We start from the raw sequence: 115,343 nt of genomic DNA, 5'->3' as shown, positions 1-115,343 counted from the left end.
TCCGGCCATCGCGCGCCCTCAAGCTGGGAGATGATTGTCTTGCGAGTGAGGTCGGTGTCGCTGCGGTGATCGGTGTAAAGCGCCGCGACCCCCTTTGAGATGGCGCTCACCAATGGTTCGATCGCCGCCTTGGCGATCTCGTCGATGACGCCCTTGCCGCCCGTATCCTGCGGAACCACATGTTCGGCAACCGAACACAGCGACTCGAGGTCCGCCTTCGCCACGGTCAAATGGGACTGCAGGCTTGGCAGATCGGCGGACTTGCCGCTCGGAGTTAAAGCGACCGTCAGACCAGAGATGACCGCGTCGATCTCGCTCTTGCCGTCCGCGTAGGTCAGGGCCGCTTGCGCGTTTTCCCCGTGGCTGCCGTAGTGCTTGATGAGCCCTGCGCAAGTGACGGCTTTGGGGCGCAGGTTGTTCAAGTCCGCTGTCGCCTGAGGCCAATCTATCTTCTGCTGGGCGCTCGCCGGGGGCGCTGTGAAAAGGAGGGTGACCAAGATCGCGAGAATCCACAACGGCGCACCGTGCAGCGCTTTTTCGTGCATCATCAACCCGCTCCCGCACTTTGGCTGAGCCCCACCTATACGCGCCTTAAATCTAAGCCGCAAGCCTGGCGAACGCCGTTCTGCGGGGCCAGAGGGAATTCAACGTCATTTATTGGCACCGGCCCCCGATGCAACTGAGGTCACAGTCGCGATCGGATTCGCGATCTGTGCCTCGAACCTTTCCGTGCCGGCCGCCGAGCGATAGGCCAAGTGATACCCTTGCTTCCCAAGCGTCGTAGCGTGCTTCTGCTGCATCCAAGCCGCGAAGCTCGAGGCTGTCGCGTAGTCGTCAAACACTGCATCGTTCCTAATCCCGTTCACCGTTATCTGAACTGCACCGTATGACTTTTCGTCTACGAGATGGACGACGCGGTAACGCTTGGCTGAAACTTCGCGTGCTGGGATCAGCAACTGATGTGGCTCGTCGACTTCACCTGATCGAATGTAGACATCCTGCTTTCCTTCGACGTAGTACTTGCGACTGTCACCGTCGGGCACGCGAAGTTGATATCGAAGCTTTACGTCGACATACACCGGTTGCGGAAGCGCGTACTGAACAAGCGCTGGCGTAACCGAGATCTTGTTCGCTGCCAACGGCGTGGCACTCGCAAAGAACGATGTTGTCGAAGGGATGAGAACGCCTGCGTCCATGGGGGCATTTTCAGGCAACGCGACAGTGATCGGCGTAATGATCACGTTACCCGACAGATCCACGCCGCGCTCGCTCTCGCGGATTACGACTATTCGGTCGGGCGAAATGTCCAGATTCAAGCTTTCATACTGCTGGCCAATATCCGCCGTACCCTGTGACACAGACGAAAGGCTTGCATCCCCTTCTGCGCCACCTGTGACTTTCCCCGTGAATGTCGGCGAGAACTTCCCGGTGACCGAGGTTGTGACAGTGTTTTGCACTTGGGCGATATCCTGTAACGTGATAGCTGTCGCGGGGACCGTATATCCGGTAAATCGCTCGTTGTCACACGGGGTTACTTGAACGACCACTCTCATCAATCGATCGCCAGGCTTGGCCTGAACTGCCTTAGCGATCGAAATGACGAGGGTGCGATAAAGCTCATCCTCTTCACTAAATTTCAACCCGCCTTTGCCAGATCCGTCGCTATCCTTTTTTAAAAGAGCCTGCAGATCGCCCGTTGGCTTTTTGGAAGCTTTGGCGATGCTTTCGATGTACGCCTGCTGCCCATGATCTGATAGGCTCTGAACACCCTTGTCGGCTGTCGACGAAGCTGGATCTGCCGGCTTCTTGATCGAATAGCTGAAGACCCGTGCCGATGGAAAATCGTCCCTCGTCTTGCCGTCGGTGCGAGCGACTCCAACCGGGTTGAATGAGTCGTGATTGATCCAGTCTAGCTCCGACGACCAACGGTACTGCTCAGGGTGGCATGCTGACAGCAAGGTGGCCGCCGCGATTACGCTAGTAAGCGGGCGAAGCAGGTTTAGCCGATGATCTGGCATACGTGCCCCGCTATCGGCTGTCCGGTTGCACTGTTCGTTACGATCTTTGCATGGACCGGCGAAAGACTACTGCGTGGCCATTCGCCCGCGCTATTTAACGGATTGATGCTTCCGATACTGTCGATCGCCGCTAACGTAGGTCCGGTCACTGACACCTTAGCCTCGTCGCCCGGAGCGGCCCAATAAAAGTCCAACACGAGTCCGAACATCGCTGCCTCTCTTTGGCTAGAAGAGCCTCCATCCGCGACCTCAATTGACCACGGATGTATAAGATTCACGTCGATGGGAATTTCGGGTATGTGCGAGAGCGCACATGCGAATGCGAAATTCGCGTTGTGCGATACCAGAGCGCGCCTACGAGCAAACTTGCAATGCGATGTCTACCCCGGCAACAATGCGACCATCTTCAGTCGCGAATGCATTTTTCACCTTGTGCCCTGTAGACCGATCGATGAGGGAGACCCGCCGGCTCGACGACCGAAGATACGTCTGCCCCCAGTCTAGGAGCGCGAGTAATACTGGCCCAAGGCTCTCGCCCCTCTCTGTAAGAACGTATTCGTTACGTTCTCGTTCCCCCGGCTCACGATACGGCCGCGAGATCAGAATGCCAGCATTCGTCAGTTGTTCAAGCCGACTACTCAGTGCATGTTTTGACGCGCCAATGTCCTCGCGCATCGCATCGAAGCGCGTCACTCCATAGAACGCCTCGCGAAGAATCAGCAGGACCCAGCGATCGCCGAGTAAGTCGGCGGCATGTGCAAGACCGCACTCGTCTATCGCAACAAGTGGTCGATTTCGGTGTCTCTCAGACTGTAGAGATGATTGCTTTGACACGCTCCGTCCTCCAGCGCTATTCTGGGTCTGTAAATCAGACCCAGCCATTGTACTCAATCTAAGGAGTGGTGCATGCCTTTTGTCCACGTGCAGACGATCAACGGCATTCTCTCGGATGATCAGAAGGCCGAGATGCTCAGGCGAATCACTGATTTGATGGTAGAAATCGAGGGGCGCGGTGACCCGTCATTCCGCTCGTCGGTGTGGGTGAGGATCGATGAGCATGCACCGTCGCATTGGAGCCTTGGGGGAATGATTCCAACGTCCGAAATGATTGCGTCAAAGTTCCCGCCCATCGCTTAGGCTGCTGCATTTCGGTCTGACCTCGAAGGTCCGCACCTGGTCGAACAGGCCAGGTCGCCAACAGCTGCTTACTGGCGCTCTGGTTCGAAAAACCTGGAATCGGTCGACTGACCGGTTCGGAGACGGGCATCTGACCGGAGTGGGTCGCCGAAGGTTCGTGGCATCCGGCGTACCTTTAGCCCGGGTCATACCGTGATTTCGAGCGTCGAAACCTGCGAAGCGTCAGGCTATTGATCCGCCACAGCGTAGACCGCGAGCTTGACCGGTGCATCCCCTCTCGTCGGAGTGAAATTCCCCATATTGTCGAGGAACACCGTATAGCTGCCGGGCTTCAGTTCAGTCCAGTCCGACTCGTAGTGGACATAGGCCCCTTTCTTCGAAAGCGGCAAATTGAAGAGATCGGCCTCGGTAATACGGTTCCGGGTATCGGTCTTGTAGTTCGTGTTGTCACCTAGCAGCGCTGCGAATGTGGCAAGGGCTTCCGCACCCTCCTGCATGCCGATGTTGAACACCAGGTTGGTGTATTGCGCATAGGTCGCCTTGAGCGGCAGGACGACAACGTCGATCGGAACTCTGTCATCGATGTCGACGACGAGCTTGACCTGGGCAGGCTTGTTGATCTCAAACATGATTTTGTCGAGATTGTTGGTCGCGACGTATCGGGATTCCTCCATGAATGGCTCGATGGCGTTGCCTGAATTGCCTGCACTCGGGCGGTCCTGAGCATTGGCCTGTGGCGCAGCGTCTTGGGCCGGTTGCGTCGGAGTCGAGGGTGGCGGAGTGGAGGGACTGGTCAGTGAACTGATGGCGTCTTGCATCGGCACTTTCGTGTATAGGTAGGTGTGGACTTTGTCGCCGCTACGCACCGTTAATTCCAGGGTCTTGTCCGACACACTGCTGATCTCCGACGTATAGGTTCCGAGCTGATTGGCATTGCCGTCGGACGTCTGTGTGATGTTCTGAATCAGCTTCCCGCCTTCCACGGTCCACGTCCCTTTCCAGACGACCTTCGTGTCTGCGCCTGTCGTCGGAACGATGTTCATGATCATTTCGTGGCCATCGCCCAGGCCCATATACGAGTGCATCGATTCAACGCGTGTCGTCCACATACCGGAAAGCTGAGTCGTCAGCGCAGCGTCCTTGTCTGACGACAGGTTGCTGCCATGCGTTTGTGAACTTGCAGGCGATGCGTCGGGCGATGCCGAATTTCCGGCCTGCGCGTCGGCGGATGCAGGGCTTCCCGGCTGAAGCGAAGCGGCCTCGGAGGCCGCTTGCGCAGGCGCGTTGGTGTTCGCGCCGGACGTGTCGATCGTCGAGTTTTTTGAACAGCCGGGCGTGATCGCCACGATCAGGATGGCCAGCAGCAGAGTAAGCGTTTTCATGTCAATCGCCTGAAACGTTCTTGCATTGAGAAACACACAAGGCTTGCTGCGGCGGGGCCTGTGTCTAGTCGGCGCAACGGAGCTTGAGCAAGAACTCGGGGCCGTCCTGAGGCTCGATCTTGACGAACCGGACGGCGGGCGCGTCTGCATCGATCGAGAACGCGCGACTGGTCTTGTCGCCATCACGCGCTGCCCATGTGTAGACGTTGTCAGTGGAACGCGCGAAGTAGTAAGTGTCGGACGGCGAAATTTTTGCATTGAGGCGTGCGGCCTCATTCGCATCGAACTCCCAGTGCTTGATCGACCATTGACCGCTCGTTTTGTCCGGCATGGCCAGAAACAAGGCGATCGGCGAGCCACACTGGTTCTCCACCCGGATATTCCGGTCTGCCGTCGCTCCTGCGCTTACGTCGACCGTGCTCGCCGTGTCCGTCCCCACCGCAGCGGCTGAAGCGGCTGCTAAAGCGGCGGCGTCCGCATTGTTGCGCGATGCATCCGGAGCCGGGTTGTCGGGTGAAGAGGTGTTCGAGCCCGCGAACTGGTGAATCAGATCGGGGCGTGTAAGCCACACCGCATAGGCGAGTGCGCCTGCGGCAACGAGTATCGTCGCGCAAATGGCGGCGGTTGCATTTCGGCGCGAAGACTTTTCGTAAAGAACCTTGAGCGTCTGGTCGTCGTTCTTGTCGAGAACCTTGTCACGCCTTTCGTCGACGGCTGCCTTTGCTCCACCGCCGATCACAAACAGGATCACGAGTATCGACGCTAGAGGATGATTGTCGAGTAGCGTGCGCACCCATCCGATCTTCTGAAGCAAACCCACGATCAGCGAAACGCCGATAAAACTTGTCAGCAGTGCGAGCGGCCAGTGTCCCGCGGCAATGGCCTTTGCATATTCGGTGCGCGCCTGCGCGCTCAACCCTGCCTCCGGCTCAGTGGGATTCGGCGAGCCGCTGCCCGGACCGGACGTCGATCCGCCGCTCGGGGCCGCCGCCTGTTCGCGGGCTTCTTCCGTGACGATCCATTCGTCGTGTTCTCTGCGCCTAGTGGGATCCGACAGCACCGCGTAGGCATCGTTGACCAGCTTCATGATGCGCTCGGCTTCTGAACGCTTTTCGGACGGTTGCTTGTCCGGATGCCACTTTTGGCTCAGATACCGGTATGCGCCTTTGATGACCTCGTCGCTCGCCGTGCGAGATACCTGGAGATTCTCGTAGTGAGAGTGCACCATGGTTTGCGCTCCGCAAGGAGATCCGACGGGTCAGTGTCTCGCAGATTTATTGCAGGCTTGTTGTGTTGCGACCGGAATTGCAACAGTCAACAAAACCATTTTCCGAGTCCGTGCGCTAGCACACAATTCCAGAGATATTGGCGCTCGCTTTGCGGTGATGCTTGGATATGTGATACGTATCCCACTTCTACATCGACGGTAAGCACGCGATTGGAAAGGGCCGACACATGAGCGTCAAGCAAATCAATATCGTGCGAATGCAAGGCTCGCTCTTCGTGTCGCGAATTGCCGTGCATCGCTTAGGAAGAAATGCGAGGGCGCAAATGAACTTGAAGCCAACACGGCGCGCGGTAACGTCCCGCTCGGCATTGTGTCGGCTGCTCGCACTATTGGCATCGCTCATGCTCGCGGCGTGTATTTCTGTCGATGGGCCCGTATTCGGCGCCAATGATGCGCAGGACGTACCCGGCGTCGTCGGAGCATGGCGCCAACAAGCGGGGCAGACCACGGTCGACCTTTTCATTCGCCGGAATGCGGACCGCACTTTTTCATCGGGGAGCACGAAGGGCAAGTACGACCTCGATTGGATCGGTATCGCGCTTGGAAACGGTTACTACATCGGTCAAACACAGAATGACAAAGGCGAGGTCTTTTTGTGCCTCGTACGTGTGCTGCCCAACTCGCTGATCTTCTTTCGCATTCAGGGGCAAGTAGTCCAAACGGCCAGCGCGGCCACAGGCGTGTCGCTGGGTGTGAAGAACGATAACGTTTTCATCCACGCGGCTTCGGGAAAATCGAAGGTGATCGCGATGTTCCGGACACTCGTCGAGTCAGGACAGATCACGGACGGACAGGTGTACACGAAATTATCGGGGTGAGCGGGCTGCCTCTCAACGCCGAGCGGACAGACAGCCGTAGAACGCATTAAAGATGTCAACTTTTCGAGTATAAATTTGTCAAGCCACACTTCGGTTCGAGCCGGTCACGCGGCAAGCTATGGTCGGTATGGGTTTCCCGGGCGCAAAAGTCGATTGTCACCGCACGCTTGAGACGCGTCCGTCGACGTGCGAGCGATTACCGTGACCTACACTCGACGACCGAGGCATGCGGAATGAATCGGGCCGTGTGCGATCAAATGAGATATTCGCTTCAGTGAAAGCCGTGTCCGATGTGGCCCCGCCTAGAATCGGTGAGACCATGCAATAAACATCACGGGCTCGTTTCAGAACCTCGCTGTGAATCGCGCCGCGTTCAGGCTCGACGTTGTGAATTTGGAAAATGCGCTGGGCCAGGTCAATGGCGACGGTCGTGGGGTCCATCTGGTTCTCCTCGACGGCAAGACTACTGAACCAGCAATGTGGCGCGTTCAGGACACGAGCCTACGGCGTTCGACGGTCTTTTATGGCGTGAGGCGACCATTCCATCTATGTAGCCCCTACACGACACACGAATGTCGTTTAGTTTTTGTCAAATCATTCGTTATTGGAGCGCGTACGATTTCGTCGCCCCTGTCTTGTATCTGATTCTCCAAGAGATTGCGAACGGTTTTCCCGAACTCACTTTTAGGAAAGTGCCATGGAACGACGTGCATTTCTCGGTACGAGTTTGCTCACGCTCTTTGCGGGTGGAATCTTGACGGCGTGCGGCGGTAACGATAGCGATAGCAACAACTCGACTCAGTCGGGGACCTCGTCCATCGAATCGGCTCCGACGACAGGCGTCACATTGTATTTTCAGAATCAACGCACCGATGGCTATGCCGTTTACATCGCATTCGGCGGAGCGGGCACTCTTGCGGCAACGATCGTCGGCACGGGCGAGTCTATCGTCAAAGGAAAGCCTTACGCGCTTGCCGCGCTGGTCTCTGGCGTGAACGTCACGCAGTACGACAGCGGGCGAATCTTTGTCTCGTTGGAGAACTCGCTTACCACTCCGACCGAAGCGAACGGTTTCGCTCCCAACTTCGACAACCCGAATCTTGACGACTTCGGAACGCGGTGGGATAAGTTCGAAATCACGATCGCGCCGCCCGACGGCAATACTGGAGTCGGCACCTCCGGTGGCGCCAATCTCACTTCGCAAGATTTCTTCGGCATAAGGCTCGACATCGTCACGAGCGGCGGCAGTCTGGCACCGGCTCATCTGACTTGGCGCGCAGACGCGGCTAAGGTGTTTCAAGACCTCGGCGCATTGTCTGGTTTCAAAGTCATCACGAAACAAGACGCAACGGGCGCGATTGCGACCGCACCACATGGCGTCACAGTGCCTAGCGTGTCCGATCCTGTGATTCGCGTCGTGAGCCCAGGCAGTGTGTCCCCGATCGATCCGTCTGCGGGAACCACCTGCTACCCCAGCGTGCAGGACTACATCGCCTACCTGAGCGGAACGAATCCGCCGGGGCCGCTGATTGCGACGACGATCCAAGGCAATAATGGCCAGCCCACAAACGGCGGTGCATTTCAAACCTATGACCTGACGGCGACGATTATCAATGCGCCGACCACCATCCGGGGTGTTGCGATCGACGCTGGGAGTCTCGTACTCGACGGCACGATGGACGCAGCAACGGGTGCCGGTCCCCAAGCCTACACGGTCGTGGTGCCAGCATCGAATCTCACGGACTACGGCGTGTATCTCGCGAATCCGGGATTTAGCATGATCCCCGCCAACACGAATCCGAACCAGGTCGTCGAGCACATCGTCGCGGATTATTTTGCGGCGCTCAATTTCGGCATTGCTGGTAGCACGGAAGCGAATCCGAACGATCCAGGCTCGACGCTGGGCAACTCGCCGTCATGGACCTGGTATGGCAATCCGCCGAGTGGCGCCGCACAAAGCAAGCTGCCGATCGCCGACGCTTTCTCGGCTGCGCAGCCAAGCAATAGCCATCGCTATAACCCTTACGCATCGTATCTTGCCGGCGTCACCGACAGCTATGGTTTTGCGTACAACGATCGGTTGGAGGCGCCGCTTGCATCGTTGAGCGATGGGACAACGCTTACGCTGACGATCATGCCGGATTAGGACCTATCCATCGACTTGGGCGCTTCGCGGCGTGCCGGCTACGTGATCGTGCGGTGGGAAATTGGACCGTTGGCAGGCCATCGAAAGCGGTAACCGAATTTCCCTCAGATGGCGGTTGAACGGGCGTATCAGGCCTGCCTGCAATGTGAGCGGCCAGTCGGAAATGATTTTTCAGCTTGCATACTTCAGGACCGCGGATCACCATTCTTTGCCGGTACAGCCTACTTTGAAGCGATTCAGAGGTGGCCTTGCGCGCCGAACGTCCTCAAAACGCGTGTGTTCCGCGAGCGCGATTTATGCGGTCGCTGAATGGAGCGTTTTACTAGAGTCATGAACTTCAGTGCCGTAATCGAAGGTGACCTGCATGCATTCTCCGCGAGAGTGATCTGAAGCAGAGCTCGCACAACTCAGGAAGCCTCATGACTGTTTCAATCAAGACCCGCCTGGCCGTGGCCATGGCGTTGCTTGCTTCATTGCTGGCGGTCGTCGGCGCGCTGGGGCTGATGGGTAAGACCGGCAGCAACGATGCCAACCGCCAGACATACAGCAATGCGCTGCCCAGCGTGAATGCGATAGGGGAAGTCGAGATCGTCATGGCACGGCAACGCGCCGCCTTGCTGCGCGCAGCCCTCGACCCTGCCGCGCCGGACCTGGACGGCATCATCAAGAAGTCGAAGGGCTTTGCGGATCAGGCGTCGGACATCTGGTCGCGTTATATGGCTCTATCGCGTGACGCTGAGCAAGACCGCCTCGCCCTAGACACGGAGAGCAAGCGGCAGGCGTTTTCGCAAGGTCTCGACAAGTTCGCGCAAGCGATCAAAAGCGGAGATCAGAAAGCCATCATGCGCGCTGCCCTTGAGAACAACGATTACTACGCGGCGTTCACGGCCAGCAACGAGAAGCTCAAGCACGCGACGTTCGAAGGCGCGAAGCAGCTGTACGAAACGCAGCAACAGTCGTTCTCACGATTTCGCGTGATCGTCTTACTTGCGATCGGCGCAGGCGCGCTGGCCGCGGCTTTGTCGTGGTACCTGACTACCGACGACGGCGCCGCCGTTCGAGCATGGACATCTGCAGCGTTCGCGAGCGATATGGGCGTCCGGCAACTCGCCAGGGCGTTCACCTCGTACGGCTGGTCCCAGGGAATGGGCTTTGGAGGGATGGGCGACGTCGTCGCGAAGCGCGTGACAAGCGTCAGGCCCACGAGCATGGCCAGATTGATTGACTTGGATGCGTTCCGGGTGCGCGTCGAATCCGTTGCCGCCGCAGGCGCGAGTCCTGAAGTCCGGGAATTCCTGGAGGCCTGGCAGCGCGCCGATCAGGGCACGCGCGACTAGACTGCCTGCACGTCCAACAATGTTGAACGACTGTCTCAGAAACGAACTGTTGTTCACGACGAGACGTGAGCAGTGCAATTCGGTCAGAGCGGGCGTTCGATGCCATCCAGTTGAAAAGCAGTTCCAGCTCACACCGAGAATGTCGGCGAAGGTACCTTTAGGTGTATGAGTCGGGACGTCATCGGACAGACAACGTCAGATCCGGCGAAGGCGGCTCCACCATGCAGGCGGCGGAAGTCGGCACCCGACCCAGTTCGGTCAGATGCCCTTCTCCAAACCGGCCAGTCGGCGAAATTCAGGATTTTCGAACAGGACTACCCGCTAGCGGCCGTTGGCGAGCTGACCTAACCGGCCATGAGCCGCCGGTCGAGGTCGTCGTCCAGTTTGCGCAACAGAGGCCCCTTTCGCCCACGCTCAATGGCCGTTGTGCGGTAAGCAGATTGCCGCCGAAACTGCCGCAAGCCGGCCATGAACGGTCAAAACGTTCCGTCCGTCGAACATCCGTTTCTAGTCGAAGAGCGGCCACTGAAGGTAGAACAGGCATACCTCAAGAGCGCAAGCCTGCGACCTGCGGGCGCGGAGGGATTTTGTTAAGCAAACGACCTGCAGTCGGCTACGTGCCGATCTTATGACCATGAAACTCCGTTACGGCCCGAATCGGCATCAACATCATCACGGTCGCAACTCATTGCGCCGTGAATCGTTACGTCCATACCACGAGATCGAAACGCCGCGTTACGCCTCTCTGCTAAAACCACCAAGGCGCCTTCTAGGGCGCAATTTTCATTTTCCAACTCGATGAGAGAAAGATGACCGAACCGATCCCGCTTCGAGGACGTGCAGAATGCGAGTGGAATTGGTTGCCACCGGTCTTCACGGCCGAAGGTGCCGGCGGTGTATTGCCCGCAGCGTGATGCGTACCGGGCAGCACGGCGCGTCGGCTGCTTCACGGACGGCCTCGCTCGGCGTGACGGTCCGCCCTGTCCCGTGCACTGAAAATCTGGCCCAAGCATATACAATTTTCGGCCTTGCTGTCAGCGTGCAGAAACGAGCCCGGCAGACACGAGCTGCTGCAAGAGTTCCACTGACTCAGCAGTGCTGGCTCCGCTGGCTTCACTCTGCGCCAGTATGTCGGCCAAGATCGCGGGCCGGCCCTGCACAACAAAATTGAGGATCGGCAGGGCAGCGACGCCGAGGGTGTACTCCTTGCCGCCTGCCGCCATCGTGATACCTTCGCCATCACGCTGCAGCGCGATATTTCGGCGGACCTGTGGCGACAGAAGCGAATCAGGGCGAAGCCACGTCAAATCTTCCTGGACCGCGGGCCAAGGCAAACTCGGCTGCCTGCCCAGGGAGGCACGCGAGTTCTGTTCGTCGAGATAGTGATCTAATGGGAGTGCATCGATCGCTGAAATGATGCGCTCGCGCAACTGTCGGATATACCGCGCCTTCTGATCGGCCGTCGCGAAACGGGGCACATCAGCACGTAGGAATACGTCCTCGCAGAGCTTCTCGCTTAGCGCTTCAATGTAGTCGATCCCAGTCCGCTTTTTGACGCTCAACGATACGTGGAGGGTTGGCTCTCCACAAGGGCGCGAATCGTGCCACCAGCCACGCGGGATATAGAGGAAGTCGCCGGGATCCAATCGCACGGAGAGATGCGGTTTAGCGTCTTCCGGAAAATCATCAAACTCTAAGTCACGCAGCATCGGATGCTCACGAGTTGGCTCATAGATCATCCAGTCTTTAGAGCCATGAACCTGTAGTACCAGGACGTCTTGAGCGTCCCAATGCGTGGCCAGCCCTTGCGAGTCTTGCCATCCGACAAACACATGTGACCGAACGTATTCGCCGAGCAGGCGCTCCAGTTTGCCGGTTAGTGCCTCGATCATGGGCACCATTTCTTCCGCCGCGTCAAGCACAAGCGTTGCCCCGTCAGCCACCTGTTGATGGAGTCCGGCAACATTCAAACGAGTGACGGGAGTACCAGCGCGGGTCTGTTCGAACGAAAGGAACGCTTCGGCCGGAATGTTTCTACCTTCCTTGGTAAGGCGGAAGCGCGCGTAGTCCAACCGGCCGCTGGCGAGTATATCGTTTAGCACCTGCCACGGCAGAACGTCCCTGAATCTTGCATCGTTCCGGGAGATTACACACGGACGTAAACCCCACACCGTTTGCAGGAATTCCTCCGTGGTCATGGGCGAAAAAATGTCGCGGACTTCGATGGTCATGGGGTCTCCGTTTGACGAGGATATATATTCGATTCTTAGTTAGTCGAATCTTCGTTTCGAATGTCAGGCCGTGCGCAAATTCAGCCATGTAGTTGTATCCGGGTGCAACGAACCTCGCACCTGAACCAACACGACAGGTGATCTGTCTGGCAGCGATGAGCCTAGTTGCGAATAGCCCAGAGAGATGGCTGGACGCAGGGTTTTGGTGAAACTGTGATCCTCATGCAGACTGATGTCTGCGCTAGGACCACATACTTCGATTGAACGTCGGTCTCTTGTTCTCTTTCCATGCTCAATGTACCTTTCACGTTCACTGCTCGCAGCTCTTCCGCAGAAAGTACGTTCGATGGTCACGCTTGTCCGAACGAGTAAAGCCACACAGGGGATGCCTGAGGTTGACAGGACCCACTCAGGAGTCGACCACGCGCCGGTAAAGAGGCACACGAAGGAAGAAGCGGGACTCGCGAAACGTATATCAGGTCGCTACCCCAGCCGTTTGGCCTTGCCGACGGGTCCAGTAGGCGATCCCACTAATCGTCCCAAGGACGAGGAGTCCGAGCCCGCCGTCAAGAACGAAGAGACCCGACATTGACAAGTAAGGCAAGAGGCCGGCCGCTGTCCAAGGAGCGATAAGCATGGCGGCACTCTGAAGCGAACTTATCTTTCCCGACACTGTTCCCACGGACTCGGGAAACTGCTGCACAACCACGACATTTGCTCGGATTGTCTCGATTGAGGAAAACATCCCCGTCAGAAAGAACAGCGCCGCAGCGAAATACGGGGCAAGTGGACGCGGCAGCGCGAAGACTCCCCCCAGAGTGACAAAGCAGACTGCTATCGAGATCACTGCGACAACCGTCGCCCGCATGGGGTCCCCTGTCATTTTTCGCTTGGTCTTCGCTAGGTAGGCCGCCGTCAATATACCTCCACCACCAGAGCAGGAAACGAGTACCCCAAGGAGCGCCTTGTCAAATCCAGCCGCGCCAAGCATCACGGGAAGTTGGTTATTGATCGTGAAGATCATGAATGCGTATGTCGTGGCCGTCCAAAGCAACTGCCTCAACAGCGGGCGCTTGGCTAGATCGATCTCCGAAACCGTTACGGACTGCCTCACTGAGGACTTCTTAACGTTTTCTGCCACAACATACGGACCGCCAATCCAACCGTCATGGCGACGCAACGCCACCACGAACGACGCGAGGGCCGCCCCAGTCAGTACGACAGATAGACCAATGGATGCTTTCTCGCCAAACACTGAAGCGATGGCTGTACCAATAGTTGGAGCAATGATCTTCGATATATTTCTCAACAAGCTCAAGGTCCCGAAGTAGCGGGCAACGTCGTCCTTTGGGACAATCCGCGAAACGATAACGCTGTTAGCTGGCTCAACTGGCACGGCGACGAGCGATCGAAACGCCAGAAACGCGCAAAAAAACGCGAAAGGCAATCCGGCTAAAAGCATGACCGTCGCGCTGGCGCGAAGTACCAATGCGACAAGGAGAATCGGTGCTGGGTTCACTCGATCCAGCCAACGCCCAATCGCCCGACCTGCAAGCATGCCTGGAATCAGCAGCATCGCACTGACTACGGCCATGGCGGACGGACTCGCCTTGTATTCATACGCGGACAGCGTCAGGATCGCGAGAAAATCGACCCAGAAACTAAAGCCTGCAAACGCAGTGCCCAGCACTAGCCCTATCGAAGTTTTGTTCCACATAACCGTGCCCGCCTGAAATGGAGCATTAATTGGCATCTAGCCGATCGCGACGCGATGAAATAGCTGCAGATCCTGTGCAAGCTGGAGAAGGTTTTCAGTCGTCTCGGGGTCAAATGTTTCCCGAAGGCGAGCAACGTCCAGTTCACCGTGCTCTAGCATCGCGACAAACTCTTCCGCCTCGACCGGTAGCTCCACGCGGGACGGGCTAAAACCGTAGGCGCGATTTCCTACTATCTCCCCGGAAGGATCGATAAACTCCACCACAATATGCTCCGCTGACCGATGCACCATCAGCGGCCGGCCGTTTGTGCGCCGCCATTCGGTTTGCGCCGCTTGTTGTGGGGCCTCAGGCGGGGGGCACTGCACGCGATGATGCTGTTCGTACATCATTTGCCAGACCGCGATGCGTGCCTTAGCCAGTGCCTCATCTTTGCTCGATCGCTCGGGAAACTTGTTGATCCCGTCGGTCAACCATTGAACATGGTCTTCGAACCGCGTTCCCGCCCAAGCTGGATCGTCCATGTCCGGGTCGAGAAACGGTGCAATGAACCGGTAGCAGCCGAGATGTTTGACACTCACAGCCAGATGAATCGAGTTGGAATCTGGCATGGCGCTGACACGGTGCAGTTCTCCTTGGGGCACGAACAACGTCTCACCCGCATGCAGTACGTGATCGATAGTCATCGGACCTACAAGATCTGGCTTAACAACATAACCCTGGGCCTCGAAAGTGGGCTGTTCAAGGTATCGATAACACTGCCATCGCTTCGAGCCCATGAGTTGGAACGTGAAAGCATGGGTGTAGTCATAGTGGATGGGCGTGGAAGGTATGCCAGCTCCGGAGACGAAAGCATGCACAGCAACGGTCCCGCCGAAGAATGCCGCCAGATCGATCGCCAAGGCACTTGCTTCGGGGATGTGCGACTCGATGTACTCAATATTGAACGTATATCGGTTTGCTTTCGAGAACTCGAACAGTTGGTCGATGGTCTTCGCTTCGATCGTCGGGAGTTCGATAGAGCCGTGGGAGTTGTATGCTCGCACCTTACTCCATGACGAAGCGGCGAAAGCAGCGATACGGTCAAGAACGTGTTTCTCGTGCAAACCATATTGCTCGATCGACAGTGGCAATACTTGCGTTGATCGAGCGTGAATTAAATCGAGAGCCGGTTTGAGCGGGTCTATGGCTGTTCGAAATCCGGTTCCGCTCATTGTGTCGACGCCTTTTTCCAAAACACGATCACCGCGCGCTTCGTTTCGTGAGCTGCATGAAGGATGCCGCGCATTAAATTGGCTTTTCTGCCCCACAAAGTATCGATATCGACGAAGTCACCTGAAACGTCGCTTTCCAGAAAGTTGCGTGTGCACGCGTCGATGTTGTCAAGTCGCGGCTGGCGGGCGTGGCTGTGAAGCGCGTTGGGCTTCTTTGTGTATTCGAAGGTCTCAGCAAGAGATTCGATGGCCAACGACTTGTAGCGTTCGAGAACCCATAGCTTCGAATGCCGAAGCGTTTCAATGATGGCTTCGCACGATTGGAAGTCTAACGGCGTGATCTCGACATCGGTCCCGTAGATGTTGTTGAGCAATATTCTTTTAAGAAGATCAACGCATGGCGCGTTGTACTCGCCTTGCCTATCTACAACGTGAGGACTCGAAGTCATAGCGCAAAATTGAGAGTTCATGCGGCAACCACATCGACAACGCCGTGTGTGATCAGTTCATTGATGAGGACGAGTCGACTCTCCAGATCCAAGTCACCCCGCACATCCGATGCTGAGAAGGGCACACGGCTTTTGAAGATCCAGTCAAGATCCGAAGCGGCATATGCTGGTAGCTCGATGTGCGGCGGCTGGACCAGTGTGTCCAGTCGGGGAGGTACTGAGCAACCAAGGCGCACGTATGCGATTTCAGCCTCCGGATCAACTTCTAGCCGGTGCAAACTGAATGCATTGAATGTGAACGTTGAACGTTCAGTCAGCAGCGGTTGCATTGAGGCGCTCTTAATTCCGTAGTCGCGTATCCGCGGCATGATTCCGCGTGCAGCACTCTGAAATGCATGCAAGCCCACTTTAGGGTCGATGCTCTCTAGGGCGGAGGCGATATCCATGAGGCCGACCTTCAACTTTGCTTCGGCGTTGTCGTCGATTTCCGGCGCCAGGACATGATGTCGCATTGCTTCGCTGGTTGGCGCTAGCAAGGTATTGAGGATGAACTCAGCGATATGGTTTACGCGCCATGGCGCAAACCCGATCGTGATGTGGGTCGAATGTTCGTCTGTGCAGCGAGCGCAATGCGGGTAGCCGGCAGGCATGTAGAGCAGGTCGCCAGGCTGCATCAAGTATTCAGCGAGCGGCTCACCAGCCTCTTCGTCATCGAGTTCGCGAGCCTGTGTCGCGGTGGGCATCGAGACGAACTGCGGGAAGACCTTCCAGTGCTTGCTCCCGTCCAATTGCAGGACAAACGTATCGAGCGCGTCAAAATGGACGTTGTAGCCTGGGCGCCCCGGAGGCGTGATAAATGCTTTGGTCGTGGTCGATCCGCCAAGCTGATTCTCTAGGTCACGACAAAGCTGTGAGAAGAGGGGATGCCTGGTATGAAAACCATCGATGGTGAGCGTGGCACCCTGTCGGTAGAGTTGCTCAATCTGCGATTTCTGGTTGATCTGATGGGACTCACTTCGTGGGAAATGCACGACATTGCCGTTCATCGATACGACAACGAACGTCTCTAGTTGCCCGTTCCATGCGGTCAAGAGATCATCGATGTCCTCAACAGATACACGCTGATGGAGACTGTGCGAGTTCTTATAGTGTTGGTGCCTCTTTCCCAGAGTGTCGCGAATAAATACCTCGCGGCTAATATCCGACAAAACGGTGTCAAAGAACATCACCTTCTCCGAATATGAAAGGAGCCGGGCAGTTTTCGAACTGCCCGGCTCTGACTAGCGGTTACTCAGACATGCCTGCCAGTTACCCGAATAGCTTGCCTTGGAGGTCAATAAACAAACCACCCTTGAAGCGCACAATCTTGATGTCTTTGATCTTCAGTTTCATGATGTGGATTTGAAGTTAAGATGCCTCGTGAGAGGCGGTATAAGAGATGCTCGCGGCCCCTCCCGCCCTTCCGCCACTCAGGTGCTGGACCATCGTGGTTCCGGGTGGAAGAGCTTCAGGGGCCGCGTTCACCCCTCTGTACCCCCGCGATGGAACGCGCTCATCATCGGGAGATTGGGGTGTTACATGCGACGAGTGCATGTAACGAGGGTTATCGCAGTACACATTCGAATATTGAAAGAAGGTCACTGTTAGAAAGCAAGATACTCATTGGGCGCCAAAAGCACAGACTTGTTTGAGGGGCGCACCGACACCTTCAAACGCTGAAGACATTGCAGCCCAACAAATCACTCCGGAACACCGTAATAGACACGTTTTCTTTCAAAAAGACATTTTTTGCTTTCAAAAAAATTCAATGAAACTGGTGTGCTGATTTACTTTGGCAGGCTACAAAATTATTTTGCGGCGCGCGCGGCGTCAAGATATCAATTCGTCGCAGGAATATTGTTGAATAATCTCCATTGCGGCGTCAAGTGATTAATATTACTGAATAAATGTAATGTTGAATACCAAATTCAAATGGCATACCACCTTAAGTAAGGCTATTTAATATGTGATTTTAAATGACATGGAGAATGAATGATTTATCGCGCGTGCGATTTTTATGCACTTATTCTTCCGCGGCGTCGCTTCTGCTCTACTGCGTGTAGAGTCGGCAAACCATCGCCACTGCCCTACGGCGGGCATGGTCGACGCCTTTCTTTGCGGATATCAAACGACGCCTAATCTTCCGCGACTTTATGCACGCAACGCGTATCCGACTCTAGAAGAGTCCATTGTTTGTGGACGCGGTCACGCCGTCGGCACGACCTCTGCGTATCTCTGCGCGAAGTCGCGTCGGCCGTAGGTGCCGAACCTATTGCTTCGTGCATTCTCAATCCCGTTGTGAAGCGTTTGCTGATCTCCCCGTTTAAGCCACACCTTATTGTGTAACCGCGCCGATAACGTAGTGGCCAGGCTCAACGGCGTCTCGGATGCGACCTCGTAAACGCGCACGGTCAAAATCTTGCGAAGATCGTTGTGGCAGCTGAGCGCACGCCACGGTGTGCCGTTGAAGCTACGAGCGGATCGGGAGAGTGGTCGATAGTCAGAGCAGCCGGTAACGAGCGGCAGCATCTGAATGTGTAGCGGACATTGACGCGAACGCATCAACAGTCCGAATTGGGTCGGAAGTACGCGTTGGCGATTGGCCGCTATAAGGAAGCAAAATACCGATGACCGCTTTGCGGCGATAAGTTCGAAGCGCGGATGGACTCAGCCCGACCCATTTGCGCCCTCTACATCTTCCCTGTAAACAGCCCTGAATGCCGCAAACCGGTTACTTGCTCCCGGCGACCAACGATTCGTTGACTAGCGCGGCGAAGACTCACCGAGAGGATTCAGTCGAGGTGGCTATCGGCGCTCGCGTCCATCGCAATCAAACCCTGCTTCGTGCCTCCGAGCGGTACCGGCTGGGACTCTGACCAAACATCCTTTTAAAAGTCGAACTAAACGTCGTTTCGGAAGCGTAGCCCACTGCTGCTGCGATGCTCGAAAGACTGTCGTTACCCGTCTTCAAGGCATCTCGCGCAATCGTCATGCGCCAGCGGATCAGGTACTCCAACGGAGGCAAGCCCACAAGATCCTTGAAACGGTCAATGAACGCGGTGCGTGACATGCCGACCTTCAACGCGAGTTCCTCCACTTTCCAGCGGCGCGCTATTTCTTCATGCACCATCCTGAGCGCGGCGCCGATCCTTGGATCTGCCAACGCGCCAAGCCAGCCTGCTGATCTAGGGTTTGCGGCGAGATGGGCCCGCAGGATATTTACCAGCACGATATTCGCGACGCTGCTTGCAATCGCGGCCGCTCCGGGGCGAACGAACTCTGTCTCCGCCCTGATCAATTCGAGCGCCGCACTCAACGATCTGGCATCCGGAGAATTCGCGGAAACGAGAACAAGCGGGGGCAGCATATTGAGCATCAACCCGCTCATGTCACCGTCGAATTCAAACAGACCTCCGACGCTGATCGCACGCATCTCTCCCTGTCCATGGCGAACAATTCTGTCCGCCCCAATCTTGTCGGAAAGCACTTTCTCCCCGTCGTGCGGTTCCACGCCAGGATCACTGGCGAAACAGTAGGGTAAGCCGTCAGTGAGTAGGCAAAAGTCCCCCGCGCTCAACTTCGCGGGGGCGGTGACACCTTCGATCCACACCCATCGATCACCCTTTAGCACTCCTACGAATTTGATATGGCGATAGGCAGAAAATCTCAAGGCCCAAGGTTCGGCCGCTTCAAAGCGCGCCGAAAGCACGCTTTTGACCTTCAGCAGCGAAAACACGTCGGAGAGTGGGTCCATCAGAGATTTGTACGATTCGATAGAAAAAATGGTTAATTGATTATGGATCGAACGCGTTATCTGAGCAAGAATCTTCACTCACGCAGACCAAGAGGCCATTCCGGGTCCACGACGCAACACCTGGTGTTTCTCGCCGTAGGAACACGCGGGCGTGCCTCGTTCCTAGCCCGACAAAGGAGTTACGTCGCTGATGTGCTCAATTGAATTGACCCATGTGGAACGCCTTCTCCACGTAGATCCGATCGCTCATGCGGCAAAGAGCAGCAGCTATCGCAAGAACCTGGAGGTGTCCTCATGATAATCGCACTGATTACCGGAGCCGGCCGTGGCATCGGCGCGGCCATTGCGCTGACTCTGGCGGCACAAGGGCACCGGGTCGTCGTCAACCACCGCGACAGCGCCGCTGACGCCGTATGCCATCAGCTCGTTTGCCAACCTGAGCTGGGAGCAACTCGGGGGCAAGCTGGACACCGAACTGCGTGCCGCATTCCTGATAACGAAGGCAGTGGTGCCGGGGATGATCTCTCGTGGCCACGAGCGATTGATCTATATGAGTGCGTTACCGTCGCGTCGCGTCGCGCGCGTGAGGGGATGATTGCGCTGGGGACCGCCAAGGCGGCCTTGGACCAGTTCGTACGATACATCGCGCTGGAGCTAGCACCGCATGGAATCACCGCCAATCTCGTCGCACCTACTACGGTGGAGGGCGGCACTGCGGATAGGTTGATCCCACCCCAACGCCTGCAGGCGATCGCCGCGGCGATACCGATGAAACGCCCTGCACGAGCCACTGACGTAGCCCAAACGGTGGCATTTCTGGCTAGCCTGGGTGCGGGCTTCACCACCGGTCACTACGTTCCAGTGAGCGGTGGGCTCGACTAACCAAGGCGATCAATCTGCTTCCATCCGTCGTCGATCCAGAGGGTGCTTTACGCGTCATACCATCGGCCTCGCCATTGTTCACAGGTGCTATGTCAGATATGTCTCAGATTCAATTCGCAAGTCACAAAAACGAACTTGTCGCTTGTCTTATCCCTTTGCTGCAAGAGGTCAAAGACATGACCCCGGGCAATGCGGTCGAGCAATGGCTCAATAAAAAATACGGTGTTGGAAGCGAGCTGTACAAGGGGTTGGCACGTTTGGCCACCGTGGGCGTGCAGGAAGGCTGGGCGGCCGACACTGAAATTGCCGGGCCGCGCTATCGGCGCTCACAAGTCGGTGCCCCCGTCGCGGAGACGTATTTTTTCAGCGTCACAGCGGTGCTGCTGGACAGCACCGACAACGCCCAGGACAACCCTGAGAGCAGCATTCGCGCGGGCTATCACTTGCACCCATATGGCGAGATTAATTTGGTTGTGCCGCTCAATGAAGGCGCCGCGCTCGCAGGTCCGAACGGCTGGTGCTATGGCGGCTGGACCGCTCCCGCGCCGGGCAGCCACCACTTTCCGGAAGTGAAGGGTGGCGCCGTGATCTCCCTAACTTTTCTGCCTGCTGGGCGGATTGCGTTCGACGTCAAGCCGCAGGATTGAAACACGCCAAGCGAAGCGACGTGGCCGGGCGGGATCCGGACTGGTCTTCTGAGTCGGCAGGCAGTATTCCTCACGCGACTCGACACGGATCTCGCGAATTGGTGTGTGCAACGACGGCTTGCACCAATTGCACGAGAGTGCTCCGCATGGCACCCCATCGCAACTCGTCCGGGTGACGCAGTCGCGCTTTACTCTAAACCATCCCTAGGAACCAACATGAACCAGCGCCTCAATTTCGCTGAAGCCAGCCCGAATGCAATCAAAGCCTTGCTCGCGCTTGAAGAGCAGATCGGCAAGTCATCGCTTGAAAAGTCTCTTAGAGAACTCGTGCGCCTGCGTGCGTCACAGATCAACGGATGTGCCTTCTGCGTCGACATGCACGCGAACGATGCACGCAACGCCGGTGAAACCGATCGCCGATTGGCGACCGTGGTCGTCTGGCGAGAAACTCCATTCTTCACGGAGCGCGAGCGTGCCGCGCTGGAATGGACGGAAGCCGTCACGCTCGTGTCGTACGATCACGTACCTGACGCGGTTTGGGTAGCGGTCAAGCCACATTTCAACGACGAGGAGATTGTCGACCTGACGTTGCTCGTTGCGGCGATCAACACCTGGAACCGCTTTGCGATTTCCTTCCGTAAGACGCCGGTTTGAACAACGAGTCACAAAGCCCTTTGCGTTCAGGTACCCTCCGGGGGTTGCGCCGCATCGATTGCACCGCGCGCTGTTCGATGCCCGGCGCGCTATCCGCGTGGGAGGTTGTCCGTGATTGACCGATGGGGTCAGGTCGCCAACGGCCGCTTGCGAACACTCCGGTTCGAAAAACCTGAGATTGACCGACTGACCGGTTCGGAGAAAAGCATCTGACCGAAGTGGGTCGGGAGTACGCGCTGACGACAGACCGCTTTCGAGAGACCAAATTCGGGCGACCGCTTTTCGGCGACGAGTTGAAGGACGGGGCTGACGCGACCCGACCCAATTCGGCCGGCTGACGGACCGTGCTCGACGTCCGTTTCGGAGCGGAGAACCGACACTTGGCTTAGCCAGAACGAACTTCTTCGCAGTCGATCCTCGCGGACCATCTCGCGCAAACTCATGGCGGCTAAGCCGTCTACCATGACAGATCGCGGAGTCCGCTAAGATGCTTATTTTCCGACCATAGGAATTGCCCATGACCACGTTGGCCGGCCGGCACAACATAGCCCTCGTTGTGATTGATCTTCAAATTGGAGTAGTCGCGAATGCACATCGCCGCGACGAAGTGCTCGGCGCAGTTAGCACACTCGTCGACCGGGCTCGATCCGCTCAGGTGCCGGTCGTTTGGGTTCGGCATTCCGACGAGGATCTAGAGTCGGGAAGCAACGCTTGGCAAATCGTCAGCGAGCTTTCGCCGTTGCCAGATGAAGCTATCGTGGAAAAGAGTTATCGCGACGCGTTCGAAGGTACGAAGCTAGAGGACGTGCTCGCAGATCTCAATGTCGGCAAACTCATTGTGACGGGTGCACAGACCGATATGTGCATTCGCTCGACGTTGCATGGCGCTCTCGCGCGAGGCTATGATGCGACGCTGGTCAGCGATGCTCACACGACAGAGGACATGTCGCGATGGGGAGCACCACCGCCGAGCGCCGTCGTAACCCATACCAACCTGTATTGGAGTAGTCAGAGGGCGCCGGGGCGGCTGGGTGGCGTGATCCAGAGTAAAGACGTTAAGTTCGAACGTTCGAATTAGCGATGTCGAACGATTACACCGCTTTGACAATTCGGAATGCGGCTCCCGATGACGCATCTGCAATCGGCGCGCTCTATCGGCAGTTGGTTAGTGATCCTCACGTGCGAGTAGACAGCAGTCGAATCCAAACAATTCTTCATGATCCGCGTACCTGTCTTTTCGTTTGCGACGTGAACGGCCAGGTCGTTGCCACCGCGTTGGTATCTCTCTGCTTTGATGTGATGTACGGAGATCAGCCCTTTGCGGTCGTGGAAAACGTTGTGGTCGACACGCAGCATCGCGGAAACGGAATCGGTGAAAAGCTTTTGCACGAGATCGAGCGATTCTGCGCCGACAAAGATTGTTCAAAAATCACGTTGACGAGCAGCGCGTCGAGAGTGGATGCGCATCGATTTTTTGAACGCGTGGGTTTTTTATCTGATGCAAAGCGAGCATTCGTGAAGTATCGCAGGCAGTTTTCACTTACGCACTGAACATCATCTGACTCTTATGCCGTCACCTGACTTCGAAGCCCGCCTCGTGAGCCTTGCCCGAAACTCATCGTGGTTTTGGCCCGCGCTTGTATCCGTACGAAGTCTTAACCTGTCGTCCTGGTGCATCGGTGCTGGAGCGGTGCGCAACCTCGTGTGGGATTCGCTACATCAATATGAAGAGCCGTCGGTATTGCCGGATATCGATGTCGCCTACTTCGACGAGACTGATCTTTCGAAAGAACATGAAGCGCTTCTTCGGGCTCGACTCGTGAGCGCCCATGCGCAACTTCCATGGGAAGTGACTAACCAAGCGGCAGTCCACACGTGGTACGAGGGCGCATTTGGTTTTACCGTTCCGGCACTGCAGTCGCTCGAGGAAGCAACTGCGTCGTGGCCTGAATACGCCACGTCAGTCGGTTTGTCTTTACTCCCTGACGACTCAATCAGAGTAATCGCGCCTTATGGATTGGAAGACCTGTTCGGCATGGTGGTGCGCTGGAATCCATTGCGTGCCGACGTGGCCACCTATCGGAAGCGTGTCGAGCAGAAGCGGTACCGCGAACGCTGGCCGCAAGCGGTCATCGTTCCTTCCTGAACCGAAACATCTACCAATCGGCCCAGTCGACATCGCGCATGGTCAATCAACGCACGGCCATAGATCGCCACAAAGCAGCCGTGTCAACGGCCGCACCGCTGCCGGGACGAGACATTCGCTGTTCAGCATTCAATGCCCGCTCCTGGCCGATCGGGTGAGGTCATCAACGTCCGCTTTACGGTGCTCCAGTCCGGGAAACCCTGATTCGGCTGACTGACCGCTTTTGAGAGGCTCGTATGACCGGAGTGGGTCGACAGCGGAAGCAAAAGCGTCTTGCCGGTCTAGACGTGGATGTCGATCTCAAGCTACGGCACCCGGTCAAACGTCCTCAGCTTAACCTCGATTCGTGCCGCCAGCCGCTGTCAGCGAAGGCCCCGCAGAATTCCTCACCGATTCACCGCAGGCCGCGAAGGCGTTCACAAAGCGGTCGATGATTAATCCATCTCGCATGAACGACAGGAATTCCCGCAAGCTGCCCATCCATTCTGGATCGACCTGGCGTAGCCGCGCCAGCGCCTCCCGCGCTTCGTTCAACCGTCCCAATTCGACGGCCGCGACGACCGTGGAACGTAGGCATGGTGGAAAATCGGGCAGATGCGAAGCGGCGCGTCGCAATTCGACCAAGGCCTCTTCACGCTTCCCTGTCGCTAGTAGCACGGTGCCGAACGCGGTCCGCGGTCCGGCAGCGCCGAACGATTCGAGCGCGATCGCTGGTTGCAGAGCAAGGAGCGCTTCGTCGGCTTCGCCGCTGATCAGAAGTGCAACTGCGGCCATCGTGCGCGGACCGACGGAGGCCAGCGTACTAAGCCCCACCGCCATGCGGGCATTCTCCGCAGCCGTATCCCAATGCCTCGATCGGGCCAGCGCATACGCGAATGCCGCCACAGCGAAGGCAGACCGCGGCTTTAACTCGACCGCCTGTCGAGCGAAATCGAGCGCTCTCCGGCTTTCGATAGTGCGGTCTTGGCTGCGCGTGACGTGCAAGCGGTTCATCAGGATCATCGCAATGTAGGCATGCGCAATTGCAATCCCCCGGTCCATCGCGATGGCGTGCAGAAAGTGCTGCTCTGCCTCCTGCTTCTCGCCCTCGTTTCCGCGGCCATAAAGCGCTGCGCCTAACCGGACGAAGTCATAAGCCCTGAGCGCTGGCACCGGCTTGTGCCGGGCGCGGCGTAAGCCTTCGGCCATCACCAGCGTCTCCAACCGCGCGAAGAGGACCGCCAAGGCCTCCTCACGTTGATTCGGAGGAGGGAGGCTCACCTGATCGGCCCACACAACTCGGCCGTTGTCAGCCTCTTCGAGCAGCAGCGATAGCTGCGGTTGCTCGCCGCCGCACCGTACCGCGCCAGACAGGAGAAAGCTCTCGGGCGGCAACGGCTGCGTCGCCCGAGTCTGGACCAGAACCATCTCGGATCGGCTAAAGGACCTCAATAACTCCGCGCCGAGGAAGCGGGCGAAACGCTGCGCCTCGACGTCGTTCGATTGCGGCTCGAGGGCCTCGAATACCAAAAGGTCACAATCAGGCAGTAATGCGCCAGGCTCCAGTTTAGGCGGTGCTAGAGCTGGGACGCGAGTATTCGCCGGGGCAATGTCTCGCAGCACCGGCGTCGCCAGCACATAGCCACGACGCGGCAAGGTACGCAGCACGGAAGTCGCGCGATCGCCAAGTGCCCGCCGCAGATCGCCCACGCATTGCGTCAGGCTGTCATCGGTCACCGCGAGGCCAGCCCAGAGGGCATCAAGCAACGCATTCCGCGAATGCAATACGCCGGGGCGTTCAAGGAGATAGAGCAGCAGCGCGTAACCCTTCGGGCGCAACATAATTTCGGCCCCGCCCGCACCGCGCAGCGTGCCGCTCGCCGTATCCAGGGCGAATTCGTCAAATCGGAAGACTGCGCGATCCTCGGCACTCATGGCTGGTCCGCTCCCGTTCGTCCCTGCAAATGATATCCGAACCCAGAGACGCCTAAATCTCGGCAAAAGTTCGCCTGCTGTTCGGGACTTCCACCCAGCCACAACCTAGACTTATCGAGTTCGATAGTCGTACAGACCAATGAACTCGGCGATTTAGCGTATATCCCAGGAAATCACTATGACGCCTATGTCGCGCCGTGAGGCGCTCCTGACCGTTGCCGCACTCGGTGCGCTCGCAGCGCGCCCCGTCTGGGCCAGCAACAGCCGGAATAGCCTACCCATTCCCCACGAACGCAGACCCAATGCGCAGGGCGTGATTGCCTTCGACGCGCGTAGCGCCACCCGACGTTTCCTGCCGAGCCGGAGCACGCCGACCTACGGCTATGACGGAGCCTTCCTCGGGCCGGCGTTGCGCGTGCGGCGCGGTCAGTCGGTGACGATCGACTTTACCAACCGCCTGCCCGAGCCGACGACCTTGCATTGGCACGGGCTGATCATTCCTGGTGATGTCGATGGCGGCCCGCACCGGCCAGTCGCCCCCGGTGATCGCTGGAGACCCACGCTGCTCGTCGACCAACCCGCCGCGACGCTGTGGTTTCATCCGCATTTCTATCCCTCCACCGCAGCGCAGGTGATCAAGGGCTTGGCCGGCCTCCTGATCGTCGACAGCGACGAGACGGATCGGCTAGAGTTGCCCTCGCGCTGGGGCATCGACGACATTCCGTTGATCATCCAGGATCGCCGCTTCCGCAGTGATGGGGCCTTCTTCGACACGATGAACATCATCACGGCGATCAACGGATACACCGGCAACCGGCCGCTGGTCAATGGCATTGAATATCCCGAGGCGCGCACCGCGCGCGGTTGGGTGCGACTGCGCGTGTTGGACGGATCGAATGCGCGCAGCTATCGGCTGAGTGCGTCGGACAGTCGCTCGCTCTTTGTTATTGGATCCGATGGCGGACTGCTCGAGCGTCCGGTCGAGGTGAACGAGCTCATCATCCACGCCGGCGAGCGCTTCGAGTTGATGGTGGATTGCCGTTCCGGCAAGCCGTTCGACCTGGTCACGCAGCCCGAAGGCGCTGCCATCATGCGGCTTCCTCCTTTCGATGCGCCGGTGCGCCTGTTGACCATTCGGCCCGAAGAGGCGGAGGGAAAGGGAAAGCTTCCCGACGTACTGGCGTCGCTTCCCTCGTTGCCGGCAGAGCCGCCCGCAGTCAGCCAGGAGCTAGTCATGAATATGTTCCGCGATGAGGCGGGCATGATGCCGCTGATGAAGGCCGGCCTGACGATGGGGATGGCGCCTGCAGGGCCTGTCGCACCGGAAGTCATCGCCCGCGTTACGCGATTGATCGAGGGCCAGCCAGCCCTGTCGATTGCCGAGCAGCTCGCGCTCAACGGCGTGAACGGCAAGGCCTACACGCTGAACCAACCGGGGTTCACTGCCGGTCGCGGCGTCGGATTGCGCTGGCGGGTTTCCGAAGGCGACGACAAGATGCTGCATCCCGTGCACATTCACGGCTGCCAGTTCCGCATCCTGTTGGAGAATGGAAAGCCACCGCAGCCGCATCGCGCTGGCTGGAAGGACATCGCACCGATCATGAATGCTGGTACCAGCGAGTTGCTGGTGAGCTTTCCTCATCCGGCGGCAGCCGATGCGCCGTACATGGCGCACTGCCATATTCTCGAGCATGAGGACTCCGGCATGATGACGCAGTTTACGGTGGCCTGAAAGCACCGACTTCGCCATGTCGCCCACTGTCTCGGGGTTGGAATCGTGTACGTGCTTCGGACAAGAACGCCCGCTCTGTTTTTTTGCACTCCAGCCCTCGCGGTACACGACATGTTCCGAAATGCTGCGGACTCGTCTCCGTTGGCTTCAAATGACGGCGAACGTTCGAGAGTTGGCGATCTTCGACTTCGCGATAGAAGGCAAAGTGCGCGCATGCAACCTTACGCGCATTTCGGTTCGTGGCATCTGCCACGGCATTCAAGTCGCGGCCCGAGCTATTGGGTTGCAGCGGAAGACCCAGCGGCCCATCCAGTTTGAAATCACGGAATAGACCTGTGAAAGCGCCCAGACTCGGATTGCGGCGCGTGGACTACAACCGAACGATTTTCTTTTCCCGAGCCGGCTACATTGATCGACTCATCTATCGACGCGGCAGTGTGCCCGGATCGTGTACGAATGGATCGCCGCGCTTGGTCTCGATAAGGCACGCGACACGCATACGTTCGACGAACCAGAGTGTCATTGATACATTCCATCACGCGCAAGCGATCGCGGAGTACCGGCGCTCGGTAGCAAACCGCTGGGTAAATTCCCGCGCCGGCAATGGTGCGGCGAAAAAGTACCCTTGTCCCTCACTGCAACCGAGGCGGCGCAGTGTATTGATTTGTTCTGCTGTTTCAATGCCTTCGGCGGTTGTGTCGAGGTCAAAACTCTGCGCCATGTTGAGGATCGCTTGAATAACCGAGACGTCTCTATCTGACTTCGTCATGCCAAGCACAAACGATCGATCAATCTTGAGACGGGTGAGCGGGTATCTCTTCAACAAGCTCAACGAGGCGTAACCTGTCCCGAAGTCATCGAAAGCAATGCCGACATGATGCTCACGCAAACGCTCGATCGCGTTCAAGACATTGTCGTCATCGAGCGCGATGTTTTCTGTGATCTCGAGTTCGATCGCTTGCGGCGGAAGCCCATGTCGTCTCAGCGCCTCGAGAACGTCATCAACAAGATGACCGACGCGGAACTGGATCCCGAAAATATTGATACCCATACGAAGCTCGGGCAGTCCGTTTCTGCGCCAAAACGCCGCTTGGGCACACGCCTCGTCAAGTACCCAGGCGCCCACGGTTGACGCTAAGGGTCCTTGTTCAAGAGACGGAAGGAAAGCCGCGGGAGAAAGAAGACCGCGCTGGGGGTGTCGCCAACGTATTAGCGCTTCTGCGCCGGTCAGTTTACCGGTAGCGAGGTGCACTTGCGGCTGATAGAAAAGAAGGAACTCGCCGTCGCTGACCGCGCGTTGCAATTCGATGTTGTACAGCCGCTTTGCCACCGTTTCCATCCGAAGCGCCGGTGTGTAGATAAAGGTGTGCCCGCGGCCTGTGCGCTTCGCTTTTCGTACGGCGAGATCTGCTGCGCCGATGACTTCAAGTGCCTCCTGTCCATGTTCGGGGGCAAGCGCGACTCCGACACAAGCGGTGACACGGACCTCAAACCCATCAATTTGCATCGGTACGGCGATGGTGGCACTTATTTGCTCGGCAATGCTGCGCCCGTATTCTGGAACGTTGGGGCCGCTCGCTAGCACGGCAAACTCGTCCGCACCTATGCGGGCAACCGTGTCGTTCGCATCGATGACTTCTTTCATGCGTCGGACCACCTCGACCAACACTTGATCACCCGCGGTATGTCCTAGTTCGTCATTGATGTCTTTGAATCCGTCTAAATCGAGTATCAGGACAGCAGCGGAACGAGCCGCTTCGAGTACCTGTTCTGTCTCCTGATAGAAGCTCGCGCGGCTCGCCGCGCCCGTCAGGACATCGGTATCAATCATTCGGCCCGACATCCTTGGGTTGTGTGAACCTGACAGATCCTGTAAGTGTGCGCTGAATGTAAGCTGGTCATCCTCGCGCCAGCAGAAAAGTGAGATGCCCAGTAAGAATTCGCTGCCGTCGCTGCAAAGCCCATGGACATGTGACGGCATCGTGAGCCCGTCGACCGAGCCTTGTTTGATGGCCTGCGCGATGAGTGTATGCAAGCACTCCCAATCTCGCTCTGGCGAAAGCATCTCGATCGTCAACGTCGACCAGTCGTCGATGTCATACCGGTAAAGCGCAGCCGCGCTAGCGTTCCAGTTGACGACGCGACCATGCTCGTCGAATCGAATCATCGCCGTCGGAGAGCTAGCGTCAATCACATTCTTTTTCGAAGCTTCGATTTCCATAGCGATTTCGATACGCCGAAGCTCCAGCCGGTCGGCCGCCATCTTTGCTAGATCCCGCAAGCGCTCCTCGTCGTCGTCCGAGAAGTCATAGTTCGGCTTCTGGTCGATGATGCACAGCGCCCCTAAAGGCAGGCCGTCGGTCGACAGAATGGGCACCCCAGCATAGAAGCGTAGGTGGGTGACACCCGTGACAAGTGGATTGTCATGGAATCGATCGTCGCGTGTGGCATCTGGCACAACCATGACATCGCTTTGTAGCATCGCGTGTGCGCAAAATGACGCATCGCGACCCATATCGACCTCAGCGGCATTGATGCCCCGTGCCGCCGCAAAGAACACATGGTCATTGCCGACAAGATTCACGGCGGCAACCGGCACTCCGAACATACGTGCGGCGATGCTGACGACGGAATCCAGACTCGGTAGTGGTCTATCTCGGCCAAGGCCGTACTTGGATAACGCTATCAGCCTTTCGGCCTCTTGTTGCGACGTTGGGGGACACTTCATGAAAAGTCTCCACGCTTAGGGAACACGCCTCACCGACAATAATCAATCAGCGAGCAGTAAAGACAACTATCCCGCAATTTGCGGATCATCCCATACGCGCCGGGAAACGAAATAAATCTTACTCGGGTGAATCGCGCGAATACGACAAAATTGGATATTTCTGCCCCGCGGCCTCGAAACTCACGAATGATGACTTTACCCGCAATTTGAGTGCCATGAACCCCAAAAAACTAAATACAGCGATGCTGGCGCTTATGACTCAGGGTCAAGGGCCATAATCCAGGGCATGGAATTCGTATCGTCCAATCCGGTAGGTTGATTGGATCGGGTAATGATTTTATTTGCTCCGGCGCAGGACATGGACAGTTGTCGTACCTAGCCCACTGTACGCTCAGCTGGGCGACGTGGTCGTAGTCACTATGGCCTTGTAGGCACATTGGGGCATCAGCTTCAGGAGCAGCGCGCGCAAGACACTCTATTCGGTTTCGGGACTCGCTCGCGGGCATCGCTGAGTGTCTCTTTTTGCGTCGTCGACCTAAAAGTTGCACCAATGCTCGCAATGACTGAATCCCGGACCGCACGTGCCAGGCATCTGAGTTGCAAGCGCACGTCAGGGACAACGTTGGCCATGCATGGCGCTTTCGATATCGATTGCCGGCGGTAGTCAAGCCTCAGGCCTCTTCCCACGACGACGGATACACGATAACGGCTCGCAATGCCTCTTGGCAAATATCCGGAGATGCTTGGCCGTTTCTCGAATAGCCATCCCTCGTGCACGCGAACGCGATCTCTAAGTGATTCTGATGGCGCGTAACGCCCTCCTGCAAACGTTAGAAGAGGAGGATTGAGGTGGACCGATGCGCGTAACCGCGCGAGTAGCATTTCGTGCGGCGTGCCCCCCACGCCGACTTCCTGCCAGTCGCGAAGGCAACACACGCAAATTACGTCGCCGTCGCCGCTCGTCTCGTGTGTAGCAGGGCGCAGCGTAGACTGGTCTGAAGGATGGAAAGGCTGCCAGTGAGCGCCACGGGACCGTTCAGCGGTTTGCGCCCGGGATAGCGCAATAGATAGCATGAACTTGCTGAGCTCATTTCTCAAACGTGGTGACGTAAAGCGCGATACAACGGAATGGAGAAAGCGTTGGAACAGATCCTCATATTGGAATCTTCTAAAGAGCAGGGCTGACCGAGTCGACCGCCGCAATCCGGTCGCCAAAAAAGAGTTTCAACGAAACCTAAAGAACTCAGTGTGGCGGCCGTAATTCATGCTGCGGCGCACTAGAGCGCGTTCGTGACGATCTCACCTGCGCCGGAAGAGATTCAAGCGTTTGGCTGAGGATTCAGCCGCCAACGACATGGCATCGCCAAACGCTCCCACTCGGCATATCAGAGAACCATCATCATGGGTCGTAAGCCGCTTCGCGCAATTCCAGCATTTTATAGCCATGGTTTCGCTATCGCGATTGCCGTGTTCTTCAGTCTCGCCATTTCATCATCGGCCGAGGCCGACCAGAAAGTCGCTGTTGTCGGGCCGATGACCGGATCGGAATCGGCGCACGGTATCGAATACGCAGCCGGCGTCAGACGCGCCATCAGTGAGATTAATTCCAAAGGCGGTCTGCTCGGGCAAAGGCTCACGTTTAGCATCGTCGACGACGCCTGCGATGCCGATCAATCTGAAGCCGCCGCTCAGCAAATTGTTGACGAGCGACCGGCTGTCGTCATAGGCCACTATTGTTCGGTCTGTAGCATCCGCGCCGCGCCGGTCTATGCGAAAGCGCGAATCGTACAGATCTCGCCAACCTCCACGAACCCCCGTCTGACCGACCTCGGCTTGCCAACGGTGTTTCGCATGGTTGGACGCGACGACAACCAAGGCCGCGCAGCAGTAAGCCGGATTGCAACGGCGTGGCCGCACGGAAGGATTGGGGTGCTTGACGATGGCGGGGTTTACGGAAAAGGGCTCGCGGATGTCGTCCGCGATGGCTTAAAAGCCCGCGGCATCAATCCAGTCTTGAGCGAAAGCTTCAAGCCGGGTGCACAGACATACTCCGAGATAGTCCGCCGGATGAAGGCAGCCTCAGTTCAAGCCGTGTTCATTGGCGCTTACGACCTCGACATTGCCGTGATCGCACGCGAAGTGTCGGCAGCGGGCCTGCATCTGACCATCCTTGCCGGTGATGCGTTGGTCGCGCCAAGTTTTTGGGACGCCGCCGGCAAAGCCGGCGAGAACCTGATTTTTACCTTCTCGCCGAATCCGCTCGATCTTCCCGCAGGCCGCGCGTTGATGGAATCGGCCCGCCGCGACGGTGTGGAATTCAGCGGACAAACAGTGCTTGCCTACGCGTCGGTCGAAGTATGGGCGGACGCTGTTCGCAAAGCCGGAACGTTCGATACGGCTGCGGTTGCGAAGGTGCTCCACTCCGATCAATTTGCAAGCACGATCGGCACGGTGCGTTTTGACTCGCATGGCGATGTGCAAGGCACACCCGGCGACTGGCTCTGGTATCGGTGGAAGGGCGGCAAGATCGAGCACGCTTTCGCTGCAGCCTCTTGACGCCGAAGGAGCGCAAAGATGGGTATTCGAGGTGTGCTGCTGGTGGCATTCGCGATCGTCTGGGGTTTCGTCGTGCTCGCTTCCGCGGCGGCGATCGAAGGCCTGACGCAAGTGACCGGAATTATTTCTGAAGTCACACAGCAACGCGCTTCGGCGATCGTCCAGTCGAGTGGCCTTGCTCGGCAGGCAGAACGCGCCATTACTGTTGCTATCACGGCAGCCCGCCCCATCTCAACAGTGCTGGACCCGGCCCTGTTCCAGCAACAGATCGACGAGATCAAGCAGGCCGAACAACGTCTGGCCTCCACTCAACGAGCACTCAACGAACGCCGCACACCTGAGCAGGCGGCAGTGCTCACGCTGGTCAATGAGGTGCTCGACAATATTCATGCACTTGTCGAGACGACACGTGAACGCCTTGCGGTGCGCGCGGCAGTGTCGACAGCGGTCTCTGCGGTCGCGAGTTCCGACCTAAGTTTCCAGCATGTGGCCGAACCCGAACGACGCGTGTTCGGATCTGATGTCGCCCACACGGTATCAGGGGCGCCGGCCATTGGCGTCGTCGCGAAAGTTCAGACACGGGATTCACGTCAACAGTTGGCAGCGCTCTATAACTTCGACCGTGTACAGCTCGAATTCGCTGCGGTCTATCGCTTGCTTACCGACGCCGCGCAGAGTCCGAGTGTGTCGGAACTCAACCTCCAGGCTGTTGTACTAAAGCGGGAGCTCGCGAATCTTAGGGACGATGCCGCCAGTCTGACCGGCACTACGCAAGCCGTCCGAGACGCCGCCGTTGTTCTTGGCGAACTGGCTGAAGCACCGGACGGCGTTATCCCTTTACGCCGTCGAGAGCTTGAGTTGCTGTCACGCAGCTCGCAACTGCTCGACAAGAACGCGGACATCTCGAAGCAGTTGCTCGACAAAGTCGATCATTTAGTTGCCGAGGACGATAACGCCTTGACCGCCGGGACGCGCCATGCCGTCGATGTGGCAGAACGCAGCACGCGCCGCATGATTGCGGTCGCCATCGTTGCCCTGATCTGCTCGTTACTAATCGTCTGGCTCTATGTGTTTCGTAATGTTGCGGTCCGGCTTGAGTTGATCCGACTTGCGATGCTACGGCTCGCAGGGGGCGACCTGACGGGGGATCTGCCTGAACAGCGCGCCGACGAGGTGGGCCGCATGGCAGCCACGCTTCACGTGTTTCGCGCGACCGCAGCGGCGGCGGATCGGCGCGAGCGCGCTCTCGAAAACGCCAAAGAGACTGCCGAAGCGGCACTCGCTCAACTTACCGAAGCACAAGAGAGTTTGGTGCGAGCCGAGAAGCTTGCGAGCCTCGGCCAGCTCGTCGCGGGTATCGCCCACGAAATCAACACGCCCGTTGGAATCGCGCTTGCAGCAGCGTCACAAGCGGCCGACGAAGCTGTCCGACTCAGGGAACTCATCTCGACAGGCAAACTCAAGCGCAGCGATCTCGACGACTATCTGGTGACCAACCAGGAATTGGCAGACATCCTGACGCGCAATTGCCAACGGGCCGGACAGCTGATTCATGATTTCAAGCAGGTCGCCGCTGATCAGACGAGTGGACAGCGACGTCGTTTCGATCTTAGAAATCATTTGCAGGAAACCTTGCATACGCTGCAGCATCGCCTCGAACGCGCGAAGGTTACGCTTGTCACAGATATTCCGGCAGGGATCGAAATGGACGGCGTACCTGGTTCGCTGAGCCAGATATTGATCAATTTGATCGAGAACGCGCTTGCCCATGCGTTTGTGCCCGGCCGTACCACCGGAACCCTAACCGTCTCTGTCTGTGCGGCCGGGGCTGAACACGTCGAGATCACCGTTGAGGATAACGGTAGCGGCATTGTCGCAGACGTGCTGCCGAGGATTTTCGACCCGTTCTTTACGACCAACCGTGGTTCGGGTAATACGGGCCTCGGCCTGCATATTGTCCACAACTTGATCACGGGCCAGCTCGGCGGAAACGTCGACGTGCGCAGCGTGGTTGGCCTGGGCACAAGGTTTGTCTTGCGCTTGCCGTTGCAGCTCGGAGCCGAATCGCCTTCTCTGGCCGTCGCAGCGACAACGGAAGGCCTTTCGTGATTTTTAGCTTAGGACGACATTCCGGCCTGCGGCCTTTGCACGATAGAGTGCGGCATCGGCTCTTGCCAGAGGCGCAGTAATATTTTCGTCACCGGGCGCAAGGAGTGCCGCGCCAAAGCTCGCTGTCACGCGAAGCGACGCAGCCACCGTGTCGAAAGGCTCCTGCTCCACTGCGGTGCGCACACGTTCGGCGACCGCAACGCTGGCCTCGTGGTCGCTGCGGGGTAGCAACAGCGCGAATTCTTCGCCACCAATCCGGGCGATCAGATCCGACGGTCGCACGTGACACTCAACGACCCGAGCGAAGCGCTGAAGGACCGCATCGCCGACCGCATGGCCGTAGTCGTCGTTGACGCGCTTAAAGTGATCGATATCCATGACGACAATAGCTAGCGGTAGCCCATCACGCCGAGCTGCCGCCACTTCGATATCGGCCCGTGCTTCAAAGTGGCGGCGATTCGCCACGCCGGTCAGCGGATCTATCATCGAAAGTTTTTCGAGCTCGCACGTGCGCGCGGCGACGCGCATCTCGAGTTCGCGCGACAGGTTTGCGAACTCGCAGAGCGTCTCATACGCACGCAGCGCGGCCACGACCGCCGTCGTAAGCTTTGCCGCCGTCATTTCCGCCTTGGCGACATATCCATCGACCTCGTAATCGAAAATGACATCCTGCTCGGGTGCCTGCCCCGGTTGGCCCGTACGCAGGATGATGCGCGTCTCCCTCAAGCCTAGGTCGGTGCGCACGGATCGCACGAGATCCAGACCGGCGACTTCGTTTTCCATTACGACGTCGATCAGCGCCAGCGCGATGTCATGTTCGTTTCGCAGCAGTTCGCGCGCATCTTTACCCGACGATGCGACCAGCAACTCGACGGTACGACCGCGAAAACGCAAGCGTTTCAGATTGAGTTGTGTGACTCGAAAGACATCCGGATCGTCGTCGACGACGAGAACACGCCACGGGGAGGGCGACGCCAGAGCCTCCGCATCCATTGTCTCGTCGGCGAAATTCAGTTCATCGTCCATAGGTGCGTCGTGATTGTCAGCGTCTTGGCGCTTCGACAATCCGTGTTCACGACGCTCGTGGCGCGCAACACAGTCAAAGAGGAAGCACCATCATGGATAGGCTGGAATCGTTCCAGTTTTGCGAGGCGTATCGTACCGGATCGCGTGGTCAACCAATATTGTTGTCGAAGGTAACGTGCCCCTTGATACACGCGGCCCCTTGACCTTAGATACCGCGGTGCGCCGGGTATTTTGCAATCAGTCTGTCTGTCGGCAAGTTGCGAGAAAACTTTAGGGTTTGTGGCGGAAACAAGGGTGCCTGTTCATCCGGGTGCTTGAAAAAAGGGGCAAGCGCCGACGATGCTATGAACCATAGCGCAATTGGCGTCTTTTTTTCTTCGGACGCGTGGCCTCGAGGGCGCGTCCCATGTCTGCGCTGCTAGAACCCTTTAAATAGCGTCTGGCGATATTGATCGGCGTGTCTTCGACAAGCATTCTCAAAACGATGACGTCGTCGACCAGCGCATACACAGTTTTCGAAAGTACATCATCGAGTGGCCGCCTCGTCGATTGAACCCCGACGTAGGAGCTCTCCTTGATGAAGTAGGCAACGACTTCGGCCTGAGCAAGGTCGAATTTGTCGTCGAGGAAGGCACGCCGCGTAGATTCACCCGGCTCCGCGAGCCGGACGCCATCAGCGCGCGACATCGCCACGATTGCAAAGGGGGAATCTGCGAAGCCAGCCACGGCGTGCGCCACACCGACAGCTGCATCTGACTATGCAGTGTGGGCAATTAATTGGCGCCTTCCGGCTTAGTTTCTGGCATAGCGCGCCCGCAAGCCGCCGCAATCCTTCAAGCAAGGGCGCTCTTCGACCCGCGCCTTCCATGCGAACAAATTCGACAACTGCTGAATCGGAGCGCCGGAACGCTCATGCCACATCGATGCCCATACGTAGGCATCGATCACCGTAAACCCGTTGCCGGTGAGATACGTGCGCCCATCTTTGAGCCAGTTGTCCAACCGCGAGTAACCGACGCCGACAATCCGTATTACGTAACAGCCGAAGACTCATATCCTCGGCTTCCACGCCGATCGCCGTGAGCGCGTCGCGTACGATGTTCCCGAGGGTGGGCACGGTGAGCGGCTTGCCGTCCTTATTGGGAAAGAGGGCGATGCCTTCGGTCTCCTCTGCAGCTCGTTGCCGAATTCAGGCCTCGAGCACTCGTAGACCGCATTAAAGATGTCAACGTTGCGACTATAAAGGTCGTCAATTCGGGACTTCGTTCGCCCCGACAGCCGGGCAAACCATAGCCAGTATGGGTTTTCGGGGCGCGAATTAAAGTCGTCAATTCGCTCTTGAAGTGCGCCGGCCGACGCACTGCCGTGGACGGGGTCGATACCGACGTACTCCGACCGCATCGGGAAAAACGCAGTCACGAACCGTCGATCGCGGTCGCCCTCCAATTTGAATAGCCAAGGCCTCGTCCCTCCCGCTCGATGACCGGTTTCTGGCGAGCAAATCGCCGGGGTACTGCCGCAACCCGGCCAATAGTTGCCGTTCGCGCGACCCACGAGGCGGTCGGTCCAACGGCCGGTTCGCCTTCGAAACCTGCCGGATGTCCGATGGGAGCAACCCGGCTCTTGCAGGCATCCGACGCACACGGCCAAATGTCGGCGGGCGGTTGTCAGCCGCCGTTGCACACGACGTGATACTGGACGACGTGCGGCCGTGAATCGTTGCGAGTTGTCATCAGGTCCGCTACACGCACGCGTGAGCACGCAGCACGAGCCCGGCGTCTGAGTATTTCAAGTATTTGCTGCGAAATCGGATTTAGCCGAAATGGATGGCGTGAAGCTGATTTCTCGGATGCTTTCCCAGATTGCGCTGAATCTGCGACATGTTTCGTGAAGGACAACACTTGTCGCGGTGTCGAATTGGAGGCTAAAAGTAGCCTCGTCCGAGCACCGTATCAATGGTGTCATCTTCCGTTTCAGGGAAACATTCGTTTATGTGCGCAATGAATCGTTTGAAGCTACTCAAATGAAGCGGACTGCTGTCTAGGAAACGAACGTAGGCATCACGTCCGCGTCGCCTGCCTTCGCTGGTGCTGAAATCACTTCGGACGTTTGAAGCCAGGCGCTTTGCTTTACGTAAGACGATGACCTCATCGATCGAGGTTAGCTTCGTCGTTATGGGCGTCATATCGAGATATTCGCAGAGCAGTACATATCGCGAACCCGGCACCGCCCGCTTCAACTCGTTCGAGGTCTGTGACGCTTCTTGAAACATAGTCTTATCAAGATTCGTTTTGATCTCGGTTGCGAAGTGTGAAACGTAAAATTTCTTGCTGAATATCGATCCGCCATCAGGGTCGTCCGTGATGGTCATCCGATGTGTCTTCGCCACCGAGAAATCTTGATCTTTCGTTTTTAGAAAAACACCGCCCGGCGCTCCAAGGCCGAGGAACGGAGACCCAAAGCTGAGCCCTGCAAACGAAGAATGCGGTCCACAAACGATATTTCCCAAGCGATTGAGACCCGGAACCAGTCGCGCATCGAACAAATACGGCAGGAACTCCTCGAGGACGCTGTTGGACAGTTTCAGCTGGCCGTTTTGACGATAGAGGAAACTGTCGTCAGCATCGTAAATCAGATCCAAGTCGATAAACCGTTTGTACGAGTTCAGCGCGTCTATGAATATTGCCAACAGTTCGTCGCCTTCGCCTTGCGCCTCTCGGAGGATCCCGATCCACTCGCCGTAGCGTTGAATCGCGAGATCGACGCGAGTCATGTCTCGGTCAGGGAGGTTGTTGTTTGAGCTAAGTGCGACGAGCTTGTCTCCGTGCGTCGCGGGATGGACTACTTGCATTGCTTGACCTTTCTCTTTCTATGTGCGTGTTCTTGCAGCGGCCTAGTACGGTGTGTCGTCGAAAGCCAACAGTGGCGATGGCTGTACTTTCTTGAAGCCTGTTATCGCCTCTTGAAGCGCTTCCGCGTTCTTTTCGGGCGCGCTACCCAAAGCATTAGTTAGGGCCCGTTGTCCGAGCGATCGCGCGAAGTCTAGAGTGATGGGAGTGCAGCCAACCCGCCGTGCGATTATCACGTCTTCGTATATGTCTTGCCCATAGCGATTGCTGAACACACGCTCTTCGGCTTGCAGGACCTGATAGTCCGCGCTCTCCGTCATAAGGCTCTCGATGAGGTAGGAGTTTCGGAACGAACATCCCAGCACGTTCGACTCCCTACCCACAACAAAAACGACGGGCGCTCCCTGTCTGCACACTCGCGCCAACTCGTTCAGAACCTGTGCCATGTCCATACAATATTGGACGACAGTCAGAAATCTGTTCTGACGATGTTTGCGATTGGCGCCTATCTCCGAGCGAGCTGCGTTCAAAGGGTGCCAGCCCAATAACTCCGCGGCGGGCCGATAATTCTGGTGGTAATTAAACACGTTGATGTAGGGCGGGGACGTGACTACCGCGTCAACAGTTTCAGAGTCGATGGCCAAACTACGCGCGTCACCGAGAAAACACTTTGCGGACCCGTCGTAGCACTTGAGTTCGTCAAGCAAGCTTGCGACAGCTGAAATTCCGCGTGCGAGGAGATCGTGCGTTAAATTAGGCTTGTCGCCCATGCCAAGCAATATGGCGGCCGTAAGACATTTCTGCAGCGCCGGATCGCTGCCAAGACCCTTAGCCGCATCTATGACATGCTCGGGCGATTGATCCGAAGAGAAAAGATCAGAACTAGCGTTCGTTGATCGCATATTCAGCAAGGTGGACTTCAGCCGAGCATATTCGGCCGCTGGCCGGCCGCTCAACGATGCTAGAGAAGCAAGATGCCAAGCCGCTGGGTTAACCTCGGAGCCTATTCCAACACTACCTCGCTGAGCGGCCTCGAACAATACTGTTCCGCTCCCGCAGAACGGGTCGAGAACCACCGAAGCATCCGGGCAGACTTTTTCGAGCAAATACTCGACGAGCAGCGGTGAAAACTGTCCTCGCCAAGGCAAACGACTTGCACGCGATTTTTCGGTGATATTCAGTCTTGAGCTTTCAAGCTGGAACACGGGGAACGAGTCTTCGTCGAGACGACGTTCCGGTTCGAGATACATCTGTAAATCCTTGGAAGAAGAAGGGGCGGCGGGCGGCCACTCCGCGAGACATTGAGATGATAGCGCACCGCGTTGGACTTGGCGCCGTTGGCTACCCCGGTGGGCAAAAAGCTGCATTGCACCGCCGATTCCTGAACGGACTTCTCAGTTCGTGGCAACGGCGAGCGATGACTATTGGATGGCCTCGGTGAACAAGCCGTGCCTGTTGTCTGCAACGTAGCTCGTGTCACCGCGCCCGTTTCTCATGCGCGCGCAATTGTCTCGCGTGTTACGACATCCTTGCACATTTCGGTGGGCAGCTAGCAGCAACTATCGCCTAGACTTGCGCGTGGTCGAGCCTTCACCCAGTGTGATTGACGCCCGAGGGAGTCTTGTGAATCTGGCGGTTCAGTTTGCCGACGGTGAAGTCACCACCTAAATAGATGAACGGCCGCTCCTTCTTGGAATCGGCCATTGCAAGCGGATATGGCGAGTGACAGTTGAGGGTCGAGTTGAGCCGACCGCGTGGGACCGGGTTCGGCCATAAGCGGTCCTAGCTATGTGTCCGCTTTGGCGATTGCCAATACATGGCAATCGCAACGAGTCCCCCTCACGTCGCAACCGAAATTGCACCCTTTCCAAGGATGGGCCGTTCACCGATCACGGGCATTGCATCGACCATGCGTTTAAGCGGACATGACGCGGTCACCTCGGGGCAGAGCTTGCCTTCGCTCCAAAGTTTGCATAGGCGTTCGAACTTGGCATCTAATGCCAGTATGCGTCGCCTGGGCGGACGAACCGGAGAGCGCCATGGATATTTTGGGAGTCGTACAGCAACTTCGCGCCGCTGACCCGGCGCTTGACTACCTCGGAGCCGACGAGGACGTTCGGCCCGGCAAGTTCCTTGAGTTCATGCTCACGAATTGGCGCGAGACGGTGAAGATGGTGCCCAGCGAAGCCTTCCCGTTTCTGCCGGGGCGACCTCATGGCGACGTGGCTATGTACCGGGGAGAGTCCAGCGTCTATCCAACCTCCGGGCCGCCCCTTCTGCGGGGCGTCGAGCCTGGCACACGCAAGGCTGCCGCGCTCAAGTTTCTGGAGAAGTTCCGAGTCGCGGAGCTTGAACTCCTAATGCAGGACCATCCGTTCATGGAGGTCGCACGTCGTCGTAGATTCAACGTCGACTTTCACGCACTCGCGCAGCACTACGGCATTCCCACATCCCTTTTCGACGTCACCTCCAACATCGAAGTCGCGGCATTCTTTGCAGTAGCCAAGTGGAACCGCGTCCTAAAACGATTCCAGCCGGCCGCATCGGGGCGTGGGGTCATGTTCAAGTTCGACTGGCAGAGCATCGGCACCGGATACACGCGGCACTTTCAGCCGGTCGGCTTCGGCCCAGGGCTTCGTCCGGCTCGCCAGCACGCCTGGACGTTCGAGATAGGCCGAGAAGACTTCCGGCATTTGCCGAAGCTAGTTCAGATCATCGAGTTCGAGCACTCGTTGCCAGCCTCCCAAGTTCTTTTCGACAAGTTCAACCAAGGCGACTGGCTTTATCCCGACGACTGTTTGGCCAGCCTCGTTGGCAGGGTTGATGCGCGGAAATTCGTGACCGACTCAGCCGTTCGCCACGCGGCCGCCAAGGACGGCGTGCAGGTCACCCCGCCTAGGCTCCTTCAGTGGATAGATCTCCTGCAGCAGGAACTCGGCATCGGGTGCGAGGAAGTGAGGCTGAAGCTCGAGCCCGGCGAGATCGCGTTGGCAGAGTCACAGGCTGCCAGGCTGGAGGCAGACTTCGATGCACATCGCGTCGCTTTTCCAGTCGTGCGCGAGGAGCGGGAAAGCGGACGCAACAGCGGCGGATGTATTAAGTCACCCTGACGATCCGTTTCCCGAGTACTCCCGTGCCCAGCACCGTTCGGCCGGGTGAGTCTGACGCCAGTCGTGGGCGCCGTTCGATGGTGATGGCCACGCTCGTTTTACTCAGCGACGCGGGCTGGGCGGCTGCTTTGCGACATCCAACTCGTCCTCTCGAATGTCGCAGGTGGGTCGGGCTGAGTCCAGAGGCGCTGTCGACAGCCTAGGTACCCCTCTGGCCATCGTGAGCGCTGAACGCAGCACCATCGTCTTCCTGCTGCACGGCCGCGTTAAGGGGTGTACCGAACGCGGCAAACTCATGTTGATATGTGGCAATATAAACGCTACCTATTCGGGGCAACATGGTGGAGCGCTATGGCGCTAACACGTGACTTCAAACGAACCGTATTGGCACGCGTGCAGGCCGATCGTAAATTCCGCAACGCTCTGCTCAAGGAAGGCATCGAGACAATGTTGGCCGGCGACGTGGACAGCGGCAAAGCGATCCTGCGCGACTACATCAAGGCGACCGTCGGCTTCGAGCGACTCGGCGTCGAAACCGGGCTGGTCCCCAAGAGCCTGATCCGCATGTTCGGCCCGACCGGCAATCCGCAGGCGCGCAACCTGTTTAGCGTCATCAGCCACTTGCAGCGCCGCGCCGGTCTTACGCTGCACGTTACGGCGCGGTCCTAGTAAATCGGAGAGCTGCCAAATGTGGAGCGACAACGAAACCGCCCAGGACTACTTGAACTTTGGAACCGTCGCCGCAACGGTAGCCGAGATTATCGAGAACGCTCGCGACAGACCCGTGTCGATCGGCGTGTCCGGGGTCTGGGGGGTCGGGAAGTCGTCATTGATTAAGCTCGTTCACGCCGCGATTGAACAGAGGGCCGTGGTAAACGGCGGTGCGGACCCCAGCAAGTTCATCTTCGTTGAATTCAACGCTTGGCTTTACCAAGGCTACGACGACGCCCGCACCGCACTTATCGAGGTTGTCGCGTCAGCTTTGACCAAGGAAGCCGAGTCGCGCAAAACTGGCTTGAAGAAGGCCACGGCGCTGATGAAGCGTGTGGAATGGTTCCGAGTAATGAAGCTCACAGCTGGCACTGCAGCATCGATTGCACTTGGACTGCCTCCGACAGGCCTGATCGGGGAGGCGGTGGCGATCGGAAAGAAGCTGTTGGACGGCGAGGCCGATCGGGAAACCCTTGAAGAAGGCGGCAAGATCATTGGAGAAGCGCACGAACAGACAAAAGGTTTGTTGAGGGATCGTCAGGTCATCTCCCCGCCAAAGGAAATCGAGGCCCTACGTCGCGGCTTTGAGGAGACGCTGAAAGAGATGGGCGTCACCTTGGTCGTATTGATCGATGACCTGGACCGCTGCCTTCCAGAGACGACCATCTCGACGCTCGAAGCGATTCGCCTGCTGCTTTTCCTTAAGCACACTGCATTTGTCATCGCCGCTGACGACCAGATGATCAAGCATGCCGTCAAGCGGCATTTCCAGGGCGTGGAAGACAAGTTAGTCACGAACTATTTCGACAAGCTCATCCAGGTGCCCATTCGCGTGCCACCCTTGGGGACGCAAGAAGTCCGCGCCTACATGATGCTGCTGTTCATCGAAAATAGCAGTCTCGAACAGCAAGAGAAGGAGAACTTGCGCGAAGGTGTCTGTACACAGCTCAGCAAGACATGGCAGGGCTCTCGAGTCGACACAAAGTTCATAGCCACACACCATGGCAGGAAGCTGCCAGATGACCTTCTTGCGCGGCTCGATCTTGCTGACAGACTCGCGCCTTTGATGACGAGTGCCGAAGGCATAGCCGGAAATCCGCGCTTAATCAAGCGATTTTTGAACGCTCTTTCGATCCGTATGTCGATGGCTCGCGCACAAGGAGTCAGTGTTGATGAATCAGAACTAGTAAAAGTTCTGCTGTTTGAACGCAGTGGAAGCACCAAGGCTTACGCTGACTTGGTCAAGGCAGTGACCGAAAGCGACGGCGATGGAAAGCCGAAATTTCTGGCTCAACTCGAAACCGTGGCAGCTACAGGCAACGATGCGAAGCTCCAAGCGCCGTGGGACGACAAATTCCTACAAGATTGGCTGCGCTTGCCCCCGAGCCTCAGCGATCGGGACCTGCGCGCCGCGCTCTATGTGAGTCGGGAGCACGCGCCGCTCATCACTGCCGAGGACCGGCTGTCCGCTGAAGCTGCGGATCTGTTGGAAGGACTTCTCGAACAGCCCGCCATGGCGGCAACAATCAAGCCACGGCTTGCCGCGCTAAGTCGATCGGAACTTGTGGTGTTGATGGACCGGGTTTTGGCGAGGGCACGCCAGCAACAAGAGTGGGGAACGCCGCCGATCTTGGAGGCGCTGCTCACGCTAAGCGACATAGACCCCGCACAAGGACAGCGCGTCGCAGCCTTCATGCGAGAGCGACCCGGAACGCAGATCAAGGCAGGGATCATTCCGAAGCTCGCCGATCGTGCCTGGTCAACGGACGTTTTCGACGCGTGGCTAGATGATGTCGAGGTGGGCAAACCAGCGAAGACCGCGATAAACAACAGGAAGAAAAATGGGGACATCGCAATCAAGTAAAGGATCGCCGTCCGGTGTACCGATGGTGCCACCATGGGTGCCAGACTTGCCCTTGCCACCACCGCCCAATCCACCTGTCCCCCAGGAAGGCGCACCTCCTGATACGGACGCGACGCCAGGCAGCGTCCCCCCGCCTGCGCCGCCCAAAGAACCGATCCCCATGGCGCCGGCCGGCCGTTTCAGGGCGACCAATGTCAATCTTGGCGAATGGGCCCGTACCGGCGACCGCGGTCAACTGAAGCGCGGCATGGGCCACTACGTGGCCAAGGGCTACGCCGGCAGCTCTACCGCTACGAGGCGGATGGCTTCGACAGCTCAAACCGCCAACTCTCTCTTCACCGCCCTGGGTGGCGGCGCCGCGAATTCCTTCGCGGCGCCGGGAGCGCCGCTTGACCCAGCACTGACCGCCAGCATGTCGGCTGACGAGATCATGGACGCTGTGGTTGAAGCCGTACGGCCCGTTGACGGTACACAGGACTCGGAGGCAAACAGAGCGGCGATCATGGACGCGCTCTCGGATGTACTAACTGAGTTTCCAGATGCAGATTTGCGAAACCTTCTCCCTGAGCAGCGCGAAGTAGCCATTGAGCGCTTCGTCGCAGCCGACATCTTTCGCCGAGTGGATCTCGACATAGGTGCCAAGGTCCTTGCCAAGGCTCCCACCGCGGCCGCCGGCATGGGGCGGATGCGAGAGATGCGGGACTTTGTGCGAGAACACGTCTCAGAGGCGTTTCGCAAGGTGCGAGCGGCCGGCCAGACGTTCGTCGCCAGCCGCGTAACACAGATCGTACAGATGGCGATTCGCGAGACGTTCACCGTTTTTGAGAGCTACGTCGAATGAGACTAATCTGCGCACCCTCCGGATTCGACTTTGCATCCGTAGAGAGCGACCTGGAGGTCGTACTCTTCGGCAGAGCCACAGTAGCCGGCCGAGGAGCAGCGGGCTATGCGCTCAAGAACGAGTTGCTACGCCAGCGTGTCACGCCTTCAGCCAAGGCTTGGGACCTGCTTGCAATAGCGCTGTCAGCGATTTGCGCCGATCTTGCGGGACATCGCGACTTGAGCACTGACGGTTGGACAAGGCAGTTTGAGCTGACCATCGCTGTCCTAGACCCCGAGTTCTGGTCGAGCCAGGTGGCTACCCTTCAAGAACTGTTGGCCTATTTGAGCGGTGACAGATGGACCGTCCATTTTGTCGGGGGAGGCGTCGCCCCACAGTCTGACAAACCGCCCGAGCATCCGTTCGAGCAATGCGTCGTTCTTTTGTCGGGGGGCTTGGATAGCTTCATAGGCGCAATCGATCTTGCGGCACAAGGGAAACGACCACTTGCAGTGAGCCAGACCGTCCGCGGCGATGCAGAGAAGCAAGCTAAATTCGCAAGCGTCATAGGCGGTGGACTTCGCCATGTGCAAGTCAATCACACTGCCGAGATTCCAGACCCTGAAGAGCCACCATCGCAGCGAGCGCGTTCGCTTCTGTTTCTTGCATACGGTGTATTCATGGCCACCACGTTGGTAGACCATCATGCCGGTAATGTCGTACCCCTCTATGTCTGCGAAAACGGGTTCATCGCGTTGAATCCGCCGCTGACTGGCGGACGATTGGGGAGCCTGAGCACGCGCACTACCCATCCGGTTGTATTCTCGCTCCTGCAGCAAATCCTGGACTCTGCGCAGCTGCGGGTAAGAATCGAGAACCCCTACAGACTTAAGACGAAAGGCGAAATGATGAAAGAGTGCGCAGGGCAGCTTCTTCTCCAAGAGTACGCCTCGTGCACCACAAGTTGCGGCAGGTTCAAGAAGTTTGGGTACAAACACTGCGGGCGATGCGTTCCCTGCCTTGTAAGGCGGGCCGCCTTCTCAGCGGCCGGGCTGGTCGACACTACAGTCTATGTCTACGACGATCTCGCACGCGATGACGACGACCACGCTGGCTTCGAGGACGTGCGTGCTGCTCTCGTGGCCGCAGGCGTCCAGAAAAGCATCGGGACGCGCCGATGGCTCGGCGCGACCATTAGTTCCTCGCGAATCTCCGATAAGGCATCTCTAGCACTCACCGCCGAGCGCGGACTGGCGGAAGTCGCTGCGCTATTGAATGGCATGGGCGCCAAGTGATCGATTTCCACGCCCACCTTGACCTCTACCCCGATCCGTCATCTGTGGTCCGCGAGATCGACCGGTTGGGCATGTATGTGTTGTCAGTCACGACAACACCAAGCGCGTGGACACGAACAGCCGCCATCGGCAACGGTTCCCGCCGGATACGAACGGCGCTGGGGCTCCATCCTCAGCTGGCCCACCAAAGGTTCCCCGAGCTTTCGCTGTTTGACGAACTGTTCTCGCAGGCTCGGTACATAGGAGAAATTGGCTTGGACGGCGCACCTGAATTCAAACTGCATTGGGACCGCCAACTTCAAGTCTTTACGCATATTCTGGGCCGATGCTCGCAGGCCGGCGGAAGGGTAATGTCCATCCATAGTCGTAGAGCGACAACAGCCGTTCTCAAGCAGCTTGCGTCTTATCCTGCGGCGGGAACGCCGATATTGCATTGGTTCAGCGGCAGTCGCAGTGAGCTTTCGAAGGCTATCCTTCAAGGCTGCTGGTTCAGTGTCGGGCCTGCGATGCTTGCCACCGAGAAGGGACGATACATCGCGAACGCAATACCCAGAAACCGAATCCTGACTGAGACGGACGGCCCTTTCGCCCAGGTTGAGAGGAGAGCCGCATTGCCATGGGATGCCGCTTTGGCTGTTGATGCCCTGGCAGAACTATGGGCCGTTGGAACAGATGTTGTCGCCGAACAGCTAAACGAAAACCTTCGCAACCTTTTAGCGGCACACTCGAGCTAGCCAGTCCCAGAGCGACGGGAGACCAAGAATGACAACAACCAGCCCAAGCGTTCCAACGATCTACAAACTGACCATTGAGCGCTACCGCGGCATTAAGCATCTCTCATGGCGGCCGGCGATTGGCGTGAACCTCATCCTCGGAGGTGGCGATGTCGGCAAGACAACGATACTTGATGCGGTTAGTCTGCTGTTGAGTCCGACGAACAGTGCAACGGTGCTCGACAGTGACTACAACTTTCGCGACGAAGGAGCGGAGTTCAGCATCGAAGCGGTGATTGCCTTGCCGTCAGGCGACATAAATCAGCTGGTCAAACCGTCTTGGCCTTGGAGCTGGAACGGGCTCGATGCAATCGTGCCCTCCCATGATGAGAACAGTGCACTTCCCGGCGAGGAGGTCTACCTCTTGCGCGTCCGGGGCACCGCCGACCTGGAACTCAGCTATGAGATCGTTCAGCCGAGTGGCATGACCGACACCCTGCCGGTCTCGTTTCGCCGTGCAATCGGCCTGGTGCGCTTGAGTGGTGACGACCGAAACGATCGCGACCTGCGGCTCGTGCAAGGATCGGCTCTCGATCGCCTGCTGACAGACAAAGGCCTTCGCTCGCGGATGGCTAGCAAGCTTGCTGAAAACGACGTGCGCGGCGAACTGTCGGACGATGCACGTAAGGCTCTAACCGATCTGGACGAGGCGTTTCGTAAGCGCAAGCTGCCCGATGAACTTGATATCGCCGTCACTGGCGGGCAAGGCCCATCGATCGCGTCCCTCGTCGGATTGACAGCGAAGCGAGAGACGATACAGCTGCCCCTGTCGAGTTGGGGTGCAGGGACCAGGCGGCTGTCGGCGCTGGCCATCGCTGAACAGATTCAGGGAGGCAATCCGATCACGGTTGTCGATGAAGTCGAGCGCGGCCTGGAGCCGTACCGGCAGCGCATCCTGATGGATAGACTGCAGGCCGCAACTTCACAAGCATTCATCACGACACATAGCCCTGCGGTGATCTCGGCCGCGGCGAAGGCATCGCTCTGGTACATGGACCAGTCCGGCGGACTGGGGCAACTCACAGGAGCGAAGGTCGCAAGGCTGCGCGCGACTGATCCTGATGCCTTCCTTGCTCGGCTGACTGTTGTCGCCGAAGGCGTCACAGAAGTCGGATTCGTCCGGTCGCTCCTCGCGAAAGCGCTGTCTTCGGAACTTCAGCCTCTTGGCTTCCACGTCGCCGATGGCGGTGGCCACGACACGACAATCGAACTGCTTGAATCCTTGTCCAATGGCGGCATGCAGTTTGGCGGCTTCGCTGACGACGAGAACAGGCACCCGACGCGCTGGGCCAAAGTACAGAAGCAACTCGGCCCACTCCTCTTTCGTTGGAAATCGGGCGACATCGAATCAAACATCGTGGACGCGCTCGACGATAGCAAGATCGAAGTCTTCATCACGGACCCCGATGATGAAAAGACCGGGCGCCGACTGCGGTCGCTGGCGATGCGCCTCAAGATCGAACCGAAGGACTTTGCCAGCATCAAGGCTGCGGCGGGGGCCGAACTCAAGCGGTTCATCAAAGAGGCCGCTGGAGGAACCGTGCCAGAAGGCACGATCGAGGCCGAGAAGAAGACGTATGGCAAGCAGTCACAAGATTGGTTCAAGACAGAGCGCGGTGGTCGTGAGCTTGCCCAAAAGCTGTTCAGCCTGGGCGTCTGGCCCGCGCTCAAGGTGCAACTTCTGCCCTTCTGCAACGCCGTTCGCGCCGCAGCAGGGATATCGCCACTGGAAGACCTGTCATCTTGAGCGACGCGAGTGTCTACGACGCGATCCGCTCCGACGCCCAACTCGTCGTCGTAGAAGCGCCGGCAGGATGTGGCAAGACCCATCAAGGCGCCGACTACGCCAAAGCGCTATCAGAATCACCCGATGGGCAGCGCACGCTCATCCTGACGCATACGCACGCGGCATGCTCGGTCTTCGCTGGACGTACGAAAGAGGCGGGCTCTCGCGTTGAGATTGCAACGATTGACAGTCTAATCGCCAGCATCGCCGGGGCCTACCACGCCGGACTCGGCGTGCCCGCCGATACGGCAGCATGGGTACGCCAGCGCAGAGACGGCTACGGCGAGCTGGCGCTGCGGGTGGCTGCACTGCTCAAGCGGCACCCGATGATCGCCAAAGCCGCGGCGAGACGTTACCCCGTCGTGTTGTGTGACGAGCATCAGGATTCAAGCGGCGACCAGCACGCCATCGTGATGGCGCTGGCCGGGCAGGGATCGCGGGTGCGCATATTCGCTGACCCGATGCAGCGTATCTTCCCCGACAAGCCGGTCAAAGGGGGCCTGCCACGATACGATTGGAAGGCGCTGACTGGGGCCGCACAGGCCTTTGAACGGCTCGACTTCCCGCATCGCTGGAGTCGTGGGGGCTGTCCTGATCTCGGAGCCTGGACGTTCAAGGCACGTGAGACGCTGCAGAACAATGGCCGCATCGATCTAACTGCCGGGCTCCCGGACAGCGTCGAACTGGTGTTTGTCGAAAACCAAGCGCAAGCGCGCATGGATTTCCGGCCCGCTCCCGGTCTGCGGAAATCCATCGACGACTTTGAAAAAAGCCAGCCGTCATTGCTCGTTCTCACTCGCTACAACGACACGGCACGGGCGATTCGGGCCATGTTCTTCCGCCGCCTGCCGATCTGGGAAGGTCACACCAGGTACGGGCTTGACCGTCTGGTTGCGGCTATCCAGAACAACAAGGGGAACGCGGCAGCCATTGCCGCGGCCGTTGTAGGTTTTATGGACGACGTGGGGAAGGGCTTTAGTCCGTCAGCCTTCGGTGAGAGGCTGGTTCGCGAAGCGACTGAAGGTTGCACGAAATCCACATCGGGCAAGCCCGCCCTGATCCAGGAGCTTGCCCGCACGCTTATGACCGAGCCCGATCATCGAGGCGTAGCGAAGATGCTCAGGCGTTTGTGCGACATGAAGGAGCAGCAGGCAGCGTTCGGCGCCATCGAGATCGACCACCAGAAAGAATTCTGGGAGGCCGTTCGCTTGGGTGACTACGAAACCGCAGATATCGGCCTGGCTGAGATCACGCACCGCCGCACCTATACACGGCCAAACCCTCCGGTGCGCGCCATCAGCACGATTCACAAGGCAAAGGGCCTGGAATGTGAAAGTGTCATCCTCGTGCCCATCAACGCAGAGACGTTTCCAGACAAGGAGGACGCGCGTTGCCTCCTGTACGTAGCATTGAGCCGTGCCACACATCGCCTACAACTTGTGCTCTCGCGAGCGAACCCAAGTCCACTGTTCGTTCTTTAGCATGGGGCCATCCGGTCCACGCACGTTCTCGTGCTCGGGGGCTTGCCATTCGGCAGCCGTAGCCGCAGGTGCGGGCTGTTGATCAAGTCCTGCTTCGAGGATCGACACGACCGAGCGCCACGTGGGCGAGCCTATGGCCAGGGCGCGCTCGCAAGCAGCCTCGAGCCGTGCTTTGCCGTATTTGCGCGCAAGCGAGAGAAGCCCCAGACAGGCTCGGTAACCCATCTCGGGATGCGGTTTGTGGGTCAACTGGTAACGCACAACGGCCTCGGCGCTGGTGCCAACGGAGGCGCCCCAGTTGAGCAAGCGCCCCGGTGTCCATTCCATGTGCGCTCGATGCGCAGCCGGCATGTGTTTGGCAATGGTCGTGTGCTGCCCCTTGACGCGACTGCGAGCGTGAGCGGCAACACGTCGGCCACCGTGTAGAAGCTCGACGCTGTATCGAGTCACGCGTGCCCAAATCTCTTCACGCACGAGGTTGTGAGGCACGCTGTAATAGTGGCCGCCGACCTCGACGTGGTAGTCGATGCTCACACGGCACTTGTGGAAGGTCGCGATCTCGTAGCGCCGCACCGGCAACGTACGCAACGTTGGCTGATCCAGTCGTTCGAACCATTCGCGACGGTTGCCATCGAACTTCTTAAATGGCCGAGTGTTCAAGTCGGTGACCAGCGCCGCAATGGCGCGGTTCAGTTCGGCCAGACTGAAGAAGCGGTGATGGCGCAGATGAGCGAGTACCCAACGCTCGACGATTTGCACGCCGACTTCGACCTTCGCCTTGTCCTGCGGTTTGCGCGGACGCGCCGGCAACATCGCCGTGGCGTAGTGGTTCACGAAGTCTTGCGTGGTCTCGCCTAGCACCGGCTCATATCGGTCGGGGCGTGCGATCAGTGCTCCGGGGTTGTCGGGCACGATCAACTCGGGCACGCCGCCAATGAATTCGAGTGCGTCGCACAGACCGCCGATTCAGTCGGCCGTCGTTTCAGAGCGTGTCGCGCAGGCGAAGGTGTAGCTCGACGCGCCGAGCACGGCGACGAACACGTGCGCCTGGAAGTCGATTCCGCCATCGCGCGCGAAGATCGCGACCGTGGGTCCCGCGAAGTCGGTGAACAGTTTCTCGCCGGCGCGATGTTGCTGGCGCATCGAGCGCTTGAGCGACTGTGTCCAGTCTTTGTACTTCTGGCAAAACTGCGTGTAGCGATAGCTGCGCTGTCCGGCCGCTGCTTCGACATATTCTTCCCACAGCAACTGCAGGGTCACGCCCTTGCGGCGCAACTCGCGGTGCAGCACCGCATAGTCGGGTTCGATACGACGCGACGAACTCGCCGCTTCGGGCAACGTCGGATGCAAACGCGCCTCAAGCTCGTCGTCGGATAACGGCTCGACGAGATCCCAGTCAAGCCTGGCCTGACTCGCCAAGGCAGCAAGCTTCGATACTGCGCCTACGCTGATGCCTACGGCCCGACTGATCTGCCGATGAGTCAAGCCGCACGCCCACTTCAGTCGCAGGACTTCCTTCGATTTGCGCATGCTCGTCCGGTGTGCCGGCATCAGTCCCTCTTCGCAAAAAGCGAGCAGGCTAACGCCACGGTTCAATACATGCGCAACAGCATCGCCAGGTTCAAACTCGGCTTACGTTCCGGTTACGTGATCACGCGTTTCGCTAACGTGATCAGCCATTCCGGCATCGTGATCGCTCGTTTCGGAAATACACGATCAGCGATCACGTTCAACCGAAACGCGTGATCACGTTCGTCCGGAATCCATGATCACATTCCGTCGGAATGGGTGATCACGCTCGCCGGAATACGCACTTGCCAGCACTCCGGTTCGGAAACCATGAAATTCTCCGACTGACCGCTTCGGAGAAAGGCATCTGACCGAAGTGGGTCGATAGGGCCGACCCGAAAGGCTGCGACGTGTCGCGGCCTGGGTGATTTCGTGCAAAAAAAGAAGGCGCCGACCCGAGGGGGCGCCAGGCGTTGGCCTCCCCGCCGGTCTCGAACAGAGCTACGAGGCCGTGGTGCCCCGCCGCCTCGCAGCCCTGATGCGGTCGCCAACCCGATCGAGTCCGAGTCCGTCGACCGATGTCACGAGCGCAAGCAGGACGAGGATCGGCAGTGTGATCGTCAAGAAGTCTCGAACTCTCATAGCGGCAACGCCTCGGCGACGGCCGATTGAATGCTTGTTGTATCGGCACGTTCGCGTTCTAACACCAACGTCCGGGCCCGCATGCCGATGACCTCGAACCCGGCATCATGCAGGATGCGGCACGCTTGCGACACCTCCGTTCTCGAATGCGTCTCGAACATGACATATCGCGTTTTACGAAGCGTCTGAACAGCACCTTTGAGCGCCTCGGCACCGTACCCTTCGATATCGACTTTGAGCAGATCGATGATCTTGAGATGGTAGTGCGAGAGTCGAACATCGAGCGTTCCGGTCTGGACCGTGCGCTGATGCTTGCGATCCTTCGCACCAACACTGTTCTCCCCGAAAAGCGGGTCGTCGAAGCTCAGTTGGATGGCCGAACCTTCGGTGGCGGCCAGTGCGCATGTCGTCGGAACATACCAGTCGGCGGATCCACCGATGCGGCTTTTCGTAAAGGCGTGAGCCTCCTCCATCATGTCGAAGCCGAACACGCGCGCCCTCGGATTGAGGTGATGCCACCAGCGCACCGTGATGCCGATGTTCACACCACAGTCGACGATGACCGGATTCGGTGCTGTTTTCAGGTGCGCTTCGATTTCGGCATTGCGCAGTTCGCCTTTGCCGAAGTTGTCGTGAATATTCAGGATCTCGTCGAGGGTCGAGACGGCCCCGAACACAGGCAGTTCGAGCTTAAATGGCACCGCACGGAGGGTCCGAAACAGCCAGACCCAACGCGCTTTGCCACCGATCAATTTTTTGAGTTCTCGTTTCATTGGAATGCGGGAATCAGTTCGAGCGATGCTCGGTGGCCTCCGCTACAGGGAACGGAGGCCGTTTTGGGTTGCGCCTAGCGAGACGCCGCGGCGTCCTGCTCCAGATCACGCGAGCACGCTCGGAACACCGCGCGGCCGATCAGCCCCTGGGCTTTCAGTGCCAGAAGCCGAGCACGACGCACTTCGACCGGCTGAGACGCGTCGCCCACTGCGAGCCAGACAGACGCGACCAGCGATCGGCGAGTCACGCGGCGCGCAGGCACGTACAGGGCGAGTGCGAGCGGTCCTAACAGCACGCCGCTCAGCACCCAAGCCCAGCGACCGAAGTCACTGACCCGATTGACGCGTAGTTCATGCATGTCGGCGAGGATGCCGAGCACGGTCAGCAGCGCGGCGATCAGCCAAAGTTTTTCTTTCACCATGGGCGTTCCCCTCAATATACCGTATACGTAACTGGAATATGTTGAATGTGTATTTAGAATTTGCTGATGGCCCATCCCATCCACGACCGTCGTTACCAGCTTGTCGCTTCAGAACTTGCCGCGATTCGCAAGGAACGAGGGCTGCTGCAGATCGACGTCGCTGAACGACTACGACGGCCTCAGGCCTATGTGTCGAAGGTGGAAAGCGGCGTCAGACGGGTCGATCTGATTGAGCTGATCGACTTTCTGGCCGCCTTGGAGATGGAGCCCAAAGCGTTTCTCGACCGAATTCTCGAGTAGCGAGCCTGGGCACGAGCCGTCAGTACTCGTCGGGCAACAAAAACGTCGTCGCTGACCGGTCGGATTCGGTGATGACCCAGAGCTTGGTTCGGTCTGGCATCGTGTAGATGGAAATCAACCGCAAGCCTGTATCGATGGAGAGATCGTTTTGCTCGCGGTCATCGTCCGACACATCGCCCCAGTCTCCTGAAGCATGTCGAACCAGTAGCTGCGTGATCGAGACACGGTTCGTGCGAAGCGTTGCGAGTCCACCCGGCGTGATGACGAGGCGGCCGAGCTTGAAACGGGGTTGCAGTTCGTAAAAACGGTTGTCAGTCATTTCGAATCTCAAAAAGTCGGGACGTGCGAAGGCCTCCGGAGAGAACCGGATGCGGAGCACGTACAAGGGGTTGGAGAGGGGTGGGCGGAATGCGCCCTAGGGACGAAGCTTGAGAAGCTGATGCCGCAGGGAAGCGGCTTTGGCTTGTGAGCAGCGTAGGTACTGCCGGATGTCGGAGACCGTCGGGCGGATAGTGCCCTGGCTGACAGCGTGACTGAGCCGTTCGAGTTCGGTCATTGGCGGTGACTGCCCCGATGTCTCGGTTGGGACAGGCACGACGCTCGGATGACTATCGCGTACCTCGGCCGAATCGGGACTCAGCGACGCGATCCACCACAGGAAGCTGCCAAGACATTCCACCACCAGCGCGAACAACACGCCGGTGAGCACGTTCACAGCGGCGGCGGATTTCCCCGATATCTGCGTAAGCAGTGCGGTGACCGGATCCATCTCGGCCGCATCATGCAAAAGCGCGATCCGATCGGATGCGGCCTGCCATCGACGCGCCTCGTCGACTTCGGCATCGAGCGCTTCCTGTTTGGCTGCCAGCGATGAGATACGGGCTTCGAGCGAGGGACACGGTGCGATACACCGCTGTGTCCTTGCATAAGCAAGCCGCCCCACGACACTCGCCCGATCGTCCTGAACTGCTGAGAGCGTCCGCCGGGGTGTCGCGGGAGGAAGAATCAACGACACCCGTATTGCACCGGCATCGCGCTGTGCAGACAGAAAGAACGTCACGTGCCCGTAACAGGTCGTCACGATGCAACACAGCCAGATGAGTGTCGCCACGGCACGCTGCGTGACTGGCGTGCCGCGGCTAATTGCCGGAATCACGTGGACGCTCGTCGTCAGCACCGCACCCACTGCGATCCAGACAATGCGTTCGGGCATGGAGCCGCCACGCTGCCAACTCGCCAGCACTGACATGCTGACTGCCGTGACGGTCGCAAGGCTCGCGACGATCACGGTCATCCATCGGGTCAGCCTCATGCCGCATCGATTCTCAGCGAGGCCACACGTCGGTCGAGCTTCTGACGCAGGCGCGCCGTAGCCGGCGGAACAGAGGTAATGTCTCTCGATGGGGCGGGCGAGCCGGAAAACCCGGCCGCCGCATCGGAGTCCGATCTGTCGGCGTTCGAGAAGAATTCTTCGGCAACGGCTGAACTGTCTTCGACGCTCTCCTCAAACGCCCCACGACCGAAGCCCGCGCGAGCGGCTTGATCCAACGCCACCTGATCAAAGCCGGCTGCCTTACGGCGACTATCAACCTCTCGGGCCTGATGAATAGCCTCTTCAAGCGTGTTGCCCGAACGCATCGCGAGGTCCACGTAATAGATTGCGGACCGATGGCTTTGCGTGGTGGACTTGCCGCGCAGCTTCAATTCCAGCGGCAGGCAGGCTAGCAGATTGCCGGAGACTGCGCCGAAGTAGTGCAGCCGCGCAGCGAGCGTTCGGATCGAGTTATACGACGTGGTGCGGAAGATGAACGAGCCCAGCTCGTCCTCGTCGCCGACCACGACGTTCAGCCGCCCGTAAGGTTTGCAGTTGCCTGCTCGCCCGAATGCGCAGCCGTCCGGTGAGGGGCACGGCAGAGATTCGATAGCATTGTCGGACGCCCGTTTGCACGTCTCGCCATTGCCGACGCAGACGGGCCGTCCGGAGTCGCGATCGAACAGCGCGTACTCTGAGCGCAGATTGAGGTCAGGATCATTGAACAGCAAGCGCACGGGTATCGAGCGCAGCTTCCCGACGTTTGCTTTACGCAGCGATTCGTTGAGCGGGTGCAGTAACCACCCATCTCGATTCTGGACCTGGGTCGTGAGCGTGAACTGGTCGTCCTTCTGGGGAAGACGTTTGCCGTTCTTCTCGATGACACGGCCGATAGAAATGCGCCCGATCACGGGCGGTGTAATGGCCAGGCCTTTGAGCATGGCGCTCTCCTTAAAAAAGAGGAAATGAGGGAACAATGGGACATCAGGTCGATAGGAGAAAACGCCGCGTGCCAGGTTTGGGGACGGCGTACCGGGCGGCGACCTCGGGCTGCTCCGCCTGAAACCGTGCGAGATCGAAACCCGAGCCATCTCGACTGCGCTTGAACGACACGGCGCCGGTCTCGAAGACCGCACGCTCGGCCGTCCCTATCGCTTGCTGGATTTGCTGCTTGAGGCGTGATTCGACTTTTTCACGCCCTTCGATGTCGGCCCGCACGGCGACCAGATCGGCGAAGGCCGCGCACAGTGCTCGGTCACCGGTGAAATCCACCGTGCCACTGCCTGACGGATACAGACACCGCAGCGCACGATCGGACGATTCGGAACCATCAGCCGGTGGCGGTGTATCCATTTCGACGTACCGCCAGAACGCCGCCTCGAGCGGAATCAACCGGGCGATCAAATCGTCGTCACGCTCGATTCGATGGACTTCGAGCTTCTGGCCGCAAATCAATACCGCGACATCCGCAGCCTGTTTGCCGGTGACCGCCAATTGATGCTGCACCTGCACTTGCACGTACTCGGGCACGCCTTCCCGCCATGCCCTCGCGCCGAATTCGCCCGCTGTCTTGCACTCCAGGATTTGGACGTCCCGATTGCCCGTGACCTCGCGATCGAGGTTCGCCAGCATGAAGGGGATAGTTGGATGTTGAAGGACGGCATTGACTCGCCTGAGGCGACGTCCGGTCTGCTTCGTATAGGCCGCGGCGACGATGGGTTCTAGCAGCGTGCCCCAGTAGACCGGATCGGTCGTGTCCTCCGAATCCGGCTTCGGCAATTTAGCGTCGCGCCCGGTCTTGATGAGCCAAAGCTCCAACGGACTCATGTACGGACTGATGCCGACGGCCGCAGCCGCATCCGATCCGCCGATGCCGTTGCGACGTACGGATAGCCAGTCATCTCGGCTCAGTTCGCGCGTTTCGACCAAACGCAGCGCGGCACGACTGCGAGATCGCGGCGAAGTGGTTTGCATAAGGCTCTCCCAAAAGCAAAAAGCCCGGAGAGCCGAAGCTCTACCGGGCGTAAGTGAGGTTGAACAGGGACCGAGTCACGAGACGAGCCGAAGAGCCTCGTCCCAGGCCTTCTGCTTGAGTGTCGCGCCAGCGCCGAACCACGCTGCGTCGCGACGGTGGTCATCGCTGCGAGCACGACGCTGGTGATCGACGAACTCGGTGACGCTGTTGAGCAGTCCCCAGGCGGTGCCTGAGGCGGAAGCCAGCTCAGCGCCCTTGCCCCGCCCTCGAAACAGATCCTGCACGGCACGCACCGCACTGTCGTTCGTCGTGACCGCACGATCGCTGACGTTGCTCGCGTTGTAAGTCAGTACGCGTCGCAAGTACGATTCGGCCACTGGGTCGCTGACCTTGCGCTCGGACAGCGCCTTCATGCGCGCCATGAAACCATCCCACGACGAGATGGCGATACCGAGTTGTCGCTTGACCGCCTGGGCATCGAACTGACTGCGATGCGGGACCTTGATGGCGTTCGTGCTGTCACCGAGAGCGATCGCCAGCGTGTTATTGCAGACCACACGGACAGATGTGAACTGCGCTGTCGTGGCTAACGTCCCGTCGCAAGCGGTAGCGAGCAGCAGGTAACCGTTGACGCGATCGCGACCTTTGAGCGTGACGCTCTGACCGGTCTTGGCCAGCGCCCATAATTTCTTACCATCCTTGAGCACGCCCGCCGTTTCCAATTCGAAGCCACCGACTTCCGTGAGATCGCGATAGAACTCGAGAATCTCGGCGGGCTGAACGACCTGATAGCGCGAGGAGACAACGGATAGCGGGGCCTTGGTGTCCGAGCGGTAGAGCACCTTCTGTTCGGGAAACGGATGGATCGACCCAAGCGTACCGTTGTCGCTTGCGACGAAACGCACCTCGGCTTCTTCGATTTGCCAGTCCATCCCGGCTTGACGTGCCCAGACTTCGAGCGGCTGATTAGGGCCGAGAGCGTTGCCGAGACCGTGCCACGGGGTTTTCCCGACATATGCCATGGATTGAACGAGATGCATGATGTAGCTCCTGAGACGTAAACGCATAAAGCCCGGCCGGAGCCGGGCTTTATGCTGTTGATGGATGAAATGGAGGACTGCTTACTTGGCGCGAAATGTATGACCGCACGCCAGACATCGGTGATTGCAAAGTACTTGCGAGTCAACGGCTTCGCCGAGCGCCGTCCCTGCGGCACCGCCGGTCGCGGCACCGAAGAGGCCACCGAGGATGGCACCGGCGAAGCCACCGAGCGCCGTGCCGACAGGGCCCGCTATGGAGCCAACCAGCGCTCCGGTTTCGGCGCCCGTCAGCGTTGCGGCGATACCGCCTGCGGCGCCTGCGACAGTGCCGACAGAACCACCGATTTTGGCGGCGACATCCTGGGTTTCAATTTGAGCGCTATCACAGCGAGGACAGTGCAAAGCCATTCGACTACTCCTGAAGGAAAACAAGCGGACAGAGCGCGTCCGGTTCAAGAGGGTGATATGTGCCCGAGATTTTCTGCAATCTACATTGCCGTGATTGCCCCAACGTGTAGGTCCGCGAATCGCTCGACGTCGGCGTATTTTTGCTTGTTTTACCCGTACGCTCCGTTTTTCGATGACCAGAATGGTTCAAAGCTTTCCGGTGCCTTTGCGTATCCGCTCGGGTAAACTGTCTCGTGATGACCGAGAATTCAGCATCAAATTTCCGGGATTACATAATGGCAAAGCCTCCAGTTATAGAACCTCACCGGCTCGCGACGCTCTTAAGTCGCTTCCGTGACGGGGCAAAGCCGGATTCGCGACGTGGCTCTTCTCTTCCTGTTTTATGGTACGGGTGTAACGCCAAATGAGGTGGCGAAGATCACACCGTAGGCGATGCCCCTGGCGGGAGTTGAATGCTGCCGAGGCGTGTAGTCTGTAGCTTCTTCGTCCGCCTTGGCGTTCCGGTCGTATTGCGAGCCGGTTTGTAGTGAGCGGTCTTCAAAAAGACGGGATCGATGTCGATCCGCACCAGCGCGACTCGAAATCCAAGCGCATTCAAGCCGACTATGGCGTTCTTGAGGGTTATCTTCGAAAAGAACGGAAGGTCTTCGGGAAGGTTTTTCGTGGTCGCGATAGCGTAGACGATCCGATAGTTCTCCGGTTTCGGACGCTGGAGAGGATTTTCGAGCTTCATGTCGGCGGGGAGCCTCTCGTTAAGCTTGACCCGGAAGTCGTCGTGTCGCATGAAGGTCTCGGCTGACACACTCCCCTGGGCGAAGAGGTGGCTGAGTGTGGCCGAGCTCCGGTAGAGCTTCACGTGAATGAGGTCGCGCGTGTCGCGTACGAGGTCGCAAAACTCGATCTTGTCGTAGCCGTTGCCGAACGAGATGTTTTTCTTGTCGAACAGGTCGAATCCGGCGTTCTCCTTCGCGACGCTTTCGTTGTATAGCCCCTCGTTGGCATGTCGATAGACGGGCATCGTCGCGGGCTCGGCGTCGAGCCGCTTGAAGAACGTGGCAATCTCATCAACGAACTTGCGGCTGACCTCGTACCACAGCCCGTTACGAAGAATGTATGTCTCGTTGCCCATAGGAAGCTCGGCGTACAGGCACCGATAGGCCGTCCAGCTTTTGATCGACTGGTAATTCGCGTCGTTTACGTGGACCGAGATGGCCCTGAGCAACGTCGCGCTCGGTTTTCCGCCGTGCGTGGCGATATAGTCGATCAGCTGGTCGAGTTGCAGCGTAGGGTGACGTGCCGTCCTCGATCGCTGGTCGAACGAGTAGCCGCTCTGCCGTTCCCAATCAACGATCTCCGGTTCACCGAGCCAAATATCCTCCGGACGGGGATCGGATTGCAAGGCATCGGTGAGGGCGTCGTCGAGGTATTCGACGAGCGTCGAATCGCGCACCCGATGAACGTTGTCTATCCAGGCGAATCGCTCGGGGAGCGGCTTGTCGCGGCGGGAAAGGGCTTCGGTTAAAAGCTGCGGTAGGTCGTCAAGTGTGGCTGGTGGGTTGATCGTTAGGGCGTCACGCCCGCTTATTTGCTCGCCAAAAATCCCGACCTCAGACGTTCCCGTCACCGCGTGGACCATGTCGAGCTCGGGGTCGATATTTAAATCAAATATGTCAGAGTCTCGCGAGCTCTGGCTTCGTATGTGCAACGGATTGATCTCGTGACTAGCTTTGTCTAGGCTGCGCAGCTTTTGCGGAGCAATTGAGTTGAGCGTCACGCGCAAACCGAAGTCGCGATCGACTAGGTCGACGTTGATAAGGTGGTGCCCCATTCCAAACGAGAGCGCAAAGACCGCGCTGCCATGCCGGATCAGCAGGACGGCCCCCTCGGACCGACTGCCCTCGAAAAGATCGGGAGGCACGTCTTGGTTGCGGACGAGAAACGGAGCCCAGTCGGGCAATTTGGGGCGAGAGCTTTTTTTGGCGTAAAGGCGAGCCGTTCCTGAGCTTATTTTCAAGCCGACAGGAGGTTTCGCCCGATCGGTTTTTACAATTTGTTCGTCTTTTAGCTTGGCATCCCTGACCAGATAGATCGTGAGGTGCTCTCGCTTGGCTTGATGCTCTTTCATCAACGCCCCCGCAACTTTTTCTTCTGCCAGGTATCGGACCACGCGAGCGCGATATGGAGCTCCGTAACTGCTCGACTGGTGAAAATGATAGGACAATGGTTAAACAGCATCGGGACATCCGGCTAGAGATTTCCATTATGCGATGCAAATTTATCATTGCTGCCTAACGCGGCAGTCGCGACGCTAATGATATCGCCAACTTTTGCGCGAGTCGTGGACATCGTGGTCTGAGGTGATTGGGTGGGAAATAAATCAACCAATATATTCATCGCAAGCGGTCTTTTGCCCTCGATGCAAGGAGACGGCGCCGAAAAAGAGAGCAGGGCGTTTTTTGGGCTGCTTCGTATTTGAAGGATCGAGAGCAATCGTTTTCGCGATGCATACCTGCTGAAATTCGACGGTCTGCCTCGCGAATCGAAAGAATCTGATATAAGGTGTGGACAGCGGTTAGTCCGCGTCGGGGATAATGTCCGCTTGTTCGTAGAAAGCCTTTGCGTAGGTTTCCCTTTGGCGTTCCCGTTCGTGCACGGAAAAAGCTCGGTGGCCGGTCGCGTCCTCTTCCTTTTATTCCGGGGGGGACGTATTTCGGCTACCGCATCGGGCAGCGTTAGAAAAGACCAAAATTGAATTAGAGGAAGTCCAACATGGGAGGAGTCGATCTCCAAAGGTTAGCCGCGGACTATTGGCATATCGGTCTGGTGGCCGTATTTCTGATCACCATCACGATCGATTTCATAGTCCGCTTTGTTGGTCAGTCGAACAGGTTGTCACGAGAACTCAGGCAGTCGTTGATGGCGCTCTTGGCGATCCGCTCCAACATCAAGGGTGATATCACTGAGCTTGAGGAGATCGGCGAGAAAGCAATGTCGGGGGCGGCGCTCAGCCATTTGTGGAGCGAATACCGTAAAACGCTCCATCCTCAAAAGAGACCCGATGAGCACGGGCAGATCCAGCTTGTGCGTTGGCGCTCGACCGCCTTAGCCGAGAGCTTCTTCACCGAGCAAGCCGTCGTGGAGAGCCGCCTCAAGACGGAGTATTTCAAGCACCTCCCGGGCATTTTGACTGGCTTGGGGATCATCGGCACCTTCTTGGGCTTGATCAAAGGGCTGATTCACTTCGATGTGTCGATCGACCCTGCCAAAGCGCAAGAACAGCTCCGCGGTCTTGTGAACTCAGTGGGGCATGCCTTCTTCGTCTCTGCTTCGGCGATCGGCTTGGCAATGCTGTTCACTTTGATCGAAAAGTCCTTGGTCACGGCGCGCTGTCGTCAAGTCGAGCAGTTGCGCGAAGTGATCGACAGTCTCTTTCAAGGCGGGGCCGGCGAGGAGTATCTCGAACGGCTCGCCATCTCGTCGGAAAACGCTGCTACTCAGTCCGCCCAGATCAAAGACGCGCTCGTCGCCGATCTCAAAGAGATATTGACGACGTTGGCTACCGCGCAAATGGAAGCGCAAGCGCAGAACGTCGGGCAGATGTCGGTCGACATGGGCAAAGTGATTGCGGAGAGTCTCAGCGGCCCTATGGACGCGATCACCAAGGCCGTTCAGGGCGTGAGCTCGAACCAAAGCGAGGCCGTCAACAAGATGTTGACGGACGTTCTGGCGAGCTTCGCCTCTCAAATGCGCGAGATGTTCGGCGGGCAGATGGCAGGCATGTCTGAATTGATGGTCAAGGCAAGTGAATCCATGCAGGCTGCGGCGATCCAGTTTGGGCAGCTCGCCGCGAACATGAGTGCGGCGGGGACTGACACGGTCGACGCGATGGGCGAACGTCTGGGCAAAGCGTTGGAGGCGATGGATGCCCGCCAGGCAACGATGAATACCCAGATGGGAGCGTTCGTTGAGCAGATAAAAGCCTTGGTGTCGGAATCGCAGACCGAGTCGTCACAGAAGCTAAAAGACACGCTGACGGCGGTGGGTGATCAGGTCGCGGGAGTGATTGAACAACTCAGAAAACAGGCCGAGGAGGCAGCAGAATCTCAAGGCGAGCGTCATATGCGTTTTGAGCAGACGACGGGTCAGGCCATCGGCTCGCTGTCGAGCCAGGTCGAGCAGTTGCTGGCCCAATCGATGGAGACCAACAAATCGCTGCAAAACACGGTGGCAAGCCTCGCCCAAGCCACGGATAAAGCGATTTCTGGCATGAATTCCGGCGCCGAAACGCTCTATGTCGCCGCCTCCGATTTCGCAAAGGCCGGTCAGGGCGTGTCTGAGACCATGAAGGCGTCGGTTGTCGCGACGGAGGCGATCAAAGCCGCATCGACCCAGCTCACCACTTCGACCGATGGCGCGCGCGCGATCTTTGCCGACTACGCAAAAACACGCGACACCTTCGCGCTGATGGTCGCGGAGTTGGAGCGTACTTTCGAGAACGCCAAGCGCGATGCGTCGATGACCTCTGAAATCATCGGGCGAATCGAAACCGCAGCCCAGCAACTTGCCATCGCGCAGAAACAATCCGAAGAATATCTCCAGGGCGTCAGCGAGGTCTTGGTCAAGGCGCACGAATCGTTCCGAGAAAATGTCGAGCGCACTTTGCGAGATGGAAACCGTCAGTTCCAGAGCGAGTTGTCGAGTTCGGTCCAGTTGTTGTCTGGGGCGATCAAGAACCTGGGCGATGTGGTCGACGACATTCCGGCTCGGAGGTGATAGGCCATGCTTGGAATCAAAGCTCCCAGGCGGCGCGGCTCCCGAGATGATGGCGAAAAGCCATTCTGGATTTCGTTCTCGGATTTGATGACGGCGTTGATGGTACTGTTTCTGGTAGCCATGGCTGTGGCCCTGATGGCGGTTACGCAGGGCTTGCAGCAGATCAAGAAGGCGACAGAGGAGCGCGACAAGACCATTGAGAGCTGCGTCGCCGATGTGGATGCATTGACCAAACTTGATGAATTCAAGGGCGTCACCGTGCGCGGCCACTCCATCGACTTCGGCACCTTGGTCCAGTTTCAGGACAATGCGCACAAGTTCGAGAATCCTGACGACGAGCACTTCGTCCGCAAGTTCGTCCCACGCGTGCTGGATGTGGCCCGCTCGGCTAAGTGCGACAAGTGGTTGAAGCGAGTTGTGGTCGAGGGCTTCGCGAGCAAGACGGGCGATTACCTGTTCAATCTGAATTTAAGCTATCTGCGCTCGCAGCGGGTGCTCTGCGCCTTGCTGAGCACGCAGCCACCGGATGCACTGTCGGCAGCTGACCGCGCGCTGATCCAAACGCTATTCTTGGCGGGCGGCTCGTCCTTCAATACGACATCGAGCAGCGCTGCCCAAATGCGGCGCGTTGAAATCAAGCTGGAATTTCGCGATCTGGGCTCAGCCAAGGAGCCGCCACCCGATATTCCATTGGACCCCGGGCTGAGATGCCCTAACGACCGATGATCGACGCCCTCGCCATCCTTCAAACCGCGCTCACGCGATCCTTCGCGGGCAGCTTGGTGTCGCCCGAAACGTGGTCGGATCCGGAGGGAATGGCCCGCGCGCGCAAGCGCGTCCAGCACGACCATGGCGGGGCGGCCATCGCCGCCGACTCTCGCTCGATCTTGGCCGCGATCGCAGATTTCAAGAGATCAGGTCAGATCGGCGGATTCCGTGATCTCAAGTATGTTTGCCTTGGCATTGGCGCATTGGACAGCAAAGGTTGGTCTGTGTTGGCGGACGAAGCGCTGCGGGGCACTGTCGCCCGCATGGCCGAGCAGCAGTCGCAGTTGCATCGGCGACTGCGATGCTTCCAAGCTCTGCTGTCGACTTATTTCTCATTTCCCTTCAACAGCAAGGATGCAAGTCTCGAATCGAAGACGGGGTGGCGCGGCCTGCGCGGATGGCTTCGGGCCGAGCGCGACCGCATAGGAAAGCTCCTCGACTTCAAGCCCCCATGGTTCGAAACGCTGTTGCGCCATCCAGAATTGCTGACCAGCCAGCCATGCGACAAGTTTGGCTCCGGTCTTCTGCGAGGCGACGCGTCGAGTTTCAATGACGCTCGGGACGGGTTGTCGATCCCGGAGACTTCATGGGTGATCGACGAGGCGGTGTTTGCCCAAATGAAAGCCGCCGCTGACCTTCGAGATCCGCTGTTCAAATCTGCGTTGCCCGATTTGCTTGCGATCGCTATGGGACGCGAGGGCGTTTCTATCAGCGAGTCCTTGAGAATTCGGTGCGTCGCCCATCTGGTATCGCGCTACGCGCGATGTGACGATCGGCCCGAGCAGCCTGCGTTGCGGGACGCCGCCACATCGACGATTGGCAACCCATGGCTTCGAAGGACCCATTGGGACGCGTATGTCCGCGTTGGCGACAAGGCTGACGATCAGGCGCGGGAGATGGTGTTCTTTTGGCTCAAAGAGCGGCTGGTCGCCGACTTCTTCGAGCTTCTCAGCGTCGATGGAATCAACGACAAGAGGCGAGTGGCTTACTGGCTGAGGTTTGTGCCGTTTGTGGAGGACATGTGGTTCGCGCTGGGCTCTTCGGCGTCGAGCCGACGAGGGGGAAAATTTGGCGAGTTCCGCGAGAGGGCAAAGGGGCGCTTGCTGAATCTTGAAGGCACCACGGCCGACAACAACGCGTTTGTTATGCGAATCGGCGCCTACTTGGCCGTCGAGTTTGGCGCAGGCGGGAATGCCTTCTATCTATTTCGATGGGATTCGCTGAGCCCCTCACTTTTGCAATCCCTCAACTCGGGGCGGGCGAGCGAAGGGGTCCATATCACCGAGCTCAAGGGTGATGACAATGAAGACACGATCCGCCACCGCGACTCGCCGGTCGCATTGAAGAGCTGGGAGCAGAAGTTCGACGACAAGTTGACTAAGCTCATCGGGAAGAAGCCGGAAACACGGCCCGCATGTGTGCCGGACCTTGAAGCCTTGGTCGCTGATTGGCGCGTCGAGGTCAAGGATCTTCGAGGCGCTGGCGGTGCTCTTTGGGTTTACGAAATCGAGCGCTCGTCGAATCTCGCCAGGAAACTGCAAGCCATGGGATTTTCGTTCAGGGCCGGCCGTGGCTGGTTTAAGGAGTAGGCAATGGTCTGGTCGCCTTTCAAATCAAAAGACAAAGCCGTGGCAAGCCTTCTGGCAGAGAGACCTGCCGCACTGTTGGTTTCTTGGGACCGCGACGGAGCATATTTTCGTCCCGAGCCGGCGTTCGATAATTGGCTGTCGCAGCCGATGTCCTTTGCGTTGGGCGCCGAGCTTGTGCTTCTGCTTCGCCAGCTAGAAGAGGAGGGGTTCACTGAATTGCATGCCGATGGCGCCAGCCTCTCGTGGTCGAGCTACTACACGCTGCTGGAGTCTCCGGAGCACTGCGGCGCTCTCGGTCTTTTGGGGTTGCCGGGGCAGCAGGCGTGGAAGCCGATCCTGTCAAGCAACGGCACGCTCACGGATGCCAATTTTTCGGTAAGCATTCAAGGGTGGCTCGATCCCCAGGGGCAGCGACCAAATGGAAACGTAGGCATCGAGGGCGCCGTGCTGACTGCGGGAGGCAAGCCTGCGATCCTGCCAGAGGCGGCTTGGCGAATGGCACAGGCTATCGCTGAGCAGCGAAACCGCAAGGCTGAGGATCGCACGCCGGATGTCAACAAGCGCGATTGGTCGACCATCCGGGGCCACGCTTCTCGGGCGGGCGCTGACCTGACCGACTATCTGCGCAAGACAGTGGTCCTGACGCCAGAGCGTTTGCGAATCGACCTCCGCAAGGGCTACGTGATTGGCGACAAATTGGTGGAGGTGATGCCGGGATTCGATGGCGCGCCACCGCGCTGGCTCGAATTGTTCGATCGCTTCGACGCAGTGCCGGAGCGCTATGAAATTCCAGACGGCAATGGCCTGGTGCATGTGCTGTTGTCGGAGGAGGCGCGGACCGTGCTGCGGGAAATCAGGCGCATGCCTGGCCGGCGCATCGCAGGGGAGCGCGCCGAGGCTTTCGTCCGCAACCCATTCGCCACCTTGGGACCGGATGCCGCCAAGGTTATTGACCCGGAGCAGTTCGAGCGCGCGAGAGAGGATGCCGGCATCGTGTTCGCACGCTTCACCGCGAAGGTGTCACGCGACGACAAAGGTCATCCGTACGAGGTGTCGCTTGTCGTCGAGGAGACGCTTCGGGGCGCAGTCCGAGCTGAACAATTGAAGTTCGAAGGCCCGGTCGCGTTAGACGCATTTCTCAAAAAACTCGACGGAAAAATAGCGGCTGGGGCGCAGTGCTGCCACTGGCAGGGCTTCGACCTCGAGATCTTGGGCGACACGCCAGCTCAGTTGGCTTTGTTGCGCGGCGCGCTGAACGACTGGCGGCGCCCAAGCCTCATAAGCGCGGCCGACATCTTCGACCTTTCGAAGTACTCTGAGCGCGTGGGCGGCTTTGGGGTCGAGAAGCCCTATTACTCGCCTTTCATCGCCAAGAAGAGCGAGGACGCCGGGTGGTTTCCCGAAAATGTCGAATTGGGTTTGTGCTTTGAGCCTGAGGGCGGTGGTGAGACGGTTGCCATCGCACTGGACGACAGGAATGTGAAAAGCTTTCGAGAAGAGCTCAACAAGGCTCGCCAAGAAAGGCGCGAGACGTTCGAGTTTCCGGGTTGCCCCAAGCCGGTGCCGGTTACATGGGCGGTCAACGCCCTGGAAACGTTGGGGCAGGTTCGTGAAGATGTTTCGAAGGGAACATTCGACCCGAAGAAGCCGACCGCCAAGGGGCGTACCTCCGAGCGCAAAGGGCTGGTCGTCAAGCCCAACGTCGACGCTCTGGATTACGAGGAACGGCGCGGAATCCTTGCTCTCCCCGTCGAGCCCGCCGCGTTGCCATCCGCTATGCTCAGCCACATTGAGCTGAAAGAGCACCAGCTTGATGGCGTCGCGTGGCTTCAGCATTTGTGGCGGCACTCGCCTATCGCTTGCCGAGGCGCTCTGCTTGCCGACGACATGGGGCTTGGCAAGACCATCCAACTGCTCACGTTCATGGCCGCAGCCATCGAACGAGAGACCGGCATCGATCCATTTCTGGTTGTGGCGCCGGTTTCGCTGCTCGAGAACTGGAAGGAGGAGATCGCCAAGTTTTTTGCGCCGGGCGCAATGAAGGTCCTGACGCTGTATGGCCCGGACCTGGCGTCCAAGAGGGTGCCCAAGTCAGCGCTCGACGAAGGGCTTGTCGAGGCGGGGTCGCCCAAACTGCTGTCGTCGGGATGGCTCGGCTCCGCGAACGTGGTCCTGACGACCTACGAGACACTTCGCGATCTAGAGTTTTCGTTGGCAGCGCAGCGGTGGTCGGCCATGATTTGCGATGAAGCGCAGAAGATCAAGAATCCCAACGCGTTGGTGACTCGCGCCGCCAAAAAGCAAAACGCCAGGCTGAAAATCGCCTGCACGGGAACGCCCGTGGAGAACACCCTCACTGACATCTGGTGTCTCTTCGACTTCATTCAGCCGGGGCTGCTCGGCGCGTTGAAGGACTTCGGCTCAAAATATCGTAGGCCAATCGAGTCCGAGACCGCCGAGGAAAAGGCCCGCCTCGAAGAGCTGCGGGGCTTGATCGAATCGCAAAAACTCAGGCGTACCAAGGCGGAAGTCGCCAAGGACCTGCCCAAGAAGATCGAATTCGCAGGGTGCCGCGCGTTGCCCCTGTCTCAGCGCCAGCGCGCGCTTTATGCAGACGCCGTTGCGCAGTTTAGGTCGAGGTCGGGTGGGCGCCAGGCGACAGGGATGCAATCTCCGCTGGGGCTTTTGCAATACTTGCGTCGGCTCTGTTCCGATCCCAGATCGCCCGGCCATCTTTCCACCGAGTCGGAGCCGCTCGCTGACGTCGAGCGGAACTCGCCCAAGATGGCGTGGATGCTGGGACATCTGCAAGAGGTCAAGAAGGCGGGGGAGAAGGCCATTGTGTTCTGCGAGTTCAGGGATTTGCAACGGACATTGCAGCGGGCCATATCGGATCGCTTTGGCTTCGTCCCCGACGTGATCAACGGCGACACATCGGCGGACTCTGCCAACGCCAGCAATCGTCAAAGGCGGATCAAGGCGTTTCAGGAGGGGCCGGGTTTCGGCGTGATTGTGCTTTCACCGCTTGCGGTGGGGTTTGGCGTGAACATCCAAGCGGCCAATCACGTTATCCACTTCACCCGGACGTGGAATCCGGCCAAGGAGGACCAAGCAACGGACCGCGCCTATCGCATTGGCCAAGAGCGCGATGTCCATGTCTATTACCCTGTGGTGGTGGCTCACGATTTTCTGACGTTCGACGCAAAGCTCGACACACTGCTCAACAAGAAGCGAGCGCTTTCGACCGACATGCTTAACGGGGCAGGGGATGTGAGCCCTGCTGACTTTGGGGACTTGGAGGCGCCCGATGGTGGCAATGCGTTCAGCAATGAGCCTCTCACGGCCGACGACGTCGGTGCACTCGATGGCGACGCCTTCGAAGCTTTCTGCGCGTTGTTGTGGACCAAGATGGGCTATGCGCGGACCATCAAGACTAAGCGTGTGGGCGACGGCGGTGTCGATGTAGTCGCCATTAAGCGCACCGAAGGCGCGTTGATCCAGTGCAAAAGCTCGACTGTCGAAGATAAGGAACTTGGGTGGGAGGGAGTCCGAGATGTTTCTGCTGGGCGTGCCTCATACGCGGCTCGTTATCCCGGAATCAATTTCTCGATGCTGGCCGTCACCAACCGACGTTTCAATCAGACCGCGAGACATCAAGCAGGCGTTTTGAACGTGGAGTTGATCGAAGGCCACCATCTCGCAGAAATGCTCGCGCTCCATCCAATGAAGCGCGGTGAGCTTGAGCGGTTTCTGCTCGCGGGGTGGGGCGCTGCCTGAGTCGGTTTCCGTTGTCCATCACCGAAGCGATGTCAGGGAGCGGCGTGAACGACCTCTAGGCCATGGCCGCTGCCGACCATCGATGAATGGGGCAGAGCGAGCAATTGTCGGCGGCCTACCACGGCAAACGCGCTCGATGCAGCGCCGCCGCGTGGTTCAGTTGATCAAGCAGCGATTGTGGAAGACGGGCCTCCGTTGCTAGCGAGGCGGCGATCAGCAATTGCGCAAGCTGGTGAGGGGCGTTTGCGTCTTCACGAATGGCTTCCTGCAGCGACGGGACTGAGAGCTTAGGCAGTAGCAGCAGGGCCGGAGTGCGCGCATGCTCTCGCCACATGTTCGAGAACGCCTTGGCTAGAGGTTTGAACGCCGAGTCGAGAAAAACTTTGCTTGGCAACATCGACAGCCAATTGAGAGCTCGAATCTGGCACTTCGCCGTCGTCTCGGGGCTGCGTTGACTTCCCATGAGGAGTCGAAAAACGGCCCCCAATCTGTCCATCGATTTGGCGTCAGTGTTTGTGACCAGCTTCGCCGCGTCGACCGGGGCGACGGAGATCGCTCGCAACGCCTCGCGAGCTTCGCCGAGAAGCGCTGCGCTATGGGCTCGGCCACCAAGGTCGTCGATCCAGGTCTTGGTGAGCTCCTCGATCGAGCCGCCCGAGAGGCCTCGGATGAACAGGGCTAGGCCGAATACCGATTCCACACCCATGGGCGCGGACCGATCAGCACCCAGCACTTCGCCCTCAAAGGGCGCCAGAGAGTCTGGCAATGAGGTGCTTTCGTTCCTCTGTTGTGCCCGGTACCGCCAAAAGTATTCACTCAGGCCGTACAGGCTGACTGACATCTGTTCGAATTGGCCGCGGTCGATTAGCTCATTGCAGCGGAGGTTCCAATATTGAAATCCGGCCGCCAGCACCCTCGACTGCGACAGCGTGGAGCGAAGAGCATTGACGCCGTCGCCTTCGACGCGCAGCAACGAAGCAATCTCGATCACAAATGCCGCCGCCATCTCAGACGGCAGTTTGGGCAGTTCAGCGATGGATTTGTTTCGGTGTGGGTTGCTGCACTGGCCGATCTGAGGCTCGAAAACTGGCTCCGATTCGAACTTGCCGCGAAGTTGTTCCAGGATCCATCGGAGCACGTGACCGCCGAGCTTTTTGGCGGCAAACAGGTCGAATTGTTTGGCCGGGTCAAAATCTCTCTCGAACGCCGACAGCCCTGCAACGATAAGCGAAACTACTCGAGAGCGTGCTCCGTCTTTGAATGCGCAATATGCAGCGTCGAAGAGTGCGCCTCCCGCCATCGCCGGCATTGAGCTTTCGCTCGCGCTTCGCGATGCGATCTCGAACCACTCGGATGCTGTGTCAAAATCCCCCAAGATTCCCGCTGCGTAGCCCGCTTTGCGTAAAACATGAGGGTCGCGCTCGAGATCGGCGTTCGAGGACGAGGGGCGCCATAGCGACCTCTTCCACAAACTCAGTGCCTGCTTGAAATCCTTTCTCCCAAAATAGACGGACGCTTCCTGCGCAATCAAGAGCGGAGCGTCGCCGAAGTTCTCGATGGCCGTTCGGAGGCATGCGAGGGCGTCTGCGCCGCGAGACAAGTGATCTTCGTAAAGGACCGACAGCAATCTGGCGGCGGAAACCCCCATTGCCCTCGCGTTCCATTGTCCCGCAAGCGAAAGCATTCTAAGCAGCGTCTCTTCGGCAAGCAGCCAGCGAGGGGCTTCACGATTTGCCTCGTTTTTCCATGGCCCCTGGACGAACAAATGGTTTCTGCTGAACATAGGGATGGTGAACGCCTTCAGCATGCGATCTCGAGCGGTAGGAGTCGTTGCTTCAAGCGCATCAATAAATTCTCGCAACTGGTCCAAGTCTTTGCAGCGGGCGAAATTGAAGCCAAATAGGGAGGCGATCAAATCGGCGCCTTTCGTTACCCCACCGGGGCATAGCTCGGCGGTCAACCCTTTATCGATCGGCGCGTCGGGAATAGCGGACTCCAACCGATTGATTTCTTCAAGCGCATGAACAACAGTTCTCGCCCCGAACGACTGATCCGGTGAATCGGCCACCGACATGGCCCACATGAACTGGTTCGCGTCTCGCTGCTTAGAATCTTCTATGCGCGCTATGGAGTCTTCCCACTGCGTGACTAGGAGTGGAAGCTCGGCTATCGCCAACTGCTTTGCGATTCGAAATTGCGTGAGTCGCAAAAGAGCGATCGTCTGCGCGTCAAATGCTCCCGTATTCGTGTCATCGCCACGTCCCACAAAGACGATGGGGGTTAGCAGATCCGCGGCGGCACCGCGCAGCGCTCGCTTCTCGTCGATCAGCGAGGACAAGAAAAACGAAAGGCGTCGGTCGTCGCCACTTTCCCACGCGTGCAAGAAGAGCGCGAAAGCCTTGTCCACCGAAACCGACCTTCGGCCCACGAGTGCATCGAAGATGCATTTGTGCGCTTGTGCCACCTTCTTCGAGGACCACACCAGGTTGGCCTGTTGGGTGAGGAGCGCTGTGATTTTGTATTCTTGAGATGACTGAGTTTCGACCCATCGACCGACCAGGCGATCAAGCGTATCTCCGGGCGAGCGCAGTCCGACGAACTCCTCTCCAATGAACAAGACCGCCTCGCGGTCTAATGGGCTCAGAGCAAGACTGAGCGAGTAAAGAAGGTCCAGTTCTGTGTCGGGAAGCGTGCTTGCCGCCTCGCGTCGAGCGAACGCACGCGCCTGCTCGATGCTTGCCGGTGGGGTCTCCATCACTGCGGCGGGTGGATTTTGCCAATCCGCGCCCTGCAACTCGAGACCCAGAAGATGCACGAGCTTCGGATGTCCGCCGCCGCTTCGCGCAAGAATTGCCGCGGCGAATTGTGCGCTCTGGTCGCCTGGGCAGCCGAGCACAGACACGAACTCGCCGATCTCTTCCCGCGAAAGGTCGGGCACGGCATGAATATGGATGCCAGCCGTTCGAAGCCGAGGATCGACGGCCTCAGGATGAACTCCCTTCGCCGTGAGAATCAAAAATTGTTCGCGGCGCGCGCATTGCTCGGCGACCACGCTGAATCGCGTCCACACCGCTTGTGTGATCGTGGTCGCGACCGGAAAGTCGTCCACAACCACTACCGTTCGAGAGGGCAGGTCGCGAATCGCCAGAAGCAAACGCTCTAGCGCCGAAGGCAGCGCCGACGCGTCATATGCCGACAAGTCGACCCAGCAAGCGACGCCCCCAAGCTCCTTTCCGACCAGGCTGGCCACAGTGGTCTTTCCTCGACCTTCAGAGCCGACAATCAGCGCTGGGCTGCCTTGCCGCGTGATTGCGTCGATCAGCGATCGACGGGGCAGGCAAAACGGCGGAAGCATGGGTTCGACGCCCAGCGCCGCTGGCGAAAAAGAGACCGAACTCAATGTCGCTAGCGTCACGCCTCGCCCTGTAGCCGACGCGTGCCCCATTTGAGAGATGATGCTGCGTGTCAAAGGCATCATCATGCTCGTCTTGGCTACAAACACTCTGAGCAGATCGGCTTTGGTCAGGACACGTAGATTGATGTCGCGATGCTTGATCGTTTCGACGCAATGAGCGAGTAGTCCGTCGACAGCTTTCTGCGATTCGTTATGGTCAATGTCCCGTTCGTCGCCCAAATCGATTATCGCCCGCTCCACAGCAATCCGGACCGCGTCCGTCGAGGGTTCCGTTGTCGCCCAATCGATGCGCTCGAAGAGCTTTGAACGCAGATCTGCTGGGGCGGCCGAGTCAAGGAAACGCCGTAAGGTTGGCGATTGCAGGGTTTTACTCAGATAGCGAGCGACGCGCGATGCTGCATCGTCGTCCCCCTCGGCGGCTGTTCGCCAAAGGCTTATTCCCGTTACGCCTTGGAGCGGATCGCCTTTCTCGAAGCCAACGTCGCCGCGCGTGACGAAGCGCATTCTAATCGGTCGGTCTGGGTTGCGTTCAAGGTGCGCCCAGAAATTCTCGATAGCTTCGCGGACGTCGTTGGAGCCTAGCGAGATGTTCTTGCCGGAGTTTTTGATCTGAGATGTGCTGGTTTCGCCGTTTTCGTCTACGAGGTCGAAGTCTTCTGCGCCTTCTAAGTAGAGCAATTGACCAATGCTGAGTTTCGTCCAAGCTTCGACTGACCGCCAAATTTGATAGTCGTAACCTCGCAACGAATCGATCGCCTGTCGACGGATGTCGGCCATGAGCGGAGCAGAATGTGTATCGGAGGTCACTGAACCGTCTTTCCTTCGAAAGAATCTTTTCGTTCACGATCCCAAGGGGCGAGCGCCGTCGCGTGGGCGAACGCGGTCGCAAGCAAAATGTCTTGGCTAAGACGTATGGCGACGAATCGTGTCGCCCGGTCAGCCTCAGCGTGTGGCATTGGCCGTGTTGGTCGGCTCGGGATCTGGCTCGTATTTTACGGGCAAAGGCGCCAGGTCTCCTGTATTTGCCGCTGAGCTGTCCAAGAAAACGTTCGATGAATCAAGGTAGGCAAGGGGGCGCTAGAAGCGGAGGGACAACCAAATGTTGCAGCGTTGCTGCAGCGAGCTGCGGCTAAGGCGGGTGCGTTGCCACTCCCGCTCAGTGAGACCGCATGGATCGACATCGATTAATGCGGATCCGAAATGCCTACATGGTGCCTACACGGAGTCGAAAAAACAAAAAGCCCAGTCCGAAGACTGGGCTAAATACTTGAATTCTTTGGTAGGCCGTACGTGACTCGAACACGTGACCAACGGATTAAAAGTCCGCTGCTCTACCAACTGAGCTAACGACCCAAAAGAGTCCGAAAGTATAGCGGCCAGCACGGCACGGGTCAACCCGTAGGCCACGCAAAGTCGAATCCCGCCCGTTTGCGGGACGCGCACAGCTTACGCCCGCGGGCGGGCGGCTTCAATCCGGGCAGGCGACCGCGCATGCCGGCGCGAACATGACTGCTCGCGCCGGCATCCACTGACGTTAGTGAATCTGCGTCAGCTTGTTTTGCGCGGTCTGCGCGGCTTCGGTGTTGCCGTACTGCGCAACGATCTGCTGCAGCGTCTTTCGAGCGGCCGGCTTCTGGCCTTGCTCGAGTTGGTTCTGCGCAATCGCCAGCAACGCTTCCGGAGCCCGCGGATGGGTCGGATAGTTGTTGACGACGCCTTGCAGCACCGACGTCGACGCCTTGTAGTCGCGCTGCGCGTACAGGCAGTTGCCAAGCCAGTACTGGGCAGTCGGCTGATACGGGCTTTGCGGATACTTCTGCACGAAGTCCCGGAAGGCCGCCGTCGCGTTCTTGAAGTCACCATTCTTGAACTGCTGAAGGGCGGCATTGAACGCGTCGGATTCGCCAGGTTGCACGGTGCCCTGCATGCCGTCGACCGTCGCCTGTTGAGGCTCGAGCTTCTGCAGGCGCGAGTTCAGATCGGCGTAGTAGTCCTTCTGCGCCTTCTGAAGCGTCGTCACCTGATTGGCCAGGTCCTCGTTCTGACCACGCAGCGTCGCAACCTGCTGTTGCAGGGTAGCGAGCTGATTGGACTGATCGAGAATGGTGCGTTGCGCGGCGGCGATCTGGCCCGACTGCGCGTCGGTCTTGGCGCGCAAGTCCAGAATGGCCTGGCGCGCCTCGTTGTCATCAAACACACCTGCGTGTGCCGGCGCGGTGACCATCACCAACCCCACTGCGCCGGCGGCTGCGGACGCCCGCAGCCAGCTCATACGAAACAGCATCGGGCAATCTTCCGTTTATTGATAGACCAGGTCCGAGCGGCGGTTTTGCGCCCACGAAGCTTCGTCATGACCCGTAGCTTGCGGCTTTTCCTTGCCCAGGCTCACAGCTTCCATCTGCGAATCGGGCACGCCGAGCAGCGACAGCGCCTTGCGAACGGCTTCAGCACGCTTCTGACCAAGCGCGAGGTTGTACTCGCTCGTGCCGCGTTCGTCGGTGTTGCCCTGGATCAGGACGTGACGTTGCGGGTGCGACTTCAGATATTGCGCGTGTTGGCCGAGCAGTTGCTGGTATTCGTCCTTGACCGAGTAGCTGTCGAAGTCGAAATAGATGCTGCGCTTGGCGAGCGGGCTGTTCGGATCGTTCAGCGGATCAACGTTCACTTGTTGAACATCGTTCGGGTTCGGTTGCGTACCGACCGCGCCGTTCTTGGCGTTGGCGTTTTCGTCGAGCTTGACACCGGAGTGGCAGGCGGCGAGCAGGCCGATCAGGCCTGTTACGAGGATCAGGCGAAGCTTGGACATCATTTGAAACTCTCCTTGTGTTATTGCGTGAAGCCGTACGACATATACGACGTTGCGTGTGGTACCACGTTTTACTGCGATTACTACAAGCCATACACGAGACCGCGGCCGGCGCCCAGACGCCGGCCCGCCAATCTCTTACTGCATGAACGGTCCCCACGACGGATGGCTGACATCGCCACCCTTGACCGACAGCACCTGGTGCGTCGTACCGTCGACCGAGACGGCAGCGAGCACGGCGCGGCCGCCCGATTGCGTCGCGTAAAGGATGTACTGGCCATTCGCCGCGAATGTCGGCGATTCGTCGTGCGCGGTATCCGTCAGGCCGGTTGCATCACCGCTCGACAGATCCTGCACGTAAAGTTTGAACGCACCCCCCACGCGCGAGATATACGCGAGGTACTTGCCGTCGGGGCTGATCTGCGGGCTCGTATTGTACGAGCCATGGAAGGTGACGCGCTGTGCACCACCGGCGGACTCACCCTGCGCCGACATCTTGTAGATCTGCGGCTGGCCACCCCGATCGCTCGTGAAATAGATCGTCTGGCCGTCCGCCGAGAACGACGGTTCGGTATCGATGCCGCCCGTCTGCGTGAGACGGCGCAGGCCCGAGCCATCCGCGTTGACCATGTAGATCTGCGTGTTGCCCGTGAGCGTCAGCGCCACGGCGAGATGCTTGCCGTCCGGCGACCATGCCGGCGCGCTGTTGTTGCCCTTCTGGTCCGAAATCATCACACGCTGGCCGGTCGGCAGATCGTGCACGTAGACGATCGGCTTTTTCTTTTCAAACGATACGTAGGCGACCTTCGTGCCGTCCGGCGACCATGCCGGCGAAATTATCGGCTCGGGGCTCGACAGCGCGATGTGCTCGTTCTGTCCGTCCGAGTCCGAAATCTTGAGCTGATAGCGATTGCCGACGCGCTGCACATACGACAGGCGCGTGGCGAACACGCCGCGAACGCCGAGCAGCTTCTGATAGATGTAGTCGGAGATCTTGTGCGCCGTCATGCGCAGATTGGCCTGCGAGCTCGTCAGCGCGAGACCGCCAAGGCTTTGCTGCTTGACGGTGTCGTACAGACGGAAACGGACGTCGTAGTCGCCGTTGGCGAGCTTGGTCACGCTGCCGCCGACGAACGCGTTGGCGCCCTTGCCCTTCCAGCCGGCGAGGTCGACCGAGTCGTTTTCACCCACCGGCTGCGAACCGGCGTTGATGTTCGAGAACCGGCCGCTGTTCTGCAGGTCCGCGCGCACGATCGCAGCGATTTGCGTCGCGTCGTCGTTCGTATACGGGGCGATCGCGATCGGATACAGGTTGGAACCGACACCGGTGATGTCGACGGTCAGATCCGCGTGAGCCGCCCCGGATGCAACGGAAAGCGCCGCGAAACTGGTCAGGAGGATGGCCCGAAAGCCCAAAAACTTAGCCACTCTGTTGAATACGCTCATGCTCTTTTCGTAAAAGGCGAGAAAAAAAGGGGGCGCGCCTGACGCACCCACGCTAGACAGAATTACCGGCTGAATGTTCCATCTGCGCGGTCTGACAAGCCTCGCGCGCCATTCCGACACGCATTCGGACTTTTACCCGATCGATATGACGTGCTGTAGCCTCGGATCCTTAGAAAAAACCGTGCCAGACTCGCCGGCCGTCGCGCATGCGCAAAGCTTCCCATGCTCTGAAGCGCTGCGCAGTGCGTATCGGACGGCGATGACTGGCATGGTCAGTCCCTTTGCTTGAACCGGATCTGGAAGCTGCGCGGCGCCTTGCCGTCGACGTCGCGCGGCATCGGACTCGCGGCTTCCACCGCGCGTTGAACCGCGGTGTCCCAGCCGTCGTTGCCGCTCGACGTCACCAGTCGCACCGACAGGACCGTCCCATCGGGCGCGCACGAGACCGCCACGACAGCGGCCTTGTTGTCCTCGACATTGCCGCCGAAATTGATCTCCGGCTTCACCTTCGCACGCACCTTCTCGGCATATCCCGGCGATCCGGTGCCGCCCGCGCCTGTCGCGGAACCGGTCGTCCCGGCGCCCACGCCCGTCGTCTCGCCTTCGCCAGCCGCGCCTTGCAGGGCGGCGAGGCGTGCGTGGCGGGCCTGGTCGGCGGCGGCCTTGGCCTTCGCGTCGGCTTCAGCCTTGGCCTTGGCGGCCTTTTGCGCCTCGGCCTTGGCTGCAGCGTCCTGCTGAGCCTTCTCCTTCTGCTGATCGGCCAGCTCCTGCTGCTGCTTTTGCTGCTCGATCTGCTGTTGTTTCTTCTGCGCTTCGATCTGCGCCTGCTTTGCAGCTTCGGCCTGAGCTGCCTTGGCCGCAGCGTCCTGCGCGGCCTTCTGCTTAGCGAGCGCTGCCTGCTGGTCGGCGAGTTCCTTCTGCCGCGCCGCTTCCTGCTGCTGAAGCTTGATCTGCGCCTGCTTCTGTTGTTCCGCGAGCAGGGCGGCTTCCTTTTGTTGTTGTTCCTGTTGCTTACGCTTGGCTTCCTGCAGCGCGATGTCCGCGTCCTCCTGAGGAGGCGGCGGCGGCGCCGGCTGCACGGGGGCGGGCGCGACCGGCTGTGGCACTGTCGGTGTCACATCGGGCACGTCCGTCCACAGTTCGGCCTCGGAGCCCGTGGGCGAACTGTTTTTCCAGTGAATGCCGAAATACAGGAATGCCGCGAGCAACACGTGCATCACGATCGCGAGCACGAAGGCCCGCGTCGTGCCGCGTTCATGCGGCGGTCTGGTCGGTCGATACGCTGCGCGCTTCATCATTTCGATTTGACGAGCAGGCCCACGCGCTTGACACCGATGCTCTTGAGATCGGACATCACGCCCATGACCTTGTCGTACTGCACGGTCTTGTCGGCCGCAATGACGACAGGCTGGTCAGGGTTCGACGGCGCCCGCTGGGCCACGAAGTTCTTGAGGTCCGTCTGTGACATCTGCTGCTCGTGCGAGCCGCTCTCGTCCTTGTAGCGCACCGATACATTGCCGTCCGCCTTGATGCTGACGACGAGCGGCGGAATTTGCTGTTGCTGGGCGCTCCCGCCCACGCTTGGCAGATTGATGACCGACGGTGCGACGAGCGGTGCCGTGACCATGAAGATCACAAGCAGCACGAGCATCACGTCGATGTACGGCACCACATTGATATCGGCCATCGCGCGGCGGCGTCGGCCTCCGCGCATGCCCTGCTGGATTCCTCCTGCCATCGCCGCGCTCCTAGTGGGTTTGTCGTTGGAGGATGTTCGAGAACTCTTCGACGAAGGTCTCGAAGCGGTTCGCAAGACGGTCGATGTCGTGTGAGTAGCGGTTGTACGCCACCACGGCCGGGATCGCGGCGAACAGGCCGATTGCCGTGGCCGTCAGGGCTTCGGCAATGCCGGGCGCCACGCTCGCGAGCGTCGCTTGCTGCACATTCGAGAGGCCCGTGAACGCATTCATGATCCCCCACACCGTGCCGAACAACCCGATATAGGGGCTGACCGAGCCGACCGATGCGAGGAATGCAAGGTTGCTTTCAAGAACGTCAAGTTCACGCTGGAACGCTGCACGCATGGCGCGGCGCGCGCCGTCGAGAATCAGGCCAGGGTCGGTAAGGCGCTTTTCCTTGGCTTTCAGGAATTCGCGCATGCCCGATTCAAAGATCCGTTCGAGCGCGCCGATCGAATGGCGGCTGTTGGCCGCGCTTTGATACAGCGCCTGCAAGTCGCCGCCCGACCAGAAGTCGCGTTCGAAGTTTTCGGTCTGCGAGCGCGCACGCCGAATCGCAAACCACTTGCGGAAAATAAACGTCCACGACAGCAACGAGAGCAGCAGGAGCAGGGCCATCACGGCCTGCGCGAGCAGGCTCGCGTTGAGCACGAGGGAGATGATCGACAGGTCTTGTGCGTTGTTCATAAAGTTTGCAAATGTTCACCGGACGGGCCGGCGGGCAGTCTGTCTGGGCGTCAACGATGCGTTAAAAAAATAAAGGGTGCCACGGCCGCATTGGAGCGGCAGGCCGGGGCGCTTGCCTGTCTGTCAGGGGTTCCAACGTCCGGAGGCCGTAAAAGGACGACCTCTTCGCGTAAAAAAGACACGTCTTAGTACGGCGGCTACGCCATGAGTTCACCACGACGGCTGAGCGGGCCGGTTTGCAGGGCCTCGAGCACTTCCGGCGCGATCGCCGCCGGCTTCATCGAATCGCGGTCGACGCAGCCCACGCGGATTATTCCTGTCGCGAGCAACGTGCCTGCGCACCAGGCTTGCTGATCAAAGTCGACCGACGCGCGGCCGATCCGGCTTGCGACACTGTAAATCTCGACCTGGTCGTCGAGCCTCGCCGGCGCACGATAGTCGACGGCCGTGCTTCTGACGACAAACATGGTTCCGTAAGCCTGCGTCAGCACGCTTTGCGTGATGCCGCAGGCGCGCAGCCATTCCGTGCGCGCGCGCTCGAAGTATTTGAGGTAATTGGCGTAGAAGACGATGCCGCCCATGTCGGTGTCTTCGAAATAAACACGGATCGGCCAGACAAAGGTCTCGGGCCCTGTGTTCGGTTCAGCAGGCAAGTTCATGCGCGCATTCTACCGAAAACGCGAGGCGGTTCAGTCTGAATGGCCTTCCGGCAGGCATACAGAGCCCTTGCAGCCTTGATGGGCCGGGCTCGATTGCCTATTCACGCGCCATCCAATACACTACGGCCCAAACCTCTGCGTGACTGGCGATAGCGACTTTCCGGAGTCCGAGGTGGGCCACCACCGTGAAGCGCAGAGGCGTTTTCAGCCGTTCGCCTGGGCAGCCATGACTCGATGCGTGTGCGATGCGTTGCATATTGCGCCGGTTCGCGCGGCTGCTCCAAGGCCATCCCGCCTTCGCGCCGCCTCCGTGCCGTTCGCAACCCGTGCGAGCCAGGCCGAACCCCCTATGTCACCGGAATTGCCATGTTCGATAAAGCCAAGCAAACGATCGCCAACGTCGACCCCGAACTCTGGAGCGCCATCCAGAAAGAAAACGTTCGCCAGGAAGAACACATCGAGCTGATCGCGTCGGAAAACTACACGAGCCCGGCCGTGCTCGAGGCGCAAGGCTCGCAACTGACCAACAAGTACGCTGAGGGCTACCCCGGCAAGCGCTACTACGGCGGCTGCGAATATGTCGACATCGTCGAGCAGCTCGCGATCGACCGCGTCAAGCAACTGTTCGGCGCCGAGGCGGCGAACGTGCAGCCGAACTCCGGCTCGCAGGCCAACCAGGGCGTGTTCTTCGCGGTGCTCAAGCCGGGCGACACGATCATGGGCATGAGCCTCGCGCACGGTGGCCACCTGACGCACGGCTCGCCCGTCAACATGTCGGGCAAGTGGTTCAACGTGGTCAGCTACGGTCTCGACGAGAACGAAGACATCGACTACGTCGAGTTGGAACGTCTTGCCAACGAACACAAGCCGAAGATGATCGTGGCCGGTGCATCGGCCTTCGCGCTGAAGATCGATTTCGAGCGGATCGCGAAGGTCGCCAAGGCTGTCGGCGCGTACTTCATGGTCGACATGGCGCACTACGCAGGCCTGATCGCCGCTGGTGTCTACCCGAATCCGGTGCCGTTCGCCGATTTCGTGACGACCACGACGCACAAGAGCCTGCGTGGCCCGCGCGGTGGTGTGATCCTGATGAAGGCCGAACATGAGAAGGCCGTCAATTCGGCGATCTTCCCGGGCATTCAGGGCGGTCCGCTGATGCATGTGATCGCCGGTAAGGCGGTGGCGTTCAAGGAAGCCCTGTCGCCCGAGTTCAAGGAATATCAGCAGCACGTCATCGACAACGCGCGCGTGCTGGCCGAGACGCTCGTCAAGCGCGGCCTGCGCATCGTGTCGGGCAAGACGGAAAGCCACGTGATGCTCGTCGACCTCCGCGCGAAGAAGATTACGGGCAAGGCGGCGGAAGCTGCGCTCGGCGCCGCGCATATCACCGTCAACAAGAACGCGATTCCGAACGATCCGGAAAAGCCGTTTGTGACGAGCGGTATTCGTGTCGGTTCGCCGGCGATGACCACGCGCGGATTCGGCGTCGCCGAAGCCGAGAAGGTGGGCAATCTGATCGCCGACGTGCTCGACAATCCGGAAGACACGGCAACGATCGAACGCGTGAAGGGCGAGGTTGCGGAGCTTACGCGCCGCTTCCCGGTCTACCGCTAATTACTCGAAAAGGCCGCCGCGATGCGCTGCCCGTTCTGCCGACACGAAGACACGCAAGTGGTGGATTCGCGCGTGTCCGAGGACGGTGCGGCGATTCGCCGGCGCCGCCGCTGCCCGGAGTGCGACAAGCGCTTCACTACGTATGAGCGCGTCGAACTTGCGATGCCGGTTGTCGTCAAGAAGGACGGCAGCCGCGTCGAGTTCGATCGCACCAAGCTCGCGGCGAGCTTGCAGCTGGCCTTGCGCAAGCGTCCGGTCAGTGCAGAGGCCGTGGCCGACGCGGTGGCGCGCATTGAATATCAGTTGCTCGGTTCGGGCGAACGCGAAATCCGCAGCACTCAACTTGGCGAGCTCGTCATGAATGAGCTGCGGCGGCTCGACAAGGTGGCCTACGTGCGCTTTGCGTCGGTGTATCGGCGCTTCGAAGACGTCGCGGAGTTTCAGGATTTGCTCCAGGAAATCCGCAGCGCCGGATCGCAGCGTCCCGTGCGCAAGCGCCAGGACAAGAACGGCGTCTCCTGACGCGGATCGTGTGAGGCGCAACGCTTCTCGTCGAACGTTCCGAGAAGCAAACCAAACCGGCTGATTGAGCCGGTTTTTTTTCGTCTGCCTGTTTTGAGGTCACACGTTTTGTCGGCCAATGTGCGTCGGGCTTGTCTGGTGCTGAGTGGAGAGGTGTCGACGGCGCCGTTTCCCTGGCCATCCGGCCAGCTATTGCGAGGCGACGGCGATCGCTACAGTCCGGTATCGAGAGATCAGTGGGCGAGGCGGATATGTGCGATACGCAGATTCAATTCGGGGTGGTGCTCGTCGTGCGCCGTACATGGCGGTGCCCGTCGTATTCGGGATTGAGCATCGTCGAGACACTGATCGTGCTCTCGGTAATGGCGGTGGCTGCCGTGTGGGCGGTCCCGGTTCTAGAACGTTCCGCGACGCGTTTGCGTATCGAGGCGGGTGCGCTCGAATGGATTGCGTGGCTGGAGCGTGCGCGTGATGAGACGCTGCGTACGGGTTCGGTTATGTCGCTATGCGCCGGGGAGGTTGTCGAGGCTGCCGATCTGATGGGGCTGCCGCTTCACCGTACGTGTGTTCAGCCCGATCTCGAACAGGCGTGCGGGCGTGCTGCGTCGGCACCCGCGGCGCGTGATGACGTCGCGCAGAGCGACGTCATCACGTGGGAATGCGCCAACCTGGTTTCCATGACGCATGATCACAAGCCGATTGCCGTCGTGCAGTCGTTCGTGTCGCGTCGAGGAATCACTGTGCTCGCAAAGCGCACACCGGTGACGTTTGTCCCGCCGCTCGGCCGTATTGCGGGCCAGCCGCGCAGCTTCGAGATTGTTTCGAATGCCGTGTACGCGGAGAACGGCATGCACGATGTGGATGCTGCGGATCGTGCAAAGGGTCCAATCCGGACGAATGCTTCGCGAACCCGATTGGGCGCGCACGAGCAGGTGCGCGAGCGTGACAGCGATCTGGCGCGTTGCGTGTCCGTCGCGGCGAGCGGACGAATACGCGTCGTGGAGTCAGCATGCCACAGGTACTAGTCCGGAAGGTTGGCGGTTCGAACGTCAGGCCTGGGTCGAAGGGAATATCGACAGCCATGTTGGCAGGGATGCGTGCGCGGATGCTGGCACCGATGACTGCGCGGACGTCTGAACGGATGCTTGCGCGGTTGTCTGCGTGGATACTTGCACGGACGGCTTCGGGTAGTGCGCTGGTCGAGGTGTGTGTGGCCGTGTTCGTGTTATGCGCGGTTGTATTGACGGCAGCAGTGGCACAGCAACAGGCTTTGATCGCGCTTCGGTACTCGGCTGAGTACCGGCGAGCCGTGTGGGTCGTGGTCGCGGCAGCGGAGTCGCTGAGGGCAGGTGCTTCAACCGAAGAAGTCGAACACGAATGGGGCGAACAGGCGTCGCGCCATTTGCACGGTGCACGTCTCTCAATTCGACCTGTTGCTCCGGCGGTCGATCTCGTCGAGTTGTCGTGGCGCGGTCCGACGTTGCCGGGTGCGGCGGCGTGCGCACCGGGGCTGGCATGTATTGCGGTGCCTGTCGCAGCGGGCCGCCGTGTCGGAGGCCGGACATGGTGACGATTGGCGTATGGCGAGCGAGCCGTGGTCACTCGGTGATCGAACTGACCCTGGCGACCGCGCTCGGCAGCCTTGTGCTGGCCGCCGCGCTCGCCTTTCATATGCAGCAGCGCGTCACCTGGCGCGCGGCCTTCGAGATTGCCGGCGGGCTTGCGCGGACAGGCGAGGCGCTGCGCATGCTGACGCTGGCCGCCCGAGGCGCCGTCGTCACCCGGGTCGCGAACGCAGACAGTGCCGGCGGTCATCGTCTGGCCCTTCAGTACCCAAGGTCCGGACAACGCCAGTCGGAGCAGGACGATCTTGTGCGCGCCTGTTCGGGGCGCGTCGACCCTGAGGCAAGTGCCGACGGATATCGACTGTCGGAACGCGTGCAGCGCGTCGCCACGCATTGGTTTGCGCGTGCGCACGAGCGCGAAGTCTCAAGCACGGATGGGACGTTGGAAGCTGCGGAGGCGCGGGCGATTCCAGAAGCCCGCCCGATACACGATGCGGTACGCAGTGAACTGCATTGCGCTCAGGGCGAACACGGTTATGCGTCGCCGATGGTCGATGGCATCGGCGCGTTGTATGCCATGTCGCGACCGATCAAGGGACGGGATGAGCCACGCATGGCGTCGACGGTCGATCTCTGCGTAACGCCGGTGCGGACGCGCAGTGCGGGGGATCGAGTTCGCTTGCGCGACACGCTCCCGATCGCGCCGCTGGCTACGAAGCCGTCGTGTCCTGACTCTTTGGGATTATCGACGCGTGTTGCCCAGCGTTCGCGAGTCATCGAGTTGAACGATGGTCATGTCGATCGGTACTTGTTGCGGTTACACAATGCCGACTAGCGGACGATCCCCACGCTCCCGTGAACCCCGTGGCTCCGGTGACCCCCGTGACTCTAGTGGCTTCTGTGGCTATTGGCGCATTCCGCCGGCAGGTCATGCGCAGGGGCGTCGACGAGGTCGGGTCGACGGACGGTCGCGGACTCGCCGTATGCGCGAGCGTGGCGCGATCCTGATCGTGACGTTGGGTTTGTCCTGCGTCATCGCGCTTGTGTGTGCGGCGCTGTTACGTTCGACCGCACACCACGTGCAGGGCGTCCGTGCGGAAATTGAATACGCACGTGCGTTCCATGCGGCCGATGCAGCCTTAGCCGTTTGCGAGCAAGCGGTGCTCGAGGCGTTGACGGGACGTGTGCCGCAGCGGCGCGCGGTGGCAGGCCTGCGCGTCGATGTCGACGGGTGGCCTGATTCGTCGACATCCCCGCGATGCGGTATCAGCTGGGTTGCGCCGTCACAGGCTTGGCCTGCCATGTATCGCGTCGAATCCATCAGCGGCTCGGACGGTGGTGTTGCGCGTGCGTGGGCGCGCCTCGACATGTGGGTGATCCGAGGGACACTGAAGACGATGTGGTCAACCCCTGCGACCCCGCCCGCGTATTTGCTCAGCCCGACTGCGAAGGGCAGACGATCGGCGCTGCAGCGACGCCGTGCGAAGCGCGCTTTACGCGCCTCCGGAATGACGTTGCTCGAGGCCTTGTGCGTGCTTGCGATCGCCGGTGTTGTCGCGAGCTATGCGGTGCCGACCTATCGGGAGCGCGCGGCCAGCGCGCATCGGATGGCCGCGACGCTGGCGCTCCATCGGGCTGCCCAGTACGTCGAGCTGCGGCGTCTCGATGTCGCGGCAGCAGGGACCGCGCGTGATCCCTTTCTCGTCAAAGGCGGTACGGAGGGTGGCGAGGGCGCCGGTTCGAACGGCACGGATGATCTGCCGGTTGAACTGGCGCGCGTCCCCGCTCCGCCGGCGGCGGCCGTCTATCGTCTCGAACTCACGAACTCGGCAGAACACGACGCCTATCGGATCGAGGCGATCCCCGTCCAAGACGGACCGATGAGCCACGATGCGTGCGGTGTGCTGACGCTTGATGCGTCAGGTCTGCTGTCACATTCAGGGTCTCGAAACAACGCGCCTTGCCGTACCGGACGGGAGTAAATGGGCCGCGCATCCAGCTGCAAGCGAGGTCGCAAGCGAGGCCCGCGGGCGGGTCGCGCATTCCGCACTCGATCGGACGACAGCTCGACCTCGCTGATGTCGGCAAGCACGCCGACGCGCCGCCGATCGGGGGCGCTCGCCGGAATCGCTAACCTTGCGCGCCCGCGTGCGGGCCGTCGTCCGGCGAGTTCGCCGCGCGCCACAGCTTCACCGCCTGCCATGCGCCCAGTCCGGCGATGGCCAGCTTCAGCAGGGGGCGCACGCGCCGTAGCGAACGAAGCTTCGGCCCGTGCGTCAGCGCAAGCGACGCCAGCGAGCTGACAAATGGATAGTCCTTGAGCAAGTGCCCCAGCCCGGCGACGCCGCCGCGCGCCCCGAACCGCGGCATCACCATGCGCAGCCACCCGAAGTGAGCAAATCGGCTGCGCAGGTCCGTCGTGGCCTCTCGCAATTCGAGACGCTCGAGCTCGCAACGCAACAGCAGGATTTCCTTGCGGATCGCCAGCGACTTGCGGTCGATGCCGACATTGCGGCGTCGATGCGCCTCGATTGCCACGCGTGGATCGTTCGGCCGGTTCATTGTGTGAGGGTCCTTGGCAAATTCGAGTGTCCGGTCACGATGGCCGGGCGGGGCATCGCCTGCGTCGCTTGCGGGCTGCGTGCAGCCGGACGTCGATCGGTAAACGACATGCCGACTTGCGACAGACGTTCAAGGGATGCGGGTTAATGCTTGAACAACTCGCGGTCTTTTTCGAGCTCGGCGAGCGTGGCCTGGAGCATGATGGGTGCCGTGCGCAGGCGGTGGCGCGCAACCAGCGCGCAGATGACGGCGATCAGCAGGTAGGCGCCACAGAGAATCGCGAGCGACTGCCACCGGTACGTATCCCAGAACGCGGCAGCCACCAGGAAGGTGAAGGCGATCAACGCCATGGTGCCGAACAGCATGGCGCCGAGCCCGACGAACAGGATCGCGATCAACCGGTCCTTTTCCTCGGACAGCTCGATGCCCAACAATTCAAGCCGCGTGTGAACGATGCCGAGCAGGGCGCCGACTACCCGGCGCAACGGCCCTTGCGATGCTTCTTGCGCGTGTGGTTCGTTTGTCATTGAGGCGGCGGTAAGGTGAGCCGTGAATGGCAAGGCTCAAGGATCAAACCCAGGCGACATGCCGGCGGTTGCGAGACGCCTATGCGCGCGCCGTCAGCCGCCGCGTGCAACGGAAACCGCGCCCGAAAACGGCCTTGCGGCTCGGTGGCGCGAGCGTGCCGTGAATGCGGCCTGGATATCGCTCGGGTATCGTGCAGGGATGGCTTGAGGGATGAAATCCCGCCGCCGCGTGACCGTGCGGCGGCAGCCAACCGCGACGCGGCTTACTTGCGGTTGATCAGCAAGCCGATCAGCACACCGACGCCGGCGGCGATCCCGATCGACTGCCACGGATGCTCGTGGACGTAGTCGTCGGTGGCGCGGACAGCCTTCTTGCCCTTCTCGACCACGACAACCTGGACATCGGCTGCCTTTTCCTTGGCTTGCTTCAGTCGCGAGACCGCTTTCTCGCGCAGCTCGGTTGCCTTTTCGCCCGTGGTGCTAGCGGCTTGCTTGAGCAGTTCTTCGGCGTCCGACAGTACGGTTTTGATATCCGACATCAGTTTCTCCTTGTTGATTTCCGACATGACCACTCCCGTCGATGGCGTCCACGTGTTCCATGCTAGCCAAATCTGGACCCGATAGCGAGCCTTGCGGCTTGCCTGTAAAGGATAGTGATGGAGCAGGTGCGGTGCACAAAAGTTTCGCCGATTGCGCTAAAAATTACAAAAACTTATGTGCAAAACAATGAAAGTTCGTTCGTAAGCCCCGCGTCGCCGTCGATATCTTCTCGTGTCCCGGCCAGCCGTGCAGGTCGGCTGAAGCCGGCGTTCCCGGCCGAACCGGGGTGACCCCGGTCACCGAAGCCCCATACTGACGCGTCGATATTTCAAAAGAACGCCTGAATGCCGGTTTGCGCGCGCCCGAGAATCAGCGCGTGGATATCGTGCGTGCCTTCGTACGTATTGACGACCTCGAGATTCACAAGGTGGCGCGCGATGCCGAACTCGTCCGAAATGCCATTGCCGCCGAGCATGTCGCGAGCGAGCCGCGCGATATCGAGCGCCTTGCCGCACGAATTGCGTTTCATGATCGAGGTGATTTCGACGGAGGCGCTGCCTTCGTCCTTCATGCGGCCGAGACGCAGCACGCCTTGCAGGCCCATCGTGATCTCGGTCTGCATATCGGCCAGCTTCTTCTGGATCAGCTGGTTTGCCGCGAGCGGACGGCCGAATTGCTTGCGGTCGATCACATATTGGCGCGCCGTGTGCCAGCATGACTCGGCTGCGCCCAGTGCGCCCCACGCGATGCCGTACCGTGCGGAGTTCAGGCAGGTGAACGGGCCCTTGAGCCCGCTGACTTCGGGAAAGAGTGCCGTCTCGGGCACGAAGACATCTTGGAGAACGATTTCGCCGGTGATCGACGCGCGCAGGCCGACCTTGCCGTGAATCGCAGGCGCCGACAGGCCTTGCGCGCCTTTTTCAAGCACGAAGCCGCGGATCTCGTCGTCGCCGGCGTCGTTGGTCAGCTTGGCCCAGATTACGAACACGTCGGCGATCGGCGAGTTGGTGATCCACATCTTGCTGCCATTGAGCACATAGCCGCCGTCGACTTTCTTCGCGCGCGTCTTCATGCCGGCCGGATCGGAGCCGTGATCGGGTTCGGTGAGACCGAAGCAGCCAATCCATTCGCCGCTCGCGAGCTTGGGCAAGTACTTGCGTTTTTGCTCCTCCGTGCCGAACGCGTGGATCGGGACCATGACGAGCGATGACTGGACCGACATCATCGACCGGTATCCGGAGTCGACCCGTTCGACTTCGCGCGCGATCAGTCCGTAGGCGACGTAGTTCAGGCCCGCACCGCCATATTCGGCAGGGATCGTGGCGCCGAGCAGCCCGAGTTCGCCCATTTCGCGGAAGATCTCGGGGTCGGTCGTTTCGTGTCGAAAGGCTTCGAGCACGCGGGGGGCGAGCTTGTCCTGCGCGTAAGCCTGCGCGGCGTCGCGGATCAGCCGCTCTTCCTCGGTCAACTGCTCGTTGAGCAACAGCGGGTCATCCCACTGGAAGCGTGCATGGGTCGTCATGATTGTCTCCTCCTGAGGCGGTGCGATCGCTGAAGTGCTGCGTGCGGATCGCGACTGCGCGACGTCGTCCGCGCGGCAGCCTTGCTTGTCTATTCGAGCGGATGGATCGAGTGAAAGCGTCCGTCCTGAAACACGAGCGGCGTTGTCTGCCCGTCTTCGTCCGCGATGCCGCAGCGCTGGACTTCGCCGACGAAAATGACGTGGTCGCCTTCCTCGTACCGGCTGCGGTTATGGCATTCGAACCACGCGAGCGACCCTTCGAGGATCGGCAGGCCGGCGTTCTCGCTCGCCTGGTGGCTGACCCCGGCGAAGCGGTCGCCCTTGACCGTCGCAAAGCGCCGGCACAGATCCAGCTGCGAGGCGGCCAGTATGTTGACGACGTAGTGACTGTTCGCGCGAAAGATCGGCATCGACGACGATGTCGTCGCAAGGCTCCAGAGCACGAGCGGCGGGGTCAACGAGACGGAATTGAACGAGCTCGCTGTAATGCCGATCAAGGCGCCGGATTCGGCGCGCGTCGTAATGACCGTCACACCGGTTGCGAACTTGCCGAGCACGCGCCGGAACGCGACGGCATCGAAGTTGGGGAGGGTCGGCGCGGACGTCATACGTGAACGTCCTTGCGAGCGAGCATGCGGTCGAAGTCGATCAAGTTCGGGTTCCGGAGTGCGTGCGACGGCATGTTGGTTTAGTTAATAGGCTAACCGTTGACGGGGCCTTGCAGCGATTCTAGCGGAAAGTGGTTAAGCTGCCGCCTATGTCAGGTTTTTGACGCTGGTTCGACCAATCAGTGTCGAGTGCCGCCGCGTGACGTACCGGTTGCGCGGGGCTCGAATTGTTCAGAGGACATCATGAGTGATCTGCATCAAAAGGATTCCATCACTTCCGGCGCGGCTGGGGCTGCGACTGGCACGACGGGTACACAAGTCGCCACGCTTGGCGGCGGCTGCTTCTGGTGCGTCGAAGCGGTATATCTCGATGTGAGCGGCGTGACGCGCGTCGAGTCGGGTTACGCGGGCGGCCATCTGCGCAATCCGAGCTATGAGCGTGTGTGCGACGGCGATACCGGGCACGCCGAAGTCGTGCGCGTCGAATTCGATCCGGCGAAGATCAGCTATCGCGACATTCTGAATATTTTCTTCGCGATTCACGATCCGACCACGCTCAATCGGCAGGGCAACGACGTCGGCACGCAATACCGCTCGGCGATTTTCACGGAAAACGACGAGCAGCGCGACGTGGCACTCTCGGTGATCGACGAGATCGCGAAGGCGGGGATTTACGACGGCAAGATCGTGACGGAAGTCGTGCCATTGGACGGAAACTACTTCGCCGCCGAGGCCTACCATCAGAACTACTTTGCCCAGCATCCGAACCAGGGCTATTGCGCAATGGTCGTGGCGCCGAAGGTCTCGAAGTTCAGAAAGCAGTTCGCGAATCGTCTGAAGTCGAATCAGGTTTGACGAACCAGGCCTAAGCCCAGGCATCGGGCCGCACGTGAGGTGTGGCCCGCGCCCACCGCTTCGGTCAGGTCTGCCGATCGGGCGTCGGACCGTCGCCGGCGTCTGCGGGTTGTATCGTCGCAGGCGTGGCGGTATCGCTTGCCGGCGCTTCGACCGGATCAATGCCCGGCTCTTCCCGGGCATTGTCCACTGCCGCCACGATCGCGCTTGCGAGCTCCACGCAGCTCAGGGGCGCCGATCCTTCCGCCTTGTTATTCACCGTGATCAGCACCGGTTGCCCGGCGAGCGCATAGCGCGCCGCGAGTTCGGCAAGCGCCTCGCGCGTATTCGGATCGGCGTCGACGATCTGGTTGAAGGGCTCGTATTTGGCCTTGGCCGTTTCGTATTCGAATCCGGCATGCAGGCTCCAGCGCACGACAAGCGGCCCCGCGGTGTCGTCGTCGAGCAGCGCGAGCGCGGCGGCTTGCCGCAACACTTCGGGCATGCGCGCATGGATGCCGATGCAATACCGCACGCGCGCCTCGCGCAGCATCCGGATAAAGCGCGGTGTCAGCAGCACGGCATCGCGGATCTCGATCGCGTAGACGGGGGACCCGGGATAGCCATCGAGCGCAGGGAGTGCTGCAAAGAACGCACCGAGCCGCTCGATCAATTCCATGGGCTCTGCGAGCAATTTCGGCGTCAGCGGTGAGAGCTGAAAAACGAGCGCGCCCGCTTTCCGACCCAGTCCTTCGAGGCACGGCAGCACGAAATCATTGCGGGCAATATCCGCATTTAAAAACGCTGCGTTTTCCATCAGCGCGCCGCCACGCGGTCCCCGGATCGAGGCGTCGCAGATCGATGCCGGCGCCTTGACCACGAAGCGGAAGGTATCGGGCACCTGTTGCGCGTGCCGGGCGTATTGCGCGACGGTCAGCGGTGCGTAAAACGATCGGTCGATGCCGACGCAACCGAGCACCGGATGCTCGGCATAGGCATGCAAGCCTTCGCGCGATAACTTCGTGCTCGAAACCTCGTCGCGATACACGATGTTCTTCCATCCCGGAAACGACCAGGTCGACGTGCCGAGATGAACCTCGGGCGGGAGGGCATTGCCCAACGCCATCAGCGCATCGTCAAACTCGGGGGCGGCGACAGGCAGCGCTCGTTTGCGCGTTGTCTTCTTGTCTGCCGTCGTTGGTTTTGCGCGCGATGCCGCCGGACCCGTTCCATGCGCATCGCCGTGGCTCGAAAGCGGCGCTTTCGAACGGCGGGCGGATGCGGCGACGGGCGCTTCAAGTCCGTCGAAGGTACCCTGAGCCGGGGCGGATCCAGTCGCCGGATCCGCCGCCACCCGCGACCCTGCATCGTCATCGACCGCGCGGCTTCGCGAGCGCGGCGTGGCGTTGGGGGCCTTCGCGCCGCGTGCCGGGTCTTGTGGTCCGTCACCCGCGTCGCCGAACAAATCGAACTGCGCGTCGGGGCCGGCGACGTCCTGGCCTTGCTTCATTCGCCGAGCGGGGCCGCGCGATCGTAGATATAGCGGCGCGACCACGGCAACGTGTCGGCGGTGCGGCCGGCCTTGCGGCAGACGATCTGATAGATCGCCACGTCGTCGTTCGTGAACGCATAGGCGCAGCCGGCCAGATACACGCGCCAGATCCGGAATTTCTCGTCGTCGACCAGCTTGCGCGCTTCTTCCGCATGCTTTTCGAACGATTCGGCCCAGAAGTTCAGCGTATGCGCGTAGTGCTTGCGCAGGTTCTCGATATCGAAGGCTTCGAGACCGCCGCGCTGCATCGATTCAATGGCCAGACTCAAATGCGGGAGCTCGCCGTCCGGGAATACGTACTTGTCGATAAACTCGCCGCCGCCGAGCGAAGTCTCGCCGCTGTCGGCATCGCTCGATGTGATGCCGTGATTCATCGCCACGCCGTCGTCCTTGAGCAGGGCGCGCACACGCGAGAAATACTCAGGCAGGTTCTTGCGGCCGACGTGCTCGAACATCCCGACGCTCGTGATGCGATCGAACTGGCCTTGGACGTCGCGATAGTCCTGCAGGCGGATTTCGATCTGTCCTTCCAGACCCGCGTCCTTCACACGTTGCGTCGCGAGATCGAACTGGTTCTGCGACAGCGTCACGCCGACGCACTTCGCGCCGAATTTCTTCGCCGCGCGAATCACGAGCGCACCCCAACCGCAGCCGATATCGAGCAGCGTATGACCCGGTTGCACCTGAATCTTGGTCAGGATGTGATCGATTTTCTTGAGTTGCGCCGTTGCAAGGTCTTCGTCGCCATTCTCGAAGTACGCACACGAATAGACCATGTTCTGATCGAGCCATAACTGATAGAACTCGTTCGACACGTCGTAGTGATACTGAATGGCTTTTTTATCCGACGCCTTCGTATGCGTGAAATAGCGCAGGACGCGATCGAGCTTGTGGCCCGTCGTGATCGTCGAGCGCGCGAGTGCGTAGCCGATGTCGATCACATCGCTCAGCTTGCCCTCGATATCGATCTTGCCTTTGACATACGCCTCGCCGAGATTGTCGAGACTCGGCGAAAGCAGATAGGGCATCGCGGACGCGCCCTTGACATGCATCGTCACCTGAGGCGTCGCGAAGTTGCCGAAGTCGTATTGGTGGCCGTCCCACAGCACGAGGCGGGCGGGCAGGTTTGCCTTGGCGCGCATCTCGTCGACCCAGTGTGCAAGTTTTTTCTCCCAGAACATTCTTATCTCCGTGCTCAACGATTCGATCGATGCCGGAAACGGGATTGCCTGCGAGCCACTCCTCGTTCCCATACGGGAAGGTGACCAGGGGAGCGGTCGCTACCGAAAACCGGCAGCCTACCTATTCAAACAAGAACAAAGCGAAAAACGACTGTGTAACCGTGCAACTCTGAATAACGTGAAGCGGATGCGCCAAGCGGAAATTTCTATCAGGGCGATAGCCTGACGATGTTCCATGTGCCCTGGGGCGTGCGCAGATATTTGATCCTGTCGTGCAGGCGCGACGGACGTCCCTGCCAAAACTCAATAGTTTCGGGCACGACGCGGTATCCGCCCCATTGGGGCGGGCGCGGCGGGTTGTCGCCGTATTGCGCTGCGAATCGAGCCTCGTTGGCTTCGAGCGTGGCCTTGTCCGTGACGCGGCTCTGATTCGATGCCCATGCACCGATGCGAGAGCCTACGGGCCGCGAATGAAAATACGCGTCGCTTTCTTCGGCCGATGTTTTTTCGATGCGGCCTTCGATGCGGACCTGACGTTCGAGCGGTTGCCAGAAGAATAACAAGCTCGCGTACGGATTGCCGGCCAGGTCGTTGCCCTTGGAGCTCTCGTAATTCGTGAAGAACACAAAGCCGCGTGCGTCGACGCCTTTGACGAGCACGATCCGGTTCGACGGACGGCCGCGCGCGTCGGCGGTGGCCAGGCTCATTGCGTTCGGTTCGGGCACTTCAGCGGCTTGTGCTTCGGCAAACCACTTCTCGAACTGACTGATCGGGTCGACATCGACATCGGCTTCGTTCAGCGCGCCGCGTGCGTAAGCCTGTCGAAGGTCAGCGAGGGAGGTCACCATTATTATGCGTGCGCTTAAAGTTCATTGAGTATAGCCAAAGCGCGTCGGGGACGCAGTCATGGTTGCACCGGGGACGGTTTCGAGATTTCCGGCACAATGCCGTCATTCATGCAGCGCCGCCGGCTTGTGTCCGATGGCTGCGAAGTCCTCACAGACGTCGCGGGCATTCGCGACACGAGCGGTCTAAGGCACTCATCGCCCGCTGCGACGCTTTGATTGCACGATCCATGTCCGACTTCTCAAACGCATCTCATGTTACTACCGCACCGCCAGACGAGTCAGGTGTGAGATCAAACGACAGCCATTTCGACGCGCCCGATCGCGCGCGGCGCTTTGGTGGTATTGCGCGGCTCTACGGACCGCAGGCGCTCGAGCGCTTCGAGCACGCCCACGTTGCAGTGATCGGTATCGGCGGAGTCGGCTCATGGGTGGCCGAAGCGCTCGCTCGTAGCGCGATTGGCCGCCTGACGCTGATTGACCTCGACAACGTCGCCGAGAGCAACACCAATCGGCAGATCCACGCGCTCGACGGCAACTACGGCAAGGCGAAAGTCACGGCGATGGCCGAGCGGATCCATCTGATCGACCCGGCATGTCGCGTTACCGAGATCGAAGACTTTATCGAGCCCGACAACATGGACTCGCTGCTCGGCGGTGGTTTTGATTTTATTGTCGACGCGATCGATAGCGTGCGTACGAAAGTCGCGTTGATCGCATGGTGCGTTGCACACAAGCAGCCTTTGATCACGATCGGGGGCGCGGGCGGGCAACTCGATCCGACACGGCTGCGTATCGACGATCTGGCGCAGACCATCCAGGACCCGCTGCTTTCGAAAGTGCGCGCGCAATTGCGCAAGGCACATGGATTTCCGCGCGGCCCCAAAGCGCGGTTCAAGGTGCCCGCGGTGTATTCCGACGAGCCGCTGATCTATCCGGGTGCAGCGACGGCCGCCGGCAACGAGGAAAGCGAGCAGGACGGCAGCGTCGAGAGCGCGGCCTCGGGAACGTGCGAACTGGCGGCAGTCGACTCGGTCGGTGCGGGTGGAGCAGGTGGTGCAGGCGGTGCGACCGGGAGCGATCTCGTTGCGGACAACGCGCTGGGTCAGGCCGATGTCCATGTTTCCGAGGCCCCTGCGCGAGGCCCTGTCGGACTCAATTGCGCAGGGTTCGGGTCGAGCGTGTGCGTGACGGCCCCGTTTGGCTTCGCGGCCGCATCGCACGTATTGCGCTCGCTCGCGCGAGTGTCGCTTAGTTCAATGCCGCGCTGAGCTTCCGGCGCCAGGCGGACACGAGTTCCGGCCGGCCCGATGCGAGGTCGAACACCGACAGCATCGTCTTGCGGCCGACATCGTCTTTGAACGCGCGGTCGTGCAGGACGATCTCGAGCAACTGCTCGAGTGCAGGCTCGTAGCGCTTTTGCGCGATGTACCAGTTCGCCAGATCGAAGCGCGCATCGAGATCGGCCGCGTTATGCGAGATGCGATTCAACAGTTCCTCGGGCGGCGGCAGTTCGGCGACGACTTCGACGGCGTCGAGCCGCGTCTTGATCGCGTTGTACCGCGCATCGAGACCCTGCGCGACTTTCGGCGATACGCGTTCGAGCTCTGCCTTGGCGTCGTCAATCTGATCGTCTTCGATCAACAGTTCGATGCGATCGAGGCGCACATCGTCAAAGCCGGGATCGTAGGCGAGCGCGGCCTGCAAATGCCCGTAGGCATCGGTACGACGCCCCTCGTCGAGCGCCTGAAATGCAGCGCGACGCTCGCTTTCTGCCGGATTCGGAACGAGGTTGTCGATAAAGGCGCGCAGTTGCCCTTCGGGCAGCACACCAACGAACTGGTCGACCGGCTGTCCGTCGACGAATGCCACAACGTACGGGATGCTGCGAATGTGGAAATGCTGGGCGAGTTCGGGGTTCTCATCGGAGTTGACCTTCACGAGCCGGAACGCGCCCTGGTATTCCGCTTCAAGTTTCTCGAGCATCGGCCCGAGCGTGCGGCACGGACCGCACCACGGCGCCCAGAAGTCGACAAGCACGGGCGTTTGCTGCGACGCGATAATCACGTCTTGTTCAAAGGTGGCTAGGGTCGTTTCCATCAGGGCATCTCTTTTTCAAAGCTGTCATGTTTCGCCATATGGGGGCGGGATGGCGGGCCTTCAAGCAGGGCCTCAAGGGCCCTTAAGGCGCAGTCGGCAACGGAATCCAGTCGGTTTCTCCGGGCACGCGCGGGAAGTTCTGTTCGCGCCAGGCCTGTTTGGCTTCATCAATCAGTTCTCGGCGGCTGGCGACGAAATTCCAGTCGATGAGCCGCGGGCCGTCGAGCGGATCGCCGCCGAACAGCATGACGCGTGCGCCGTGCGTGCCAGCGCTCAGCACGACGGGTTCTCCGTGCTTGAGCACTGCCACGTGATGCTGCGCGAGCGGCGTGCCGTCGATCGCAATGTCGCCGTCGATCAGGTATACGCCTCGTTCGACGTGCTCGGCCGGCACGGCGAGCGACCGGCCCGGCTCGAACGTCGCGCAGACGTAAAACGTGCGTGACGCGGTCTGTACGGGGGAGGTCGCGCCGAAGCCGTCGCCGGCGATCACATGGAGCTTGACGCCGTCACGCTCGACCATCGGGATCTCCGCGGCCGGATAGTGGCGGAACCAGGGCTCGCTTTGTTCATCGGCCTGAGGCAGCGCGACCCACGTCTGAATGCCGTGCAGCACGGCGCCGCTGGCGCGCAGGTCATCCGGCGAGCGCTCTGAATGGACAATGCCGCGGCCCGCGCTCATCCAGTTGACCGCTCCCGGTTCGATGCGCTGCACCGTGCCGAGGCTGTCGCGATGCATGAACGCACCGTCGAAAAGGTAGGTGACCGTCGCGAGGCCGATATGGGGGTGCGGGCGCACATCGATCCCCTGTCCCGGCGCCATTTCGACCGGGCCCATATGGTCGAAGAACACAAACGGTCCGCACTGGCGATGCCCGCGCTGGGGAATCAGCCTGCGCACGGGCACGCCGATGTCCTGGGTGCGAGGTTCAAGCACGACTTCGATCGCGGCGCTCATAGGGGTCTCCGGCTGTTGGTGTAGTCAGAAGGTTCAGCCATTCTAGCGTGGCGCTGCTGGCGTGGCCCGGCGACGGACTGCGCGGCGCAGGACGTGCCGGTCGTCGCTCGGACATAAAAAAAGCCGCGCAAAGGCTGCGCGGCTTGATCTGCTGGGGGGCGCCGGTCTTGACTTATCGGCCCCAGCTGTCCTTGAGGCTCACGATCCGGTTGAACACGGGCTTGCCCGGCTGCGAGTCGTAGCGGTCGGCGACGAAGTAGCCGTGACGCTCGAACTGCACGCGGTCTTCGGCATTCATCGCGGCCGCGCCGGGCTCGAGGTAGGCTTGCACCACACGCTTCGAGTTCGGATTGATCGCGGTCAGGAAGTCGCGCCCGCCCGCGTCGGGTTGCGGTTCGTTGAACAGGCGGTCGTACAGGCGGACTTCGGCCGGATAGGCGGTCTTCGCGCTGACCCAGTGAATCGTGCCCTTGACCTTATAGTTGTTCGCGCCTTCCGTTCCCGACTTGCTGTCCGCAAAGTAATTGCAGTGGACGGCCGTGACGTTGCCTTGTTCGTCCTTGTCGAAGCCCGTGCATTCGACGATAAAGCCGTACTTGAGGCGTACCTTGTTGCCCGGGAACAGGCGGAAATAGCCCTTCGGCGGGTGCTCGTTGAAGTCCTCGCGTTCGATCCAGAGCTCGCGCGTGAACGGAAAGGCACGCGAACCGCGTTCCGGATGATGCGGGTGCACGGGGGCCGTGCACGGCTCTTCGCCGTCTTCGGGGAAATTGTCGATGACGAGCTTGAGCGGGTCGAGCACGGCGATCGCCCGCGGCGCGGCCTCATCGAGATCGTCACGCAGCGACTGCTCGAGCACGCCCATGTCGATCCACGAGTCCGCCTTCGACACACCGATACGATCGCAGAACAGGCGGATGCTGCCTGGCGTGAAGCCGCGACGGCGCAGGCCCACAATGGTCGGCATGCGTGGGTCGTCCCAGCCGGCGACGTGCTTCTCGGTCACGAGCTGCAACAGCTTGCGCTTGCTCGTGATCGCATACGTCACGTTCAGGCGGGCGAACTCGATTTGTTGCGGCAGCGGGCGCTTGAATTCACCGGCCTGCGCAAGCTGGTCGAGCACCCAGTCGTACAACGGGCGGTGATCTTCGAACTCGAGCGTGCACAGCGAGTGCGTGATGCCTTCGATCGCGTCCGAAATGCAATGCGCGTAGTCGTACATCGGATAGACGCACCAGGTGTCGCCGGTCCGATAGTGATGGGCGAAGCGGATCCGGTAGATCACCGGGTCGCGCATATTGAAGTTCGGCGACGCCATGTCGATCTTCGCGCGCAGCACGTGGGCGCCCTCGGCGAACTCGCCCGCGCGCATGCGCCGGAACAGATCGAGGTTTTCTGCGGGCGTGCGATCACGGAACGGCGACGGCCGGCCGGCTTCGGTTGCCGAGCCGCGGTTCACGCGCATTTCTTCGGCGCTCTGGCTGTCGACATAGGCTTTGCCGCGCTCGATCAGGATTTCAGCAAAGTGATAGAGCTGCTCGTAGTAGTCGCTTGCGAAGTACATGTGCGACTTGCCGGCCTTGTCCCACGAGTAGCCGAGCCATTCGACCGCCTCGACGATCGAGTCGGCGTACTCCATGCTTTCTTTTTCGGGATTCGTGTCGTCGAAGCGCAGATGGCAGATGCCGTCGTAGTCGGCGGCGACACCGAAATTCAGGCAAATCGATTTCGCGTGCCCGACGTGGAGATAACCGTTCGGTTCCGGCGGAAAACGCGTTTCGACGCGGCCGGCCCACTTGCGGTTGCGATTGTCCTCGTCGATGGCGTTGCGGATGAAATTCGATGCGACGGGGGCATCAGTGCGTTCTGTACGGTCGTTGCTCATGCGCAATGGTCGGTTCGGCGGTTCGGCGATGCGGACAGCGGTTTTTTGCTCGCTGCGGTAAAAAGTCTGGTAGCGAAAGCGCAATGCGCTGCCCCTTGATTGAGGCATTTTACCGTACACACCCCGCCGGACGGGGCGAGATAATGCGCGCTCTCGCGGGTGGGCACGATTCGTGCCCCGCTTCCTGCGCACAACGGCGGTCGGTATTGGAGGATGGCAATGGCGGTGTCGATTGGTAAGGGATGTCAGAAGTCCGATCTGAAACACGATACGGGCCTTCCTGTGTCTCGATATGAGGGCGGTTCGCGTGAATCCAACGCCGCTGAACATGGACGCGGGATGCGTGGTTTGCGCGCGACAGGCGCGACAAGCTCTACCCGCCATACGGCGCTCAAGGTGACGCTCGCGTCGTTCGTTGCGCTTGGCGTCGCAGGTCTCGCGACGCCGACGTGGGCCAAAGACAAAGACACTGACAAACACACCGATGCGTCGACCGAGCTGCGTGACAACGCGGTGGCCGTGCCTGACAAATACGCTGCCGATGCCGCTGCAAAAATCTTTGCGGAAGGCGGCAACGCGGTCGACGCGGGCGTCGCGATCGCCTTTTCGCTCGCTGTGACCTATCCGGATGCGGGCAATCTGGGCGGCGGCGGCTTTATGACGCTGGTGGTCGATCACAAGCCGTACTTCCTCGACTACCGTGAGACAGCGCCGATCGCCGCCACGCGCAATATGTATCTCGACGCGAATGGCAATGTGATCGACAAGGCGAGCCTTGTCGGCACGCGCGCGGTCGGCGTGCCCGGCACTGTCGAAGGCATGTGGGAAGCGCAGCGGCGCTTCGGCAAGCTCAAGTGGTCGCAGGTGCTCGAGCCGGCGATCGACTACGCCGACAAGGGGTTTGTCGTCGACGCGCGGCTGGCGAAAGAGCGGAGCGCCGCCGCGGACATCTTCAAGGGGCGGACGAACTTCGATGCCTACTTCTCGGGTCTGACCGAAGGCGCGACGTTCCGCCAGCCCGAGCTTGCACAAACGCTCAAGCGCATTGCGTCGGACGGCGGCAAGGAGTTCTACACGGGCAAGACGGGCGAGCTGATCGCCACGTCGATGCGCGGCCATGGCCTGATCACGCAGGCCGATTTGTCGAGCTACAAGGCGGTCTGGCGACAGCCGCTCGTCGGCAACTGGCGCGGGTATCAGGTCATCACGGCGCCGCCGCCGAGTTCGGGCGGCGTCATCCTGCTGCAGATGCTCAAGATGCGCGAGGACCTCGAGAGCAAGTTCCAGGGCGTCGATCTCAATTCGGCGCAATACGTGCACCTCGTGTCCGAGATGGAAAAGCGCGTCTTTGCGGATCGCGCCGCATACCTGGGCGATCCCGATTTCGTCAAGAATCCGACCGCACGGCTGACCGACGACGCGTATCTCGCCCGGCGCGCAATGGAGGTCAATGCGGACGCCATTTCGGATACGAAGTCCGTTAAGCCCGGGCTCGACCAGGGCGCGTCGGCCGGTGGGGCGAGCGGGGCTTCGAGTGCGTCCAATGCTTCGGCGGCTTCGGGCGCGTCTGCTGCGCAGGGCGGCACGGCTGCGTCGGACGGCAAATCGGCGTCATCAAGTGCTCAGGCGAACGCGCCGTCCGCCTCGAGTGACGCGCACAACGCTTCGTCGACCGACGAGGCGCAGCCGGCATCGTCCGCGTCCTCGTCTGAAGGGACTCAACCCGCTGCGGCGAGTGCAACCGTCGGTGGAGAAAAGCCGCAGACTACGCACTTCTCGGTCGTCGACAAATGGGGTAACGCGATCTCGAATACCTATACGCTCAACGGACCGTTCGGGGCGGGGGTCGTCGTCGACAAGACCGGAATCGTGCTGAATGACGAGATGGACGATTTCTCGGCGAAGCCCAATGCGCCGAATCAGTTTGGCGTGGTGGGCACGGAAGCGAATGCGATCGCCTCGCGCAAACGGCCACTGTCGTCGATGTGCCCGACGATCCTGCTCGACGCGCAAAACAAGGTCGCCATGGTGATCGGCACGCCGGGCGGTTCGCGTATCCCGACGACGGTGTACCAGGTGCTGACGAACGTCTACGACTACAAACTTCCGCTGCCCGAAGCTGTCGCTGCGCAGCGCTTCCACCACCAGTTGTTGCCGGCCAACACGATCTACGAAGAGCGGGGCAAGCCGCTGCCCGATGCGCTGAAGGCCGAACTGACCAAGCGCGGCTACACGATCGCGGAACAGGGCTTCAACGGCGATATCCAGGCGATTCGCGTGGTCGACGGCAAGCCCGAGCCGGTCGGCGATCCGCGCGGTTCGGGACTGGGCCGAACGATTCCGTGAGGTGATGTCCGCTGGTTGTGCCCACTGGCTTACGTGCAGCCTTCACGTACAATTTCCCTGACCACGACGCGCGTGCGAGGGGATCATGCGGATGATGCTGTTCAGCTGTCGGCCGTACGACATCGAGTCCTTCCGTCGAGCCCAGGAGGACGGGCTTCCGGCAGGGTTTGGCGATATCGAGCTGACGTTTCGCGAAACCCGGCTCGATGAAACGACCGCGGTGCTGGCCGACGGCGCCGACGTCGTCTGTCCGTTCGTCAATGACGTCGTCAACGCGGCCGTGATTCGCCGCCTGTCTGCCGGCGGCACGCGCTTTCTCGCCTTGCGCTCCGCGGGCTTCAATCATGTCGACGTGGACGCGGCGACCGAGGCGGGCATCACGGTGGCTCGCGTCCCCGCCTATTCCCCGTATGCCGTCGCCGAGCATGCCGTCGGCATGATCCTGACGTTGAATCGCAAGCTGCATCGCGCGAACAATCGCACGCGCGAGAGCGATTTCTCGCTGAACGGCCTGCTCGGCTTCGATCTTCACGAAAAAACCGTGGGTGTCGTCGGCACCGGGACGATCGGCCGCGTGTTCGCGCGAATCATGGCGTCATTCGGGATGACCGTGCTTGCTTACGATCCGTTCGAGCACCCCGACATCGTCGCACTGGGCGGCCGCTACGTGACGCTTGACGCGTTGCTGGCGCAATCCGATGTCGTGAGTCTGCATTGCCCGTTGTTGGCGTCGACGCGCCATCTGATCAACGCGTCTTCGCTGGCGGCCATGAAACCTGGCGCGATGCTGATCAACACGAGTCGTGGCGGGCTGGTCGACAGCCTTGCCGTTGTCGACGCACTGAAATCCGGCCAGCTTGGCCACCTCGGTCTGGATGTCTACGAAGAAGAGGGTGCGCTGTTCTTCGAGGATCATTCGGATGAGCTCTTGCTCGACGATGTCCTCGCGCGGCTTTTAAGTTTTCACAACGTGCTCATCACAGCGCATCAGGCTTTTTTCACGCGTGAGGCCCTGGCGCAAATTGCCTCGACGACGATGACGAACGCGCTTGCCTGGCGCAGGGGCGAGCCGTGCAATCTGGTCGTCGCGGATGCCTGATTCCGGATGCGCGATGCTTGAAGCGTGAAGCTCGGGATGGATCGCCTGGGGGCGCTTGCATAGGGCTTCCGCATGAACATCCGCATCGACCACCTGCATCGACCACGCGCATTGAGGACCCGCATACGGCGCACGCGCTTATCCGTCCTGGCCAGTCGTCGCCCTATCCCGATTTGAACATACCGCCCGAACAACGATAGGCCGTCTAGCTTTGCATCGCCTGAATGTGTAGCGTATAGTATCGCTATACAGAGGCGCGACGTGCCATGATAAAGTCGTTTCTTCACAAGGGGTTGCAGGATTTTTTCAAAACGGGGAGCAAGGCAGGGATCCGACCCGATCACGCGTCAAAGCTTGCTCGGCAGCTCGCGCAGCTCAATGCGGCACTCGCCCCTGAAGATATGAATCTGCCGGGATGGCGATGGCATCCACTGAAGGGTGGAGTCCTCGCGGGTCACCATGCCGTGAGCGTCAACGGCAATTGGCGCATGACGTTCAAATTCGAGGGACGGGACGTCATCCTGATCGACTATCAGGACTACCACTGAAACGTGCGTTGTCGACGCGTTTGAACGAGTCAATTGATCCAGTGTCCAGACAGACAGTTAGCCAGTTATAGCCAGAGGGACTGCATGAGCCAGCAATTCAATCCGCCGCACCCGGGCGAGACGCTCCGAGAAGACGTCCTGCCTGCCCTGAATCTGACCGTGAGCGCTGCCGCCAAGCAGCTCGGCGTCACGCGCGCGGCGCTATCCCGCGTGCTGAACGGCCGCGCGGGTATTTCCCCGGAAATGGCCTTGCGCATCGAAGGCTGGCTGGGTGTCGAGAACGGCGGCCGTGCAGATGTCTGGCTGGGCATGCAGGCCGCCTACGATCTGTGGCAAGCGCGTGTGCAAGGCGCGCCCAAGGTTGCGCGCGCGGTCATTGCGGCTTGATCGCAGCGACGCGCTTCAGGCCCGGCGGCGTTGGCCGCCGGCCTTTCCCGTATAATCAATTCATTGCGAAAAGGCGCGCCCGGCGTTCGCCAGGGCTTCTACGTCGTTCCGTTCCGTCGTCATGTGATGTGCCGAGGTCTTCGATCGAGGCCATCGGGTGACGCCGCGCCAGAACGCCGTCGCCGCGCCGAAATCCGCGCGCGCTCCAAACATAACGTCAGAACACGCTCCACAGGTCCGCATCAGCAAGCCATGAAAGCCGCAGATATCCGCGAGAAATTCCTGAAGTTCTTCGAATCGAAGGGCCACACGATCGTCCGTTCGTCGAGCCTCGTGCCGGGTAACGACCCGACGCTGATGTTCACGAACTCGGGCATGGTCCAGTTCAAGGACGTGTTTATCGGCACGGACAAGCGTCCGTACTCGCGCGCGACGACGGCGCAGCGCAGCGTGCGTGCCGGCGGCAAGCACAACGATCTTGAAAACGTCGGCTACACCGCGCGTCACCACACGTTCTTCGAGATGCTCGGCAACTTCTCGTTCGGCGACTACTTCAAGCACGATGCGATCCGCTTCGCGTGGGAGCTGCTGACGACCGTCTACATGCTGCCCAAGGACAAGCTCTGGGTCACCGTCTATCACGAAGACGATGAAGCCTACGACATCTGGGCGAAGGAAGTGGGCGTGCCGGCCGAACGGATTATCCGGATCGGCGACAACAAGGGCGCCAAGTACGCGTCGGACAACTTCTGGCAGATGGGCGACACGGGTCCGTGCGGTCCGTGCACGGAAATCTTCTACGACCACGGTCCGGATGTCTGGGGCGGCCCCCCGGGATCCCCCGAAGAAGACGGCGACCGCTACATCGAGATCTGGAATCTCGTGTTCATGCAGTTCAATCGTGACGCGCAAGGCAATATGACGCGTCTGCCCAAGCCCTGCGTCGATACGGGCATGGGGCTCGAACGTCTCGCAGCCGTGCTCCAGCACGTGCATAGCAACTACGAGATCGATCTGTTCCAGAAGCTGATCCAGGCATCGGCGCGCGAAACGGGCATCGCCGACCTCGCGAACAACTCGCTGAAGGTCATCGCCGACCATATCCGCGCCTGCTCGTTCCTGATCGTCGACGGCGTGATCCCGGGCAACGAAGGCCGCGGCTACGTGCTGCGCCGGATCATCCGCCGCGCGATCCGTCACGGCTACAAGCTCGGTCGTACGACGCCGTTCTTCAACAAGCTCGTCGCCGACCTCGTCGCGGAAATGGGCACGGCGTATCCGGAACTCGCCGAAGCACAACAGCGCGTGACCGATGTGCTGCGTCAGGAAGAAGAGCGCTTCTTCGAAACGATCGCGCACGGGATGGAAATTCTCGAAGCGGCGATTCAGGAAATCGAGAAGGCCGAAGGTCAGCCGCGCGTCCTCGCGGGCGAGATCGCCTTCAAGCTGCACGACACGTATGGCTTCCCGCTCGATCTGACGGCCGATGTCTGCCGCGAGCGCGAAATCACGGTCGACGAAGCGGCGTTCGACGAAGCCATGACGCGCCAGCGCGAACAGGCGCGTGCGTCGGGCAAGTTCAAGATGTCGGCCGCCCTCGAATACAGCGGCGAAAAGACGCTGTTCCACGGGTATGAAAAGTTGATCGTCGACGACGCGAAGATCGTCGCACTCTACGTCGACGGTACGGCTGTCGATTCGGCTACGGCCGGCCAACAGGCTGTGATCGTGCTCGACCACACGCCGTTCTACGCGGAGTCGGGCGGCCAGGTCGGCGACCAGGGTCTGCTGGCGAACGATCACGCGCGCTTCGCGGTCGTCGATACGCTGAAGGTGCAGGCTGACGTCGTCGGTCACCATGGCGAAGTTCAGCAAGGTACGCTGAAGGTCGGTGATGTCGTGAAGGCCGAAGTCGATACCGAGCGCCGTGCACGCACGATTCGCAATCACTCGGCAACGCACTTGATGCACAAGGCGCTGCGCGAAGTGCTGGGTGCTCACGTACAGCAGAAAGGTTCGCTCGTCGATCCCGACAAGACGCGCTTCGACTTCGCCCACCACTCGCCGATGACCGACGACGAGATTCGCCGCGTCGAAGCGATCGTCAACGCCGAAGTGCTGCGCAACGTGGCGACACACGCGCAGCACATGGCGTACGACGACGCCGTGAAGGGCGGTGCGATGGCGCTGTTCGGCGAGAAGTACGGCGATGAAGTCCGCGTGCTCGATATCGGTTTCTCGCGCGAACTCTGCGGCGGCGTTCACGTGAGCCGCACGGGCGACATCGGCCTGTTCAAGATCGTCGTCGAAGGCGGCGTCGCTGCGGGCATTCGCCGCGTTGAAGCGATCACGGGCGACAACGCCGTGCGTTACGTCCAGGACGTCGTGGCACGTCTGTCCGAAGCAGCGGGCGCCCTTAAGGCGCAGCCGGCCGAACTGACATCGCGCATCGTCCAGGTGCAAGACCAGGTCAAGGCACTCGAGAAAGAGCTCTCGCAACTCAAGTCGAAGATGGCGTCGAGCCAGGGTGACGAACTCGCTTCGCAAGCGATCGAAATCGCGGGCGTGCACGTGTTGGCCGCGCAACTCGAAGGCGCCGACGTGAAGACGCTGCGCGAGACGGTCGACAAGCTCAAGGACAAGCTCAAGAACGCCGCCATCGTGCTGGCCGCCGTCGAAAACGGCAAGGTCAGCCTGATCGCCGGCGTGACGCCTGACGCGAGCAAGAAGGTCAAGGCGGGCGACCTCGTCAACTTTGTCGCGCAACAAGTCGGCGGCAAGGGCGGTGGCCGTCCTGACATGGCACAGGCTGGCGGCACCGATGCGGCGGCACTGCCGGCGGCGCTCGGTGGCGTCAAGGGCTGGGTCGAGAGCCGTCTGTAATCTGAAATCATGCGTCAGACGCCGGCAGTCAGTGGCGTCTTGATGTTCAGCCGTACAAGCTAAGGCCGCTACATAGCGGCCTTAGTCGTTTGTGCTTCGGGTCACCGGGGCAATCCGCCGTGCAACGCACTACAATATCGGTCTTTGACCCAGCGGCAGGAGTGTCATGCAGCATTTCGCGTCGGACAACTACGCCGGGATTTGCCCGGAAGCGCTCAACTACCTGATTGAGTGCAACAACAGCGGTCACGAAGCCGCTTACGGTGACGACACGTGGACCCAGAAGGTTTGCGACCGGATCCGCAATCTGTTCGAAACAGACTGCGAGGTGTTCTTTGTCTTCAATGGCACGGCTGCGAACTCGCTCGCGCTCGCGTCGTTGTGCCAGCCGTACCAATCGGTGATCTGCCACGAACTCGCGCACATCGAGACGGATGAGTGCGGTGGCCCTGAATTCTTTTCGAACGGCTCGAAGCTGCTCGTTGCACGCGGCGAGAACGGCAAGCTGACGCCCGATGCGATCGAGCAGATCGTCACGCGGCGCTCGGACATCCACTTTCCGAAACCGAAGGCCGTCTCGCTGACGCAGGCAACTGAAGTCGGCACGATTTATACGGTCGAGGAAGTGCGCGCGATCGCGGCGATCGCCAAGCGGCGTCACCTGGCCGTGCATATGGACGGTGCGCGCTTTGCGAATGCGGTCGCGGCGCTCGGCGTGCATCCTTCGGAAATCACATGGCGCGCGGGCGTCGACGTGTTGTGCTTCGGTGGCACGAAAAACGGCCTGCCCGTCGGCGAAGCCGTCGTGTTCTTCGATCAGAAGATGGCCGAAGACTTCGCGTATCGCGTCAAGCAGGCGGGGCAGCTCGCATCGAAGATGCGCTTTATTTCGTCGCCGTGGCTCGGTTTGCTCGAGAACGATGTGTGGCTGCGCAATGCGCGTCACGCCAATGCGATGGCCAGACTGCTGCGCGATCGCATCATCGACATCCCGGGTGTTTCGCTGATGTTCGAACCGCAAGCGAACGCAGTGTTCGCGAACCTGCCGGTCGCGGCCGCGAACGTGATGCGCAGCAAGGGCTGGAAGTTCTACGATTTCATCGGCGCGGGCGGATGCCGGCTGATGTGCGCATGGGACACGACGCCCGAGACCGTCGAGAAATTTGCGTTGGAACTTCGCGAGCTCTGCGCGGCGACCGCGTGACTTGCATAACACCACAGGCAGCCACAGGCAGGACAGTGATGGAATTCGATAAGGAAGTCGACGCGCGCGGGCTCAATTGCCCGCTGCCGATTCTTCGTGCCAAGAAAGCGCTCGCCGACATGACCTCGGGGCAGATCCTCAAGGTGCTCGCGACCGACCCGGGCTCGCAACGCGACTTCGCCGCCTTTGCGAAGCAGACGGGCAATCAGATCGTCGACACGCATGTCGAAGACAAGACGTTTGTCTTCCTGATGAAGCGCCGATAGATCAGAGCGACGATGGGTCACGTTCGGTACGACGCGTACCGGACGCGCCATAAAAAAACCGCCGGACTCAACATCCGGCGGTTTTTTTGTTACTGCATGCGGTACAGATCGATCAACGACCGATCGATCGCCACTCAGCTTTCCATCACCGGCGAGCGCGTACGCAGATACTCTTCGAACTCGTCCTTGACCTCGGGGTGACGCAGCGCGAACTCGACCGTCGCCTTCAGGTAACCGAGCTTGCTGCCGCAGTCGAAACGCGTGCCGTGATAGCGATAGGCGAGCACCTGCTCGTCGGCCATCAGCGACTGGATCGCGTCGGTCAGCTGCAGCTCGCCGCCGGCACCCGGCTTGAGCGTACGGATATGTTCAAAAATCCGCGGCTTGAGAATGTAGCGGCCGACCACACCGAGGTTTGACGGAGCGACTTCAGGCGCCGGCTTTTCGACGATGCCTGACAGCTTGATGATGTTCTTTTCCCATTCCTTGCCTTCGACGATCCCGTACGAGCGCGAGTCTTCGATGGGAATCTCTTCGACACCGATCACCGAGCTATGGAAGTGGTCGAAGACTTCGACCATCTGGGCGAGCACCGGCGGTTCGCCATACAGCAAGTCGTCAGCGAGCACGACGGCGAACGGGTCGTCGCCGACGAGCTTCTCGGCGCACAGCACGGCGTGGCCAAGGCCGAGTGCCTCGGGCTGACGCACGTAGAAGCAATCGACGTGCGACGGCTTGATGCTGCGCACGAGGTCGAGCAGCTTCTGCTTGCCACGCGCTTCGAGCTCGGCTTCGATCTCATAGGACTTGTCGAAGTGATCTTCGATCGCGCGCTTGCTGCGCCCGGTCACGAAGATCATTTCCGTGATGCCCGCTGCGATGGCTTCTTCGACCGCATACTGGATCAAAGGCTTGTCGACGACCGGCAGCATTTCCTTCGGGCTGGCCTTGGTGGCCGGCAGGAAGCGAGTGCCCAGGCCCGCAACCGGGAATACCGCTTTCTTGACTTTCAGCATCTGTGCCATGTCTCAGTACCTCGCCGTATAGATCGGAATCAAAAAGTTATGCGGGCAGACGCGCGAGCTGTGCGTGCAGCTTCGCGAGCGTCGATTCAAACTCCGCCAGGCGCTTGCGCTCTTGTTCCACCACCGCTTCGGGCGCGCGGGCGACAAAACTCTCATTACCCAGCTTGGCTTGCGCCTTGCTGACTTCACCGCTGAGGCGGGTCACTTCCTTCGAGAGCCGTTCGCGCTCGGCCTTCACGTCGATCTCGACCTTGAGCGCAAGCTTATCCGAACCCACGAGAGCAACCGGCGTGCCTGCGGCCGCTGCGTCGAGCGACGCTTCGTCGGCCATCACGGTAACTTCGGACAAACGGCCCAGCGCGCGCACATACGGTGCGAACGATTCGAGCTGAGCCGCGTTGCCGCTCGCGAGCAGCGGCACGCGCACGGCAGGCGACAGGTTCATCTCACCGCGCAGATTGCGGCACGCGTCGACCACGGCCTTGAGCTGGCCAACCCATGCTTCGGCCGCTTCATCAATCTTCTTCGGCTCGCTGAGCGGGTAAGCCTGCACCATGATCGAGGCGCCTTGCGCACTCGCATCGCTCGCAGCGGGATAGCGTCCCGCAAGCGGCGCAACTTTTTGCCAGAGCGCTTCAGTGATGAACGGAATCACCGGATGCGCGAGACGCAAGGTGGTTTCGAGCACACGCAGCAGCGTGCGGCGCGTCGCGCGTTGTTGCGCAGGCGTGCCATTCTGGATCTGTACCTTCGCCAGTTCGACATACCAGTCGCAGTACTCGTCCCAGACAAACTTGTAAATCGTGCTCGCGACGTTGTCGAGACGGAAGTCCGCAAAGCCCTTGGCAACATCGGCCTCGACACGTTGAAGCAGTGACACGATCCAGCGATCGGCTTGCGAGAAATCGAGGGCGCCATCCGGGCCGCAGTCACCCACGCACTCGCCGACGCCGCAGTCATGCCCTTCGCAATTCATCAGCACGAAGCGCGTTGCGTTCCAGAGCTTGTTGCAGAAGTTCCGATACCCCTCGCAACGCGCGAGGTCGAAATTGATGTTGCGGCCGAGCGTCGCGAGCGATGCCATCGTGAAGCGCAGCGCGTCGGTGCCGAACGACGGAATGCCGCTCGGGTAGTCCTTGCGTGTCTTCTTTTCGATCTGCGCCGCTTGCTTCGGATTCATCAGGCCAAACGTGCGCTTCTGGACCAGCGACTCGAGATCGATGCCGTCGACGAGATCGATCGGGTCGAGCGTGTTGCCCTTGGACTTCGACATCTTCTGGCCTTCGGCATCGCGCACCAGACCGTGGATGTAGACCGTATCGAACGGCACCTTGCCCGTGAAATGCGTCGTCATCATGACCATCCGGGCAACCCAGAAGAAGATGATGTCGAAGCCGGTCACGAGCACGGACGAGGGCAGGAAGCGTTCGAGCTCGGCCGTCTGATTCGGCCAGCCGAGTGACGAGAACGGCACGAGCGCCGACGAGAACCACGTGTCGAGCACGTCGTCGTCGCGCTTGAGCGCGCCCGTGTAGCCGGCGGCCTGAGCCTTCTCACGTGCTTCGTCTTCGCTGCGCGCGACGAACACCTGGCCGGCGTCGCCGTACCATGCGGGGATCTGATGGCCCCACCAGAGCTGGCGAGAGATGCACCAGTCCTGAATGTTTTCGAGCCACTGGTAGTACGTCGTCGACCAGTTCTCGGGCACGAACTTGATCTGTCCGTTGCGCACGACGTCGAGCGAGACTTCGGTGATCGACTTGCCGGCGTGCAACGTGCCTTCGGGAGCCGGCTTGCTCATCGCGACGAACCATTGGTCCGTGAGCATCGGCTCGAGCACGACGCCGGTACGGTCGCCGCGCGGTACCTGAAGCTTGTGCTTCTTGGTTTCAGCGAGCAGGCCGAGCGCTTCGAGGTCGGCTACGATCTGTTTGCGAGCATCGTAGCGATCGAGGCCGCGATACTTTTCAGGGCCGTTGTCGTTGATCTTCGCGTCGAGCGTGAGGATCTCGATCATCGGCAGCTTGTGGCGCAGACCGATCTGATAGTCGTTGAAATCGTGTGCGGGCGTGACCTTGACGACGCCCGTACCGAACTCACGATCGACGTAATCGTCAGCAATGATCGGGATCTCGCGATCGGTCAGCGGCAGCCTGACGGTCTTGCCGACGAGCGCCGTGTAGCGGTCGTCTTCCGGATGGACGATCACGGCGACGTCGCCGAGCATCGTTTCGGGACGCGTCGTCGCGACCGTCAGGTGGCCGGAGCCGTCGGCCAGCGGATAGTCGATATGCCAGAGGAAGCCATCTTCCTCTTCGCTCGACACTTCGAGGTCCGACACGGCGGTGCCGAGCTTCGGATCCCAGCTGACGAGACGCTTGCCGCGGTAGATCAGGCCCTGTTCATAGAGGCGGACGAATACTTCGCGCACGGCGGTCGACATCTTGTCGTCCATCGTGAAATATTCGCGAGACCAGTCGATCGACGCACCCAGGCGACGCACCTGGCTCGTGATCGTCGAGCCCGATTGCTGCTTCCATTCCCATACGCGTTCAACGAACTTCTCGCGGCCGAGGTCATGGCGCGAGACCTTCTGCGCATCGAGCTGGCGTTCGACGACGATTTGCGTCGCGATACCCGCGTGGTCGGTGCCCGGCACCCACAGCGTGTTTTCGCCGAGCATGCGGTGATAGCGCGTGAGGCTATCCATGATCGTCTGATTGAACGCATGGCCCATATGCAGGGTGCCCGTGACGTTCGGCGGCGGCAGCTGGATCGAGAAATCTTTCGCGCCCTCGGCGAAGCTCGGCTTCGCATAACCGCGTTGCGCCCATTCCGGGCCCCAGTGCGCCTCGATGGTGTGGGGCTCGAAGCTCTTCGCGAGGGTGGTCTCGGTACCCGCAGCTTGTTCTGCCGGGGTCTCGCTGATGCTGTCGCTCATTGAATTCTGCGTAGGTTGGCGTGAAAGCTTGAATTATAAGGGGTTCGGCGGTCCTTCAACGGTGCGGTGGACCGCTTGCCCGCATCCGGAGCGGAATTGGCTCGATTTGGCGACACACGCGGTGCGAATCCGCCATCGTCTCAAGCGCGTTCCGCGGCGGATCGGCCGTAGCCGGCGACATTTGCGCGCGAATCCCGCATCGCCTGACGAAATCTGTCTCGCGGGGCGACTACCGCGATGGACATGATCGTTGCCAAGCGTTTGGCCTATGCATTCTCGGGCAGATTTGCCGCTTCTTGCCCGCCGTTCTCTAGCCGTTCTCCGACCAATTCGTGCGGGACTGGGTCCGCTGCTCCCGCGCGCTTCGGCCGAAGCCGTCCGGTAAAAAGACGCGTGGCCGTTGCAGCGATCGCGCACATCGGAGCCGATGCCGCGCGCCGATGCCGGGTGCCGTCGCCGGTCGTCGCTCGCGCCTTATAATGTGCGGCCGCTCCACCGAACATCCTGCGAAACGCCTTCATGTCCGATCTGCTTGCCAATCTGAATCCCGAACAGCTCGCCGCGGTGACGCTGCCCGACGAGCCCGCGCTGATTCTCGCCGGGGCGGGCAGCGGCAAAACGCGCGTGCTGACGACGCGTATCGCGTGGTTGATCCAGACGGGGCAGGTCAGCCCGAACGGCATTCTCGCGGTCACGTTCACGAACAAGGCGGCACGCGAGATGGTCGGGCGGCTCGAGGCGATGTTGCCGATCAATACGCGAGGCATGTGGATCGGCACCTTTCACGGGCTGTGCAACCGCATGCTGCGCGCGCATTTCCGCGATGCCGGATTGCCGCAGACGTTTCAGATCCTCGATACGGCGGACCAGCTTTCGGCGGTCAAGCGCCTGATGAAGGGCCTGAACGTTGATGACGAAAAGTACCCGCCGAAGAACGTCGTGTACTTCATCAACAATGCGAAAGAGCAGGGACTGCGGCCGTCGAAAGTCGAAGCGACCGACAGTTTCAATCGCAAGCTCGTCGAACTTTACGAAGCCTACGACGCGCAATGCCAGCGCGAAGGTGTGGTCGATTTCGCCGAACTGCTGCTGCGTTGCTATGAGCTATTGATGATGTCGGCGCCGTTGCGCGCGCATTATCAAAACCGTTTCCGCCACGTGCTCGTCGACGAGTTCCAGGATACGAACCGGCTTCAATACGCGTGGCTCAAGCTGCTCGCGGGCGAACACAACGCCGTCTTCGCCGTGGGCGATGACGATCAAAGTATTTACGCATTCCGCGGCGCGAATGTCGGAAATATGGCGGATTTTGAACGCGAGTTTCGCGTCCGTCATTTAATCAAGCTGGAACAGAATTATCGATCGCATGGATTTATTCTTGATGCGGCGAATCAGCTGATTTCCAATAATTCACGCCGTCTGGGCAAAAATCTGCGTACCGACGCAGGGCACGGCGAGCCCGTGCGCGTGTATGAAGCGGCGACCGACAACCAGGAAGCGAATTTCATTGTCGAAGAGATTCGCGCGCTGCTGAATCAGGGACTGTCGCGCGGCGAAGTCGCGATTCTGTACCGTAGCAACGCGCAATCGCGCGTGATCGAACACACGCTCGTCAATGTGGGTTTGCCGTATCGCGTGTATGGCGGCTTGCGATTTTTCGAGCGACAGGAAGTCAAGCATGCGCTCGCCTATTTGCGTCTGATCGACAACCCGAATGACGACACCGCATTTGCACGGGTGGTGAATTTCCCTGCGCGCGGTATTGGCGCACGGTCAATCGAACAACTGGCAGACGCAGCGCGTTTGTACAACTGTTCGATGGCGGCAGCCGTGCCGTATACGACGGGCAAGGCCGGTTCGAGCCTCGGCGCCTTCGCGAAGCTGATCGACAAGATGCGCGCCGAGACGCTGCCGTTGAGCTTGCCTGAAACCGTCGAATACGTGATTCGCGAAAGCGGGCTGATTGGTCACTACGAGACGGAGCGCGAAGGCGAAGACCGTATCGAGAACTTGCGCGAGCTGATCAATGCGGCCGCGGCATTCGTCGGTGAGGCGGGTTATGGACTGAACGCGCCGGCGCGCGTGATCGCCATGGCGCCGAATGCGATCAACGCGCCGCAGCTCGATGTCGACGGTGTTCAGATTCTCGACGCCGATGCACCTGGTGGCGATCTGCCGGCCAACGATTTGATGACGCCGCTGGCGGGTTTCCTGTCGCACGCGTCGCTCGAGGCGGGCGACAATCAGGCTCAGGCCGGTCAAGATGCTATCCAGTTGATGACCGTGCACGCGGCGAAGGGACTCGAATTTACGGTCGTGTTCATCACGGGCCTCGAAGAGGGACTCTTCCCGCACGAGAACTCGGCCGTCGACCCTGACGGGCTCGAAGAAGAACGGCGTCTGATGTACGTCGCCATCACGCGTGCGAAGGAACGACTCTATGTGTCGTTCACGCAGAGCCGCATGCTCCACGGCCAGACACGCTACAACGTGCGTTCGCGCTTCCTCGCAGAACTACCCGAGACCTCGCTCAAGTGGCTGACCCCGCAGACGGATGCCGGCGCGCGTTGGGGCGGCCGTTCGGACAATGCAGGTTGGGGGCGCGACTGGTTCGGCCGGTCGGGTGGCGAAGAAGGCCGCGGCGGCGGAGGTCAGCGTAGCGGCTACGGTCGTCGTATTGCCAACGGCGGTGGCGATGACGAAGAGGGATACTCGAGCGGCCGCCGAAGCGCTGACGAAGCCTATACCGGCAACACGCCGTTACCGGCCTACGCCAACAAGCAGCGCGCGGCCGAAACAGGATTCCGCGTCGGCCAGCCTGTGTTTCATACGAAATTCGGCGAAGGCACGATCACCGCGCTCGAAGGCGCGGGCGACGATGCGCGCGCGCAGGTCAACTTCCGTCGCAATGGCCAGAAGTGGCTCGCGTTGGCCGTCGCCAAGCTTCAGCCGATTGAAGACTAAAGAGCTTATTTTCCGTCAGGAAAGTCCACGCGCGGCGCGTCGCCATCTTCCGACGCGTCGAAGCAACCGCGATACGTCGCAAAGAACGAGCAATAAATCATCGCGATCGTCGCCACGGTGAGCGGTGCCAGCACCATCAGCGTCAACAGTGACGTGCCCGCCAGCATGGCGATCTGAATGCCGAGCACCCCAAGCACCCCCTGGACCACCGCCC

Annotated in this window: 91 protein-coding genes, 1 tRNA gene, 2 pseudogenes and 1 riboswitch (3 of these 95 only partly in view); of the genes and pseudogenes, 43 read left to right on the top strand and 51 right to left on the bottom strand. The window is 59.8% G+C overall.

From position 1 onward, the window contains the following. Positions 1 to 9: the beginning of a caspase family protein gene (locus tag ACMFWR_RS15660; protein ID WP_413192526.1), read on the bottom strand. 2,628 nt of this gene lie to the left of the window's left edge; only the first 9 of its 2,637 coding nucleotides appear in the window; the start codon lies at positions 7 to 9; its stop codon lies off the left edge, out of view. Then, a protein-coding gene (locus tag ACMFWR_RS15655; protein ID WP_413192525.1) for a hypothetical protein crosses the window boundary here: on the bottom strand, positions 1 to 548 show its 5' portion. It extends 28 nt beyond the left edge of the window; 548 of the gene's 576 nt are visible here — the first part of the coding sequence; its start codon is at positions 546 to 548; the stop codon falls past the left edge of the window. Before ACMFWR_RS15655 ends, ACMFWR_RS15660 begins: the two co-directional genes overlap by 37 nt. Positions 549 to 650: 102 nt before the next feature. Beyond that, positions 651 to 2,018 (bottom strand): hypothetical protein, encoded by a 1,368-nt coding sequence (locus ACMFWR_RS15650; protein WP_413192524.1) that lies wholly within the window; start codon positions 2,016 to 2,018, stop codon positions 651 to 653. Positions 2,019 to 2,372: 354 nt separating this feature from the next. Beyond that, on the bottom strand, positions 2,373 to 2,900 hold the full coding sequence (locus tag ACMFWR_RS15645) for a winged helix-turn-helix transcriptional regulator (RefSeq protein ID WP_413192523.1): 528 nt from the start codon (positions 2,898 to 2,900) through the stop codon (positions 2,373 to 2,375). Between the two features lie 24 nt (positions 2,901 to 2,924). Between ACMFWR_RS15645 and ACMFWR_RS15640 the strand changes: the two genes are divergently transcribed. Next, complete coding sequence (locus ACMFWR_RS15640; protein ID WP_413192522.1) at positions 2,925 to 3,155, top strand: tautomerase family protein; 231 nt, start codon at positions 2,925 to 2,927, stop codon at positions 3,153 to 3,155. Positions 3,156 to 3,382: 227 nt separating this feature from the next. On the opposite strand, the gene ACMFWR_RS15635 is transcribed toward ACMFWR_RS15640, so the two are convergent. Continuing rightward, the gene (locus ACMFWR_RS15635) at positions 3,383 to 4,537 is read right to left on the bottom strand and encodes a hypothetical protein (RefSeq protein ID WP_413192521.1); all 1,155 of its coding nucleotides are present in this window, start codon (positions 4,535 to 4,537) and stop codon (positions 3,383 to 3,385) included. 64 nt (positions 4,538 to 4,601) lie between these two features. Then, a complete protein-coding gene (locus ACMFWR_RS15630; RefSeq protein ID WP_413192520.1) occupies positions 4,602 to 5,765 on the bottom strand; it encodes a J domain-containing protein in 1,164 nt (387 codons plus the stop codon). Between the two features lie 323 nt (positions 5,766 to 6,088). Between ACMFWR_RS15630 and ACMFWR_RS15625 the strand changes: the two genes are divergently transcribed. The 3 genes from ACMFWR_RS15625 to ACMFWR_RS15615 all read left to right on the top strand — a co-directional run bounded on the left by ACMFWR_RS15625 (position 6,089) and on the right by ACMFWR_RS15615 (position 10,126). Next, positions 6,089 to 6,643, top strand: coding sequence for a hypothetical protein (locus tag ACMFWR_RS15625; RefSeq protein ID WP_413192519.1), 555 nt, complete (start codon positions 6,089 to 6,091; stop codon positions 6,641 to 6,643). A 697-nt stretch (positions 6,644 to 7,340) separates the two neighbouring features. After that, on the top strand, positions 7,341 to 8,789 hold the full coding sequence (locus ACMFWR_RS15620; RefSeq protein ID WP_413192518.1) for a hypothetical protein: 1,449 nt from the start codon (positions 7,341 to 7,343) through the stop codon (positions 8,787 to 8,789). Positions 8,790 to 9,208: 419 nt separating this feature from the next. Continuing rightward, positions 9,209 to 10,126, top strand: a complete 918-nt coding sequence (locus ACMFWR_RS15615) for a Tar ligand binding domain-containing protein (RefSeq protein ID WP_413192517.1) — start codon at positions 9,209 to 9,211, stop codon at positions 10,124 to 10,126. A 1,034-nt stretch (positions 10,127 to 11,160) separates the two neighbouring features. On the opposite strand, the gene ACMFWR_RS15610 is transcribed toward ACMFWR_RS15615, so the two are convergent. From ACMFWR_RS15610 to ACMFWR_RS15585, 6 genes are all read right to left on the bottom strand, one after another. Further along, on the bottom strand, positions 11,161 to 12,357 hold the full coding sequence (locus tag ACMFWR_RS15610) for a JmjC domain-containing protein (RefSeq protein ID WP_413192516.1): 1,197 nt from the start codon (positions 12,355 to 12,357) through the stop codon (positions 11,161 to 11,163). 475 nt (positions 12,358 to 12,832) lie between these two features. Beyond that, positions 12,833 to 14,074: an MFS transporter gene (locus ACMFWR_RS15605; protein WP_413192515.1), complete on the bottom strand. Its 1,242-nt coding sequence runs from the start codon at positions 14,072 to 14,074 to the stop codon at positions 12,833 to 12,835. Between the two features lie 36 nt (positions 14,075 to 14,110). Beyond that, positions 14,111 to 15,286, bottom strand: a complete 1,176-nt coding sequence (locus ACMFWR_RS15600) for a JmjC domain-containing protein (RefSeq protein WP_413192514.1) — start codon at positions 15,284 to 15,286, stop codon at positions 14,111 to 14,113. Beyond that, on the bottom strand, positions 15,283 to 15,660 hold the full coding sequence (locus ACMFWR_RS15595; RefSeq protein WP_413192513.1) for a TylF/MycF/NovP-related O-methyltransferase: 378 nt from the start codon (positions 15,658 to 15,660) through the stop codon (positions 15,283 to 15,285). The genes ACMFWR_RS15600 and ACMFWR_RS15595 overlap by 4 nt, the downstream gene beginning before the upstream one ends. Positions 15,661 to 15,752: 92 nt before the next feature. Next, entirely contained in the window at positions 15,753 to 16,961 is a 1,209-nt protein-coding gene (locus ACMFWR_RS15590; RefSeq protein WP_413192512.1) for a JmjC domain-containing protein, read from the bottom strand. Between the two features lie 1,643 nt (positions 16,962 to 18,604). Continuing rightward, positions 18,605 to 19,606, bottom strand: a complete 1,002-nt coding sequence (locus tag ACMFWR_RS15585) for a cupin domain-containing protein (protein ID WP_413192511.1) — start codon at positions 19,604 to 19,606, stop codon at positions 18,605 to 18,607. Between the two features lie 216 nt (positions 19,607 to 19,822). On the opposite strand from ACMFWR_RS15585, the gene ACMFWR_RS15580 reads away from it, so the two are divergent. The 6 genes from ACMFWR_RS15580 to ACMFWR_RS15555 all read left to right on the top strand — a co-directional run bounded on the left by ACMFWR_RS15580 (position 19,823) and on the right by ACMFWR_RS15555 (position 23,857). After that, on the top strand, positions 19,823 to 20,410 hold the full coding sequence (locus ACMFWR_RS15580; protein WP_413192510.1) for an SDR family NAD(P)-dependent oxidoreductase: 588 nt from the start codon (positions 19,823 to 19,825) through the stop codon (positions 20,408 to 20,410). A 98-nt stretch (positions 20,411 to 20,508) separates the two neighbouring features. Next, positions 20,509 to 21,057, top strand: a complete 549-nt coding sequence (locus ACMFWR_RS15575) for a DUF4863 family protein (protein WP_413192509.1) — start codon at positions 20,509 to 20,511, stop codon at positions 21,055 to 21,057. Between the two features lie 216 nt (positions 21,058 to 21,273). Further along, entirely contained in the window at positions 21,274 to 21,711 is a 438-nt protein-coding gene (locus ACMFWR_RS15570) for a carboxymuconolactone decarboxylase family protein (protein WP_413192508.1), read from the top strand. A 517-nt stretch (positions 21,712 to 22,228) separates the two neighbouring features. Further along, complete coding sequence (locus ACMFWR_RS15565) at positions 22,229 to 22,789, top strand: isochorismatase family protein (protein ID WP_413192507.1); 561 nt, start codon at positions 22,229 to 22,231, stop codon at positions 22,787 to 22,789. A gap of 2 nt (positions 22,790 to 22,791) precedes the next feature. After that, complete coding sequence (locus ACMFWR_RS15560; protein WP_413192506.1) at positions 22,792 to 23,262, top strand: GNAT family N-acetyltransferase; 471 nt, start codon at positions 22,792 to 22,794, stop codon at positions 23,260 to 23,262. Between the two features lie 139 nt (positions 23,263 to 23,401). Beyond that, complete coding sequence (locus tag ACMFWR_RS15555; protein WP_413192505.1) at positions 23,402 to 23,857, top strand: nucleotidyltransferase family protein; 456 nt, start codon at positions 23,402 to 23,404, stop codon at positions 23,855 to 23,857. 333 nt (positions 23,858 to 24,190) lie between these two features. Here ACMFWR_RS15555 and ACMFWR_RS15550 read toward each other — a convergent pair whose 3' ends face one another. Beyond that, positions 24,191 to 25,771: a winged helix-turn-helix domain-containing protein gene (locus ACMFWR_RS15550; RefSeq protein ID WP_413192504.1), complete on the bottom strand. Its 1,581-nt coding sequence runs from the start codon at positions 25,769 to 25,771 to the stop codon at positions 24,191 to 24,193. A gap of 178 nt (positions 25,772 to 25,949) precedes the next feature. Between ACMFWR_RS15550 and cueO the strand changes: the two genes are divergently transcribed. Next, a complete protein-coding gene (gene cueO / locus ACMFWR_RS15545; protein WP_413192503.1) occupies positions 25,950 to 27,503 on the top strand; it encodes a multicopper oxidase CueO in 1,554 nt (517 codons plus the stop codon). A gap of 535 nt (positions 27,504 to 28,038) precedes the next feature. Here cueO and ACMFWR_RS15540 read toward each other — a convergent pair. Beyond that, positions 28,039 to 30,231, bottom strand: a complete 2,193-nt coding sequence (locus ACMFWR_RS15540; RefSeq protein WP_413192502.1) for a putative bifunctional diguanylate cyclase/phosphodiesterase — start codon at positions 30,229 to 30,231, stop codon at positions 28,039 to 28,041. Between the two features lie 1,401 nt (positions 30,232 to 31,632). On the opposite strand from ACMFWR_RS15540, the gene ACMFWR_RS15535 reads away from it, so the two are divergent. Together ACMFWR_RS15535 and ACMFWR_RS15530 are read left to right on the top strand one after the other, a co-directional pair. After that, entirely contained in the window at positions 31,633 to 32,787 is a 1,155-nt protein-coding gene (locus ACMFWR_RS15535; RefSeq protein WP_413192501.1) for a branched-chain amino acid ABC transporter substrate-binding protein, read from the top strand. A gap of 18 nt (positions 32,788 to 32,805) precedes the next feature. Continuing rightward, entirely contained in the window at positions 32,806 to 34,896 is a 2,091-nt protein-coding gene (locus ACMFWR_RS15530; RefSeq protein ID WP_413192500.1) for an ATP-binding protein, read from the top strand. A 3-nt stretch (positions 34,897 to 34,899) separates the two neighbouring features. Here ACMFWR_RS15530 and ACMFWR_RS15525 read toward each other — a convergent pair whose 3' ends face one another. From ACMFWR_RS15525 to ACMFWR_RS15505, 5 genes and pseudogenes are all read right to left on the bottom strand, one after another. Beyond that, positions 34,900 to 35,922 (bottom strand): diguanylate cyclase, encoded by a 1,023-nt coding sequence (locus ACMFWR_RS15525; protein WP_413192499.1) that lies wholly within the window; start codon positions 35,920 to 35,922, stop codon positions 34,900 to 34,902. 456 nt (positions 35,923 to 36,378) lie between these two features. Continuing rightward, positions 36,379 to 36,603 (bottom strand): annotated as a pseudogene (locus ACMFWR_RS15520) (tRNA uridine-5-carboxymethylaminomethyl(34) synthesis GTPase MnmE); the annotation flags it as partial. Positions 36,604 to 36,714: 111 nt separating this feature from the next. After that, a complete protein-coding gene (locus ACMFWR_RS15515) occupies positions 36,715 to 36,924 on the bottom strand; it encodes a glutathione S-transferase family protein (protein WP_413192498.1) in 210 nt (69 codons plus the stop codon). 922 nt (positions 36,925 to 37,846) lie between these two features. After that, positions 37,847 to 38,773 (bottom strand): Bpu10I family restriction endonuclease, encoded by a 927-nt coding sequence (locus tag ACMFWR_RS15510; protein ID WP_413192497.1) that lies wholly within the window; start codon positions 38,771 to 38,773, stop codon positions 37,847 to 37,849. A gap of 42 nt (positions 38,774 to 38,815) precedes the next feature. Further along, the gene (locus ACMFWR_RS15505) at positions 38,816 to 40,021 is read right to left on the bottom strand and encodes a DNA methyltransferase (RefSeq protein WP_413192496.1); all 1,206 of its coding nucleotides are present in this window, start codon (positions 40,019 to 40,021) and stop codon (positions 38,816 to 38,818) included. 789 nt (positions 40,022 to 40,810) lie between these two features. On the opposite strand from ACMFWR_RS15505, the gene ACMFWR_RS15500 reads away from it, so the two are divergent. The 8 genes from ACMFWR_RS15500 to ACMFWR_RS15465 all read left to right on the top strand — a co-directional run bounded on the left by ACMFWR_RS15500 (position 40,811) and on the right by ACMFWR_RS15465 (position 50,611). After that, positions 40,811 to 41,881: an FRG domain-containing protein gene (locus ACMFWR_RS15500; RefSeq protein ID WP_413192495.1), complete on the top strand. Its 1,071-nt coding sequence runs from the start codon at positions 40,811 to 40,813 to the stop codon at positions 41,879 to 41,881. Positions 41,882 to 42,232: 351 nt separating this feature from the next. Beyond that, a complete protein-coding gene (locus ACMFWR_RS15495; RefSeq protein ID WP_413192494.1) occupies positions 42,233 to 42,550 on the top strand; it encodes a DNA-binding protein in 318 nt (105 codons plus the stop codon). A gap of 19 nt (positions 42,551 to 42,569) precedes the next feature. Continuing rightward, entirely contained in the window at positions 42,570 to 44,456 is a 1,887-nt protein-coding gene (locus ACMFWR_RS15490; protein ID WP_413192493.1) for a P-loop NTPase fold protein, read from the top strand. Between the two features lie 160 nt (positions 44,457 to 44,616). Then, positions 44,617 to 45,297 carry a Qat anti-phage system associated protein QatB gene (qatB, locus tag ACMFWR_RS15485; protein ID WP_413192492.1) on the top strand — a complete coding sequence of 227 codons (681 nt, stop codon included), beginning with the start codon at positions 44,617 to 44,619 and terminating at the stop codon, positions 45,295 to 45,297. Beyond that, on the top strand, positions 45,294 to 46,571 hold the full coding sequence (gene qatC / locus ACMFWR_RS15480) for a Qat anti-phage system QueC-like protein QatC (RefSeq protein ID WP_413192491.1): 1,278 nt from the start codon (positions 45,294 to 45,296) through the stop codon (positions 46,569 to 46,571). Before qatB ends, qatC begins: the two co-directional genes overlap by 4 nt. Continuing rightward, complete coding sequence (gene qatD, locus ACMFWR_RS15475) at positions 46,568 to 47,305, top strand: Qat anti-phage system TatD family nuclease QatD (protein WP_413192490.1); 738 nt, start codon at positions 46,568 to 46,570, stop codon at positions 47,303 to 47,305. Before qatC ends, qatD begins: the two co-directional genes overlap by 4 nt. A gap of 28 nt (positions 47,306 to 47,333) precedes the next feature. Continuing rightward, positions 47,334 to 49,091 carry an ATP-dependent nuclease gene (locus tag ACMFWR_RS15470; protein WP_413192489.1) on the top strand — a complete coding sequence of 586 codons (1,758 nt, stop codon included), beginning with the start codon at positions 47,334 to 47,336 and terminating at the stop codon, positions 49,089 to 49,091. Further along, the gene (locus ACMFWR_RS15465) at positions 49,088 to 50,611 is read left to right on the top strand and encodes a UvrD-helicase domain-containing protein (RefSeq protein ID WP_413192488.1); all 1,524 of its coding nucleotides are present in this window, start codon (positions 49,088 to 49,090) and stop codon (positions 50,609 to 50,611) included. The genes ACMFWR_RS15470 and ACMFWR_RS15465 overlap by 4 nt, the downstream gene beginning before the upstream one ends. Here ACMFWR_RS15465 and istA read toward each other — a convergent pair. The 3 genes and pseudogenes from istA to ACMFWR_RS15450 all read right to left on the bottom strand — a co-directional run bounded on the left by istA (position 50,561) and on the right by ACMFWR_RS15450 (position 53,957). Beyond that, positions 50,561 to 52,162 (bottom strand): annotated as a pseudogene (istA, locus tag ACMFWR_RS15460) (IS21 family transposase). The gene ACMFWR_RS15465 and the pseudogene istA overlap by 51 nt on opposite strands. 596 nt (positions 52,163 to 52,758) lie before the next feature. Next, positions 52,759 to 53,307, bottom strand: coding sequence for an FkbM family methyltransferase (locus ACMFWR_RS15455; RefSeq protein ID WP_413192487.1), 549 nt, complete (start codon positions 53,305 to 53,307; stop codon positions 52,759 to 52,761). Positions 53,308 to 53,609: 302 nt separating this feature from the next. Next, entirely contained in the window at positions 53,610 to 53,957 is a 348-nt protein-coding gene (locus ACMFWR_RS15450) for a hypothetical protein (protein WP_413192486.1), read from the bottom strand. A gap of 66 nt (positions 53,958 to 54,023) precedes the next feature. Between ACMFWR_RS15450 and ACMFWR_RS15445 the strand changes: the two genes are divergently transcribed. After that, the gene (locus ACMFWR_RS15445; protein WP_413192485.1) at positions 54,024 to 54,257 is read left to right on the top strand and encodes a helix-turn-helix domain-containing protein; all 234 of its coding nucleotides are present in this window, start codon (positions 54,024 to 54,026) and stop codon (positions 54,255 to 54,257) included. 19 nt (positions 54,258 to 54,276) lie between these two features. Here ACMFWR_RS15445 and ACMFWR_RS15440 read toward each other — a convergent pair whose 3' ends face one another. The 5 genes from ACMFWR_RS15440 to ACMFWR_RS15420 form a co-directional block, all read right to left on the bottom strand. Then, positions 54,277 to 54,576: a hypothetical protein gene (locus ACMFWR_RS15440; protein ID WP_413192484.1), complete on the bottom strand. Its 300-nt coding sequence runs from the start codon at positions 54,574 to 54,576 to the stop codon at positions 54,277 to 54,279. 96 nt (positions 54,577 to 54,672) lie between these two features. Beyond that, positions 54,673 to 55,569, bottom strand: a complete 897-nt coding sequence (locus ACMFWR_RS15435; protein ID WP_413192483.1) for a hypothetical protein — start codon at positions 55,567 to 55,569, stop codon at positions 54,673 to 54,675. Beyond that, positions 55,566 to 56,510, bottom strand: coding sequence for a phage capsid protein (locus ACMFWR_RS15430; RefSeq protein ID WP_413192482.1), 945 nt, complete (start codon positions 56,508 to 56,510; stop codon positions 55,566 to 55,568). The genes ACMFWR_RS15435 and ACMFWR_RS15430 overlap by 4 nt, the downstream gene beginning before the upstream one ends. A gap of 43 nt (positions 56,511 to 56,553) precedes the next feature. Beyond that, on the bottom strand, positions 56,554 to 57,543 hold the full coding sequence (locus ACMFWR_RS15425; RefSeq protein WP_413192481.1) for a YqaJ viral recombinase family protein: 990 nt from the start codon (positions 57,541 to 57,543) through the stop codon (positions 56,554 to 56,556). A 75-nt stretch (positions 57,544 to 57,618) separates the two neighbouring features. Then, a complete protein-coding gene (locus ACMFWR_RS15420) occupies positions 57,619 to 58,584 on the bottom strand; it encodes a DUF932 domain-containing protein (protein WP_413192480.1) in 966 nt (321 codons plus the stop codon). 51 nt (positions 58,585 to 58,635) lie between these two features. Between ACMFWR_RS15420 and ACMFWR_RS15415 the strand changes: the two genes are divergently transcribed. Then, positions 58,636 to 59,217, top strand: coding sequence for a hypothetical protein (locus ACMFWR_RS15415; RefSeq protein ID WP_413192479.1), 582 nt, complete (start codon positions 58,636 to 58,638; stop codon positions 59,215 to 59,217). 193 nt (positions 59,218 to 59,410) lie between these two features. On the opposite strand, the gene ACMFWR_RS15410 is transcribed toward ACMFWR_RS15415, so the two are convergent. Further along, positions 59,411 to 61,117 carry a TIGR04141 family sporadically distributed protein gene (locus ACMFWR_RS15410; RefSeq protein ID WP_413192478.1) on the bottom strand — a complete coding sequence of 569 codons (1,707 nt, stop codon included), beginning with the start codon at positions 61,115 to 61,117 and terminating at the stop codon, positions 59,411 to 59,413. A gap of 644 nt (positions 61,118 to 61,761) precedes the next feature. Here ACMFWR_RS15410 and zorA point away from each other — a divergent pair. The 4 genes from zorA to ACMFWR_RS15390 are packed head-to-tail and all read left to right on the top strand — an operon-like array spanning position 61,762 to position 69,899. Next, a complete protein-coding gene (gene zorA / locus ACMFWR_RS15405; protein WP_413192477.1) occupies positions 61,762 to 63,765 on the top strand; it encodes an anti-phage ZorAB system protein ZorA in 2,004 nt (667 codons plus the stop codon). Between the two features lie 6 nt (positions 63,766 to 63,771). Further along, on the top strand, positions 63,772 to 64,491 hold the full coding sequence (locus ACMFWR_RS15400) for a flagellar motor protein MotB (RefSeq protein ID WP_408260407.1): 720 nt from the start codon (positions 63,772 to 63,774) through the stop codon (positions 64,489 to 64,491). Continuing rightward, positions 64,488 to 66,122: an EH signature domain-containing protein gene (locus tag ACMFWR_RS15395; protein WP_413192476.1), complete on the top strand. Its 1,635-nt coding sequence runs from the start codon at positions 64,488 to 64,490 to the stop codon at positions 66,120 to 66,122. The genes ACMFWR_RS15400 and ACMFWR_RS15395 overlap by 4 nt, the downstream gene beginning before the upstream one ends. Before the next feature lie 3 nt (positions 66,123 to 66,125). Beyond that, on the top strand, positions 66,126 to 69,899 hold the full coding sequence (locus tag ACMFWR_RS15390) for an SNF2-related protein (protein WP_413192475.1): 3,774 nt from the start codon (positions 66,126 to 66,128) through the stop codon (positions 69,897 to 69,899). A gap of 115 nt (positions 69,900 to 70,014) precedes the next feature. Here ACMFWR_RS15390 and ACMFWR_RS15385 read toward each other — a convergent pair whose 3' ends face one another. From ACMFWR_RS15385 to ybgC, 9 genes are all read right to left on the bottom strand, one after another. Continuing rightward, positions 70,015 to 74,091 carry a tetratricopeptide repeat protein gene (locus ACMFWR_RS15385; RefSeq protein WP_413192474.1) on the bottom strand — a complete coding sequence of 1,359 codons (4,077 nt, stop codon included), beginning with the start codon at positions 74,089 to 74,091 and terminating at the stop codon, positions 70,015 to 70,017. Positions 74,092 to 74,591: 500 nt separating this feature from the next. Continuing rightward, positions 74,592 to 74,667 (bottom strand) — tRNA-Lys (locus ACMFWR_RS15380). A 181-nt stretch (positions 74,668 to 74,848) separates the two neighbouring features. Then, entirely contained in the window at positions 74,849 to 75,598 is a 750-nt protein-coding gene (ybgF, locus tag ACMFWR_RS15375) for a tol-pal system protein YbgF (protein WP_413192473.1), read from the bottom strand. A gap of 15 nt (positions 75,599 to 75,613) precedes the next feature. Continuing rightward, positions 75,614 to 76,123: a peptidoglycan-associated lipoprotein Pal gene (gene pal / locus ACMFWR_RS15370; protein ID WP_413192472.1), complete on the bottom strand. Its 510-nt coding sequence runs from the start codon at positions 76,121 to 76,123 to the stop codon at positions 75,614 to 75,616. A 135-nt stretch (positions 76,124 to 76,258) separates the two neighbouring features. Continuing rightward, complete coding sequence (gene tolB, locus ACMFWR_RS15365; RefSeq protein WP_413192471.1) at positions 76,259 to 77,566, bottom strand: Tol-Pal system beta propeller repeat protein TolB; 1,308 nt, start codon at positions 77,564 to 77,566, stop codon at positions 76,259 to 76,261. 272 nt (positions 77,567 to 77,838) lie between these two features. Continuing rightward, complete coding sequence (gene tolA, locus ACMFWR_RS15360) at positions 77,839 to 78,864, bottom strand: cell envelope integrity protein TolA (RefSeq protein WP_413192470.1); 1,026 nt, start codon at positions 78,862 to 78,864, stop codon at positions 77,839 to 77,841. Then, complete coding sequence (gene tolR, locus ACMFWR_RS15355) at positions 78,861 to 79,304, bottom strand: protein TolR (RefSeq protein WP_413192469.1); 444 nt, start codon at positions 79,302 to 79,304, stop codon at positions 78,861 to 78,863. The genes tolA and tolR overlap by 4 nt, the downstream gene beginning before the upstream one ends. Positions 79,305 to 79,314: 10 nt before the next feature. Next, a complete protein-coding gene (tolQ, locus tag ACMFWR_RS15350) occupies positions 79,315 to 79,992 on the bottom strand; it encodes a protein TolQ (protein WP_413192468.1) in 678 nt (225 codons plus the stop codon). 197 nt (positions 79,993 to 80,189) lie between these two features. Beyond that, positions 80,190 to 80,651 (bottom strand): tol-pal system-associated acyl-CoA thioesterase, encoded by a 462-nt coding sequence (ybgC, locus tag ACMFWR_RS15345; RefSeq protein ID WP_413192467.1) that lies wholly within the window; start codon positions 80,649 to 80,651, stop codon positions 80,190 to 80,192. Between the two features lie 129 nt (positions 80,652 to 80,780). Further along, positions 80,781 to 80,880, top strand: a riboswitch (ZMP/ZTP riboswitch). Positions 80,881 to 81,017: 137 nt separating this feature from the next. Between ybgC and glyA the strand changes: the two genes are divergently transcribed. The 6 genes from glyA to ACMFWR_RS15315 all read left to right on the top strand — a co-directional run bounded on the left by glyA (position 81,018) and on the right by ACMFWR_RS15315 (position 86,334). Further along, the gene (gene glyA, locus ACMFWR_RS15340) at positions 81,018 to 82,265 is read left to right on the top strand and encodes a serine hydroxymethyltransferase (protein WP_413192466.1); all 1,248 of its coding nucleotides are present in this window, start codon (positions 81,018 to 81,020) and stop codon (positions 82,263 to 82,265) included. Between the two features lie 21 nt (positions 82,266 to 82,286). After that, positions 82,287 to 82,787 carry a transcriptional regulator NrdR gene (gene nrdR / locus ACMFWR_RS15335; RefSeq protein ID WP_413192465.1) on the top strand — a complete coding sequence of 167 codons (501 nt, stop codon included), beginning with the start codon at positions 82,287 to 82,289 and terminating at the stop codon, positions 82,785 to 82,787. 251 nt (positions 82,788 to 83,038) lie between these two features. Continuing rightward, on the top strand, positions 83,039 to 83,812 hold the full coding sequence (locus ACMFWR_RS15330) for a hypothetical protein (protein WP_413192464.1): 774 nt from the start codon (positions 83,039 to 83,041) through the stop codon (positions 83,810 to 83,812). 92 nt (positions 83,813 to 83,904) lie between these two features. After that, positions 83,905 to 84,357: a hypothetical protein gene (locus ACMFWR_RS15325; protein ID WP_413192463.1), complete on the top strand. Its 453-nt coding sequence runs from the start codon at positions 83,905 to 83,907 to the stop codon at positions 84,355 to 84,357. After that, a complete protein-coding gene (locus ACMFWR_RS15320) occupies positions 84,351 to 85,187 on the top strand; it encodes a hypothetical protein (RefSeq protein WP_413192462.1) in 837 nt (278 codons plus the stop codon). The genes ACMFWR_RS15325 and ACMFWR_RS15320 overlap by 7 nt, the downstream gene beginning before the upstream one ends. A 148-nt stretch (positions 85,188 to 85,335) precedes the next feature. Beyond that, complete coding sequence (locus ACMFWR_RS15315) at positions 85,336 to 86,334, top strand: type II secretion system protein (RefSeq protein ID WP_413192461.1); 999 nt, start codon at positions 85,336 to 85,338, stop codon at positions 86,332 to 86,334. Positions 86,335 to 86,482: 148 nt separating this feature from the next. Here ACMFWR_RS15315 and ACMFWR_RS15310 read toward each other — a convergent pair whose 3' ends face one another. The 5 genes from ACMFWR_RS15310 to ACMFWR_RS15290 all read right to left on the bottom strand — a co-directional run bounded on the left by ACMFWR_RS15310 (position 86,483) and on the right by ACMFWR_RS15290 (position 90,111). Beyond that, the gene (locus tag ACMFWR_RS15310; protein ID WP_413192460.1) at positions 86,483 to 86,914 is read right to left on the bottom strand and encodes a hypothetical protein; all 432 of its coding nucleotides are present in this window, start codon (positions 86,912 to 86,914) and stop codon (positions 86,483 to 86,485) included. Positions 86,915 to 87,057: 143 nt separating this feature from the next. Next, a complete protein-coding gene (locus ACMFWR_RS15305; protein ID WP_413192459.1) occupies positions 87,058 to 87,441 on the bottom strand; it encodes a phage holin family protein in 384 nt (127 codons plus the stop codon). 263 nt (positions 87,442 to 87,704) lie between these two features. Then, positions 87,705 to 88,007 carry a DUF883 family protein gene (locus ACMFWR_RS15300; protein WP_413192458.1) on the bottom strand — a complete coding sequence of 101 codons (303 nt, stop codon included), beginning with the start codon at positions 88,005 to 88,007 and terminating at the stop codon, positions 87,705 to 87,707. 302 nt (positions 88,008 to 88,309) lie between these two features. Beyond that, positions 88,310 to 89,503 (bottom strand): acyl-CoA dehydrogenase, encoded by a 1,194-nt coding sequence (locus ACMFWR_RS15295; RefSeq protein WP_413192457.1) that lies wholly within the window; start codon positions 89,501 to 89,503, stop codon positions 88,310 to 88,312. Between the two features lie 89 nt (positions 89,504 to 89,592). Further along, a complete protein-coding gene (locus tag ACMFWR_RS15290; RefSeq protein WP_413192456.1) occupies positions 89,593 to 90,111 on the bottom strand; it encodes a flavin reductase family protein in 519 nt (172 codons plus the stop codon). 243 nt (positions 90,112 to 90,354) lie between these two features. On the opposite strand from ACMFWR_RS15290, the gene msrA reads away from it, so the two are divergent. Further along, positions 90,355 to 90,966 carry a peptide-methionine (S)-S-oxide reductase MsrA gene (gene msrA / locus ACMFWR_RS15285; protein ID WP_413192455.1) on the top strand — a complete coding sequence of 204 codons (612 nt, stop codon included), beginning with the start codon at positions 90,355 to 90,357 and terminating at the stop codon, positions 90,964 to 90,966. 64 nt (positions 90,967 to 91,030) lie between these two features. On the opposite strand, the gene ACMFWR_RS15280 is transcribed toward msrA, so the two are convergent. The 3 genes from ACMFWR_RS15280 to pdxH form a co-directional block, all read right to left on the bottom strand. Next, the gene (locus ACMFWR_RS15280; protein WP_413192454.1) at positions 91,031 to 92,455 is read right to left on the bottom strand and encodes a DUF72 domain-containing protein; all 1,425 of its coding nucleotides are present in this window, start codon (positions 92,453 to 92,455) and stop codon (positions 91,031 to 91,033) included. Next, complete coding sequence (locus tag ACMFWR_RS15275) at positions 92,452 to 93,678, bottom strand: class I SAM-dependent methyltransferase (RefSeq protein WP_413192453.1); 1,227 nt, start codon at positions 93,676 to 93,678, stop codon at positions 92,452 to 92,454. Before ACMFWR_RS15275 ends, ACMFWR_RS15280 begins: the two co-directional genes overlap by 4 nt. A 209-nt stretch (positions 93,679 to 93,887) precedes the next feature. Beyond that, positions 93,888 to 94,523, bottom strand: coding sequence for a pyridoxamine 5'-phosphate oxidase (pdxH, locus tag ACMFWR_RS15270; protein ID WP_413194922.1), 636 nt, complete (start codon positions 94,521 to 94,523; stop codon positions 93,888 to 93,890). A gap of 230 nt (positions 94,524 to 94,753) precedes the next feature. Between pdxH and ACMFWR_RS15265 the strand changes: the two genes are divergently transcribed. Then, entirely contained in the window at positions 94,754 to 95,794 is a 1,041-nt protein-coding gene (locus ACMFWR_RS15265) for a ThiF family adenylyltransferase (protein ID WP_413192452.1), read from the top strand. Here the strand turns inward: ACMFWR_RS15265 and trxA are convergent. From trxA to ACMFWR_RS15250, 3 genes are all read right to left on the bottom strand, one after another. After that, positions 95,775 to 96,623: a thioredoxin gene (gene trxA, locus ACMFWR_RS15260; protein WP_413192451.1), complete on the bottom strand. Its 849-nt coding sequence runs from the start codon at positions 96,621 to 96,623 to the stop codon at positions 95,775 to 95,777. The genes ACMFWR_RS15265 and trxA overlap by 20 nt on opposite strands. An 82-nt stretch (positions 96,624 to 96,705) precedes the next feature. Beyond that, complete coding sequence (locus ACMFWR_RS15255) at positions 96,706 to 97,581, bottom strand: pirin family protein (protein WP_413192450.1); 876 nt, start codon at positions 97,579 to 97,581, stop codon at positions 96,706 to 96,708. Positions 97,582 to 97,753: 172 nt separating this feature from the next. Next, positions 97,754 to 99,466, bottom strand: coding sequence for a glutamine--tRNA ligase/YqeY domain fusion protein (locus ACMFWR_RS15250; RefSeq protein ID WP_413192449.1), 1,713 nt, complete (start codon positions 99,464 to 99,466; stop codon positions 97,754 to 97,756). Between the two features lie 339 nt (positions 99,467 to 99,805). Here ACMFWR_RS15250 and ACMFWR_RS15245 point away from each other — a divergent pair, with 339 nt between their 5' ends. The 7 genes from ACMFWR_RS15245 (at position 99,806) to ACMFWR_RS15215 (ending at position 108,199) form a co-directional block, all read left to right on the top strand. After that, positions 99,806 to 101,812 carry a gamma-glutamyltransferase family protein gene (locus ACMFWR_RS15245; protein WP_413194921.1) on the top strand — a complete coding sequence of 669 codons (2,007 nt, stop codon included), beginning with the start codon at positions 99,806 to 99,808 and terminating at the stop codon, positions 101,810 to 101,812. An 85-nt stretch (positions 101,813 to 101,897) separates the two neighbouring features. After that, positions 101,898 to 102,911, top strand: coding sequence for a 2-hydroxyacid dehydrogenase (locus ACMFWR_RS15240; RefSeq protein WP_413192448.1), 1,014 nt, complete (start codon positions 101,898 to 101,900; stop codon positions 102,909 to 102,911). Between the two features lie 266 nt (positions 102,912 to 103,177). Further along, positions 103,178 to 103,459, top strand: coding sequence for a type II toxin-antitoxin system RelE/ParE family toxin (locus tag ACMFWR_RS15235; protein WP_413192447.1), 282 nt, complete (start codon positions 103,178 to 103,180; stop codon positions 103,457 to 103,459). Between the two features lie 84 nt (positions 103,460 to 103,543). Then, a complete protein-coding gene (locus ACMFWR_RS15230) occupies positions 103,544 to 103,846 on the top strand; it encodes a HigA family addiction module antitoxin (RefSeq protein ID WP_413192446.1) in 303 nt (100 codons plus the stop codon). 252 nt (positions 103,847 to 104,098) lie between these two features. After that, complete coding sequence (gene alaS / locus ACMFWR_RS15225; RefSeq protein WP_413192445.1) at positions 104,099 to 106,729, top strand: alanine--tRNA ligase; 2,631 nt, start codon at positions 104,099 to 104,101, stop codon at positions 106,727 to 106,729. A gap of 166 nt (positions 106,730 to 106,895) precedes the next feature. Then, positions 106,896 to 107,933, top strand: a complete 1,038-nt coding sequence (locus tag ACMFWR_RS15220) for a threonine aldolase family protein (protein ID WP_413192444.1) — start codon at positions 106,896 to 106,898, stop codon at positions 107,931 to 107,933. Between the two features lie 38 nt (positions 107,934 to 107,971). Next, positions 107,972 to 108,199, top strand: a complete 228-nt coding sequence (locus tag ACMFWR_RS15215; RefSeq protein WP_413192443.1) for a sulfurtransferase TusA family protein — start codon at positions 107,972 to 107,974, stop codon at positions 108,197 to 108,199. A 134-nt stretch (positions 108,200 to 108,333) separates the two neighbouring features. On the opposite strand, the gene galU is transcribed toward ACMFWR_RS15215, so the two are convergent. Both galU and ACMFWR_RS15205 read right to left on the bottom strand, forming a co-directional pair. Beyond that, positions 108,334 to 109,215 (bottom strand): UTP--glucose-1-phosphate uridylyltransferase GalU, encoded by an 882-nt coding sequence (gene galU, locus ACMFWR_RS15210; RefSeq protein ID WP_413194920.1) that lies wholly within the window; start codon positions 109,213 to 109,215, stop codon positions 108,334 to 108,336. A 46-nt stretch (positions 109,216 to 109,261) separates the two neighbouring features. Continuing rightward, positions 109,262 to 112,165, bottom strand: a complete 2,904-nt coding sequence (locus tag ACMFWR_RS15205; RefSeq protein WP_413192442.1) for a valine--tRNA ligase — start codon at positions 112,163 to 112,165, stop codon at positions 109,262 to 109,264. Positions 112,166 to 112,684: 519 nt separating this feature from the next. Here ACMFWR_RS15205 and ACMFWR_RS15200 point away from each other — a divergent pair. Further along, positions 112,685 to 115,129 carry a UvrD-helicase domain-containing protein gene (locus ACMFWR_RS15200; protein WP_413192441.1) on the top strand — a complete coding sequence of 815 codons (2,445 nt, stop codon included), beginning with the start codon at positions 112,685 to 112,687 and terminating at the stop codon, positions 115,127 to 115,129. Between the two features lie 5 nt (positions 115,130 to 115,134). Here the strand turns inward: ACMFWR_RS15200 and ACMFWR_RS15195 are convergent, their stop codons facing one another. Next, positions 115,135 to 115,343: the end of a BPSS1780 family membrane protein gene (locus ACMFWR_RS15195; RefSeq protein ID WP_413192440.1), read on the bottom strand. 607 nt of this gene lie beyond the right edge of the window; 209 of the gene's 816 nt are visible here — the last part of the coding sequence; the start codon falls outside the window, past its right edge — the gene reads right to left on this strand; its stop codon occupies positions 115,135 to 115,137.

Source organism: Pararobbsia alpina, from assembly GCF_965118125.1.
Lineage (GTDB): Bacteria > Pseudomonadota > Gammaproteobacteria > Burkholderiales > Burkholderiaceae > Pararobbsia > Pararobbsia alpina_A.
Note: the sequence above shows the minus strand (reverse complement) of the source record. Positions and strands in the feature narration are given on the sequence as shown.

What these genes read in the sequence shown, in the direction of transcription:
- ACMFWR_RS15650 (WP_413192524.1), bottom strand. Translation starts at nt 2,018, where the DNA reads ATGCCAGATCATCGGCTAAACCTGCTTCGCCCGCTTACTAGCGTAATC.
- ACMFWR_RS15645 (WP_413192523.1), bottom strand. Translation starts at nt 2,900, where the DNA reads ATGGCTGGGTCTGATTTACAGACCCAGAATAGCGCTGGAGGACGGAGC.
- ACMFWR_RS15640 (WP_413192522.1), top strand. Translation starts at nt 2,925, where the DNA reads ATGCCTTTTGTCCACGTGCAGACGATCAACGGCATTCTCTCGGATGAT.
- ACMFWR_RS15635 (WP_413192521.1), bottom strand. Translation starts at nt 4,537, where the DNA reads ATGAAAACGCTTACTCTGCTGCTGGCCATCCTGATCGTGGCGATCACG.
- ACMFWR_RS15630 (WP_413192520.1), bottom strand. Translation starts at nt 5,765, where the DNA reads ATGGTGCACTCTCACTACGAGAATCTCCAGGTATCTCGCACGGCGAGC.
- ACMFWR_RS15625 (WP_413192519.1), top strand. Translation starts at nt 6,089, where the DNA reads ATGAACTTGAAGCCAACACGGCGCGCGGTAACGTCCCGCTCGGCATTG.
- ACMFWR_RS15620 (WP_413192518.1), top strand. Translation starts at nt 7,341, where the DNA reads ATGGAACGACGTGCATTTCTCGGTACGAGTTTGCTCACGCTCTTTGCG.
- ACMFWR_RS15615 (WP_413192517.1), top strand. Translation starts at nt 9,209, where the DNA reads ATGACTGTTTCAATCAAGACCCGCCTGGCCGTGGCCATGGCGTTGCTT.
- ACMFWR_RS15610 (WP_413192516.1), bottom strand. Translation starts at nt 12,357, where the DNA reads ATGACCATCGAAGTCCGCGACATTTTTTCGCCCATGACCACGGAGGAA.
- ACMFWR_RS15605 (WP_413192515.1), bottom strand. Translation starts at nt 14,074, where the DNA reads ATGTGGAACAAAACTTCGATAGGGCTAGTGCTGGGCACTGCGTTTGCA.
- ACMFWR_RS15600 (WP_413192514.1), bottom strand. Translation starts at nt 15,286, where the DNA reads ATGAGCGGAACCGGATTTCGAACAGCCATAGACCCGCTCAAACCGGCT.
- ACMFWR_RS15590 (WP_413192512.1), bottom strand. Translation starts at nt 16,961, where the DNA reads ATGTTCTTTGACACCGTTTTGTCGGATATTAGCCGCGAGGTATTTATT.
- ACMFWR_RS15580 (WP_413192510.1), top strand. Translation starts at nt 19,823, where the DNA reads ATGATAATCGCACTGATTACCGGAGCCGGCCGTGGCATCGGCGCGGCC.
- ACMFWR_RS15575 (WP_413192509.1), top strand. Translation starts at nt 20,509, where the DNA reads ATGTCTCAGATTCAATTCGCAAGTCACAAAAACGAACTTGTCGCTTGT.
- ACMFWR_RS15570 (WP_413192508.1), top strand. Translation starts at nt 21,274, where the DNA reads ATGAACCAGCGCCTCAATTTCGCTGAAGCCAGCCCGAATGCAATCAAA.
- ACMFWR_RS15565 (WP_413192507.1), top strand. Translation starts at nt 22,229, where the DNA reads ATGACCACGTTGGCCGGCCGGCACAACATAGCCCTCGTTGTGATTGAT.
- ACMFWR_RS15560 (WP_413192506.1), top strand. Translation starts at nt 22,792, where the DNA reads ATGTCGAACGATTACACCGCTTTGACAATTCGGAATGCGGCTCCCGAT.
- ACMFWR_RS15550 (WP_413192504.1), bottom strand. Translation starts at nt 25,771, where the DNA reads ATGAGTGCCGAGGATCGCGCAGTCTTCCGATTTGACGAATTCGCCCTG.
- cueO (WP_413192503.1), top strand. Translation starts at nt 25,950, where the DNA reads ATGACGCCTATGTCGCGCCGTGAGGCGCTCCTGACCGTTGCCGCACTC.
- ACMFWR_RS15540 (WP_413192502.1), bottom strand. Translation starts at nt 30,231, where the DNA reads ATGAAGTGTCCCCCAACGTCGCAACAAGAGGCCGAAAGGCTGATAGCG.
- ACMFWR_RS15535 (WP_413192501.1), top strand. Translation starts at nt 31,633, where the DNA reads ATGGGTCGTAAGCCGCTTCGCGCAATTCCAGCATTTTATAGCCATGGT.
- ACMFWR_RS15530 (WP_413192500.1), top strand. Translation starts at nt 32,806, where the DNA reads ATGGGTATTCGAGGTGTGCTGCTGGTGGCATTCGCGATCGTCTGGGGT.
- ACMFWR_RS15525 (WP_413192499.1), bottom strand. Translation starts at nt 35,922, where the DNA reads ATGGACGATGAACTGAATTTCGCCGACGAGACAATGGATGCGGAGGCT.
- ACMFWR_RS15510 (WP_413192497.1), bottom strand. Translation starts at nt 38,773, where the DNA reads ATGCAAGTAGTCCATCCCGCGACGCACGGAGACAAGCTCGTCGCACTT.
- ACMFWR_RS15505 (WP_413192496.1), bottom strand. Translation starts at nt 40,021, where the DNA reads ATGTATCTCGAACCGGAACGTCGTCTCGACGAAGACTCGTTCCCCGTG.
- ACMFWR_RS15500 (WP_413192495.1), top strand. Translation starts at nt 40,811, where the DNA reads ATGGATATTTTGGGAGTCGTACAGCAACTTCGCGCCGCTGACCCGGCG.
- ACMFWR_RS15495 (WP_413192494.1), top strand. Translation starts at nt 42,233, where the DNA reads ATGGCGCTAACACGTGACTTCAAACGAACCGTATTGGCACGCGTGCAG.
- ACMFWR_RS15490 (WP_413192493.1), top strand. Translation starts at nt 42,570, where the DNA reads ATGTGGAGCGACAACGAAACCGCCCAGGACTACTTGAACTTTGGAACC.
- qatB (WP_413192492.1), top strand. Translation starts at nt 44,617, where the DNA reads ATGGCGCCGGCCGGCCGTTTCAGGGCGACCAATGTCAATCTTGGCGAA.
- qatC (WP_413192491.1), top strand. Translation starts at nt 45,294, where the DNA reads ATGAGACTAATCTGCGCACCCTCCGGATTCGACTTTGCATCCGTAGAG.
- ACMFWR_RS15470 (WP_413192489.1), top strand. Translation starts at nt 47,334, where the DNA reads ATGACAACAACCAGCCCAAGCGTTCCAACGATCTACAAACTGACCATT.
- ACMFWR_RS15450 (WP_413192486.1), bottom strand. Translation starts at nt 53,957, where the DNA reads ATGGTGAAAGAAAAACTTTGGCTGATCGCCGCGCTGCTGACCGTGCTC.
- ACMFWR_RS15445 (WP_413192485.1), top strand. Translation starts at nt 54,024, where the DNA reads ATGGCCCATCCCATCCACGACCGTCGTTACCAGCTTGTCGCTTCAGAA.
- ACMFWR_RS15440 (WP_413192484.1), bottom strand. Translation starts at nt 54,576, where the DNA reads ATGACTGACAACCGTTTTTACGAACTGCAACCCCGTTTCAAGCTCGGC.
- ACMFWR_RS15435 (WP_413192483.1), bottom strand. Translation starts at nt 55,569, where the DNA reads ATGAGGCTGACCCGATGGATGACCGTGATCGTCGCGAGCCTTGCGACC.
- ACMFWR_RS15430 (WP_413192482.1), bottom strand. Translation starts at nt 56,510, where the DNA reads ATGCTCAAAGGCCTGGCCATTACACCGCCCGTGATCGGGCGCATTTCT.
- ACMFWR_RS15425 (WP_413192481.1), bottom strand. Translation starts at nt 57,543, where the DNA reads ATGCAAACCACTTCGCCGCGATCTCGCAGTCGTGCCGCGCTGCGTTTG.
- ACMFWR_RS15420 (WP_413192480.1), bottom strand. Translation starts at nt 58,584, where the DNA reads ATGCATCTCGTTCAATCCATGGCATATGTCGGGAAAACCCCGTGGCAC.
- ACMFWR_RS15415 (WP_413192479.1), top strand. Translation starts at nt 58,636, where the DNA reads ATGCTGTTGATGGATGAAATGGAGGACTGCTTACTTGGCGCGAAATGT.
- ACMFWR_RS15410 (WP_413192478.1), bottom strand. Translation starts at nt 61,117, where the DNA reads ATGAAAGAGCATCAAGCCAAGCGAGAGCACCTCACGATCTATCTGGTC.
- zorA (WP_413192477.1), top strand. Translation starts at nt 61,762, where the DNA reads ATGGGAGGAGTCGATCTCCAAAGGTTAGCCGCGGACTATTGGCATATC.
- ACMFWR_RS15400 (WP_408260407.1), top strand. Translation starts at nt 63,772, where the DNA reads ATGCTTGGAATCAAAGCTCCCAGGCGGCGCGGCTCCCGAGATGATGGC.
- ACMFWR_RS15395 (WP_413192476.1), top strand. Translation starts at nt 64,488, where the DNA reads ATGATCGACGCCCTCGCCATCCTTCAAACCGCGCTCACGCGATCCTTC.
- ACMFWR_RS15390 (WP_413192475.1), top strand. Translation starts at nt 66,126, where the DNA reads ATGGTCTGGTCGCCTTTCAAATCAAAAGACAAAGCCGTGGCAAGCCTT.
- ACMFWR_RS15385 (WP_413192474.1), bottom strand. Translation starts at nt 74,091, where the DNA reads ATGGCCGACATCCGTCGACAGGCGATCGATTCGTTGCGAGGTTACGAC.
- ybgF (WP_413192473.1), bottom strand. Translation starts at nt 75,598, where the DNA reads ATGCTGTTTCGTATGAGCTGGCTGCGGGCGTCCGCAGCCGCCGGCGCA.
- pal (WP_413192472.1), bottom strand. Translation starts at nt 76,123, where the DNA reads ATGATGTCCAAGCTTCGCCTGATCCTCGTAACAGGCCTGATCGGCCTG.
- tolB (WP_413192471.1), bottom strand. Translation starts at nt 77,566, where the DNA reads ATGAGCGTATTCAACAGAGTGGCTAAGTTTTTGGGCTTTCGGGCCATC.
- tolA (WP_413192470.1), bottom strand. Translation starts at nt 78,864, where the DNA reads ATGATGAAGCGCGCAGCGTATCGACCGACCAGACCGCCGCATGAACGC.
- tolR (WP_413192469.1), bottom strand. Translation starts at nt 79,304, where the DNA reads ATGGCAGGAGGAATCCAGCAGGGCATGCGCGGAGGCCGACGCCGCCGC.
- tolQ (WP_413192468.1), bottom strand. Translation starts at nt 79,992, where the DNA reads ATGAACAACGCACAAGACCTGTCGATCATCTCCCTCGTGCTCAACGCG.
- ybgC (WP_413192467.1), bottom strand. Translation starts at nt 80,651, where the DNA reads ATGAACTTGCCTGCTGAACCGAACACAGGGCCCGAGACCTTTGTCTGG.
- glyA (WP_413192466.1), top strand. Translation starts at nt 81,018, where the DNA reads ATGTTCGATAAAGCCAAGCAAACGATCGCCAACGTCGACCCCGAACTC.
- nrdR (WP_413192465.1), top strand. Translation starts at nt 82,287, where the DNA reads ATGCGCTGCCCGTTCTGCCGACACGAAGACACGCAAGTGGTGGATTCG.
- ACMFWR_RS15330 (WP_413192464.1), top strand. Translation starts at nt 83,039, where the DNA reads ATGTGCGATACGCAGATTCAATTCGGGGTGGTGCTCGTCGTGCGCCGT.
- ACMFWR_RS15325 (WP_413192463.1), top strand. Translation starts at nt 83,905, where the DNA reads ATGACTGCGCGGACGTCTGAACGGATGCTTGCGCGGTTGTCTGCGTGG.
- ACMFWR_RS15320 (WP_413192462.1), top strand. Translation starts at nt 84,351, where the DNA reads ATGGTGACGATTGGCGTATGGCGAGCGAGCCGTGGTCACTCGGTGATC.
- ACMFWR_RS15315 (WP_413192461.1), top strand. Translation starts at nt 85,336, where the DNA reads ATGCGCGAGCGTGGCGCGATCCTGATCGTGACGTTGGGTTTGTCCTGC.
- ACMFWR_RS15310 (WP_413192460.1), bottom strand. Translation starts at nt 86,914, where the DNA reads ATGAACCGGCCGAACGATCCACGCGTGGCAATCGAGGCGCATCGACGC.
- ACMFWR_RS15305 (WP_413192459.1), bottom strand. Translation starts at nt 87,441, where the DNA reads ATGACAAACGAACCACACGCGCAAGAAGCATCGCAAGGGCCGTTGCGC.
- ACMFWR_RS15300 (WP_413192458.1), bottom strand. Translation starts at nt 88,007, where the DNA reads ATGTCGGAAATCAACAAGGAGAAACTGATGTCGGATATCAAAACCGTA.
- ACMFWR_RS15295 (WP_413192457.1), bottom strand. Translation starts at nt 89,503, where the DNA reads ATGACGACCCATGCACGCTTCCAGTGGGATGACCCGCTGTTGCTCAAC.
- ACMFWR_RS15290 (WP_413192456.1), bottom strand. Translation starts at nt 90,111, where the DNA reads ATGACGTCCGCGCCGACCCTCCCCAACTTCGATGCCGTCGCGTTCCGG.
- msrA (WP_413192455.1), top strand. Translation starts at nt 90,355, where the DNA reads ATGAGTGATCTGCATCAAAAGGATTCCATCACTTCCGGCGCGGCTGGG.
- ACMFWR_RS15280 (WP_413192454.1), bottom strand. Translation starts at nt 92,455, where the DNA reads ATGAAGCAAGGCCAGGACGTCGCCGGCCCCGACGCGCAGTTCGATTTG.
- ACMFWR_RS15275 (WP_413192453.1), bottom strand. Translation starts at nt 93,678, where the DNA reads ATGTTCTGGGAGAAAAAACTTGCACACTGGGTCGACGAGATGCGCGCC.
- ACMFWR_RS15265 (WP_413192452.1), top strand. Translation starts at nt 94,754, where the DNA reads ATGTCCGACTTCTCAAACGCATCTCATGTTACTACCGCACCGCCAGAC.
- trxA (WP_413192451.1), bottom strand. Translation starts at nt 96,623, where the DNA reads ATGGAAACGACCCTAGCCACCTTTGAACAAGACGTGATTATCGCGTCG.
- ACMFWR_RS15255 (WP_413192450.1), bottom strand. Translation starts at nt 97,581, where the DNA reads ATGAGCGCCGCGATCGAAGTCGTGCTTGAACCTCGCACCCAGGACATC.
- ACMFWR_RS15250 (WP_413192449.1), bottom strand. Translation starts at nt 99,466, where the DNA reads ATGAGCAACGACCGTACAGAACGCACTGATGCCCCCGTCGCATCGAAT.
- ACMFWR_RS15245 (WP_413194921.1), top strand. Translation starts at nt 99,806, where the DNA reads ATGCGTGGTTTGCGCGCGACAGGCGCGACAAGCTCTACCCGCCATACG.
- ACMFWR_RS15240 (WP_413192448.1), top strand. Translation starts at nt 101,898, where the DNA reads ATGCGGATGATGCTGTTCAGCTGTCGGCCGTACGACATCGAGTCCTTC.
- ACMFWR_RS15235 (WP_413192447.1), top strand. Translation starts at nt 103,178, where the DNA reads ATGATAAAGTCGTTTCTTCACAAGGGGTTGCAGGATTTTTTCAAAACG.
- ACMFWR_RS15230 (WP_413192446.1), top strand. Translation starts at nt 103,544, where the DNA reads ATGAGCCAGCAATTCAATCCGCCGCACCCGGGCGAGACGCTCCGAGAA.
- alaS (WP_413192445.1), top strand. Translation starts at nt 104,099, where the DNA reads ATGAAAGCCGCAGATATCCGCGAGAAATTCCTGAAGTTCTTCGAATCG.
- ACMFWR_RS15220 (WP_413192444.1), top strand. Translation starts at nt 106,896, where the DNA reads ATGCAGCATTTCGCGTCGGACAACTACGCCGGGATTTGCCCGGAAGCG.
- ACMFWR_RS15215 (WP_413192443.1), top strand. Translation starts at nt 107,972, where the DNA reads ATGGAATTCGATAAGGAAGTCGACGCGCGCGGGCTCAATTGCCCGCTG.
- galU (WP_413194920.1), bottom strand. Translation starts at nt 109,215, where the DNA reads ATGCTGAAAGTCAAGAAAGCGGTATTCCCGGTTGCGGGCCTGGGCACT.
- ACMFWR_RS15205 (WP_413192442.1), bottom strand. Translation starts at nt 112,165, where the DNA reads ATGAGCGACAGCATCAGCGAGACCCCGGCAGAACAAGCTGCGGGTACC.
- ACMFWR_RS15200 (WP_413192441.1), top strand. Translation starts at nt 112,685, where the DNA reads ATGTCCGATCTGCTTGCCAATCTGAATCCCGAACAGCTCGCCGCGGTG.